This window comes from Pseudoalteromonas sp. SCSIO 43101, from assembly GCF_023650775.1.
GTDB classification, from domain to species: domain Bacteria; phylum Pseudomonadota; class Gammaproteobacteria; order Enterobacterales; family Alteromonadaceae; genus Pseudoalteromonas; species Pseudoalteromonas apostichopi.
Map to the genome: position 1 here is coordinate 830,003 of NZ_CP072673.1, position 115,343 is coordinate 945,345.

Genomic DNA, 115,343 nt, shown 5'->3' on the forward strand with positions numbered 1-115,343 from the left:
TGAAATTACCGTTCGTGCTTGGACTGCTTGGGTCCAGGAGCGTGAAATGCTGTTTTTTAGCATTAAAGATACAGGCTTAGGTATTCCAGCAGAAAAACAAGCATTGATATTTAAGCCATTTGAACAAATTGCTGATGTTGAATCCCGAGATGTGGGGGGAGCAGGGCTTGGCCTTGCAATTTGTTCAGAACTACTGAGCCGTATGCAAGGCAGTATTGAACTTGAGTCAACCCAAGGCGTGGGCTCAGAGTTTACTCTTTCTATTTACCCTGGCAACATTCGAGATATTGAACGCCAAGTACTTCGCTTTGATTCAAACCCAGATTTTCAGCAAAAACTAACCACGCTTAAAACAAGTGGGCGGGTATTAGTGGTAGACGACCTAAAAGATTTACGCAATCTGGTTGGTCATATGATCACCAGTACTGGCGCAGAAGTAGAATATGCAGAAAACGGTAAACAAGCGATTGAAAAAGTAGCTAATGCAGAGCAAGCAGGTAAGCCTTTTGATATAGTATTTATTGATTTGCATATGCCCGTTATGGGTGGCAAAGAAGCCACTATTGAGCTTCGCAAAATGGGTTATCAAGGGCCCATTATTGCCCTCACCGCCGCCACTATGAAAGGGGTGAAAACAGAATTAAGTGCGCTTGGCTTTAACGATATGATTGCAAAACCTGTTGATGCTGGGTTGCTTTACCAAGTGCTAAATCATTATATTTGCGAAGGTAAAACTGAACCTGTGGTTGAGCAAGATGACAGCCCTGAAATGACCATACAGAGCACTCGCTATTTATTGGTGGAAGATGACAGTGATGCGGCGCAAATCACTCAGTTATTGCTTGAAAGTTTAGGTGTTGAAACGGTAATAGCACCAAACTGTGTTGCGTGTCTTGCGACACTCAAAGACGATCAAAACTTTGATAAAGTCTTACTCGACATGCACTTGCCAGATGGTGAAGGCCTTGATTTAGCAAGCGAAATTAAACAGCGCCACCCTAACTTAAAGTTAGTTATTGTTAGTGGCGCAGAGCCAGAGCCTAAAAAAATCGAACCTCTTGAGATTGAGCAAGTCCTCTTAAAGCCGATTAATCTTGGCTTGTTATCAGAGCTTATTGACAGCTAATTGAATGCCTAACTACTAGCTCAGGTTCAAATAATGTTTGTAGCGGTGGGGTTTGTTTTTGATAAACATGATTTAACACCCAGTCCGCTGCCATACGACCCATTTCATCTATTGGGTAGTTAACCGTGGTCAATTGTGGGTAAACATGGCGGGTGAAAAACACGTTATCGTAACCCATAATCGATAATTGCTTAGGTAAAGTTAAACCTAAATCTCTAGCACTTGCCATGGCACCAACCGCCATTTCATCATTGGCACATATCAAAGCAGTGAAAGGATGCGTTTGTTGATGAAGGGCTTTTAATCCTTCATAGCCGCTCTCTTCCATAAAATCACCTTGGAATAATAAGTTTTCATCAAACTCAAGGTTAAACTCATGTAGTGCTTGCTTATGTCCTTCTAGGCGGTCTTTGGCATCTTGTTTCCAAAGAGGCCCGCTGATGTAGGCAATTTTTTTATGACCATGCTCTAAAACATGTTTAGCAGCTAAATAACCACCTTTGATATTGTTAAGCAGAATACAGCGGTCACTGAGTTCACTGATATAGCGGTTGATCAATACAAAGGGAGTTCGACCTTTACTGAGTTTAATAAGATACTCGTCGCTAACTGCTTCAACATGCAAAATAAGTCCATCGCAATTACGACTAATCAGAAATTCAATGCCTTGTTTTTCGCGTTCTTCATCACTATGACCAGCAGCAATAATGAGATGTTTGCCTTGATTACGAAAGGTATCTTCAATGCCACTCATCATAGGCCCGTAGAATGGACCTTGTAATTCAGAGACCAATAAGCCAACACTGTTAGAGCAATTTGATGCCAATGACTGAGCAATTGAATTAGGTCTATAGCCAAGTTTATCCATTGCAGCAGTGACCTTTTTACGGGTGGTATCACTGACATTTGCATTGTTGTTCATTACTCGTGAAACGGTTGCAAGGGAAACACCTGCAAGTTTCGACACCTCATAAATGGTGGGCATGTTATTCCTTACTAAACAAAGTTATGGATGCTGCTTTAACGATAAGTCGGCACTGATCTGCTCAACTGTTTGATTATCAAGAATATACCTTTTCATGATAAAAGCGACAAGCATACTACCTATTGCAGGGTAAAGGGTAAATGAAATTAAGATACCCGAAAGTGTCTGCTCACTCAGTTCGGTATTTGCTTCATAGCCATAAAATGCGAGTAACCAACCTGCAATTGCACCACCAAGGGCAAGACCAAGCTTAATAAAAAATACTACGCTCGCGTAAACAAGGCCTGTCAGTCTTTCACCAGTTTTCCATTGCCCATAATCTATGGTGTCAGCCATTTTTGCCCACAATAAAGGGGTCGCCATTTGCGTGAAAAAACACCATAAAAAGTACACCACAAAGGCAAGTATCAGCTGCTTGCCAGGCAACCAAAATGCCACGCAACTAATTGCTGCAGAGATATATTGCAAACGAATATAGGCGGTTTTCTTATCAACTCGTTTACTCAGTGGGTTCGCACAAGCACAACCAAGAATGTTACCTATCATACCGATGGTAACAAAATAAGTGACTAGCTCGGCTTCACCAAGTACATATTTTACATAGTAAATGGCAAGGGTTGTACGTAATACCATACTGGTTAACAGCATAAATGCAGCAAAGCACAACACCTTAAACGGGCCATTTTGCCAAAGCGTGCTCATGCGGTTTTTCCAGCTTAATGATGAGCTGTTATGAGCCGCAACGCGTTCTTTGGTAAAGCGAAAACAAATTAAAAATAGAATGACGCCTAAGCCACTCATCAAGGCCATAGTGAGTTGATAGCCTGTGGCGTTGTCACCTTTTCCAAGCCAGTTGACTAAAGGCAAAGTACAGGCGCTGACAATTAAGCCGCCGAGCATGCCAAATACAAATCGATAAGACTGAATAGATACTCGCTCTTTAGGGTCGCCACTTAATACTCCCCCTAACGCTGAGTAAGGAATATTAATAGCGGTATAAACCAGCATCAGTAAAGTGTAAGTAACAAAAGCGTATATTACTTTACCTGACTCAGGTAGGTTTGGCGTGGTGAAGGTGATCATACTGATCACCCCGAATGGTAGGGCAAGCCAGAGTAAGTAGGGACGATAACTTCCCCACTTAGTACGGGTTGAATCAGTTAAAGCCCCCATCAATGGGTCAGTAATTGCATCAACGACTCTCACCACTAAAAACAAGGTGCCAACAATAGCGGGTGAAATACCAAAGATATCAGTATAGAAAAAAGTTAAAAATAACATCACTGTTTGAAAGATGATATTACTTGCTGTGTCGCCTAATCCGTAGGCTATTTTTTCTCTTTTAGTCAGCATGTGTGTTCTCGATTGTTGTTATTTTTATCGCTGTTTAAGTAGTGTGCGATATTGTTTTGCGCTTTCTTTTAAAATGCGTTGTTGGTTTTGATAATCAATATAAACTAATCCAAAGCGCTTTTCGTAGCCATACGCCCATTCAAAGTTGTCCATTAAGCTCCACGCAAAGTAGCCTTGAATATCGACGCCTTGGCGAATTGCATCACAAACCGCATTTAAGTGGGTATGATAATAATCTACACGTTCAATGTCGTTCACTTCACCGTTTTCTAACGTGTCGGCCATGGCTGCGCCATTCTCAGTGATATATATTTTTGGCAAATCATATTGCTGATGCAGTGATACCAAAAGCTCAGTTAAACCTTGTGGGTAAACTTCCCAGCCCATATCTGTAACACGTACACCCGCAAGGCTTGCTTCTTCAAACCAGCCATCAGCGGTATTTTTGTAGTGTATGCGGGTATAGTAGTTAACGCCAATAAAGTCGACGGCTTGGCTAATTATCGCCATATCGCCAGCAACAATAGTGGGCTTAACTTCATCAGCTAAATCATTAAATAAAGATGGGTAAGCGCCTTCTAAAACAGCTTTGATATACCATTGATTATGGTACTGATCAGCAAGTTCTGCGGCTTTTATATCATCGGCTGTTAAAGGGTAGGTCGGGCTGAAGTTTAATACGATACCCGCTTCTGTTTCTGGGCAGTTTTTACGTAATACTTGCATGGCAAGGCCATGAGCAAGCAATAAGTGATGAGCTGCTTGACGACCTGCCTGTTGTGATTTAATACCAGGTGCATGTACACCCACCTCATAACCCAAATAGGCACTACAAAAAGGCTCGTTCAAGGTTGCAAATGAATCAACCAGGTGACCCAAATGGCGAGTCACAAGTTCGGCATATTCTTTGAATTTATAGGCCGTTTCACGATTTAACCAGCCACCATTATCTTCAAGGTATTGGGGTAAATCCCAGTGATATAAAGTAACATAGGTTTTAATATTACGTGCTTTTAAAGCTGTTAATAACTGAACATAAAACGCCATTCCTTGCTCGTTTACCGAGCCATCTTGAAGCATGACTCTAGGCCACGAAATAGATAAGCGGTAAGCATCTACGCTCAAGTCTACAATCATCTCGACATCTTGCTGCCAACGAGCAACATGGTCACAAGCTACATTACCATGACTTTGGTCTGCGATGGTTCCAGGCTTTTCACAAAATGTATCCCAGATACAATCGAGGCGTTGCTCGCGTGCACCTTCAATCTGAAATGAGGCTGTTGCAACACCGAAAGTGAACTCGGGTTTGAGTAAAGGTGAATCAGGTAACAGTGAAATTGATTTATGCACAGTTGATACGCGTCCTTCGGGTTAGTGTAAGACTTAGCTGATTAGAGTTTAGACTCGGCTGTAAGCGCTTACAATTTTTCCGCAAATAAATTGCTAAATATGATTAATATGTTATAAATGTAAGCGCTTACATTTAATGTTGCAACATATTTCGCTATTTGTTGTTAGTGATTAAGTACCAAATTTTGCTGTAACAAACTGATAAATATAATTAACTAGAGAAGAAAATTATGGCTCATGTATCAACTCCTGTTTCGGCTGCTTCAAGCCAAGCAGATATGCCAAAGCAACACTTCGCACTGGCATCATTGACCACATTATTTTTTATGTGGGGATTTATAACTTGTCTAAATGACATATTAATCCCTTACTTAAAAGGTATGTTTTCACTTAACTATACGCAGGCTATGCTCATCCAATTTTGCTTCTTTGGTGCGTATTTTGTGATGTCAATTCCGGCAGGTAAGTTGGTCAGTCGAATTGGCTATCAGCTTGGTATTGTTGTGGGTTTGGTGGTTGCATCCGTTGGTTGTGCACTATTTTACCCTGCCGCTGTTGCCCATGTTTATGAGCTATTTTTACTGGCCTTGTTTGTACTGGCATCAGGTATCACTATTTTACAAGTATCTGCAAATCCTTACGTAAGCGTACTTGGTCCGCAAAAGACAGCCTCTTCACGTTTGACTATGACACAAGCATTTAACTCATTAGGAACGACGGTTGCGCCAATTTTTGGTGGTTGGTTGATTCTATCTGAAATTAGCCAAGCCACGGCAGAAGAAGTGAAGCTACCTTATTTAATGTTGTCGTTAAGCTTATTAATACTTGCCGTTATCTTCGCATTTTTAAAGCTACCAAAACTAGGTAAAGAAAGTGACAGTGAAGCGGCTCATCAAGATTTAGAAGACTTTGTTGATTTAGGCAGTGTTTGGCGTTATCGCCATTTAATTTTAGGCGCCGTAGGTATCTTTGTGTATGTGGGCGCAGAAGTGGCAATTGGTAGCTTCTTAGTGGGCTTTTTGACCCTTGATAATATTGCGGGTTTAGCAGAAAAAGAGGCCGCTCATTATATTAGTTATTATTTCGCAGGAGCCATGGTTGGTCGCTTTATTGGTGCGGCTGTAATGCAAAAATTTAATGCAGGTAAGGTATTAGCATGTCATGGCTTACTTGCCGTAATGCTTGTTGTGATTGCCATGACGGGTGAGGGAAGCCTTGCTATGTGGGCAATTTTACTCGTGGGTCTATGCAATTCGATTATGTTCCCAACGATTTTCAGCCTAGCGCTACATGGTCTTGGTAAATACACCTCTAAAGGCTCAGGCATTTTATGTTTAGCGATTGTGGGTGGTGCAATTATTCCTCTATTACAAGGTATTTTAGCGGATTCTATTGGTGTGCAAATGGCGCTATTTTTACCAATTGCATGTTACTTATACATTACTTACTTTGCGCTGGTTGGCTCAAAAGTATCGACTCAGACTCAGCAATCATCATAGGTGAAAAAAATGAAATTGAAAAAAACATTCACTCTCTGTTCGTTAATGATGGCAAGCGTCAGCATGCTAGGTTGTAGTGGGCAAGACAAGGTTACACACGTGAACGCTGAGCAAGAAATTTGGCCAAACATCGAAACAGGTATTGCAGCAAATCCAGAGATGGAAGCAAAAATTGCGAAAATACTCACAAATATGACTCTAGAGCAAAAAATTGCTCAAATGATCCAGCCAGAAATTCGCGATATTACCGTTGAAGATATGCGTAAATATGGCTTTGGTTCTTATCTTAATGGTGGTGGAGCATTCCCTAACAATGACAAACATGCCAGCGCCGCTGACTGGATTGACCTTGCTGAGAAAATGTATCAAGCCTCTATAGATGACTCGCTCGATGGTAGCTCTATACCTACCATGTGGGGCACCGATGCAGTACATGGTCATAACAACGTTATTGGTGCGACATTATTCCCACATAACATTGGCTTGGGTGCGACAAATAACCCTGAGCTAATCGAAAAAATTGCAGCTGCTACAGCGCAAGAAGTGATGGTAACTGGTATCGACTGGGTGTTCGCGCCAACTGTGGCTGTTGTGCGTGATGACCGCTGGGGTCGAACTTACGAGGGCTACTCTGAAGACCCTGAAATTGTTAAATCTTACTCAGCAGCTATCGTTAGAGGTTTGCAAGGCGCGGTTGATGACGATTTCTTATCTGATAAGCGCGTAATTAGCACTGTTAAACACTTTTTAGGCGATGGCGGTACCGAAGGTGGTGATGACCAAGGTAATAACACGGCATCAGAGCAAGAGTTATTTGATATTCATGCGCAAGGTTATGTTGGTGGCTTAGGTGCGGGTGCACAAACCGTGATGGCGTCATTTAACAGCTGGAATGGTGAAAAAATTCACGGCAGCAAATATCTACTTACCGACGTGTTAAAAGGCAAAATGGGCTTTGACGGTTTTGTTGTCGGTGACTGGAACGGCCACGGTCAAATTCCGGGGTGTACTAATGGCAATTGTGCACAAGCCGCAAATGCGGGCCTTGATGTGTATATGGTTCCGACAGATGCATGGAAACCACTATACGAAAACCTCATCAAGCAAGTGAAAAGTGGTGAAATTGCGCAAAGCCGAATTGATGATGCGGTAACGCGTATCTTACGTGTAAAAATGCGCGCTGGTTTGTTTGATAAACCAAGCCCAGCTAAGCGTCCGCTTTCTGGTAAAACAGAGATTATTGGCAGTGCTGAGCATCGTGCAATTGCAAAACAAGCGGTACGTGAATCATTGGTGCTTTTGAAAAATAAGCAAGCGTTATTACCTCTATCACCAAATACAAATGTATTAGTTGCAGGTCAGGGTGCTGATAACATTGGCATGCAGTCTGGTGGCTGGACGATTACATGGCAAGGCACAGGCAATGAAAATAGTGACTTCCCGGGTGGTAGCTCTATTTTTGATGGCATTAAAGCAACCGTTGAGCAAGCCGGTGGGCAAGTTCAATACGATGAAAATGGTGCCTTTGAGACTAAGCCAGATGTTGCGATTGTAGTATTTGGTGAGCAGCCGTATGCAGAAGGCAATGGTGATTTAGATAACCTTGAATATCAACGCGGTAATAAAACTGATTTAGCACTTCTTAAAAAGTTAAAAGATGCGGGTATTCCTGTGGTGTCACTATTTATTAGTGGTCGCCCAATGTGGGTGAATGCTGAGCTTAATGCTAGTGATGCGTTTGTTGCAACTTGGTTACCTGGTAGCGAAGGTGATGCAATTAGCGATGTTATCTTTAAAAAGCAAGATGGCTCTATCAATCATGACTTTAAAGGTAAGTTATCTTTTTCATGGCCAAATAATCCTGTAGGTAACCAAAATCGTGGTGATAAAGATTATGCGCCACTACTGCCTTATGGCTTTGGTTTAACTTATCAAGATAAAAATACATTAGCGGATGACCTGAGCGAAAAATCACAAGTTTCTGCTAAATTAGAAGACTTAGTATTATTTGAACGTGCCGTAAAAGCACCATGGTCACTACAGTTGCAAAGTGGTTCTGAGCTGCAAGCTATGACCAGCAGCCGTGCAGCATTAAATGCTGTTAGCGTAAAAACCTTTGATAAAGACGTGCAAGAAGATGCGCGCGCAATCAGCTTTAATGGTAAGGAAGCAGCTGCTGTTCGTTTAATGGCGGCGTTCCCGTCGGATCTGCGCTCATACGTTGAAAAAGCTGGTCAGTTAGAAATGCAAATTAAAGTAGATCAAGCTGCTGATGCGCCGTTAATGCTAGGTATGCAGTGTGGTGAAAACTGTGACGGTCAATTTGATATTAGCAAACAAGTTAAAGGTACAAGTGATTGGCAGACGCTAACCGTTGATTTGAGCTGCTTTGCTGAACAAGGTGTGCAGCTTGGGCAAGTGTTCTCACCGTGGCAGTTAGCTACTGAAGGTGCATGGCAAGTATCAATTGCTAAATTATCATTAAGTAGCTCACACACGCAGGACTCTTCAGTCTCATGTCAGTAAAACCATATGTCGTTATTTTGCTAACAGGTGTACTTAGCGCCTGTCAGCAAACTGCTGAGCCTGTCAAAGCTAGCTTAGGTGATGGATGGCAGTTAGTTTGGCAAGATGAATTTTCACAAAATACTCTTGATTTGGCTAAGTGGCAACATGAAGTCAATTGTCGAGGTGGCGGTAATGATGAGCAGCAATGCTACACCGCACGAAGTGAAAACAGTTTTGTCAAAAATGGCTTATTGCATATTGTTGCTCGGCAAGAGCAATACACTGGGCCTTTACATAATCGCGATGAAGTAAGCAGCGATGCTGAGCGAGAAAAGGTGGCAACACAGCCTTTTACTTCTGCACGTTTACGTACTAAAAACTTAGCTGATTGGCGATATGGCCGTTTTGAAATTCGCGCTAAATTGCCTGCAGGACAAGGGGCGTGGCCTGCGATTTGGATGTTACCTACTGATTGGCATTATGGCCGCTGGGCATCTTCAGGCGAAATAGACATCATGGAAGCTGTGAATCTAAAGACCCTTACTGATGACAAAACAGCGCCAACAGGTAGCCTTGAGACACGCGTACACGGCACTTTGCATTACGGTGGTCCTGCGCCAGAAAATGTCTACAGTGGTACGCCTTATCGTTTCAGCGAAGCAGATAACCCGGCTGATAATTTTCATGTTTATGCCCTTGAATGGCAACAAGATGAAATTCGTTGGTATGTTGATGATGTTCATTATGCGACATTTCACCACGACCATTGGTATTCAACATCACAACAACAAGACGGCTCGTTTATAGAAAATAAGGGGTTTGCTCCATTTGATCAGCGTTTTCACTTACTCCTTAACTTTGCTGTAGGCGGAAACTGGCCTGCAAATGTGAATGACAAAGGCGTTGATTTTGCGGGTTACCCTAAGCAAATGCTGGTCGATTATGTACGTGTTTTTCAATGTAGTAAAAATATTGAAACAGGCATTGGTTGTGCAACTACACAGCCATCTGCAGTACAAATAAAGGGTAAGTAAATTATGAGCCAAAAGCCTGCAGATACATCGCCGAACTCGTTGTATCAGCTGGCTTTTGGTTCATTCTATCGGTTGAGCTTTTGTAGTAATAGCTGTCTTAACCTTCTCGCTGTTATTTCGTCGATATCTGCTAATATCCCTTGTACAGGCTCAGCTACATGGCTTGCTAAATCCACATCATCAGCAAAGACATAATGATTAAATAGTTGCTGCCATTTCTGCTTGTGCTCGTTTGGTAAGTCTTTAATCGCCAACATACTGTGCAGCATGGCATCAAATGGGTTTGCCAAATACTCTGGGGCTTGTCGCCACCAATAGTTTACTAATACATTAAATGGACTGGTCGCGCTAACCTGATGCCACCATAGAGCAGGTATATAGATAGCATCGCCAGGGGTAAGGGTAGCTGATTGAGCCTTTGAAAGAGCCTCTTTAAAACGTGGAAAACGGCTCAAATCTGGGTTACTAAAATCAACTAAGCTAATTGCTTGTCCAGCAGGTGTAAACTCCAGCGGGCCAACGTAAAGGTTATTGACCTGATCGGTTGGCATTAGAGTAAAAGTGCGTTCACCAGCTGCAACACAAGCTAGGTTATCGGCATTGTCATAGTGAGCCGCAATCTGGCTATGATTCCCCACCCAGAGGCTTGTAAGGCAATTATAATCGGTCACTATTAATGGGTTCTCAAGGCTAAAGCCCGGAGCGCAATACTCTACTGCAGTGGAACCCATATACAACGAATCATTATCGGTTTGCGACAGTTTTAATGCTAGTTTTTGCAATACAGCCTGAAGACTATCGGCGTGCTGTGAAAAATTAAGCCCCGATAAATCAGCGTTATAAAAATACCGACCATGATGAATTGCCTCGCTACTAAAGCTTCGCACCGGAGCATTATTGGCAAGACCTAAAAGATAGTCTAAAGCGCTTTTAGAGCCTTGTTTAGCTGCAATCACTTGGGGCCAATCAGCACAGAGATCTCTTATTACCAGTGGTTCAGTAAGCTCAGCTAAAAAAGGTTTAAGATCAGCAATGCTTGAAGCCTGGCATTCTTTTATTGGCGCAGCCGCAAACATTACTGCTGAGCCCATTTTCTATTAAGCAAATGAGGGATTTTTTCCATTGATGCCAACACCATATAAATAGCCTGCAAGTCACCTTGCTGTTGTAACTGCTTAAGTTGCTCAGCGGTTAAATCGTGTAGTACCTGTTGGTTAATGGTATAAAAGCCGTTCACTGTGACTTTTTCGCCATTTTTATCCGCATATTCAATACTGAAAGATTCGAGTAAATTAACGCTAAGTAAACGCTCAAAAAAGTGGTTAATTGTTTGATGTTCTTGATGTAACGCGTTAAGTACTTGAGCAATATGGTTTAAATAATCGCTATTACCACCATGTTCAAGAAAAATTGCTTCGCCATCGCGTGTGCTTATGCGTGGGCTATCTAAATCAATATGTACCACCAGTGATTGCTCAGGAATGCCATTGTTATACTGAGTTTGTTGACCAATTAAAAATGGCTGGCGCTGCATACTCAGTGGTAAGTAACTCAGCTGTAATTCACCTTGTTCGTTAAGCAGTAAGTTCTCGCCATTTTCAAAACCAAATAAAGCTAAGGCTTCGAATTGACCTGTTTGAGGGTGCTTACGAAATACGATAGGTTGATTTGCTTGGACTTTAGCAAATTCACTTGGAAATACGGTAGCGCAGCTAATATTATCGCCCCAGTTAGCACCGCGTGTGGTGATGACTTTTAGGTCTTTATGGCTGATGTTATCAAGTAATACATGATTGGCCATTGGGCCTCCTAATGCTGAGATTAAATAGGTTGTATGCCAAATTGCTGAATATGATTTAACAGCTCGCGGTTAGTTGGTAGTTGTTGTAATCCGCGTTTGGCTTGTTGTTGGTTAGCACTAAAGTGCTCAATAATAGCCGTTGGCATTGCAAGTACAGGGAATTGTGGTAGTTGTTTCATACCATAAAGTACATACTGGTAACTGGCCGCAGAGAAGACCTCTTGAGTGCGGTCAAAGTCGTTTAGCCACGGGCTTTGATATTGCCAAAGTGCTAAGTTTTCTTGCAGCTGCGCAGGAATTGAGTTTGCCTCTTTATGAGCTTGCCAATAGGGGCTAGTGCGCTTTGACAGCACATAATGCAGCTTTAAAAACTCAATGATACGTTGCCAGCGATAATGGCATTGCTCATCAAAACGCTTTGCCAGTGTCGGCATTGCTGCACGATGAGTGGGGAAATTGGCAAGTAAATTATTAAGACCAAGTTCCACCATGACTAACGCTGAGGCTTCAAGTGGTTCAATAAAGCCTGCAGACATACCAATAGCTAAACAGTTTTTATACCAAAAACGGCGTCTATAGCCGGGGTTAAAACTGATTTCACGAAATTTCAATTCACTTTGTTCTGTGCCAGGCTGGGTTTTTGCAATGTATTTGCTAAGTGCATGTTTCGCATCTTCGCTACTGGCAAAGCGGCTTGAGTACACCATACCAAGACCACGGCGGCTTTGTAGGCCAATATCCCAAATCCAACCCGCATCTTGAGCAGTGGCTTTGGTATAAGAAAGAATCTCTTGTTGCGGGTTTAAATAAGGTACCTGAACGGCAACTGCTCGGTCGTTAAATAGCACATCTTGTTGCTCGATTAGTTCGATACCGTAATGCTGATGTAACAGCTTTGCGTGGGTGCCAGAGCAATCAATAAATATATCACCCGTGATAGCGCCATGATCGTGTGTTTGTAATGAACTAATATAGCCATCCTCATCACTATTGATGCTTTCAACATGGCTGACGATATGCTCAACTTTTAGTTTTGTAGTGCAGTGCTGTTGCAGCAGTATGGCAAACTTACCAGCATCTAAATGATAGCCATAGTTTGCTTCACCTTGATAGGCGCTATGTAAGTGGTTTTTCGGCGCTTTATGGTGATCGCACAAGTAGGTTTGGCTTGCCACTGCGTGACTAAAACTCACGGCATCTTTGTTGGCAAACCAGTAAGGTGCAATATTTAATTGCTGATAAGCCACCGGTAAGCTGAATGGGTGATAATAATGTGCGTCGCCTTCATCGTCGCACCAGCTATCAAAGCGTGAACCCTGTTTAAAAGACGCATCACAGCGTTGAATAAATTCACTTTCGCTAATGCCGATGGTTTTTAAGGTTTGTCGCATGGTTGGCCAAGTACCTTCACCAACACCTATAGTGGCAATATCTGGCGATTCAATTAGTGTAATGTGTGCGTTGTGAGTTAAGTGGGGTTGGGCAGCAATTAAGCCTGCAGATAACCAACCCGCAGTACCCCCACCTAAAATGACGACTTTTTTTACTTCATTCTGTTGCATGTTCAAGGCTACCTAAAATGCTATATAGACAAACTAGCATAATTGCGAAAAAAAAAAGCCGCTGTTGAGCGGCTTTTTTGACAACAAAATGCTAGAACGAGTAGCGGAAGCCGATGTTATAGCGCGCACCGTATTGGTTTGCACGTAACAGCTGCTCTGAGTAACGAACGTAGGTACGTTGCGTTTCGTCTGTAAGATTTAGACCTTCAACAAACACCGTTAGTTTTTCATTAACTGCGTAGTTCACATTGATATCCCACTGGCCGTAAGACTCAGTAAAGATAGGTGAAGCATGTTGGTCAAAGCCTGTTAAGAACTCATCACGCCAGTTATAAGAAATACGTGCTGATAAACCGTCTAAATCATAAATTGCTGAGAAGTTAGCTGAATCACTTAAACCAGGTAAAGCAAATTGATAGCCGATTGCATCTCGGTCAGCTTCAACATCACCAAATACGAAAGTCGCGTTGGCTGCAATACCAAAACCTGAATCACCAAACATATGTTGAGCTGCCAGTTCCCAGCCCCATAGATTTGCTGTTTCAACGTTGTTATCACGCGAAATGAAGAAGCTTGCGAGTGGATCTGTATCGTTACCAACGATAGGCGTGCCTTCTTCTGTACCTTGGTTTTCGTTGATCTTATCGTGAATTGCTTGGTCAGATGGTTGCTCACCTGCAGCTGCTAAATCTTCACGAGCTTGCTCTGCACGATCACCAATGAATGGGTCAGTAATGCCGTCGATCGTTTCTTCAGTTGTAATATTAACTAAGAAGTTATCAACTTGCTTACGGTAGTAACCTGCTGATACATAGCTGCCTTCACCGTAGTAGTACTCAAGTGATAGGTCGATATTGTCAGCGGTATAAGGTTTTAAGTTTGGGTTACCTACAGCAACTTTTCGTTGACCAACTTTAGGGTTACCTAAAAATGACGTTGTTGAACGAAGCGCGCCAACTGGAGGGCGAGCAAGGCTTCGGCTGTAAGAGAAACGAGCGATGACGTCTTCAACTACCTCGATGTTCATATCGATGCTAGGTAAAAACTCTTTGCTGCTACCTTCACCATTTGAGAAAGAGCGCTCATCAGCGTAAATGTATGACCACTCGTTACCGTTAACCCATTCCATTGCAACAGCAGGGCGCTCTAAGCTGTTTGCTGTAACATCCGTTGATTCGTAACGTAAACCCGCAGTGATGTTCACTGGCATACCGTTGAACTCTGTTTCGAAGTTAGCTTGTGCGTATACGGCTGTTGTTTCTTCGCTGACACGGTGATCGTCATCGATTGGACCTGATTGCACCATACCATTTACATCAGCAGGCCAGCTACATGCACCAATGCCGCCATCTGGGTGATCACAGTCAATGCTTTCTGCAATCGCAACGATGTCATCAAAATCAGCATCATAATAGTAATTTAATAGCTTATCGCTACCACCGCCAGAGAAACCGTCAAGTAAACCTGAGCTATCTACTCGAGTGAACATGCTGTCATCGTACCAATCAGCAGAGTTTAACCACCAACCAGCAGCTAGCTGACCTGAATAAGCAGTCGTGGTGCGGAAGTCGATTTTAGTGTGTGACATACCAAAGTTAATGCTCGAAAGAGCACCGCTGTCCTCATTATACCAAGTACCTTTTAGTTGATATTGGTCAAGGTCATTCGTGTTAGTGTCTTTGTTTACACCGGCGAAAAGCGTCCCCATGTCGCTAGGTAAAATTTCTGCTTGGCCATTAGTTAAGGTCATATCGATTAGCGGAATTTCGCCTTTGCTGAAGTCAGCCATTTTTTCGTCGATATTGACGGTTGGGTTTTCACACCATGAACATGAGGTGTTACCGATTATCATAAATGCATCATGGCCAATACCAACACCGGCACTTTCTGCCGATGAGTTGTGTGCATCAAACTCAATGTTTAAGTTGTCTGTTACTTGCCAATCAATGTTTAAACCAAGCGATTTATTTTCGTTGGTTGTCGCGCCACGATTTAAGTTTGTAGAGTAGTCACCACCAATCTCAGTTACTTGAGTGTAAGTACCGTTTTCATTGATAGTTGCAGCACTTACGTTACCGCCATTATTGAACCAAACACCAAAGCTACGACCATCTTTTTCAAACTCAAGCTTTGAATACGTGTAATCGACTGTCGCTGTAATACGGTCATTAGGTGCATATTGCAGCACAAGTTGGCCATTGGTACGTTTACGTGAATTGTCAGAAAACGCGTAACCAGCATTCTGAGGATACCAAGTAGCACCATCAGCGCGTTGGTTGTTATCTGTGACAGCTAAATCAGGAGATGATGAAATATCAACATTTGGGATCCAGTTATCAACCGCCATTGATTGTTCACGGTTATCACGCTCTTGCACTGAACCTGAAATTAAGATACCAAATTTGTCATCGTTGAATGTGTTGCTGTAAATACCTGAAAGTTCAGGTGTTACATCGCTACCTGTTTCGTTTGATGTATCGTGAACGGCTTTTGCGCCAATCGATGCGTGTAGGCCAGGATTAGAGAGAGGTTTTGCAGTGGTGATATTAACGGTTGCACCAATACCACCGCTAGGGATATCAGAGCGAGCTGTTTTGTATACCTCAACACCACTCACACTTTCAGTTGCGATATCACCAAAATCAAATGAACGACCACCGGTTGTTGGCATTTGACGATTGTTAAGCGTTACTAAGTTAAATTCAGGACCAAAACCACGAACTGTAATTTTGCTACCTTCACCGTTACTTCGGTCAATAGACACACCGGTAATACGTTGTAAAGATTCAGCTAAGTTGGTATCTGGGAATTTACCAATATCTTCTGAAGTAATTGCATCAACAACACCTGCAGATTGACGTTTGATATCCATTGATTTTACAAGACTTCCGCGAATACCGGATACTTGTATTACTTCAATATCACTCGCTTTGTCGGGCTGTTCTTCGGCGACAGCTGAGTGAGGAACTAGCGCGCTTAGACCCATTGCCATAGACAGGCTAATAGCAAGCTGCTTTTTCTTGAAAAGTGTGTGGTTCATGCAAATCTCCAGATTTGGTTTTAAATAATGTTGTCGTCTATTTTTTTGTAAGCGCTTACATTTTTTTCCAAAAAAAATCGCCGAACCCGATTTTATAAATGTAACCGCTTACATTACGTTATTGGAAAGTAAAACAATCGTCAATATAAATAACGAGTTAAGATCAGGGTAAATTTCTATGCTTATGTTATTATTAGAAATATTTTATAAGTAAGTTTCTGTTTTTTAGGTACAAATCCTGCAGGTTTAAGCTGGAATGAGAAAAATATAGTCTTTTACATTTGTTAAATTGAGGAGGTTGCGTGCAATCAGTAAAATGGAATGGTGATGTATTCACCTCAAGTAAAATTATTTGTGTTGGTCGTAATTTTGCAGCGCATATTGCAGAGCTTAACAATGAAACACCCGCTAGTATGGTGTTGTTTGCAAAACCAAATAGTGCCATCACAGATATGCTTAATAGTGAACACTTAGGTGAAGCTTTACATTACGAAACTGAGCTTTGTTTTTTAGTTAAAAACAAGCAACTGGCAGCGGTTGGACTTGGCCTCGATTTAACCAAACGTGAACTACAAAGCATACTTAAAGAAAAAGGCCTACCTTGGGAGCGTGCAAAAGCCTTTAATGGCTCAGCATTGTTTACTGAATTTGTCGCTGTTAATGACAGCTTGCATTATCAATTTAGTCTAAAGATTGATGGTAAAGAAACTCAACTAGGTGACACAAAGCTAATGTTGTTTAACGCTGAGCAAATTTTAGCTGAGATCAGTGAATTTATGGACTTAGAGGATGGCGATATAATTATGACAGGCACGCCTGCCGGGGTAGGGAAAGTCGCGGCTAATTCAACCTTTGCTGTAACACTTATGGATGGTCAACAGGAGTTATTATCTCATCAGTGGCAGGCTCTGTAAGTGGGTCTAAAATGTAGCGCTGATAATAAGTTGAAAACTCAGGAAAGCTTTGTTCGAGCCAAGTTCGTTGGCTTTGCTGGTATCTCTCACTTGGCAACACCTTGTTTTTCAGCGCCTCATTAATCTGTACAAGTACTTTTTCGGCATAATGATTAGGCGCATTCGTTGAGCAACCAATGGCGCCAAAAACAATACTCTGTGCTGGATTAACGATGGTGAGTTTTTGAATATTCTGTAGGTTTTGCTGGTTGTAATAATCAGCAACAAATGGGTAATCAATAGTGTAATCAATGTAGCCGTGTTCTAGCTGTGATAGCAGAACAAAATTTGGGCTACTGCCGTTACCACTTAGTGCTGCACTTTCGTAGAGTTTGGTATTTTTCGCAATCTTATCTAATTTACTGCCAAACTTACGCGCACTATTTTGACCATAAATAAAATTAGCATCAGTGAATAAAGAGATTAGTGGCACTGGATCGCCATGTTTTTGTTTAATCTTTAATGATTTTTCTTCAGTACTTAAAACACTGAATGGTGGGTACACTGTGGTTGGGATTGAGTAAGTAACATGATTATTTTTTTTACCTCGATGGATCATACAGGCATAGCATGCCATTTTCCCGTCAGCGAGATATTTACTGCCACGCTTTTGCGGTAATATCACTTTGCTGTGGTTAATTTCGGGTAAGGCTTCAATCAACATATCGGTAATTTCATTGCATAACCCACCATGGGGGTTAGCTTTGCTTTTCTCGATAAAGAAAGGCTTAGCATCATTTTCAAACCAGGTAATAGTGAGTTGTTCTGAGGCATCAGTTTTCGGGGCAAAGAACGCCCCCGCAACCACGCATAATACTTGTTTTATGTATTTACTCATCAACAACCTTGCAAGTTAAGTGCTAAGAGTAACTATACACTATAGTATTAGGAAGCGTGTAGTTTGAATAGATAAATGATGAATAAGTATTGGTTTTCGTTTAATCCAATTGCTTCGCATTGAAGAGCAAGTTCAAGCATTTACCTATTCATTTTCTAGTGTTTTTTTGTATTCTTTAAAGCCAACCCCTGTCCAACGTTTGAATGCTTTGGCAAAAGCACTTTCATCTACATAGCCAAAGTACAAAGCAAGGTGTGCTTGATTCGCACTACCTTGGCGTATCAACTTCTTGGCTAGTTCACAGCGAACTTCATCACTTAACTTTTTAAATGAGTAGCCTTTTTCAGCAAGCTTGCGATTTAAGTGCCTTTCACTCACAGCCAATAAATTACTTATTTGTTCACGTTTTAAATTGGGTTGCTTAAGTAAAATTGCACTGACTTTATCAACATAACTCTGTGGTTGCAGTTGCTTTAGTTGTTGCTCTGCCAGTGATTGCATTTGTTGTTGCACAGCTTGATTAACGTTACGTTGTTGCAATTGCCAATCATCATCATGATAAATTAAGTAATTTTCGTTGGTGTTAAAAAGCAATTCGGCGTCTCCAAAAATGGCGCGATAGCTTGCTATATTCCCTTGCTGAGAATGCGTAAATGCAACCACCTTGGGCTTTATTGGTGCACCAGAGATCCATTTCGCGCCACAGGCAACACAGGCAAGAACTGCCTCTATCCTTATTGCTGTAGGAGTGCTAAAAAAGGCATCAAAAGTGACTTTCCAGCCATTTTTTGAATGTGATTTACTAAACTTACCACCTTCACCTATTAAGGCTGAATAGGCAATTAAGCTGTCGACAGCATCACCTAGAGTCGGACAACTAAATAGTAAGTAGCCGAGCATATCGTAACTATCGGGCTTTAAACTTAAGGCTATTTTAAGACCAAGTTCATTGTCATTTAAATCTGTCAAAGCTTGCCAAAGCGCATCTTGTAGCGCCATCGGCAGTCTTCCTTCACTTGGGAATTTTTGAATTTGCTGGTATAAATTAGCATCTAATTGTACATCTAACGCGGGAAGAATATGCAAAATAGCCTTGCTAAAGCCAGGTGTTACGCTGTTTGTAGTCATGTGTGTTCTTCTTATTGTTGTGTGATTTTTATAGCACAACTAAGAAATGATGTCTCGTTTTAACTGGTTTTTGTCCTGTCATCGCTATTACAAGTTTTTAAAAAATAGTTAATCTGGTTGTCACACTTTGATTTATCTATGTAGGAATGAGTATGCATCCATACGTTGTAATTGGCGCAGGCCCAATGGGTCTTTGTACTGTTCGTCGACTAGCTGAGACTGGCATTGATGTGATTGGTCTTGAAGCACACAGTGATGTAGGTGGTTTATGGGATATTAATAGTCCAACCAGCACCATGTATGAATCAGCTCATTTAATTTCATCAAAGAGAATGACCGAGTTTGCTGATTTTCCAATGGCAGAACACGTCGCAACATATCCAAAACATGATCAAATGCGTGAGTATTTTCAAGCCTACGCTAAACATTTTGACCTCTATAAGCATTACCGCTTTGGAGCATGGGTTTCTCATTGCGAGCCAGAAGGTGAGTTTTGGCGAGTTAGCTATGTGCAAAATGGCCTGCAAAAAGAAATTTTAGCGAGCGGTTTATTGCTCGCTAATGGTACTTTGCATCACCCTAATCGGGGACAGTTCAAGGGCTCTTTTGCAGGAGAGCAAATTCATTCAAGTGAATATCGAAGTGCAGGCTTATTTTCAGGTAAACGTGTTCTGATAATTGGTTGTGGCAACTCTGCGTGTGATATCGCAGTCGATGCGGTTCATCGTGCAAAATCTGTAGATATGGTGGTACGCAGAGGTTATTACTTTTTACCGAAATTTGTCGCAGGCAGGCCTACAGATACACTTGGTGGTAAAGTGCGATTACCGAATAAATTGAAACAAATAGTCGATGGTACATTAGTTAGGCTTATTTCAGGCAAACCAAGTTCATATGGCTTACCTGATCCAGACTATAAAATGTATGAATCGCACCCTGTGGTTAATTCATTGTTTTTACATCACATTGGTCATGGTGATATCAAAGTTAGACCATCAATTGCTGAGTTAACCGAGGAGGGAGCCGCGTTTACTGATGGCAATAAAGCTGACTATGATTTGATTTTAGAAGCAACGGGTTACAAGTTGCATTACCCGTTTTTAGACCAAGCTCACCTTAACTGGCAGGGGGATGCTCCTCGCTTGTATTTAAATGTGTTTAATCCATTACATCAAAACTTGTATGTGATGGGGATGGTTGAAGCAACTGGATTAGGTTGGCAAGGCCGTGATGATCAGGCAAAGCTAGTTGCTAAAGTGATCCGAATGCAACTAGATAACCCTACTAAAGCGGCTAAGTTTGCTGAAAAAGTGAAGCGTAAAGCAGCTGTCAGAATTGACGGTGGTATGAATTATTTAGAGCTTGAACGCATGGCGTATTATGTTCATAAAGCTGACTACCTAGCGGCGATTAATGATGAAATGCGCCAATTAAAAATGGGATAAATGATGTCTCAAGCAAGCTTAATCACTTTAAACTTAATTTTGGCCATGATGATGTTTGGTATTGCGCTTAGTCTCAAACTTGCAGACTTTAAGCGTGTACTTAAGGCACCTAGAGGACCTATTACAGGGTTATTAGCTCAGTTTATTTTACTGCCGCTGATAACGTGGTTACTTACTTTAATGGTTCCTATGCCTGCTGAAGTTGCATTGGGACTTATTCTTGTTAGTAGTTGTCCTGGAGGTAGTTTTTCTAACATTGTTACTTTCCTAGCAAAAGGCAATACCGCGATGTCGGTAAGTATGACAGGAGTAGCAAGTCTTGCTGCAACTGTAATGACACCGTTTAATTTTATGCTTTATAGCAGTTTGAACCCAGATACGGCTGTGTTGCTGACCCAAATTAATGTCCCTGCAAGTAATATTCTTGTGATTGTTGCTCTAGTGCTGGCGTTACCACTAAGTTTGGGACTACTTGCTGCTAAATTGTGGCCTGTATTCGCAGCTCGTAGTGAACCCTTTTTTAGATTTATTTCTCTGCTTACCTTGTTCTTATTTGTATTAATTGCACTTACCAGTAATTGGTCCGCATTTATTGCTGGTGCCAGTATTTTTCTGCTGGCGGTGATTGTTCATAACGCGATTGCACTATTGGTTGGTTTTTCGAGTGCCAGAATTATGAAACTGAATAAAGCGGATACGCGTGCGATTACGCTTGAGGTAGGGCTGCAAAACTCTGGTTTAGGCTTGGGTATTATTTTTACTTTTTTCGATAATTTAACAGGCATGGCCATTATTGCAGCAGCATGGGGATGTTGGCATCTAATTTCAGGTATGGGGCTATGTTTTTACTGGCAACACCATGATCGTAAACACGGTATAAAGATCGCAAGTAATAAAGAGGTTCAATGTGGCTCATAAGATCATGATAACAGGTAGCCAAGGCTATATCGGCAAACGGTTAGTCGAGTCGCTATCAACACAGCATAAGCTGGTAGGTATTGATATTGTTGATCTCCCTCAAACTGGTTGTCATTACTATCAACTTGATGTGCGTGATACGCGACTCGCAGAAATTATGCTTGAACACAATATTACACATGTTGTGCACTTAGCGAGTATTTTACAACCGTCTAAAGATGCCGTTCGAGACTTTGATATCGACGTCAATGGCACTCGAAATGTGCTTGAAGCATGTGTTAAGGCAAATGTGCAGCATATTACGGTAACGAGTTCTGGAGCTGCCTATGGTTATCACGCTGATAACCCTAGCTGGTTAACCGAACAACATCCGTTAAGAGGTAATGCTGAATTTGCTTATAGCCATCATAAACGCTTAATCGAAGAGCTATTAAAAAACTATCGATATACGCATCCGCAGCTAAAACAGTTAGTACTTCGCCCGGGGACTGTGCTTGGTAAAACTACTAATAATCAGATTACTGATTTATTTAATAAGCCAAGAATAATTGCCATTAAAGGCAGTGACTCTCCTTTTGTGTTTATCTGGGATGAAGATGTCTTAGCGATTATTTTACAGGGGGTTACAGAAAATCGTGAAGGCAGTTTTAATTTAGCTGGTGATGGAGCTATGGGCATAAAAGAAATTGCTAAAGCCCTAAACAAACCTGTCATTGAGCTTCCTGCTTGGCTTTTAAAACTCAGCTTACGGGTCGCGAAGCTATTCGGAATGACCCAGTATGGCCCTGAACAACTTAATTTTTTACGTTACCGCCCAGTACTTTGCAATCAAGCACTGAAACAGCAATTTGCCTACCAGCCACAAAAATCGAGTAAAGAAGTATTTGCTTTTTATCTCAATAATAACATTAAGAGGCATCCATATGATTAATCCATCGTTACCCGTTGCTGTGATTACTGGTGCGGCTTCTGGGTTGGGTTTAGATTTAGCAAAACAGTTAGCAACTCAATATCAATTAGTATTGATTGACCTAGACCTTAAGCTGTTGCAAGAGCAATGCGGACAAATAATTAATGCGCAATTATATGGCTGTGATTTAGCGAACAAGGACGAGCTTGATGAGTTAATAACGCAGATCAAAGCTAAGCATTGCTCAATAGCGTTACTGATTAATAATGCAGGGATTACGCATCGTTCTTTGGCTCGCATTACTCGTCCAGAGGTAATAGAAAAAGTAATGGCTGTTGATTACTTTGCGCCTGTACGTCTTGTGTCAGGCTTAATCGAACCATTACAGCAAGCACATGGCAAAATCGTAAATATCAGTTCTATGGCTGGATGGATGCCTGTTATGGCCAGAGCAGGCTATTGCGCAGCTAAATCTGCGTTACACCAATATTTCGAAACATTTCGCGCTGAAATGCGCCCAACGGGCGTGTCGGTGTTGATGGTATATCCTAGTTTTTTAGATACTCCGATTGATAAAAATGCATTAAATGGCGATGGCGGAAAAACCAACCATGCCCGCTCAATGGTTGGTAAAATGCGTACGAGTGACTGGATGGCAAAGCAAATTTGTGAGGCTATTCGACTTGATAAGCAACGGCTTTTCCCTGATAGATTTACATATTTTTCGGCGTTGTTATACCGCTTAATTCCAAGTTTATACATGCATTTTATGGCACGTAAATTTGCCAGTGAGTGGGAGGTTGCGTAATGGTTTTAATAGGCTTAGGGGCGGCTATTATTTTTGCCTTTGCAGTGGAAGCTATGACTGGCTTTGGTAGCATCGTTATTGCCTTAACAATTGCAGCATTATTTATGGATATTCAGCAAGCAATGCTGTTACTCGTGCCACTTAATTTACTAATGACTTCAGTGATGGTGTTTAAGCTGCGTGCGTATATTCAGTTGAATTTGTTAGCAAAGCAGATTTTACCTCCAATGCTGCTTGGCACAATGATTGGTGCTTTACTAACGCCTTATTTTCCAGCGCAATTAACAAAAGTATTATTTGCTTTATTAATCATTTGGTTTGCGGGACGTGCCATTTGGCAAGCGTCAGCTATGCCTTTGAGTAAGCCTGTACAGCTTTCCGTGATAGGTGGTGCAGGTATTACGCATGGTTTATTTGCATCAGGAGGGCCTCTTCTTGTATATGCAATGGCTCGCAGTGGTTTAGACAAAACTTCATTTCGCGCCACGCTTCTAACTATTTGGCTTATTTTAAATAGCTGTTTAACTCTTTGGTTTCTCATCTCAGGACAATTAGCAGGGCAGTTGGGCCACTTTCTAATGCTCGCCCCATGTGTTCTGTTTGGGGCGCTTATTGGTAACTACTTTCACCATACAATTAATCAAACACAATTTTTACGCTTAGTCTTTATCACTTTATTACTGCTTGGAGTGTTGCTGTGCTTAACCGCACTGTGGCAGTGGTAGTAGGTGGCTATGTAAATTGCTGAATATCAGCACTCTCTGAGGAATTTGAATGCACACAAAAACAAAAATTAATGCCATTACCTTAGGAATAATCTTAGCAACAGGTAGCATGGCTGAAGTAAAAGCAGCAGATGACAAAGAACTTGAAGTAATCTTAGTTTCGGCCCAAAAACGTGTTGAAAGTGTCAAGGATGTGCCTTTATCGATCACTGCCATATCGGGTAAAGAGCTACAAAGTAAAAACATTAACGATAGTGAGGAGCTGTCATCACGTATAGCAAACTTTAATATCAGTCAGTCAGGGCAGGGCTACAATATCACTATGCGCGGTTTAGGCTCTGGCCCAAACCAAGGTTTTGAGCAAACCGTGGGTACTTATGTTGATGGCGTTTATCGTGGTCGTGCTTATCAAATGCGCAGCGCTTTTGTTGATCTCGAACGCTTTGAAGTATTGAGAGGGCCACAATCAACGTTATTTGGTAAAAATACCACCGCAGGAGCTCTGAATATAACGAGCGCAGCACCCACTGAGGAGCTATCAGGTTATGCAAATCTTAGCTATGAGTTGAATAATGGCAGTACTTTTGATGGTGCTATTAGTGGAGGCGTAACTGAACATTTTCAGGCTAGAGCAGCGGTAAAAGTAATTGACCAAGATGGTTATTTTTACAATACACTGCAAAAGCGTGATGAAGTTGGGCGCGATGGGGTTTTTAGTCGTTTAACTTTGACTTGGCAGCCTTTAGAGAGCTTGGATGTCTCTTTGAAGTATCAACATGACGAAGAAGATAATATTGGTATCACACCAAGCCAGCCAGTTGCAGAGCCTGTTTTATATAATGCGCCATTACCTGCCGTATTTGGGGATGTAAGTAGTTATGTAATCGGCGATAAGCTTAACAAAGGTTTGTCCACTTTAGGTGAAAATGAGCAAGGGGAGTTCAAGGCTGATTATTGGACTTTAAATGTTGAGTGGGATTTAGGCCAACACGTACTTAGTTCGGTAACAGGGTGGCAAGATTATACTATGTTGCAAAGTAATGATGGTGATCATGGCCCTGCACCTCTAACCTATCGCCAAGCGAGTGATGAAAGTTTTCAGCAGTTCAGTCAAGAGCTGCGTATTAGTTCGTATAATGATGGGCCGTTTAATTATATTGCGGGTCTATACTTTCAAATCACAGAACTCGACTTTTCTGAACTGTATCGAATTTATCCACTTAATGCGATAGGTCCACGTGATTATCAATCTGACAGCGATACACAAGCAGTATTTGCAAAGTTTGATTATCAATTTGCACCTAATTGGCAGGCATCATTAGGTTTACGATACTCGCAAGAAGATAAATCAGCATCAAGACGTTTAAGCATGATCGAGCTAAGCTCAGGTACACCTATCAATGATATGGCACAGGTGAATGTCCCAGCAACTTTGCAAGCAATGGGGTTACCTGCAGTTTTACCTACATCAATGTATTTAGGAGTTTTAAGCTCTCAACTAGGGCTTGAGCAACATCAAGTAAATGGTGAACGTAATGAAAATGAATTCAACCCATCGCTTTATATCTCCCGTAAGTTTGATGATGCAATGGCCTATGTATCAATGTCGACAGGGTCTAAAGCTGGTGGCTATGACGCGAGAGCTAATTTAGCATCAAATTGGCAATTTGAACCAGAAAAAGTAATAGCCTATGAAATGGGCGCTAAATTTACCTTGGATGACGGTGCTGCTGATTTGAATATCGCAGTATTTAGTATGCAGTTTGAAGATTTACAAACATCAACATTTGATGGTGTTGCAGGTTTTTATGTTGAAAATGGCGCTGAATCATCAAGCTAAGGCGTTGAACTCGATGGTCGTTGGTTAATTGCCGACAACTGGCAGTTGTCAGGCAATATTGCGTATCTTGATTTTAGCTGGGATGAGTTTACAGGTGCCAAATGTTTTAACAGTGCGATGTATCAACCATCAAACCTTGAAAGCTCAGGTAAAACCTGTGACTTAAGTGGTAAAACAGGGGCGTATGCGCCTAAATGGTCGGGCAGTATTAACCTTGATTATATTAAAGAGTTTGGTTCAGCGATGGAGTTTACTTTTAATCTTGAGAGTGAATTTAAATCGCGTTATTTCACTAATTACGATCTAAATCCATATACAGCGCAAAGTGGCTACGGCAAAGTCAATATGCGTTTCGGTTTAATGGATTTAGAGTCTGGATGGTCTGTTGCATTGTTAGGTAAAAATTTAACTGACAAGATGACTAGTAGCTACAGTACAGATATGTCGTTCGCACCGTCAGGAATGTATGCAACATGGGTTGAGCCAGGTAGAAGTATAACTTTGCAAGCAGGGTATCGATTTTAACTAAGTTCATTGTGTGGTTAAAGCCCTGCATAATTAACTGCAGGGCTTTTTACTTAGAAAGGCATTGGATAGTTTTTGAATACCTGTGCCACTTTTTCAAGGGCTTCATCTGTTAAGTCAATTGAAAAAGCATCGATATTTTCTTTTAACTGCACCATAGATGTTGCGCCTATGATTGTTGAGCTAACGCCATCTACTTGATTACACCAAGCAAGTGCGAGTTGTGAAGGTGTTAAATTAAAGGCGTTAGCAATTTCAACATAGTCAGCAATCGCAGCTTGTGATTGTGGTGTGTCTCTGAATAGGCCATTACGTTGCACTAGTGTCCAACGGCTTCCTTCAGGACGTGCGCCATTTAAGTATTTACCACTTAGCATGCCGCCACCAAGGGGTGACCAAGGCAGATAAGCGATATCTTCGTGAATACATTGTTCTATTAAATATGGCCAATCTTTAGCGTGCAATAAACTAAATTCGTTTTGAATCGATACCATACGCGGTAGATTGTGTTGCTCACTTAAACGCAGGTATTGACTAATGCCCCAAGGGGTATCGTCCGATAAACCACAATGTTTAATCTTACCTGCCTTTACACAGTCATTCAGACCTTCGAGAATATCTAACATGCCAGCGATATTTTGCTCAGTGTTTGCCTCTGAAAAACGAACGATGCCAGGCCATTGTTTAGCAAAGTGTGGTGAAGTGCGGTTTGGCCAATGTAATTGGTATAAGTCTATAACATCAGTTTGGAGACGTTTAAGTGAAGCATCGACGGCTTCAACCACCCCCTGACGGGTAATGTCGCCTGCATCGCGTACCCAAGGTAAGCCGTTACCTGCAATTTTAGTTGCAATGACAAGGTCATCACGTTTGTCTTTATTACGCGCTAACCAATTACCGATGATCTCTTCTGTTTTACCGTAGGTGTCTGGAGAAGGTGGTACGGCATACATTTCTGCGGTATCAATAAAGTTAACGCCTTTATCTAATGCATAGGCGATTTGTTCATCGGCATCGGCTTGGTTGTTTTGCATACCCCATGTCATGCTACCTAAGCAGACACGAGATACATCAATACCACTTCGACCAAGTGGGCTATATAGCATAATAGATCCTTGTTAATCGCTAGAATGGGCTTTAAGTGCAGTTAATAACTCATCATTTAACTGGGCTTTTTTACCCGTTTTAAAATTAAACATAACCACTTGTGATGAGCCAATTGTTGTTACTGTGTCTTGGCTCTCACTAAATACAGTGTAATGCATCATAAAACGATCTTGTTCAATATCACTAATCTTAACACCAACATGCACTGTATCAGGAAATGTCACCGGACGTTTATAGCGAGCATTGTTTTCGCTGATCACCGGGCCGACACCTGTTACTTGTAAATCTTTAAGAAAGCCTAGTTGAGTAAAAAAATCGATACGGGCAGTTTCAAAGTAACGAAAATACACCACATTATTGACGTGTTGCAGGGCATCCATTTCACCCCATGCAACATTAATTTTTGTTCTGATAGGATGTTGTTCTATAAACGATTGCATAGTAAATCTTAGTTGATTGTGAGAAAACTTAGGTTAGCAATATGCTGCTTTTAGCTCAAGGAAATTAGAAAAGTCAGTAGATTGTGCTAGATTTATAAGTTCACGCTTACGTAAAGTGTGAGCAAAATGAACACACATTAAAGGACCTTAATTATGCAGCAACTAACCTTGAGGGTGATAAAGTGGATCGCACTTTTCATCTTACTTGCTCTAGCTTTGCTCTGTTATAGCATGGGCACAATGTCAGGATTTATCGCTTTAATTGTCGTGGGCTTGTTATTAGAAGCCGCGTTTTGGTTATTTGGTTCACGGCTTATCAGCCGTAAAAAGCCAAACCAACAAACAAGCCAAACCTCTTAGCTTGCACTCTCAGAAAGTTTAAATACAATAACTGTATATATAAACAGTTGTTGTATTCCTGATGAAAAAATTCATTCATATCGATATGGACTGCTTTTATGCAGCTGTAGAGATGCGTGATAACCCCGCGCTTGCCAATGTGCCACTGGCTATAGGCGGTAATAGTCGTCGCGGAGTGCTTTCAACAGCCAACTATATTGCCCGTAAATATGGTGTTCGCTCGGCGATGTCTAACTATCATGCCAAGCAATTATGTCCTGATTTGGTTATCGTGCCTGGACGAATGCAGGTCTATAAAGAAATCTCAACGCAAATTCGTGCTATTTTTGCAAAGTATACTGACCTTATTGAGCCTTTATCTTTAGATGAAGCCTATCTAGATGTAACCGACAGTACTGCTTGTAGGGGCAGTGCTACGCTGATGGCACAGCAAATTCGCCAAGAAATCTATGATACGACGGGGTTAACCGCATCAGCAGGCGTTGCACCGATTAAATTTATTGCCAAAATTGCCAGTGATGAAAACAAGCCTAATGGTCAGTTTGTCGTATTGCCTGATCAAGTTGATGACTTTTTGGCGAGTTTACCGCTTGGCAAAATTCCCGGCGTTGGCAAGGTGACATTAGAAAAGCTGCAACTTAAAGGGCTTTACACAGGGGCTGATGTGCGCGCGAAAGGGGTTAACTGGATGCAGCAACACATTGGTAACTTTGGCGTGTCATTATATCAAAAGTGTGCAGGTGAATACGTTGGCAAAGTCTCGACTGAGCGAGTACGTAAGTCACTCAGTGTTGAGCATACCTATGAATACAATAAAAATAATTTAGACGAGTGTTTAAGCCAGTTACCTCGTTTGATGGACGAATTAACTCGTCGCCTTGATAAACAGCAATTAAGCAACTGCATCAATAAGTTATCGGTAAAAGTAAAATTTGCCAACTTTGTTGTCACCAGTGCCGATCAAAGCCACCACCAATTAGACGAACGCATTTTTGCTGAGTTAATGAGCAAAGCCTATGAGCGAGGTAATAACCAGCCAGTGCGCCTGCTAGGGATAGGTGTCGGAATAAAGAGCCAAGCGCATGAGCATTTTCAGCTGAGTATATTAGACTAAAGGTTAACACCTTGGTGCTTGAAAGTTTGTTAGTGTCTAGTTGGGGTGCTAGGCCTATCTAGTTCAACACCTTAGACAACATTATAACTTAAAAAGAGAGATGACTATGCAATCGGTCGTAATCGTGCTGCTCGGAATAGTCGGTATGTTGTTCGGATGGTTCTTTTATTCGAAATTCATCGCCGAAAAAATATTTAAAATGGATGATAATTTTATCACACCAGCTCATGAACTTGAGGATGGTGTGGATTATGTGCCAACCAACAAAGTTGTGTTATGGGGCCACCATTTCACCTCTGTTGCAGGTGCTGCGCCAATTGTTGGCCCTGCGATTGCCGTATATTGGGGCTGGGTGCCTGCGGTACTTTGGGTGGTATTTGGTACTATCTTTTTTGCTGGTGTTCACGACATGGGGGCTCTATGGGCCAGTGCGCGTAACAAAGGCAAATCAATGGGCGCTTTATCTGAAAGCGTAATCGGTAAACGCACCCGTGCGTTATTTATGATTGTGGTGTTTTTAGTGCTGCTGATGGTGAATGCGGTATTCGGTGTGGTAATAGCCAAATCATTTGTATCACAGCCTAACGCGGTATTCCCTGCTTGGTCAGCGATTGTTGTGGCCTTAGTAATTGGCCAGTTGCTACGCCGTAAAGTGTCGTTAATTCCGCTTTGTTTAATCGGTGTAGCGATTCTTTATTATACCATTTACCTTGGTAGTAGCATGCCGATTGCGTTACCTGATGAAATGTTCGGCTTAAGTGCTAATGCGAACTGGATCATTATCTTATTTATTTATGCGGCTATTGCTTCATTATTGCCGGTATGGATGCTGTTACAGCCACGTGACTTCATCAACGGTATGCAGTTATTAGTGGGATTAGTGCTGCTTTATGGTGCGGTATTTATTTCAATGCCTGATATCACAGCGCCTGCGTTTAATACCCAAACGGCGGTAGATACACCAAGTATTATTCCATTGCTATTCGTGACCATAGCCTGTGGTGCGGTATCTGGTTTCCACGGTATTGTGTCATCAGGTACTAGCTCTAAGCAGCTTAATAAAGAAACTGATGGTCGCTTTGTTGGTTACTTAGGTGCAGTAGGCGAAGGTATGCTTGCGCTTATTACATTGGTTGCAGTAAGTGGTGTTGCACTTGCGGTATCACCAGAAGAATGGCACGAAATATACAGTCACTTAGGTGCCGGTAGTGTGAGCGCCTTCATTAATGGTGGCGCTAACTTAATTGAAAATGGTTGGGGTATCTCACAAGAAGTGGCATCAACCTTACTTGCTGTAATGGTTGTGTTGTTTGCGGGCACTACGATGGACTCTGGCGTGCGTCTGCAGCGTTATATCATCCAAGAGTGGGGCGATATTTATAATATCAGTATCATTCGTAACGGTATTGTAGCTACGCTAGTTGCAGTACTTAGCTGTTTATTACTTGCCTTTGGTGCTGGTGGTGCTGACGGTAGCGGCGGTATGATCATTTGGCCGTTATTCGGTTCGACTAACCAAATCCTTGCAAGCTTAACCTTACTGGTTATCTCGGTAATGCTAATTAAAGCGAATCGTTCGGCTAAATACACCTTGATCCCAATGAGCTTCGTATTAGTTATGGCGTTCTTTGCTGGTGTTATCAAACTTGGTGAATACTACCAACAAGGTAACTGGTTACTGGTGACACTTGATTTGTTAGTACTGGTAGTGAGTGTTCTGGTTATGCTTGAAGCTTGGTCTGTGATTGTTAAACATCGTAAAGATTCAACACAGGTTACAGAGCAGTAAACTTAGCTTGCCAGCCTTATAGTTAGCTATCTTACTTGGCTGGCAATAGCGCTCTAAATCAATGATAATAAGGTCCTATGTTTCTAACAGCAGGACCTTTTTTATGGCATACCCTCATGCAGTTGCAGCCCCTCAATTAGCGGATGCAGATCACGATGCATTGATTATTATCGGTGATGATTTTTCTTCTTTAGCGGACGCAAGCTTAAGCCAAGCTATTAACACTCAACAAGCTGTAGACGCGCGTATTGGCAAACAAGTAACATTACTTGTAGTTGACTCAAAACGTGTTATTTTAGCGCCTACAGGTCCTCTAAACCGTGATTATGATGATGTACGTCGTTACTTTGACGCGGCAAAGCAAGGTGTACTAGAAGCGAAAGCATCGGGTAGCACTCAGCCTGCTATTTTACTTGCAAATGTAAATCAAGACAGCCGTTACAAGCATGCCCTTGAAGTGGCGTATTTAGGTGCTTGCCAAGCGCTGTGGCAACCTCTTGAAGCACGTGAGTTCCACGGTCAGGCGATTGAACCAATCAGCCAAATTAGCTTAGTGGGCGCAGATGACGCGATGAGCAAAGCCCTTAATGCCATTGCAGCAGGTCAATACGCTGCACGTGACTTATGTGGTACAGAACCTGAGCGTATGGCACCACCTCGTTTTGCGGATTATTGCGTTGAGTTATTTGCAGGTAGTAAGGTGTCTGTAGAAGTGATTTCAGATATCAATACCATCGATAAAGATTACCCAATGATGAGCACCGTAGCACGCGCATCTTACGCTGTTGAGCGTCATCACCCACGAGTTGTAAAGCTAGAGTATGTTCCTGAAGGCGACGTTGAGCGCACCTTAATGTTTGTTGGTAAAGGTTTAGTTTACGATACCGGTGGTGCAGACCTTAAAGTGGGTGGCTTTATGGCAGGTATGAGCCGCGATAAAGGCGGTGCAGCTTCGGTTGCAGGTTTTATGAAATCAGTAGCTGACTTTGCTCCTAAAGGCGTAAAAGTAATTGCTTACTTAGCCGTAGTTCGTAACTCAATTGGTTCTGATTGTTTCGTACCGGATGAAATCATTACCAGCCGTGAAGGTGTTCGTGTTCGTATCGGTAACACAGATGCTGAAGGTCGTTTAGCAATGGGCGACTTACTAAGCGAAATGAAAGATCGCGCCCTAAACGAAGTGAACCCTGAGCTATTCACTGTTGCAACTCTAACAGGCCACGCAGCACGTGCTATGGGCCCTTACAGTGCGTATGTTGAAAATGGTCCTGCTCGTGCAGCTAAAATTTCTCGTCAAATTGCTGACCTAGGCGATTTATGGGCTGATGGTGCAGAAGTATCACGCAGCCGTCGTGAAGATTATGACTTCATTCGCCCTCGCACGTTAGCTGACGATGTATTATCAAGTAACAATGCAGCTTCTGCAGTGACAGCTCGTGGTCACCAATTCCCAATGGCATTCTTAGCGATTGTCGGTGGTTTAGATAAACATGGCACTGAATCTGAAAAGCCATTACCGTATGTTCATATGGACATCGCAGGCAGTGGTGTAGAAGGCGGTGATTGGCAACATGGTAAGCCTACCGCAGCAACAGTAAGCAGCTTATTCGCTCGTTATTGTTTATAAGCTAAAAGCTATAAGTTTGAAAAGCCCCGCACAGCTGTGCGGGGCTTTTTTTGTGGTGTTAGTCGAGCTTGAAACGGTTAACGACATCACTTAACGCTTGTGAGCTTTGCTTTAAGTTTTCACTGGCGTTTGAAAGCCCTTCGGTATTCGACAGTGATTGCTCAGTTGATTGCGAAAGCTCATTAATCCGTAAATTAACCTCATCTGCGGCGCTGGTTTGTTGCTCGGTAGCGCGGGCGATTTGGCTGTTCATATCTTTGATAATAGTGACAAGTCGCTCAATCTCACTCAGTGAACTATTTGCTTCACCTGCCTGTGAAACGGTTTCGCTTGATAATTGTTGGCTTGCCGATACAGCATCAACAGCAGCTTGTGCGCCGGTTTGTAGTTTACTGATCATGGCTTGAATTTCGTCAGTACTTTTACCTGTGCGACTTGCTAATGTACGTACTTCGTCAGCTACAACAGCAAAGCCTCGACCTTGCTCGCCAGCACGTGCTGCTTCAATGGCTGCATTGAGTGCCAGTAAGTTGGTTTGCTCTGCAATGCTGCGGATAACATCAAGTACTGAGCCTATGTTGTTACTCTCTGCAGCGAGGTCGGCTGTTACCTTACTAACTTGTTCAATATTATGCGACAGGGTCTCAATGGCGGTAATGGTCTTGTTAAGAACCTGCTTACCCGCTTCTGCATTTTGCGCGGCTTCATTAGCGGCATGCTCAGCTTGATCGGCATTTTGACTGACATCGTGAATTTGATGAGTCATTTGTTCCATTGCGGTTGCTACTTGAGTCGAGCTGTCGTTTTGTAGCTCAATAAAAGAGTGATTTGTTTTACTGGCATCATCAACGCTATGGGCAAACTGATTTACTTGATCTGCATTGTGGGCAACATGTTTCAGTGACTCACGCATTTTTGCGGTGTACAAATTAAAGTAGCGCGATAAACGAGATACTTCATCATTGCCATTTTCATCAAGCTTTTGGGTTAAGTCGCCTTCACCTTGTGATATGTCTTTCATCATGTCGGCAGCAAGTTGTGTCGGTCGAAGAATGCTATTGGCAATTAGGTAGCTTAGCGCAACTAGTAGGGCAATGATCACTAGCGCGGTAATAATCACATGATTACGTAGCGAAGAGAATGCCTCTTCAATGGTATCGATGTAGACACCAGAGCCTACAATCCATTGCCATTTATCAAAGCCTTTTACGTAGGCAATTTTATCAACTGGCTCGTCTTTACCTGGCTTTGGCCATTTATAGGGAATAAAACCTTCACCTTGTTTTTTGACAATATTAACCATGTTGACAAATAACGGCACGCCGTCTGGATCTTTACTGCCGGCTAGTGATTTACCATTTAATTCGGGCTTAAATGGGTGCATGACCATAACGGGTTGATAATCATTAATCCAAAAGTAATTGTTATCGTCGTAACGAAGTGCAGAAATTGTTTCGAGGGCTGCTTGTTTGGCTTGTTGTTCACTCAGCTTACCTTGCTCGAATAAAGCATAGTTATGCTCGATAATAGAGTGAGCAGACTCAACAAGGTTTTTGGTTTTTATGTATTGCTCTTGTTTTAGCGAGCTAAACTGCTGCATCAAACTTGAGACACTCAAAAATATTAAACCTATCACTACCACACTCACTAACATGGCGAGGCGCTGAAAGATCGTAAAACGGCGTAAGTAATTCATGTGTATTCCTTCGTCATGCTCTTAAGAGCAATGTATTAAGCGTAGCCAAAATAGGTCGAAAATCTAGTTAAATAGTAGAATACATTGAGACAAAAAAAAGGCTGATTTAACAATCAGCCTTTAGTCTAAGTTACCGAAATTAAAAGTGATTACTCAACGTTAAAGTGTCGGTTAAAGAAACTTGTGATAGTTTGGTGTAAGTGCGTTTGTACGCTTTTGCCACGTAAACTGTGTTTTGAGCCTGGGTAAGTCATCATTTCGAACTGCTTTTCTTGATCTTGCAGTTGTTTGAATAACTTAGTGGCATGAGTGAATAACACGTTATCATCAGCCATCCCGTGATAAATCATCAGCGGGCCTTTTAAACCTTCAGCATAAGGGAAAACAGCACTTGCTTCGTAACCTTTAGCATTCGTTGCAGGGTGACCTACATAACGCTCTGTGTAGTGAGTGTCGTAGAGTGCCCAATCAGTTACTGGCGCTCCAGAAACACCCGCTTTGAAGTAATCGCCCGCTTTAAACATGGTCATAAGCGCCATGTAACCACCGTAGCTGTGGCCATAAATGCCAATACGCTCAGGATCAACGTAATCAAGGGTACGTAAAAACTCAACGCCTTTGATTTGATCTGCTACTTCTGCAACACCTAAATGTTTATAAATTACGTCTTCAAACTTTTTACCACGGTTGTATGAACCACGGTTATCAAGTTGGAAAATAACATAGCCTTGTTGTGCCATGTACTGGAAGTACAAGTTTTTACTACGCCAGCTGTTCGTTACACGTTGGGCATGAGGACCGCCGTAAACGTTAACAATAACCGGGTGCTTTTTACCATCTTGGTAATTAGTTGGCTTGAATAAACGATAATGCATGATTTGCCCGTCTTCAGCCGTTAACGTGCCGTACTCTGGAGTGATTAAATCAGCTAGGTAAGGCGTTAATGGGTGTGATTTATCTAACTTGTTTTCTTCAAGCCAAGTGATAAATTCGCCATTAATTTTACGTAATGCCGCAGAGCCAGGCTTATTCACTGATGAGCTGTTATCGATAAAGGTTTTGTTATCTTTAGCAATTACTACATTGTGGTAAGCACCAAGCTCAGTTACGCGTTTAATTTCGCCTTTTTTGAATAGCGGTACGCTGTAAAGGTGGCTCTCGAGAGCTGTGTCTTTACGACCCGCAAAATAAACGATGCCTTTTTTCTCGTCGATACCTTTTAAGCTATCAACTACCCATTCACCTTGAGTGATTTGACGGATCATTTCACCGTTTGTGCGATATAAATAAAGGTGTTTAAAACCGTCGCGCTCAGATGCCCAAACAAAATGTTTTTTATCGTTTAAGAACTGCAAATCAAAGTGCAGGTTAATCCAAGTATCGCTGGTTTCTTTTAGGGCAACTGTTTGCTTTTTAGTTTCGCTATTATAAAAACGTAATTCTAAGTTATGTTGCGAGCGGTCTTGCCACTGGTAAGAAAGCGTTTTGTTATCCTTTAACCATTTAGCTCTGGCAATATAAATATCTTGCTCGTCGCCTAAATCAACCCAGTCGGTTTTTTGATTGTTGATGCTCACAACACCTAACTGGATTTTAACGTTGTCGGTACCAGTAAACGGGTAGCGTTGGTTGAAAAGCTTTACTTCATCAGCGTAAATTTCATTACGAATAGCTTCTTTTACTGGGCTCTCATCAACACGGGTATAAGCGATTTTAGATTCATCACCTGACCACCAGTAGCCAGTCATACGGCCCATTTCTTCTTGCGCAACAAACTCGGCCATACCATTTTTAATTACGCCGCCGCCATCTTTACTTAATTGGATTTCTTGACCCGTCTTTAAGTTAAGAGCGTACAGGTTTTGCTCACGAATAAATGACACATAGTGCCCTTTTGGTGAGAAACGCGCATCGGTTTCAAATGCTTCTGTGTCCGTTAATTTACGGCTTTTAGCTGAATTAAGCTCATAATAGTAAAGGTCGCCATTAAGCGGGAATAAAAGCGCTTTACCATCTTTTGACCATTTATATTCTAAAATCCCTTTGCCAAAAATACGCTGGCGCTCACGACGTGCTTTTTCTTCGTCAGATAAGTTTTCAGGACCAGAAAATAGTGCTGCAGAATCAACTAATAGGCGGTTTTTGTTATCTTTTAAATTGTACTCCCATAAGTCGTAGCGGTTGTAATCATCCGTCTTACCTTGCAGGTAAGTTACACGACTGCCGTCTGGAGAAAATTTAAGTTGTACAGGGGCTTTGCCTGCTAAGCTTGGATCGTCAAAAATACGTTCAAGAGTGAGGGGGTCAGCGGTCACACTGAATGCTGTTGCCACGACTGGCAAAGCAAGTGAGAGAGATTTAATTTTTTTTAGCACAGGAGTACCTTCGCTCGAATAAAAACTGCAACGATGGTAATGGTAAGCTTAGTCAACTGCAACAAAATGCTATAAAGTAGGGTATGTTTACCCAATATCAAAGGATTTATTGATGAAAAATACTGACACGCCGTTTTCTTTGGCCCCAGAATTACAACGCGACTGCATCGAACTTGCTGATTGGCCACTGTGTAAAGTATTGCTGATGAATGATAGCCAATACCCTTGGTTTATTTTAGTGCCAAGAGTCGCTGGTGTTAAAGAAATTATTGATCTTTCTGAAGAACTACAAATTACCTTATTACAAGAATCGGGCAAACTCAGTAAACTATTACAACAGGTATTCAACCCAGACAAACTAAATGTGGCGGCATTGGGTAACATGGTGCCGCAATTACATGTTCATCATATTGCACGTTTTACAGCCGATGCGGCTTGGCCAACACCAGTTTGGGGAAAATTACCCGCAGTGCCTTACACTGATGAACAAATTTCCGCATTAAAAGCGCATTTTTAAACTATTTGTTCTAGTAAGATTGGACTAAGCTAAATGAGTGATGCGTAAAGGGGTACAGAATAAATGAAACACACAGTGTTTGCCATGTTGCTTATTCTGAGCTCTTTTTCGTGTTTAGCAAAAAGCTATTACTTTGTTGGTAGTCATTTTCCTGCGATTTTAGAACAAGATCAACAGGGCACAGTGGTTGGCTTAGGTGCCGATATTGCCCACGAAATTTGCAGGCGTTTAGGGCACGAGTTGGTTATCGATATCATGCCACTAAAACGCGCTTTAAAAATGGTAGAGCAAGGTCAAGCTGATGCCATTATAGGTCCTTACAAATCTATTATACGTCAGCAGTATATGCAATTTAGTGACTTACCTTTTTACGAAGACCCGATTGTTTTATATACCAAAAAGAACAATGATGTGACTTGGGTTGGAAACTTTGCCAGTTTACGAAAAGATATTATTGGTACCATTCGAGGTTGGAACTATGGTCCTGAATTTAAACGTAACGAGGCAAACTTATCGCTATCTGAAGTGGGTAATGTGCGGGCTAGTTTTTTACAGTTGATGCATAACCGAGTTGATTTAATACTTACCCATCCTCGCGCAGCAATGCCTGTGATCGAAAGCTTAGGTATCGATGATAAAGTCATAATGTTATCGCCGCCGGTGACGGTTAATCAGGGCTACTACGGCTTTAGTAAGCAACGCGAACTCGATGAGTTTATTGAAGCTTTTAATACTGAGTTTCAAAAGATGCTGATCAACGGGGATATTGTAGAGCTAAACTCCAAATATGGTTTGAACTTCATCGCACACTAGTCGTGTTTTACTAGGGGTCAGGCAATAAAAAACGCTGCAATTGCAGCGTTTTTAATATTAAAGAAGCATTAACCTTAAAGGCCTAATACTTCTTTACCTTGTTTGAAAGTAACATCAACAGGGATGTTAGCTTGGCTTAGTTTTTCTAAGTCTTTAGCTAGTTCAGCTTTGATATCGCCATGAGTTGCGATTAGCTGATCAACTTTTTGGTAATCACCGTCACCTTGAATAGTAAGGATTAGGTTAGATAGTTTCTCCATTGCTTGACTCATTTTCTCCATGTTAACGCTGTATAAGCCGTCAGCATTTTTAGAGAAGGCGCCTTCTTCAGCGAAGAAGTTAAAGCGGATCATGTTCGCTTTACCGTGTGCGCTTGATGCACCAAAACGCACTGAGCGGAAGATACCGGCCATAAAGGTGATGTAGTAATCTTCTAATGTGCCCTCTGTGATCTCACCTTTCTTAAGCAATTGCTCAACCATGTAAAGACCTAAGATATCCGCTTTACCTTCTTCAAGGGCACTTGCATGCTCTTGGAGTGATTGGCGAACAGTTCCTTTACCAGTGATCGTGTTTTTAATACCTAAACCGTGCGCTACTTCGTGGAACATAGTGTTTGCGAAGAAAGCATCAAAGGTAATGTGTTTACGTTGTTCAGGAACAATTAACTGCTCTGAAATTGGCACTAAGATTTTATCGAATTTAGCGCGCATTGCGTTTTTAAGCTGTAAACGACGTGTGCCTTTTTCTAGCTGTACTTGTTCATCATTTGGCAGGTTGATAGCAATTGTTTTACTACCTGCATTTGAGTGGCCTGCGTAATACACAACATCATAAGCATTTAGGTCAGCATCAGAGCCAGGGACTTCTTGTTTGTATTTTTCGTCTACAGGTAAACCTTTTTGTAGCTCAGGTAAGAAAGCGGCAAATTTAGCTAAGCGCTCGCTCCATGCTAAATCTTTAATAAGTACATAAGATTCATACGCTGCACGGTAACCAAATAGTTGATCTTCATAAGTTTCGATAGGACCAATAACCACGTCAATTGGATTATTCTTCATATCCATCCATGCAAAATCAGAAGGTTGGAAGTCATCACTTACTAGTGCTTCTGCGCGCATGCTAAGATAGTTAGCGAATTCTTTGTCATCAGCAAGCGTACTTGCTTCACGTAACAAGTTAGCTGCTTTTTCAAGTTCTTGTGCGTACTCAACTGAGTAAGCCACACTGTAAAGCTGGCCTTTTTCGTCACGTTTTATCACCGAATAAAGACCTGTTTTGTCATCAACCGTTGCGTTGTTTAACTCTTCTTTAGTGATATCGCTTGGATAAAATTCAGCACCTAGTGGTTTTTCTTCATAGCCCGATAAGAAAACTTGGTCGCCGTTTAAGCGATCCCAAGGGCCATAGTTGATATCTGCAAACTTCTGAACTTTTTCATCATTAATTTTTGCAAGGAAAGCGTCTTTGTTATCACCAAATGCTTGACGCCAGAATAGCTCATCCATAATTTTTGATGCATCAATTAATTTGCCAACCATTTGCTTTTGGTTGTCACTTAAATGGCTTAGGTCAGAAGTAAGCGTGAAGTCTGTGTATATGTCTAAACGGCTTTTCTCTGCATTGATTAGTTGTGGGTTGTTTTGTTCAGTACTTTGTTTTGTTTGCTCTGCAGCAGGCTTAGTTTGAGAAGTGCTAGCTTGCTCGTCAGAACATGCGCCAAGAAAAACAGCACCTGATAAGATAAGTGCTTGGCTAATTTTATTTAATGTCATTTTTTTGCCCGTTAAAAAGTGAGAGTCATTGCTTAGAAAACGAAAAGTCTATGCATTAAAGCAAACCTGACATATATATGGCAAGTTTACTACGCTAGAAGCAATATTTATTTATGAGTTAGGAAGTTAAAAAATATAAAAATAGATAATTTCTGTGAATTTCTTAACTTTAGCGCTAAGTTAGACAATACTAAAACTATAACTAATCTAATAATGTCAGTCATTAGTCTGTCTTTGTTTGGGCGGGCTAATCCAAGAGGATGGCACACATATGTCAACAGAAAATGCATTACTGACCATATTGGTCGACAGAATAAATAACGACACTTTAGTGTTACCTACCTTACCGGAAGTTGCAGTAAAGGTTAGGCAAGCCGCGGATAATCCCGAGGTAAACTTGATGGATATGGCAGATGTCATTTCTCATGATCCAGCATTATCAGCACGAATGATCAAAGTTGCGAATAGTGCTTTTATGGGGCGCTCAGTTAAAGTCACAAATCTACACCAAGCGGTAACACGAATTGGTCTTCGTCAAATCAAAAACATTGCTACCGCAATGGCAATGGAACAGCTGTTTGTATCGCACAATGAGCTGATCAAAGGCTATATGGACAAGGCATGGCAAAAAACGCTTAAAGTAGCGTGCCACTCAATTACCTTAATGGACTTCTTTTTACGCAGAAACAAGCAAACCTCGCTTAATCGCGACACAATCACCTTAGCGGCATTAGTTTATAACATTGGTGTACTGCCAATTTTAACTGAAGCCGAAAAGCACCCAGAGGTGTTCGCAAACCCAAGTTTCCTTGCACATGCTATCCAAAAATTAGGTGGCAAAGTAGGTGGTGCAATTATGCGTGCTTGGGGCTTTACTGATGAGTTTGTAGAAGTTGCTGAAAGTTGGGCAAATCCAAACTATCGTCCAGAACATATCTGCTATGTTGATTTCATTCGTATTGGCGCAATTTTAGAAGGGATTTTACAGGTTTCTGATAAGTCTGCAGCATTACAAACCTACATGGATAAAGGCGTGATTGAATCACTTGATATGTTCAGTGAAGATGAATATCACGATATGCTTAACGAAGTAAAAGCGATTTTTACTGACTAATTTAAACAAAAAGCGCGACTTAGTTAGTCGCGCTTTTAGTGTTAATTAACCTAAGAGTTAATTTTATAAATCTTCCTTGTCGCCTAAGCCTTGAGTCAGCTCTTCTAGCATTTGCTTAATTTCTTCTGACGCTAAGATAAAGTCAGCATCAAGTTTTACTGCCATATCTTCTTTTGGAATGTCAGCGTTTTCTTCTTTTAGTGTTTCTGAGTAGCTTAAACGTTTAATCGAGCCATCGTTTTGCAGCATGAATTTGACGCGCTCTTGCCAATCAAGAGCAAGCTTAGTTACACGCTTACCATTTTCTAAATGAGACTTAACTTCGTCACATGATAAATCATGGCCTTTTAATTTAACCTGAGCGCCACTGTCATCTGCTTCTTCAAGTTCTGCATCGTTACCGATTGAAAAGCCTTCAGGCGTACTGAAATTAGTTAACCAATCAGTTAAAAATACATCTAAATCATAATTAGCAAATGCAGGTACGACAGGAAGTGTGCCAAGTGATTTACGAAGTAGGGCTAAAAGCTCTTCTGCTTTATTAAAGCTTGCGCTGTTAACAACAACCCAGCCATTCTTTTGGTCGATAAACGCAAACTGTAGGCTCGATTTTTTGAATGCTTGAGGTAGTAACGTGTGTAGAATATTTTCTTTTAGTTCGTCTTTTTCTTTTTTCTTAACTGGGCGGTTTTCTTCCGCTTCTATTTGCTCAACTTTTTCTGTAACCATTTCATTGATAACGGCAGCTGGCAGCACTTTTTCTTCACGCTTTGCGCATACTAAAATGCTGTCTTGAGAGAAGTGAGACAGGGTTTGCCCATGCTTACCAAACGCTTTTGTCCAACCAAAAGTTGAAAGCTCTTGGCCGGTACATGAACGAAACAGGTCTTGCTCTAGGGCTTTGTCGAAGTCTTCTTGAGAGTATGAAACGTCTTGTTTAAAACGGTAACAGATAAGGTTACTAAACCACATAATTAGGCTAATCCTTTCAATAAATTTGCCCAATCATAGCAATAAAAAACTGATGCCGAAATGAATCATTTCGGCATCAGCTCTATTTGCTTATGAGTTAAACATTGAAAGAGGTTTTGGCATGTTTTTCGGAAAACTAATATGGTAGTGCAAGCCTTTACCGACTTCGCTTGATACCTCAATATCGCCACTTAGGGTTTGTTTAACGAGGTTAAAGGTAATATGTGTGCCCAAACCACTGCCGCCTTGGTCGCGTTTAGTAGTAAAGAATGGGTCGAAAAGCTTTTCTAATTGCTCTTTTGATACGCCATTACCATTGTCTTTAAAGTCGATGACAACTTCGTCATCTTCTTCTTTGATAACAATATCAATAACACCACTTTCAATACCTTCAAAACCATGAATGAGTGAGTTCATAATCAAGTTTGTGAAAATTTGGCTGATAGCACCCGCAGGTAGGTTAAGCGTTAAATCATCAGGGCAATCTAAATTAATGTGATGCGATGTTTTTTTGAGTTTTGGATGTAAAGAGCGGATCACTTCACCTAAATACTCTTTAAAATTAATTGTTCGTACCGCTTCACTGGCTTGGTCGACTGCAATTTGCTTGAAGCTTGCAACCAGCTCAGAAGCACGGTCTAAGTTACTGGTGAGTAAGCTGGTGCTTTGTTTAGCATCATTAATAAATTCTTCTAGTGCTTTTGGCGACAGAGTCTTATCTTTGTAAGCTGCTTCAATTTGGTCTAAGCGCTCTTGTAAAAAGGAAGTTGCAGTAACACCAATCCCAATAGGTGTATTAACATCATGAGTAATACCTGCAACTAAGCCGCCTAACGCAGCCATTTTTTCTGAGCCTACTAAGCGCTCTTGTGCCATATTAAGTTCATCAAGGTAGCGTTGTAACTCAGTTTGCTTAGTTATTAGCTCTTGTTCAGTTTGCTTACGTAAATCGATTTCTTCAGTAAGTGTTAGCTTTTGTTTTTCAAGCTCGTATTTTTGTTGCTGCAAGTCCATCATAGCTTGGCTTAGGTTTGATGTTTTGCGTGCGACTTCTTGTTCTAACTGCAAGTTATGTTGGTCGAGCTTTTCATTACTTATCAAAAGTTCTTTTTGGGTATGTTCGAGCTCTTCACGGTAAAGTACCACTTTATCAATTAAGCGGTTGAAAGATTCTTCCATTACTTTTAATTCGTTATGCTCAACGGTTTTGATCTCGATATGGCGACCTTCTAAGTCGTTTAGTTCTAGATCTTCAATTTGTTCTGTGAACTGTGCCAATGGCTCGGTTAAGCGCTTTCTAAATGCGAGTAAGAAAAGAATGATCAAAAAGGTGGTTTTGATCATCGCATTTCCGATTAAAAAATAGATAGAAATCATGATGCGGCTAAATACCACTTCACGGCTTGAGAATAGGGTTACGTCGCCTACTTGGGTTGTTTTACCCGAGAATTCAAAAATAAGTGGGAATGTATAACCAAATAAACCCGACGGCGTATCTTCGATAATTGCTTCTTCTTGAACTAACTGTTGACTGTAAAGCTCATGAATATCTAACGAACGCCCTAATTGTGAGAGTACCTCACCACTATCATCACGCACAATAATGCCTTCGATCATAGGGATTGCCAGTAGGCCCTCAGCCGTCGTGATGGTTTGTTTATCGTTCAGTTCCCAAATTGCACGGGTTAAACTACGGCTAAATGTTTTTTGTAAAGTAGTTAACTCGTCGCGAATGTAATCTTTTGTATTAACGTACTCAGCAATAACCTGTCCACACGTCACCACGAAGGTTAGTAAAAAGTAGACAGAGAGCACATTTGTTAATAATTCTTTTGACAGGCTTTTTTGTAGCATGGAATATCCATAGCTCCTTGGTGACAATTGTAATACATTCAGCTAGTTCTAAAGTTAGCTAATAAATGGTTAAAAAGAAATAAATATATCCTTTTTTACTGGAACATTTATAAATTGTTAGTATTTTTTGAAAAAGCTTAGCCTTACTGCGCTTTAAAAATTGTGTTATAAATTTATTTCACCTTTAACTTTTTTAACATTAGCCTTTTTTAATGTTGTATTTGCTACAGCAAAGATTTTTATTTCATGAATAATCCTAATTTTTCAGTACTGGTCTGTGATGACTCAAATATTGCCCGTAAGCAGGTAGTGCGCTGTTTAGGGGATTGCTTGAATGCAGATATTCAACAAGCAACCAATGGGCGTGAAGCACTTGCGTTACTGCGCGAACATAATTTTGATCTACTCTGTTTAGATTTAACCATGCCTGAACTGGATGGAGTCGCTGTGCTTGAATCTATTAAAGCAGAGAAAATAGAATGCTTTGTAATAGTTATTTCGGCTGATATTCAGACTGAAATGAAGCAAAGAGTAGTAAAGTTGGGCGCCATTGATTTCATTGATAAACCAATAGAACTTGTTCGTCTAAAAGCAACTTTGCATAAATTTGGTATTCATTAATCTTTTAAATAACACAAACGCATAATTTATCTTTTCTTTAAGGGTTGACAGCCTGACTACATTTAAGGCAGTCTAGAGTCTATGAAAACATTTAATCACGCAACGACCATTATTATTACAACCATCATCCTTACTGGATAGTGGCATAGGTCGGTGCAACAAATTTATAGGCCTGTGTTCACTAGAACACAGGCCTTTTTCGTTTATGGAATGAGGAAACATAAATAATGCGAGTATTAAAATTTGGTGGGTCGTCCTTGGCCGACTACGCATGTTTGCAACAGGTAGCTCAGTTAGTCAAAGAAGAATTACGCGATGAAATGCTGTTAGTGCTATCAGCTCCAGGTGGTATGACTGATTCATTAGTCGCGTTAGCAAGTACTGCAGAACATGGGCAGGACTTTAGTGAGCTATGGCAAGCATTGGCTGCGCGCTGTGAACAACTAAAAGCTGCTGTTGAAGCTGATTTTGGTCAGGTAGCAAGTTGGCCTAACTTGAATGAACTGAAGAATAAACTTGATGGTGTTGCACTTTTAAAGTGCTGCCCAGACCAAGTACGTGCCTATACTATTAGCTTTGGTGAGCGCGTAAGTGTTGCTTTGATGGAGTGCATGCTTAAACAAAGCAATGCTCGCTATCTAGAAGCGACTGATTGTATTGCCTCTGTGGGCGGCTACATTGATGCTGAAGCTGACTTGGCTGCAAGTAAGTTGCGTTTTCAAGAAGCACTAAAAGCTGCACCGAGCACTATTTATATCATGCCGGGCTTTACTGCTGCTAACGAACAAGGTGAGCTAACAACACTTGGTCGAAATGGCTCAGACTACTCAGCGGCAATTGCTGCAGCATGTTTAGAAGCCGATGTATGTCAGATCTGGACTGATGTTGATGGCGTTTATAATGCTGATCCTCGTTATATCAAAAAAGCGTCTAAGGTTGATTCACTATCATATAAAGAAGCGATGGAGCTTTCTTATTTTGGGGCGAAGGTATTGCACCCGAAAACGATTTTACCTTGTGCCAAAGCGGGTGTGCCGTGTGAGATCAAAAATACACATAATCCACGTGCTGAAGGCTCAGTGATCAGTAACGACAGTGTATCTAACGAGCCTGTTAAAGCGCTATCAAGTCTACAAAACCTTGCTATGTTAACTGTTTCAGGCCCAGGTATGAAAGGTAAAGTGGGCATGGCATCAAAAGTATTTAATGCACTTGCTCATGACAATGTTTCAATTGTTTTAATCACTCAATCTTCATGTGAATTTAGCATCAGTTTTTGTGTTCATGAAAGCGACCTATCGCTTGCCCTTGAAGCACTTCAGACTGCTTTCGAATTAGAATCACAAGCTGGCCTAATCGAACCAGTTCAAGTGCAGCGTAACCTTGCTATTGTCACTTTAGTAGGCGATAACATGCGTGCTCACAAAGGGTTAGCGGCTAAGTTCTTTGCTTCGTTAGCACAAGCGCAGGTTAACATCGTTGCAATTGCACAAGATTCCACTGAAAGTGCAATTTCAGCGGTCATCGACGGTGAGTTTTGCAACGACGCTGTAAAAGTTTGCCATGAAAATTTCTTTACCCACATTCCTTCAATTGATGTTTTTTTACTTGGTTGTGGTTTGGTTGGTCAAGAGCTTATTCAGCAGTTACAACGACAACAAGCGTGGCTTGAAAAGCGTAACATTAAGCTGAACTTATACGGTGTTGCTAACTCAAGACAGCTTTACCTTGATAGCGAAGGTATTGCTTTTAATGGCTGGCAAGACAAACTAGCCGAGTCAGAGCAAGCATTTGATTTAAGTTTGGTGGAGCAATTTGTAAAACAAAACCACTTAATCAACCCTGTGATAGTTGACTGTAGTTCGGCCGATAAGCTTGCTGCGCAATATGTGGATTTCTTGAATGCCGGTTTTCATGTTGTTGCTGCTAACAAAAAAGCCAATACTAGCTCATATGCTTACTACCAAGATTTAGTTGCAGCAACACAAAAGAATAATCGTAAATTTTTATACGAAACAAACGTAGGTGCAGGTTTACCTGTACTTGATAATCTTAAATCGCTATTTGGTGCGGGCGATGAACTCATTAAATTCAGCGGTATCTTATCGGGTTCATTATCGTATATGTTTGGTGCACTACAAGATGGTTTATCACTTAGTGAAGCAACATTAAAAGCAAAAGAAAGTGGATTTACAGAGCCTGATCCGCGTGATGATTTATCTGGAACTGATGTTGCTCGAAAACTACTGATCATTGCCCGTGAATCTGGTCTTGAATTAGAACTAAGCGATATCGAAGTTGAATCAGTTTTACCAAAAGGGTTTGCAGAAGATGATTCTGTAGCAGATTTCATGGCAAAACTGCCATCGCTTGATAGCGAGTTTAACGACCGCATCCAAAGTGCTGCAAGTGAAGGTAAAGTACTTCGTTATGTGGGCACTATTGAAAATGGTCAATGCAAAGTCGGTATAGAAGCCGTTGATAGCAGCCATGCTTTATACGATATTCGTGACGGTGAAAATGCACTGGCAATTTTAAGTCAGTATTATCAACCTCGTCCGTTTGTGATTCGTGGTTATGGTGCAGGTGCTGAAGTAACGGCTGCGGGTGTATTTGCTGATATCTTAAAAACGTTAACGCGCTAGGAGCAGGTCATGATCCGTGTATACGCACCCGCTTCAATCGGGAATTTTGCTGTCGGCTTTGATGCACTCGGTGCCGCGCTCGCACCTATCGATGGTACTTTATTAGGCGATGTTGTAGAGGTTAGTGCCGCAGAGCAAGATACTTTTGTATGCTCTGGCGACTATGCCAGTAAATTGCCTGCAAATGCTGAAGAAAACTTAGCTTATCAATGTTTAATTCACTTTAAAGAGCACGTTGCGCCGACTATGTCAGCGGTAAAGCTTGAGCTTAAAAAGAATCTACCGATTGGCTCAGGTTTAGGTTCAAGTGCTTGTTCTGTAGTGGCTGCGTTCGCGGCCCTCGATAAGTTCGCCGAAACGAATTTATCCCAAGAGCAACTTATCGAGTTGATGGCTGACTTTGAAGCCATTGTTAGTGGCGGCCGTCATTACGATAACATCACGCCGTGTTATTTAGGTGGTTTGCAATTAACGGGTGAACTCATTCCGAACAAGTCAATTTCGTTACCTGTTGATAATCAATGGTATTACGTAGCGGCTTTCCCTGGTTTTTCACTGAATACCGCAAAAGCGCGTTCGGTCTTGCCAACGCAATTATCAATGCACGACAGTGTTGAATTTGCACAGCGGCTTTCTGCGTTTAGTAGCTTATTGCTCACTGGCCGTTTTGATGCTGCATTATCAATTATGTCTGATGAAATAGCCGAACCGTATCGTGCACCGCTTATTCAAGGCTTTGTCGAAGCGAAAAGTGCTTTACCAGAGCTTGGCGCTGAAATTGTCAGTATTTCAGGTGCTGGGCCAACATTATTTACCGTGTGTAAGAGTCTTGAAGCTGCACAAAAGTGTGCAGCGTGGCTGAATGATAATTACATTAATGAGCAGGGCTTCTGCCATATCTGCCAACTTGATCAACTTGGCACGCGACAGCTTTAAAGAATTTAAGGAATAAACATGCAATTACATAATTTAAAAGATGAAACACAACAGGTGTCGTTTGTGGAAGCGGTAAAAACGGGTTTAGGCCGTAATCAAGGTGTGTTCTTCCCTGATAGCCTATCGCCAATGCAAGACATTGATACTTTATTAGATTTGGACTTTGTTAGTCGGAGTAGTAAGATTTTATCGCACTTAATTGGTGATGAATTACCTGCTGATACCGTTGCACAGATGGTGCAAAACGCTTTTAACTTCGATGTGAAGTTGGTAGAAGTTGAAAAAGACATTTATTGTTTGGAGTTATTTCATGGCCCAACGCTTGCTTTTAAAGACTTTGGCGGTCGTTTTATGGCTGAGTGTCTTGCCCAATTTAACCAAGGCGAAAAAGTCACTATTTTAACGGCCACATCGGGCGATACTGGCGCAGCCGTTGCTCATGCATTTTATAACAAGCCAAATATCGATGTCGTGATCTTATACCCAAAAGGTAAAATATCATTAGCGCAGCAAAAACTATTCACTACTTTAGGTAATAACATTCACTGCTACGCCGTTGATGGTAGCTTTGATGACTGCCAAAGTATGGTAAAACAAGCTTTCTTAGACGATGAAATTAAACAAAAGCTAGGTTTAAACTCAGCGAATTCAATCAACATCAGTCGTTTAGTTGCGCAAGTATGCTATTACTTTGAAGCAATTGCGCAATTACCAAAAGAGCAGCGTAGTAAAGCGCATATCTCAGTACCTAGTGGTAACTTTGGTAATGTATGTGCGGCGATGATTGGTGCTGTACTTGGAATGCCTGTTGCTAAATTAAGTGCCACAACTAATCAAAACGACACTGTGCCACGCTTCTTGCGAAATAAAGAGTGGGCGCCAAATGACACACTTGAGTCTTTATCGAACGCAATGGATGTGAGTAAACCGAATAACTGGCCACGCGTTCAATTTATGCTAGATAACGAATGGTTTAGCTATGATGACTTTTATTCAAGCTGTGTTGGTGAAGAAGAAACAAAAGAGGTGATGAAAAAAATTCATCAGACTGGTTATATCGCAGAACCTCATACTGCAATTGCTTATCAAGGCTTGAAAGAAAATCTAGCCGACGGTAGTGCAGGTATATTTTTAGCGACCGCACACCCTGCTAAATTCAAAGACAGTGTAGAGCAAATTTTAGACATTGAACTGCCAATGCCAAAACCGCTTGCTGATGCATTGGCAAAGCAGTGTTTGGCTGAAGATATTAAGTTTGATTATCAATTGCTTCGAACAGAGTTGCTAAATAAATTAGCTTAATACTAAAAAAAGAGCGGCGAAGCCGCTCTTTTTTAATGAAGTAATGAATGACTATGACGGTTTAAAACTCGCATGCATAAAATGACCACCGCAGCAATACATAGCAAAATACTGATCACTGAGACTAATTCATTTTGTGTCCATTGCATCAAAGTGAAAGCCGAAATAAAAATAATAAATGGTTTAAATTCATAGTAGTAGTTGGACTTTTTTTGTTTAACTCGCTGGCTTATATGATCTGTTCTTCTAGCTTCTGAGCGCATTCGCCAAATGTTAGCGCCTAATAAAAATAAAGTTACACCAATTAATGTTGGTACATAATTATTTGCTAATGTGATGCAGCTCATGCCGAGAAAGAAGTATCCGTAGGGGACTAATTCATATATAGGTTTAGCTAACATGTACTTATACCATCCTTGATATTGACTAGGAATATAAGCTTAGTTCGCTTCTATTGAAACGCAATAAAGCGTTGATAATTTTATCTAGAGTGACATTTTAAAAATATATGTAATATTTTAAATCTATAATTTTTTTTTATGTATCAATAAAAAAATATCATTATTAAAACACTGTGAAATAAATTCAATCCCTGTTTAAATATGTTCATCTTTACAAGATAGGCAAAAGTGCGTTTTAAGCGTACAATACAGCCTTCAAAAAACACCATACACGTTGCCTTAGGAGACCCCATGTTAGAACGTAGCATGAATATTTCGGATTTCGATCCAGAGTTATTTGCAGCCATCACTAAAGAGACGGCTCGTCAAGAAGAGCACATCGAACTGATCGCGTCTGAAAACTACTGTAGCCCACGCGTACTTGAAGCGCAGGGTTCTCAGCTTACCAACAAATACGCTGAAGGTTACCCAGGCAAACGTTACTATGGCGGTTGTGAGCATGTTGACGTTGTTGAGCAACTAGCAATTGATCGTGCAAACGAATTATTCGGCACAGATTACGCTAACGTCCAACCGCATGCGGGTTCACAAGCAAACGCAGCTGTTTTCCAAGCTCTTCTTCAGCCGCATGATACAGTACTAGGTATGAGCTTAGCTCATGGTGGTCACTTAACTCACGGTTCACACGTTAACTTTTCTGGTAAAACGTATAATGCAATTCAATACGGCCTAAATGACGAAACTGGCGAAATTGATTACGCTCAAGTTGAAGCACTTGCATTAGAGCATAAGCCAAAAATGATCATCGCTGGTTTCTCTGCATACTCAGGCGTTGTTGACTGGGCTAAATTCCGTGAAATCGCTGATAAAGTTGGTGCATATTTATTCGTAGATATGGCTCACGTTGCTGGCCTTATCGCAGCGGGTGTATACCCAAGCCCAATTCCTCATGCACACGTTGTTACTACGACAACTCACAAAACATTAGCAGGCCCTCGTGGCGGTCTAATCGTTTCTGCATGTGGTGATGAAGAGATCTACAAAAAGCTAAACAGTGCTGTTTTCCCTGGTGGTCAAGGTGGTCCTTTATGCCACATCATCGCTGCTAAAGCGGTTGCTTTCAAAGAAGCATTACAGCCAGAGTTCAAAGCGTACCAAGCACAAGTTGTTAAGAACGCTCAAGCTATGGTTGAAGTACTTCAAGAGCGTGGCTATAAAGTTGTTTCTGGTAAAACAGACAACCACTTATTCCTTCTTGACCTAATTGACAAAGATATCACAGGTAAAGATGCTGACGCTGCACTAGGTAACGCTAACATCACTGTTAACAAAAACTCAGTACCAAACGACCCACGTTCACCGTTCGTAACGTCTGGTCTTCGTATTGGTTCTCCGGCTATTACTCGCCGTGGTTTCAAAGAAGCTGAGTCAAAAGAGCTTGCAGGCTGGATCTGTGACGTACTAGACAACATCAACGATGAGTCTGTACAAGCAGAAGTAAAAGAGAAAGTTAAAGCTATCTGTAAAAAATTACCAGTTTACGCTTAATTACTGGTTAAACCGTAATTAAGATAACAATAGCGTTGTTTTTTGCTATTATAAAGGCCGCTTAGTAAGCGGCCTTTTTTTGTTTTTTATAAACGGAAGTTGAACCCTATGCATTGCCCTTTTTGCACCGCAAAAGATACCAAAGTAATTGATTCTCGACTTGTTGGCGGTGGTCACCAAGTTAGACGTCGACGTGAATGTAACGAATGCCATGAGCGCTTTACCACCTTTGAAGGCGCTGAACTTGTGATGCCAAGAGTGATTAAGCAAGACGGTAGTCGCGAACCATTTAACGAAGATAAGTTACTTAATGGCTTGCATCGCGCTTTAGAGAAACGCCCAGTTAGCACTGAGCAGGTCGACGAAGTCGTTAACATTATTAAATCTCAACTTCGTGCTACTGGTGAGCGTGAAATATCTAGCCATTTAATTGGCGAGTGCATCATGGAGTCACTGAAAAAACTCGACAAAGTGGCCTATGTGCGTTTTGCATCTGTATATCGTTCATTTGAAGATATCCGCGAGTTTGGTGAAGAAATCGCTCGTTTAGGTGATTAACTATGTCATTCACAGAGCTTGATACTGCTTATATGGCGCGTGCCATTGAGCTTGCTAAACAAGGGCGTTTTACCACGACTCCAAACCCTAATGTTGGCTGTGTACTGGTTAAAGATGGCGAAATAGTCGGTGAAGGGTTTCATCAACTAGCAGGGCAGGGCCATGCTGAAGTAAATGCCTTGGCTGTGGCTGGCGACAATGCGAAAGGCGCCACAGCATATGTAACTTTAGAGCCTTGTAGTCATTATGGACGCACTCCGCCTTGTGCAGAAGGTATAAAAGCAGCTGGTGTCAGTAAGGTTATTGCTGCCATGGTCGATCCTAACCCTGCGGTGAGTGGTCGTGGTCTACAGATTTTAGCCGATGCTGGTATTTCAGTGGCATCCGGTTTACTTGAGCAACAAGCGCGTGACCTAAACAAAGGCTTTTTAAAGCGTATGGAAACAGGGGTACCATATGTGACTTGTAAAATGGCCTGTAGTTTAGATGGCAAAACTGCGCTAAATAATGGTCAAAGTAAATGGATTACTGGTCCTAAAGCGCGCCAAGATGTGCAAGCATATCGTGCGCAAAGTTGCGCTATCTTGACGGGGGCTGACACAGTCATTACTGATAATGCAAAACTCAATGTGCGCGTTGATGAACTGCCATTTGCTATGCCTACATCCTTGCCTTTGCGCCAGCCTACTCGAGTGATTATTGATTCACAAAATAGGTTAACGCCTGAACTTACATTATTTAGCATTGAAAGTCCGGTGATTATTTTCACTACATCGCTTGATAAACAACATCAATGGCCTCACTTTGTTAAACACGAAGTTGTACAAGCAGTTAATAATAAAGTTGATTTATCGGCGGTTTTAAAGCGTCTTGCTGAACTACAATTTAATCAGATATGGCTCGAAGCAGGAGCGACCCTTGCAGGGGTGTTTGCTGAGCAGGATTTAATTGACGAATACATCGTTTATATTGCCCCTAAGTTAATAGGTGATATGGGCAAAAGCTTACTAAACTTTGCAGAAGTTACCGTGATGAGTGATATCACTGAACTGACCTTTACTGATACAGTGATGATTGGCGACGATATTCGCTTAACAGCTACAAAGCAAAGCAAGCCACAAAAATTGAAAAATAAAGAGTAGCACTATGTTTACTGGAATTATTGAAGCAACAGGTAAAATTGTTGAACTAACACAAAAGCAAGGCGATCTGGCTATTCGTATTCAAAGCACTAATTTGGATATGAAAGACGTCAAGCTCGGTGACAGTATTGCCACTAATGGTGTGTGTTTAACGGTTGTCGCTAAACATAGCGATGGTTTTAGTGCTGACTTATCTAACGAAACAATCAGCTTAACTGGGTTTGCGCATTATAAAAAAGGACAAACAGTCAACCTCGAAAAAGCCATGCAACCCGTTTCTCGCCTAGGCGGGCATTTAGTATCAGGTCATGTTGATGGTATTGCGACTGTAGAAAGTATCAGTCCTAATGCCCGTGCAACAGAGTACTGGTTAAGTACAGACAATGATTTAATGAAATACATTCCGTACAAAGGTTCGGTATGTATTGATGGCATTAGCTTAACGGTCAATGAGGTCGAACAAAACCGCTTTAAGCTTACTATTGTTCCGCATACCGCTGAGCAAACAACGATTGCAGAATTTCAGGTGGGTACTCAGGTGAACTTAGAAGTTGACCAGATTGCTCGCTATTTAGAGCGCCTAATAAAAGGGGCCGAACAACCTTCCCGTTCAGACATATCAATGAGCTTGCTAGCACAAGCTGGCTTTATTAAATAAGCAAAGATAGTCACTATTAATAATACTCTCATGGGCATATTATGAATTTACACAGCGCGCAAGAAATTATCGATGACATTAAAGCCGGTAAAATGGTTATTTTAATGGACGATGAAGACAGAGAAAATGAAGGCGATTTAATCATCGCAGCAGAGCATATCAGTGCAGATGCCATCAACTTTATGGCAACGCATGGCCGTGGTTTAATTTGTTTAACTATGACACAAGAGCGTTGTCAACAGTTAGAGTTACCACTCATGGTTAAAAATAATGGTGCTGCTTTTTCGACTAACTTCACCATGTCTATTGAAGCGGCGAAAGGCGTAACGACAGGTATTTCTGCAGCTGATCGTGCTCGTACAGTACAAGCTGCTATTGCTAAAGGTGCCGTGCCAAGCGATATTGTTCAACCGGGGCATATCTTTCCTATTATGGCGCAGCCAGGTGGCGTGCTAACTCGAGCGGGTCATACCGAAGCGGGTTGTGATTTAGCGCGTTTAGCGGGCCTTGAGCCTTCATCAGTGATTGTTGAAATCTTAAATGCTGATGGCACTATGGCACGTCGCCCAGATCTTGAAATATTTGCTAAAGAGCATGACTTAAAGATTGGCACTATTGCAGATTTAATCGAATACAGAAACCTAAACGAAACCACCATCGAGCGTGTTGCCAAGTGTAAATTGCCAACTGATCACGGCGAATTTGATTTAGTTACTTACAAAGACACCATTGATGGTCAACTTCACTATGTCCTACAAAAAGGTGAAGTATCTAAAGATGAGCCGACGTTAGTTCGTGTTCACTTACAAAGTACCTTCAATGACATCTTATTATCAGATAGAAGTGCTGATCGTAGCTGGGGCTTATCAGATGCTATGGCTTATATCGCTGAGCACAACGGCGTACTGGTTATTTTAGGTAAGCAAGAATCAACGGAAGACCTAGAAGCAACCGTTAAAGCATTTGCTGCACAAGATGCTGGCGAAAATGTTAGTCACCGTAAATTCCAAGGTACATCGCGTACTGTGGGGGTGGGTTCACAGATCCTTGCTGATTTAGGTATTGAAAAGATGCGCTTGATGAGCCGTCCTAAAAAGTACCATGCGTTATCTGGTTTCCACTTAGAAGTGGTTGACTACGTTGAGCCGCAGTCATAATTAGGCAAATTGTTGGAAAACAGATTTACTAGGCTACTTTTATATTTTTGTGGTATTATGCGCCGTAATTTTTGCGCAATCGCAACCGCTTAAACTTATTTTTTAGGGTTATTAAATGAAAATTATTGAAGGTAACAAATACGCACCGGGCAAAAAGTTTGCCATTGTCATTTCTCGCTTTAATGACTTTATTGGTAGCAGCCTATTAGCAGGCGCTGTTGATGAGCTTAAGCGCACAGGTGGCGTATCTGAAGACGACATTACTGTTGTTTACGTACCAGGTGCCGTTGAATTACCTTTAGCAGCGAAACGCGTTGCAGCAAAGAAAGAACACGATGCAATCATCGCTTTAGGCGTAGTGATCAGAGGTGGTACGCCACACTTTGATTTAGTCGCTGGCGAATCAAACAAAGGTCTTGCGCAAGTATCTCTTGAGTATGATATCCCGGTTGCATTTGGCGTATTAACCACTGAAAGCATTGAGCAAGCAATTGAGCGCGCAGGTACCAAAATGGGTAATAAAGGCGGCGAAGCTGCTTTAGGTGCGCTTGAAATGGTTAATGTGTTAGACAAAATTTAAGTTTAAGGAATCTCTGTGAAACCAGCAGCAAGACGTAAAGCACGTATCTTAGCACTTCAAGCCGTATACTCTTGGCAGTTAAGCGGTAACCCGATTGCTGATATCGAACAGCAAATGTTAATTGAAAATGATGTGACTAAGATCGACGTCGAATATTTCAAAGACCTAGCACGCGGTGTTGTTGTTAACTGTAAGCAATTAGATGAAATCGTTGCGCCACATTTAGCACGCCCAGCTGATGAGTTAGACATGGTCGAAAAAGCAATTTTACGTCTGTCTGGCTATGAGCTGAAATTCCGTGAAGACGTACCTTACAAAGTAGCAATCAATGAAGGCATTGAGCTTGCTAAGATGTTTGGTGCTGAAGACAGTCATAAGTTTGTCAACGGTGTACTTGATAAAGCAGTGAAAGAACTGCGTAAGTAAGTAGCACCGTAAAAGGAGAGCCGGCTTGGGCCGGCTTTTTTGTGTATGAAGGAATTTGAATTAATCAATCGTTACTTTAAAGGCCGTGGTATTATTCGCCATGATGTGAACATAGGTATTGGTGACGATTGTGCCTTGGTATCTGTGCCTGAAAACTGCCAATTGGCAGTAACAACAGACACGTTAGTTGCGGGGGTACACTTTTTTGATGACATCTCTCCTCGTGCTCTTGGGCATCGAGCTTTAGCTGTTAACTTAAGTGATCTGGCGGCTATGGGTGCAGAACCAACGTGGATTTCGGTTGGCTTAACTTTGCCAGAAGTAAACATAGAATGGCTTGAAGAGTTCACCGAAGGTATGCATGAAATTGCAGAGTACTTCAATGTGCAGATCATTGGCGGTGATACCACCCAAGGCCCTTTAACTATTACAATTTGTGCTAAAGGCATCGTACCTGAAGGCAAAGCACTACGTCGTAGTGGTGCTAAAGTTGGCGATTGGATTTATGTAACAGGCCCATTAGGTGATGCTGGTGTGGCAATTGAAGCTCGTAAACAAGGACTTGATATTGCCCCTGAACATTTAAATTATTTAAATAATCGCTTTGATTACCCGACTCCGCGTGTTGCAGCGGGGCAGGTGTTACGAGGTGCAGCCTCTGCGGCGATTGATATATCTGATGGCTTATTAGCTGATTTAGGACATATTTTAGCGCTATCGCAAGTCAGTGCTGTGATCAATGTCGATAAAGTGCCAGTCTCTGATGCACTAAACTCTTCAATTCCACGTGCAGAGCAGTTTGATTATATCTTAAATTACGGTGACGATTATGAGTTGCTGTTTACTGTGCCTGAAAGTAATAAAAGCATGGTTGATATGAAGTTGCGCCAATATGGTGTTGAAGCAAGTTGTGTTGGGCAAATTAAAAGTGGCGAAAGTGACATTGAACTATTACTTGATGGTGAAAAATTTAACTATCAAGGCAAGGGTTTTCAGCACTTCACGAAGGAGCCGGTTTGAGCAATAACCGTTTATTCAATTTAAAACGCCCACACCAATTTTTTGGTTTGGGTTTTGGCTTAGGCCTTGCGCCTAAAGCTCCAGGCACCTTTGGTACCTTTGCTGCATTGCCGTTTATTTTTACCACAATGTACTTTCCGCTATGGTTACAGATTGTGTTTGCAATCGTGATCAGCGTATTTGGTATTTGGGCATGTGGTAAAACGGCAGATGACTTAGGGGTACACGATCATCCTGCCATTGTTTGGGATGAAGTTGCTGGTTATTATATCACCATGATTGGTGCTGCACTGAATTGGCAGTCACTGTTGGTTGGTTTTTTGTTGTTTCGTTTTTTTGATATCGCTAAACCAGGTCCTATCAGAATTCTCGATAGACGTTTACACGGTGGCTTGGGCATCATGGCTGATGATATTTTAGCAGGTATATTTTCATTAATTTGTGTTCAAGCCTTGTTTAAAGCTGGCTATTTGCCTTTTTAAACGATGAGTTAAGTGTTACTTGGTGGCAAGTATATGATGCGATTTCTAGTTGTCTGTTTGTTGATGCTTTGCAGCATGCCTGTGTTTGCATCTATTACTGACTATGTCGTTAAACAGTGGAACATCCAAAATGGCTTGCCATCACAATCTTTAAAAAGTATTGCTCAAGATGAGCAAGGCTATATGTGGCTAGGCACACAGTTTGGCTTAAGCCGATTTGATGGTAATACTTTCACCAACTTCAATACGCAAAATAGCGACTTCCTGCCAAGTAACGGTATTAATAAGTTATTGGTTGATAGCACTGGATTACTTTGGGTAGGTACCAAAAATGGCTTGGTGACACTTGATCCTAAAACTATGATGTCGCAAACCTTTAACGTCAAAGGCCCTGTGCGGGATATTCTTGAAGACTCCAAAGGTAGTATCTGGATTGCCGCGAACGGCCTTTATTATGTTGCTCGAAATCAAGTCACACTAAATCAAAACTCAGCGTTAATCGTACCGGTATCTAATGCCACTGCAATTACGCAAATTGTTGGTTCAGTGAGTCAAATGGCTTTGTCGCCAGAAGGTATTTGGCTGGTTAATGAGCGTCACTTACTGCGCTTAACTAATACCTCTTCTGACTTTGCAAAATTACGATTAGAACTCACTGCAAAAGTGTCATTACCTGAACGATTAGCACAAACCATTATTCATGATATGGCTTGGCTTGAAGGTAACTTATACCTAGCCTCTGAGCTAGGTGCTTATTTTCTTGATTTAGATGATGAGCTGCGTCCATTCCCACTGCCAAATGCGAGTAACTCTGCTGTTTATAAGTTTATGAGTGACTCTGATGGGGCGTTATGGATTTCGACCTATGGTAGGCTGTTGTTTCGTGATAACTCAGGTGATTGGCAATGGGTTGAGCCAAGTCAGCTAGATCAGAGTATTTGGTTTGCTGATATCTTTCGTGATAATCAAAATAATATTTGGCTGGCAAGCTTCAGTGAAGGTTTATGGCTTGCTCATGAGGGGCGTATTGAACGTCACTCTGCTATTTCAAATATGACAGAAGCGGTGATGGCTATTAGCCAAGCACCTGATGGCAAATTATGGGTGGCCAATCGAAGTGGTGTTGGCTACTTCGATTATAACAAAAATTTTGTAAATCAAATTCCGAGTAATCAATTTGGTCGAGCTGCGGTGCACGACTTACAATTTGATGGTGACCGTTTGTACATCGCAACTGGTCGCGGTGTGTTTTATTACGAAAACCAAAACTTATATACAGTCCCTGGGCGAGCGCTACGAGATAACCCTGTATTCGCAATTAGCCGTTCTAGCAAAGGCGGTTTTTGGCTTGGTACTGGCCGAGGTATGTATCGCTTAAGTTATGGTGGTTTAACACCATTTGCTTACAATGCATTCTTAAGCAGTAAATTTATAACCTATGTTCTTGATGAGCAAAACTTTGGCTTAATTGGTACCAGTAAAGGGGCTTATTACTTTACCGACCGAGGTATTGAGAAAATTGGCGACCAAACTAGTTTAGAAAGTGCTTACGTCACCAGTATTTTAAATATTGAAGGGGTGGGGATATTAATAGGCTCACTTAACGATGGTCTATTTTATCGCAGTACCAAAGGTCAGTGGCGTCAGTTAGATGCGACCGATGGTCTACCGTATGGGTCTATTTTTAGTCTCGTTTACGATAAGCAGTTAAAGCGTATTTGGGTAAGTACCATGAAAGGCGTATATCGCATGCCGGTAGAGCAGTTTGGTACTGACATTGAGAGCTTAAAAGTAGAACAAGTGATCTCATCGTTTGACCGTCAGCTCGATGGTAAAGCTAGTCAATGTTGTGCCGGTCTTGGCCATGATGCTGTGGCAGATACAGGTAACTCTATTTGGTACCCAAGCCTACAAGGTGTTGTTGAAATTCCAAAGAGTGTTGAGCTTTTTGGTGTGCAAGCTCTGAAACCTCGTATTGAAAGCCTGATCACGCCGCTTCGTCATTTAAGTACGGCAACCTTAGGTAATAAACCTGAGCTGCAAATTGATGAGCGTGATGTGACATTAAAATATACTGCGATTGATTATTATGCCCCTTCAAGTATTGAGTTCCGTTACCGCTTAAGTGGCTTGGACAGTGACTGGCGTTATGCTAATACTCGTCGTGAGGCAATTTATACCAACTTACCGCCGGGTTCTTTTTTATTCCAGCTTGAAGCAAAACGCCGTGGTGAAGATTGGCAAAAAGCACGTCGTACTGAGTATAGTTTTGTGGTGCCGCGTCGCTTTGACGAGACTATCTATTTCAGACTTTTGATCACCAGCAGCTTTATTTTATTGTTTTATCTTGTGTTCTGGGTATTTAGAGCGCAAGAGAAACGTAAACAATTAGCTCTTGAGAGCTTAGTAACAGAACGAACTGTTGAGCTTCGTGAAGCCAACGATAAGCTTAATCAAGTAAATTCACAGCTTAAGTTAGTTAGCCATTCTGATGAGCTTACTGGATTACGTAGCCGCCGTTTCTTGTTTGATCAACTACCAAAAGATATCGAGCACTTCCAGCGAAACTCGCAGTCATTACAAGCGCAGGGCAAATCATTGGTATTGTTGATCATTAACTTTGATAACTTTAGCCGAATTAATGATGCTTATGGGCCACTTGCAGGCGATAGCTGTTTACAGCAAATGGCAACCTTACTTAATAGCCGTACACAAGGTTCTGACTATGTCGCACGTTGGAGTGGTGATGAGTTTTTACTCTTACTACGTGATTTCAAACGTACAGCGATAGACAATTATGTTGCTGATTTATGTGAAGCGATTGCAGCAAATCCATTTAGATTACCAAATGGTGAGTCAACCACCATTACTGCGTCGATTGGCTGGTCTTTCTACCCATTACCTTTATTGGGTGGACAAGTTATTGGTTGGGAAACTTCAGTCAATCTTGCTGATATCGCATTACATCAAGTTAAAAAGCGTGGTGGTGATGGTGTTGCAAACATTACCTTTGATGAGCAATTAGATGCCTTTGAGTTCGAGCAAAGCAATAATGTTGATCAGCAGCTCAGTGCATTACAAGCTAATGGCTTAGCCGATATAAAAATTTGGATGCGATAGAGTTTCCATTGGTATTATACCAACCCACAATAATACTTAATCATTTTGAGGGATTAAACCTGTCGCTAACTGCGTTAAAAATTTCTCATTTAGAACAACTAAATAACGAAATTTTTGCCTTGTTATCAACGAGGTTTAATTGCCTCAAAATAGACTACTTAATTAAGCGGATTGGTATTAAAAAAGGAGCTTTAAAGCTCCTTTTTTGTGAATGCTGTTTGGCTTAAGCCATGAACTCTTTGATGCTAGCTAAGATGCCATTAGCATCTAAGCCCATTTCGGCGTGTATTTCATCTTGCGTGCCATGCTTAATGAATTCATCTGGAATACCTAAGTTTAAGATAGACACGTTAGCCTTAATTGCAGCTAGGTGCTCATTCACAGCAGAACCTGCACCGCCCGCAATGGCGTTGTCTTCTAAGGTAACAATCACATCATGGCTAGCTAGTAATTCGCTAATAGCATCAGTATCAAGAGGCTTAATAAAGCGCATATCAATCACTGTTGCGTTAAGTTCATCGGCGACTACTTTGGCGTTCTCTAATAGCGTACCAAACGACAAGATTGCCACTTTGCTACCTAGCTTGATGCTACGCGCTTTACCAATTTCAATCGCGCTCATTGTCGATTCAACGTCACAATTACCCGCACTACCTCGAGGGTAACGAACAGCAACAGGTTGATTGCATTGGTAACCTGTATACAACATTTGGCGACACTCATTAGTATCGCTTGGTGCCATGATAATCATGTTAGGAATACAGCGCATAAAGCTCAAGTCATAGGCTCCTTGGTGAGTTTCACCATCTGCACCTACAATTCCTGCACGGTCAATAGCAAATAAAACAGGTAAGTTTTGTAATGCCACATCGTGGATAAGTTGGTCGTAAGCGCGTTGCAAAAAGCTTGAATAAATAGCAACAACAGGTTTTAAGCCTTCACAGGCAAGGCCAGCTGCAAGCGTTACAGCATGTTGTTCAGCAATAGCTACATCAAAGTATTGCGCAGGGTACTCTTTAGAAAAGCGCACCATGCCAGAACCTTCACGCATCGCTGGGGTAATTGCCATCAGCTTGTCGTCTTGGGCTGCCATATCGCATAACCAGTCACCAAATACATTAGAAAATGTAGCCGCGCCAGGTTTTGATTTTGGTAATTTAGACATGCTAGGATCAAATTTTGGTACGCCATGGTAGCCAATTGGATCCGCTTCAGCAGGTTTATAACCTTTACCTTTTTGTGTTTTGATATGCAGTAACTGCGGACCTTTGAGATTACGCATGTTACGTAAGGTATCGACCATCATATTAACATCATGACCATCAATTGGGCCGATGTAATTTAGGCCTAACTCTTCAAAGAAAGTACCTGGAATGACCATACCTTTTAAATGTTCTTCCATTCGGCTGGCAAGCTCTTTCACAGGTGGTAAGCCTGAAAGAAGTTTTTTGCTACCTTCACGAATATTGGTGTAGAAGCTACCAGACAAAATACGTGCAAAGTGATTGTTTAGTGCACCCACGTTTTCAGAGATCGACATTTCATTATCATTTAAGATAATTAGCACATTAGGGTTTACATCACCCATGTGGTTCATCGCTTCAAATGCCATACCTGCAGTAATCGCACCATCGCCAATAACAGCAACTGTTTTACGATCTTTACCTTCTTTTTCAGCAGCAATGGCCATACCTAGTGCAGCCGAAATTGAAGTGCTCGAATGACCTACACTGAAGGTGTCGTAAGGGCTTTCTTCACGGAATGGGAAAGGGTGTAAGCCGTCTTTTTGACGAATAGTATGCATTTGGTCACGACGACCAGTTAAGATTTTGTGTGGGTATGCTTGATGACCCACGTCCCATACTAAACGATCTTCAGGCGTGTTATAAACATAATGAAGCGCAACCGTTAGTTCAACAGTGCCTAAACCTGATGCTAAATGACCACTACTTTGCGAAACTGAGTTAAGTAGGTATTCGCGTAACTCTTTACTAAACGCAGGTAACTTGTCTTGCGCTAAATCACGCAGTTGTGCTGGTTCGTCAACCAAACTTAATAATGGATACTTGCTACTATCAAGTGTCATGATTTTATATACATCCTTCGCTAACCAGAGTGCATTATAGCCCATTGCTGCTCTGATTTTTTAGTTATTTTGTCTTTCTTTTTTAGGCATTAATAATTACGTTCAACGATATAGCTAGCAAGGCTTGCCAGTTCGCTGGTGTCGTAATCAATTGCCTCAAGAGCTTGATGAGCTTGAGCCAGTAAGTCTTGTGCTTTTTGCTTTGCACCTGCCATTCCCAATAAAGCAGGGTAAGTTGCTTTATTGGCGGCAATATCTGAACCTTGTGGCTTACCTAATGTTTCAGTATCAGCTTCTACATCTAGGATATCGTCTTGTACCTGAAAAGCCAGACCTATTGCTTGGCCGAATAAGTTCAACTGCTTTAGAGTATGTTCATCGCAGCTATTAGCACTTAATGCACCAAGTGTAATTGCACAGTTTAGTAAGGCGCCCGTTTTTAACTGATGAATACGCTCTAGCTGAGACACGCTAATTTCTTTACCAGTCGCTTCTATATCCAGTGCCTGTCCACCTACCATACCTTCAATACCTGAGGCTTTGCTTAACGAGGCTATCATTTTTACCTGCTGGCTCGCAGGAACTGAAAATCGGTGGTTGGCGATTAAATCAAATGCTAGTGTTTGTAATGCATCACCAGCGAGTATTGCTTGCGCTTCACCATAGACAATATGACAGGTGGGACGACCACGTCTTAAGTCATCGTCATCCATTGCAGGTAGGTCATCATGGACTAATGAGTAGCTATGAATACATTCAATGGCAGCAGCAAGAATATCGAGATCGGCCTTGTTAGCACCCATCATTCGGCCCGTCGCATATACAAGGTAAGGACGTAAGCGCTTACCACCATTTAAAACACCATAATGAGTAGCTTCTTTAATGTTCTTTTCGGTATTAAGTGGCTGTGCGAAATAGCGATTTAAATGTGCCTCAACGTCTTCTCGAGCGCGTTGTAATTGTTCTTTTAGTTGCACTTAATTAGTCCAAGTTTGAATCAAAATTGCTAAGAGGAGCTTGGCTATCGTTACCCATTAAGATGGCAACTTTTTGTTCGGCTTGTTGCAACTTACCAGATGAAGCATTCGCCAGCGCAATACCACGTTCAAATTGTTTTAGTGATTGTTCTAAAGACAATTCACCTTGCTCCATTTGTGCAACTATTTGAGATAATTCATCCAGCGCTTCTTCAAAGCTTAAGTTTTCTGGTTTCTTTGTTGCCATTGTGGCCTCGATAGCTGTTAGAAAGTGAGGCCAATTTTAGGGGGAATGCTAAACTAGGTCAAAGAATGATGTGTTTTTTTACGCATAATCCATTTTCAATATGTTATTTTTACGCTTTTACATACAGCTTAAACTTGTAGCTTAAAAATCTTACATTAAAATATAATTAATTCATTTAATGATTTAAGTATTTCAATTGCTTGCCGATAAGCAGTTAATAATAAAAATTTGATGCCTGAGGGTGTCGTGTAATTGTTCCTCTGGAGGGGTATGTGGATTTAGCAACCATAATAGGTATTCTTGGTGCCATAGGCTTAATTGCTATGTCGATGGTGTTAAGTAGTGACGGCCAAGTTGCAATGTTTTACAACACGCCTTCGGTAGTCATTGTATTTGGTGGTTCGATTTTTATCGTGTTATCGAATTTCACCATGGGGCAATTTTTGGGCATAGGTAAAGTGGCTGCTAAAGCCTTTATGTTCAAAATCGAATCTCCAGAAGAATTAATTGAAAAAGCAGTAGAATTAGCTGACTCAGCACGTAAAGGTGGTTTTCTAGCATTAGAAGAAGCCGAAATCCCCAACGGTTTTATGCGTAAAGGGGTGGATATGTTAGTGGATGGTCATGATGCTGATGTTGTTCGTGCCACTCTGCAGAAAGATATTTCTCTCACCGCTAATCGTCATGAACTTGGCGCAGGCTTATTCAAGTCACTTGCTGATATTGCCCCTGCGATGGGTATGATCGGTACGCTAATAGGTCTGGTTGCTATGCTATCAAACATGGATGACCCGAAAGCAATCGGCCCTGCGATGGCGGTTGCACTTTTAACAACATTATATGGTGCTTTCTTAGCAAACGTTGTAGCAATTCCTATTCAGGTAAAGCTAGAACTACGTAAAGATGAAGAAGCTCTTAACCAACGCTTAATTCTCGATGCAGTACTAGGTATTCAAGATGGCCAAAATCCGAAAGTCATTGAAGGTATATTGAAAAATTACCTAGCTGAATCAAAACGTAAAGTTGATACCGAGGAGTAGGGCATGTCCGATCAAGAGTGCAAATGTCCACCACCAGGTTTACCAGCCTGGATGGGAACCTTCGCAGATTTAATGTCATTATTAATGTGCTTCTTTGTACTCTTACTTGCTTTCTCGGAAATGGATGTACTGAAGTTTAAGCAAATTGCTGGTTCAATGAAGTTTGCATTTGGTGTGCAAAACAAAATTGAAGTAAAAGATATTCCAAAAGGGACCTCGGTAATAGCAATGGAGTTTACCCCTGGTAAACCTGAACCTACCCCTATCGAAACGATTCAACAACAAACCGTAGAAATGACTCAGCAAATGCTTGAGTTTCAAGCTGGTGATGAAAGCTCTGCCGGTGGTCGTCAAGAGCAACGTGGTAATAAGCGTGGTGGTGAATCGCAAAGTACGGCTCAGCAACAAGCATTGGAGCAGTCAATTTCTGCGGCTGACCAAGAACAGACTAATGAGCTTGTGAAGAAAATTGCCCAGCAGCTTGAACAGCAAATTATGGATGGTGCGATTGAACTTGAGTCATTAGGTCAACAAATTATTATTCGCATCCGTGAGAATGGCTCATTCCCATCTGGCAGCGCCTTTTTACAGCCTAAGTTTAAGCCTATTATTCGTGATATTGCGACACTATTAAAAGATGTGCCGGGTGAAATAACCGTGTCAGGACATACTGACGACTTCCAAGTATCAAATGAGCTTTATACTAATAATTGGGATTTATCTTCAAAACGTGCAGTTGCCGTTGCAAGCGAAATGGAAAAAGCCCCTGGTTTTGATAAATCTCGTATGATGGTTGTAGGTCACGCAGAAACTAGGCCTCTTGTACCGAATGTGACTGATGAAGATCGCAAGCGGAATCGTCGTGTCGAAATATCTATCATGCAAGGTAAAGCTCACGAATCTGACCCTATTGATGTAAGACAATAAATCAATTAAAGTGAAACTTCATTAACACATGTAATGGAGTATAAAAATGAAAAAAGTTGATAAGTACAGCTATATGCCAGGTAATGGCGGCGGTGGCGATGACAATGATGATGGTAAAACGCAAGGTGAGTAACTTTGCCTCATTGGATTGATTCTGTCATTGTGACATTAGATCATAGCTGGGTGTTCATTCTGAGCCCGGCTATTTTTGTATTTTATCTTCGTAAAGATTGGCCCGCACTTTACTTTGCTGTTATCACGGCAGCCTTCTTCTTGTTCGGAACTCTTATTTATTCTGCTCTAAAAGCATTTGATGATATTTATGTGTGGCGCTATGTTGTGTGGGCTTTTAATGATATTGCTTGGATGGCTTTAATTGCCTACTTGGGGATTAAAGACAAAGTCTATTTATGGCAAAGTGCTTTAGGGCAACTGGTCGTTATAATGGCTCCCATATTACAGTTGTTTCGTTTAGTCGATCGTCATCTTTGGGACTTATCGTACAGCACCTATATGTATAAAACCCTGTTACCTTTAATCAATGTTGGTACAGTGGTTGTGTGTTATCTACCTCTTATTTACCTTTTCACCCGACGCCGGCAGCAGGCGTAAGCCATTCCTAAGTTAAAATTCCTGTGCTAGAATACTGTTTATAAAAACAGTATTAGTGTTGCGTTATGAAACTTTACATTGCCGAAAAACCGTCATTGGCGCGAGCCATTGCGGATGCACTGCCTAAACCTCATAAAAAACAGGATGGTTATATAGAGCTTGGTAATGGTGATTGTGTCTCTTGGTGTATAGGGCATTTACTTGAACAAGCCGAGCCAGATGATTACGACACAAGTTTTAAAAAGTGGCGATTCGAGCATTTACCTATTGTGCCTGAGCAATGGCAATTAAAACCTAAAGCAAAAACACGCAAACAACTCACCGTATTAAAAAAGCTTATTAAGCAGGCAAGCGTAATTGTTCATGCTGGCGACCCTGACCGTGAAGGCCAGCTATTGGTTGATGAAGTGATCGAGCAGGTCAAACTGAGCAAAGCCAAAAAACAGCAAATTCAACGACTATTAATAAGCGATTTAAACTTAAGTGCAGTTAAAAAAGCACTTAATAATTTAAAGTCGAATCGCGATTTTATTCCCTTGAGTGTGTCTGCATTAGCTCGCTCACGTGCTGATTGGCTATTTGGCATGAATCTAACTCGGGCTTATACGCTTGCTGGGCAAAAAGCAGGGTTTGGTAATGTGTTATCTGTAGGTCGTGTTCAAACACCTATTTTAGGTCTTGTTGTAAATCGTGATAATGAAATAGCTAACTTTGTAGCGAAACCTTTTTACGAAGTATTAGCTCATCTTGAAACTGAGCAGCAGCAAACATTTTCAGCTAAGTGGCAACCAAGTAAAGCATGCGAACCTTATCAAGATGAGGAGGGGAGAGTATTACATAGAGGGCTTGCTGAAAATGTTGTATCACGTATAACTAATCAACCAGCTAAAGTGGTTGACCTTGAGCAAAAACAAAAAAAACAACAATCACCGTTACCTTATAATTTATCAGCTTTACAAATCGATGCGGCAAAAGCGTTTTCAATGCCTGCACAAAAGGTGTTAGATACCTGCCAAAGCTTGTATGAGCGTCATAAGTTAATTACTTATCCTCGTTCAGATAATCGCTATTTACCAAAAGAGCATCATAAAGATGCAGCGAGTATTATTGCTGCTATTGCTAATAATGAAGGCCAAGCAAGTGAAGCTTGCAAGCAAGCTGACACCAGCAAGCGGAGTAAATGTTTTAATGACAGCAAGGTTGCGGCACACCACGCTATTGTTCCTACCGAAAAACAACTTCGCTCAGCATCATTAAATAGTGATGAACAAAAAATCTATCGGTTGATCTGTCGTCATTATTTAATCCAGTTTTATTCTGACTATGTCTTTAACGAAACCAAAGTAACAGTCGAGATTGCTGGTGGACTTTTTAAAGCCGCTGCTAAGCAAGATGTTAGCTTAGGCTTCAAAACATTAATGGGCAAAACAGAGTTAAAAGATGAGCAAACCTTACCTGCTCTTGAAAAAGGTCAGCAGCTGCATTGTAATCAGGGGGACGTGGTAGACAAAATGACTACACCGCCAGCGCATTTTACTGATGCTACCTTATTAAGTGCTATGACAGGCATCAGCCGCTATGTGAAAGACCCTGAGATTAAAAAGATCCTTAAAGAAACTGATGGACTAGGTACTGAGGCTACACGGGCAGGTATTCTCGAGCTTTTATTTAAGCGCCGCTTTTTAGAGCGTCAGGGTAAAAATATTTTAGCTACGGCAACAGGTAAAGCGCTTATTAGCACTTTACCTGAGCAGCTTGCTAGCCCTGACTTAACTGCTAAGTGGGAAGCATCATTAGGGAATATAGCTGAACAGCATATGAGTTATCAGCAATTTTTAACGCCATTACTGACTGAGTTACATGCTTTAGTTGATCAAGCCAAACAGTGCGACAGCCAAGTTTTTGCCCAATTACCAAAAACGCCGCAAAAGCGACGTTTTAAAAGAAAGGCTAAGCCTAGAGCTAGGTCAGCCTAAACTACTTTTTGTTAAATAGGGCAACCGCGGCATTACTCATTGCAGTTATCCCTGTAGGAAGCGCCTTTTTGTAATCAGGTGCAAACTTACTTGAATGTAAAGAAGGTAATGTTGCGCCAGATTGCATTGCAGCATCATATTGACTAGGTTCAACACCCCCTAACCAAAACAAAGTAATTGGTACATTTTGTTCTGTACGACCATAAAGGCCAAAGTCTTCACCAGCCATTACAGCTTCAGTTTCAAGTACATTGTCTTCACCAATCGCATTAGCAATCGCTGAACGTACTAAGTTGGTTTGAGTTGGATTATTGTATGTTGAAGGAATTGACTCATCTTCATGCACATATACTTCAGGTGCTAAACTTTTATCAAGTCCCGCACTTAATGCGATGCCTTTCGAAATTCGTTTGATCGCTGCAATTTGTTGTAAGCGAACTTCAGGGTTATAACTGCGCAGTGTAAGTTGTAGTTTTACTTCATCTGAAATGACATTGTGTTTGGAGCCACCGTGAATTGAGCCTACCGTGATCACTGATGGCTCTAGTGGTGACAATTCGCGACTAGTAATTGTTTGTAGTGCCAACACAATACGTGAAGCAATCACAACTGGATCTATTGTTGTGTGTGGATAGGCACCGTGACCCCCTTTACCTTTTACAGTAATATCAACAGAGTCAACACTAGCCATCGTGTATTCTGTTTTCATACTGACTTTACCAGCAGGAACACTGGCACTTACATGTAACCCAATAACATGATCTGGAGTAGGGTACTTAGTAAAAAGCCCTTCTTTAAGCATGGCTTTTGCACCACCACCTACTTCCTCTGCTGGTTGTGCGACCATCATTAAAGTACCTTGCCACTGATCTTTATGTGTCATTAACTGTTGAGCTGTGCCAATAAATGAACTCATGTGAATATCATGACCACAACCATGCATTACGCCAACGGTTGCACCAGCATCATTTGTTACAGTAACTTTAGAGGCATAGGGTTTACCAGTTTGCTCAACAATTGGTAATCCATCAGTATCAGTGCGGATCATTACTGTTGGGCCATCACCGTTTTTATAAATCCCAACAACGCCAAAACCACCCACGTTATCTGTAACAGTAAAGCCTAGTTGCTTTAATTTTTTTGCTAGCTTCTGGCCTGTTTGTTTTTCGTGGTAAGACAGCTCAGGAGATTGATGTAAATCTAAATAAAGCTTTTCAATCTCAGGCATGGTTTTTTGAAGGTTTAAATCTAGTGTTATTGCTTGCGCGAATGGACTAAGAAGTAACAAAGCTGCAGAAATAGTAGATAATTTCATAATGACCTCGACCCGTGGGGCTTGTAATTGTTATGTTTGCCACTATATAAAAACCTAAATACTTATATAGTGCAATCGATCAAATGAATAATATGATAAAACTTACCCAGCAAAATTTGCAGCAAGCATTGGGTGAAACGTCCGCTGAAAAATTAGTATTACTTACTTTTTACTCTTCGCAAAACCCAGAGTGTCATCAGCAAGCTGCTATTTTAGAAAAAATCGCACATGAATATGGTGAGCATTTATTAGTAGCAACATTAGATTGTGATGTTGAGCAGGCACTTGCAGGACAACTTGCACAGCAAATCGGTTTACAAGCATTACCTACACTTGTGATGTTAAAAGATTCAGCGCCTGTAGATATGTTACCTGGCGCTCAAACAGAGCAGCAAATTCGCGATGCGCTAGCCAAACATTTACCAGCTCAAAACGAGTTATTACTAGAGCAGGCTAAGCAAGCGTTAATTAATCAAGACCTAAACAATGCCTTTAACTATGCAAAGCAGGCTTATGAGCTTGATCCAAACCATACACGTGTAAAGTTAGTTTTAGCTGATATCTGTATTCAAATTCATAAATTGGAAGATGCACAAGCATTATTAGATTCGGTTGCAGAAAGTGAACGTGATGCGTATTTCACAAATATTCAAGCAAAGTGTGAACAAGCATTAGCTGCAACAGATTCACCAGAAATAAAAGCACTGCAAGATAAAGTTGAAAAATACCCAAATGATTTAGAGATAAAAGTAGAACTAAGTAATGCTCTTAATAGTGCGGGCCGTAAAGAAGAAGCTTTAGAGATGTTATTTAATGTACTTAAAAAAGATCTTAACTACGCAGATGCAAAACCAACCTATCTAGAAATTATCGCTTCATTACCTGATGGTGATGCCTTGGCATCTAAGTATCGCCGTAAGTTATATAGTATCTTGTACTAATTCAGAGTTGATTGATAAAGGCGCCATTAAAAATAGTGGCGCTTTTTTTATTTAAAAACTTGCGTATTACCTAATATCGATAATACTTAAGATCCTCTCGAGAAAAGTTGACTGTATTTTGTACAGCAAACTGTGTTTTTTACTGCCTTTAGCTTGTTTTTTGCGCGAAAGGTAAGTTTTTAGTAGTTTTCTACAAAAAGTGCTTGCGTTAATTCTTCGCATCCCTATAATGCGCATCCACTGACACGGCGGGCAGCAACGAAAGACGCTGAACAACGTAGCAGAGAGTTAAGTAAAACTTCGGTTTAAAACGGTCTAAAAAGAAAGTTTAAAATTAAGTGTTGACTCGAAAAATTAAGGATGTATTATACGCATCCCTAGCGACAACGTCGCAACGTTCTTTAACAATATAAAGCAATCATCTGTGTGGGCACTCGTACAGATTGAGTTCTAACAGCAGATTCTAGTTCGCTAGATGACGCAAACAAATTTAGAGTCTCAATTGAACTGAGTGACCAACGGAAACAAGTTTACTTGTTTCAGCACAGTCAATTCGATTCGAAAGAATCAAAATTCAGAATTCATTGAGCATGTCCTTCGGGACAGAAAAAACTTTTAATTGAAGAGTTTGATCATGGCTCAGATTGAACGCTGGCGGCAGGCCTAACACATGCAAGTCGAGCGGAAACGAAGAGGTGCTTGCACCTCTGGCGTCGAGCGGCGGACGGGTGAGTAATGCTTGGGAATATGCCTTATGGTGGGGGACAACAGTTGGAAACGACTGCTAATACCGCATGATGTCTACGGACCAAAGTGGGGGACCTTCGGGCCTCACGCCATAAGATTAGCCCAAGTGGGATTAGCTAGTTGGTGAGGTAATAGCTCACCAAGGCAACGATCCCTAGCTGGTTTGAGAGGGTGATCAGCCACACTGGGACTGAGACACGGCCCAGACTCCTACGGGAGGCAGCAGTGGGGAATATTGCACAATGGGCGCAAGCCTGATGCAGCCATGCCGCGTGTGTGAAGAAGGCCTTCGGGTTGTAAAGCACTTTCAGTAAGGAGGAAAGGTTAAGTGTTAATAGCACTTAGCTGTGACGTTACTTACAGAAGAAGCACCGGCTAACTCCGTGCCAGCAGCCGCGGTAATACGGAGGGTGCGAGCGTTAATCGGAATTACTGGGCGTAAAGCGTACGCAGGCGGTTTGTTAAGCGAGATGTGAAAGCCCCGGGCTCAACCTGGGAACTGCATTTCGAACTGGCAAACTAGAGTGTGATAGAGGGTGGTAGAATTTCAGGTGTAGCGGTGAAATGCGTAGAGATCTGAAGGAATACCGATGGCGAAGGCAGCCACCTGGGTCAACACTGACGCTCATGTACGAAAGCGTGGGGAGCAAACAGGATTAGATACCCTGGTAGTCCACGCCGTAAACGATGTCTACTAGAAGCTCGGGTCTTCGGACTTGTTTTTCAAAGCTAACGCATTAAGTAGACCGCCTGGGGAGTACGGCCGCAAGGTTAAAACTCAAATGAATTGACGGGGGCCCGCACAAGCGGTGGAGCATGTGGTTTAATTCGATGCAACGCGAAGAACCTTACCTACACTTGACATACAGAGAACTTACCAGAGATGGTTTGGTGCCTTCGGGAACTCTGATACAGGTGCTGCATGGCTGTCGTCAGCTCGTGTTGTGAGATGTTGGGTTAAGTCCCGCAACGAGCGCAACCCCTATCCTTAGTTGCCAGCGATTCGGTCGGGAACTCTAAGGAGACTGCCGGTGATAAACCGGAGGAAGGTGGGGACGACGTCAAGTCATCATGGCCCTTACGTGTAGGGCTACACACGTGCTACAATGGCGCATACAGAGTGCTGCGAACCTGCGAGGGTAAGCGAATCACTTAAAGTGCGTCGTAGTCCGGATTGGAGTCTGCAACTCGACTCCATGAAGTCGGAATCGCTAGTAATCGCATATCAGAATGATGCGGTGAATACGTTCCCGGGCCTTGTACACACCGCCCGTCACACCATGGGAGTGGGTTGCTCCAGAAGTGGATAGTCTAACCTTCGGGAGGACGTTCACCACGGAGTGATTCATGACTGGGGTGAAGTCGTAACAAGGTAGCCCTAGGGGAACCTGGGGCTGGATCACCTCCTTATACGATTTAGAACTTATTTGTTCGTAGTGTCCACACAGATGATTGTTAGTTAGCTAAACCAGTTGGTTTAACTAATTAATATGCTCTTTAAAAATTTGGAAAGCTGATATTAAAATTCTTATAGATACTTGTATCTATAAAGAGTTTTCAAAAGTAAAAAATATGCCATTAATCGAAAGATTAATTGGTATCTACTTTAGTATTCTCATCATTATTTGATGAATTAACTTCTGGCGAAGTTAACAGCTGTCACTAACAAAGACCCGTTTGGGTTGTATGGTTAAGTGACTAAGCGTACACGGTGGATGCCTTGGCAGTTGGAGGCGATGAAGGACGTATTAACTTGCGATAAGCCTAGTCAAGCTAGTAAAAAGCGCTTGAGACTAGGATTTCCGAATGGGGAAACCCACCTGCTTGCAGGTATCGTTAACTGAATACATAGGTTAACGAGGCGAACGCGGAGAACTGAAACATCTAAGTACCCGTAGGAACAGAAATCAACCGAGATTCCGGAAGTAGCGGCGAGCGAAACCGGACCAGCCCTTAAGCTTATTATGTGTTAGTGAAACATTCTGGAAAGTTTGACGATACAGGGTGATAGTCCCGTACACGAAAATGCATCTTAAGTGAAATCGAGTAGGTCGGAGCACGTGAAACTTTGACTGAATATAGGTGGACCATCATCTAAGGCTAAATACTCCCAACTGACCGATAGTGAACCAGTACCGTGAGGGAAAGGCGAAAAGAACCCCTGTGAGGGGAGTGAAATAGAACCTGAAACCGTGTACGTACAAGCAGTAGGAGCCCTTCGAGGGTGACTGCGTACCTTTTGTATAATGGGTCAGCGACTTATATTTTGTAGCGAGGTTAACCGATTAGGGTAGCCGTAGTGAAAGCGAGCGTTAACTGCGCGTTTAGTTGCAAGGTATAGACCCGAAACCCGGTGATCTAGCCATGGGCAGGTTGAAGGTTGAGTAACATCAACTGGAGGACCGAACCCACTAACGTTGAAAAGTTAGGGGATGACCTGTGGCTAGGAGTGAAAGGCTAATCAAACCGGGAGATAGCTGGTTCTCCCCGAAATCTATTTAGGTAGAGCCTCGGACGAATACTTACGGGGGTAGAGCACTGTTAAGGCTAGGGGGTCATCCCGACTTACCAACCCTTTGCAAACTCCGAATACCGTAAAGTACTATCCGGGAGACACACGGCGGGTGCTAACGTCCGTCGTGAAGAGGGAAACAACCCAGACCGCCAGCTAAGGTCCCAAAGTCATAGTTAAGTGGGAAACGATGTGGAAAGGCCCAGACAGCCAGGAGGTTGGCTTAGAAGCAGCCATCCTTTAAAGAAAGCGTAATAGCTCACTGGTCGAGTCGGTCTGCGCGGAAGATGTAACGGGGCTAAACTATGCACCGAAGCTGCGGATTCAAACTTTGTTTGAGTGGTAGGGGAGCGTTCTGTAAGCCGTTGAAGGTGTACCGGGAGGTATGCTGGAGGTATCAGAAGTGCGAATGCTGACATGAGTAACGATAATGCGGGTGAAAAACCCGCACGCCGGAAGACCAAGGGTTCCTATCCCATGTTAATCAGGGTAGGGTAAGTCGACCCCTAAGGCGAGGCCGAAAGGCGTAGTCGATGGGAAACGGGTTAATATTCCCGTACTTGGTATAATTGCGATGGGGGGACGGAGCAGGCTAAACAAGCATGGCGTTGGTTGTCCATGTGAAAGTGAGTAGGTTGAGAGTTTAGGAAAATCCGGACTCTTAAGACTGAGACACGAGACGAGCACCTAAGGGTGTGAAGTTGTTGATGCCATACTTCCAGGAAAAGCCTCTAAGCTTCAGATTATACCGAATCGTACCCCAAACCGACACAGGTGGTCAGGTAGAGAATACTAAGGCGCTTGAGAGAACTCGGGTGAAGGAACTAGGCAAAATCGTACCGTAACTTCGGGAGAAGGTACGCTCCTATCTGTGATGAGACTTGCTCTCTAAGCGGACGGGAGCCGCAGTGACCAGGTGGCTGGGACTGTTTATTAAAAACACAGCACTGTGCAAAATCGCAAGATGACGTATACGGTGTGACACCTGCCCGGTGCCGGAAGGTTAATTGATGGGGTTAGTTTTCGGACGAAGCTCTTGATCGAAGCCCCGGTAAACGGCGGCCGTAACTATAACGGTCCTAAGGTAGCGAAATTCCTTGTCGGGTAAGTTCCGACCTGCACGAATGGTGTAACCATGGCCACGCTGTCTCCACCCGAGACTCAGTGAAATTGAAATCGCAGTGAAGATGCTGTGTACCCGCGGCTAGACGGAAAGACCCCGTGAACCTTTACTACAGCTTGGCACTGAACATTGAACCTACATGTGTAGGATAGGTGGGAGGCTTTGAAGCAGAGACGCTAGTCTTTGTGGAGCCGTCCTTGAAATACCACCCTTGTAGTTTTGATGTTCTAACGTTGGTCCCTAATCGGGATTACGGACAGTGCCTGGTGGGTAGTTTGACTGGGGCGGTCTCCTCCCAAAGAGTAACGGAGGAGCACGAAGGTTGGCTAAGTACGGTCGGACATCGTACGGTTAGTGTAATGGTAGAAGCCAGCTTAACTGCGAGACAGACACGTCGAGCAGGTACGAAAGTAGGTCATAGTGATCCGGTGGTTCTGAATGGAAGGGCCATCGCTCAACGGATAAAAGGTACTCCGGGGATAACAGGCTGATACCGCCCAAGAGTTCATATCGACGGCGGTGTTTGGCACCTCGATGTCGGCTCATCACATCCTGGGGCTGAAGTCGGTCCCAAGGGTATGGCTGTTCGCCATTTAAAGTGGTACGCGAGCTGGGTTTAGAACGTCGTGAGACAGTTCGGTCCCTATCTGCCGTGGGCGTTTGAGAATTGAGAGGGGTTGCTCCTAGTACGAGAGGACCGGAGTGAACGAACCGCTGGTGTTCGGGTTGTCATGCCAATGGCACTGCCCGGTAGCTACGTTCGGAACTGATAAGCGCTGAAAGCATCTAAGCGCGAAGCAGGCCTCGAGATGAGTTCTCACTAGACTTTTAAAGTCTCTGAAGGGCCGTTGAAGACTACAACGTTGATAGGCAGGATGTGGAAGTGGTGCGAGCCATTAAGCTAACCTGTACTAATTACCCGTGAGGCTTAACCATACAACGCCAAACGCGTTTTATGACAGCGTAACAGACAGAAGTTAAGAAACTAAAGTAGACATTACTTGATATCAGAATTCCAGATTTATTAATTTGCTCAAAAGAGCGAATTAAAACCAAATTTGCTTGGTGACAATAGCGTTTTGGACCCACCTGACCCCATGCCGAACTCAGTAGTGAAACGAAACAGCGCCGATGATAGTGTGGCATTTGCCATGTGAAAGTAGGACATTGCCAGGCTCCAAATTCAGTCGTAAGACTTAAAATTTAAAATAATAAGAAAATTGAAAAGAATTTTCTTGGTGACAATAGCGTTTTGGACCCACCTGACCCCATGCCGAACTCAGTAGTGAAACGAAACAGCGCCGATGATAGTGTGGCATTTGCCATGTGAAAGTAGGACATTGCCAGGATCCTATTAAAGAAAGCCCGATTCGAAAGAGTCGGGCTTTTTTGCGTTTTAGCTGTCAGCTTTCAGACGTCAGCTGAATGATCGCTGATGGCTGAAAGCTGATAGCTCTGTATTGGGTTTCGCTGAGCTCTACCCAACCTACGCCAGACCCTCAAACTTTCCCTTTTCTAACTCGTATCTTTCCCCTTTCTAGCTTGTAACTTTACTCTCGCTAACTCGCTACAGACGATACTTGTCCTTGCTTCACTGACTTTGTTATGCGATAAAGCGTTTTAAATTTGTAATACAATTAAGGTTTGATGTGTCTCGTAAGAAAACAACCAAGTCGAAAGGCTCTTCAGGTTTAAATCGTAAAAATAGTGAAGCATTTATTGCTAAGTTCTCATCTCATCCTGATACACATCTATGTTCGTCGGGTTTAATGTATAAAGTGATTGATGAGCTTGAAGGGGAGCGAATTACAGAGTTCGACACAGTAGTCATTAATCAGCGCATTATGCTTGCTGATGGCACTGTGATTGCCGACAGTTACAAAGCGGGTATGCCAGAGGTGTTTGCATTATCTGAAGCAATCGAAGGGTTAAAAGAAGGCTTGTTGCTAATGAATATTGGTTCTCGTTATGAATTTGTGATCCCTCCAGAGCTTGCCTGGGGTAAAAAAGGTAACGGTGGCAAGATTGGCGCAAATGCAGTGCTTCATTTTGACGTTCGTTTAATGCGTTTAGCTTAATTCTCTTAGTGTAACAGCCTTAGCATAACTCGACAGAGTAATTAAAACGCGTTAACGTTCACTATTGGTTACTGAGGAACATTATGGACGCATTTGCTTCACGAGTTTACTTTCTTCGCCATGGCGAAATAGCTACGCCTGGAATTCTTTCTGGGCAAGTCGATGTTGATTTATCTGAACAAGGCTATAGACAAATGCGCCAAGCCTCAGCTGAACTCAAAAATTTAAATGCCATATATAGCTCACCGCTGAAGCGTTGCTCAGTTCATGCTGACTATTTAGCAAATCAACACAGATTGAACGTTCGGTATTATAACGCTCTGAAAGAGTTCAATTTTGGAGATTGGGATGGCCAAGACTACCAGCAGCTTTGGCAGCAAACAAGTAAACCTCATATCGGTGATTTTTGGCAGCATCCTTGGCAAGTAAAAGTACCGAATGGTGAAGCTATGGCTGATTTTTATACTCGGGTAGATACATGGTGGCAAACGTTTTTAGAATCATTGTGTGAATCTAAACATACTCAGTCATTAGTAATTAGCCACGCTGGTGTGATCAAACAAATTCTAGCTATTGTTTGTCAAATGCCTAAACAATCAGCTACACATTTAAATGTTTTCCATCTCCCATATGCTGGGCTTATAACACTCGATGTATATATTGATGAACAAGGACAGGCTTGGCCAAAAATTGTTTTTTAGCCATCTAGAGCGATATTCATTGAATTATTTACTTAGCCCGCCATAATACTCATATGCTATGGAATGGAGTGCAATTCTCCAGCTGTTCCCGCAACTGTAATCCATCTAAATAATGGTTAGCCAGATACTTAGCACTAACAATTAATCATCGAGCGGGTCAACTCACATCATTTTCTGGTACTTACCAGTGCTTTCTTGTGCGTTGCTATTACTCGCCAAGAGAGAATAAACTTGCAACAAAATAGCCTTAGCGCTGCGCCATTAATATCAGTTTCTGATTTAAGTTGGGGTACTGCGAATAAAACCATACTTAAATCAATTAGCCTTGAATTAAAAGCAGGGCAATTTATCGGTTTACTCGGCCCTAATGGTGCTGGTAAATCAAGTCTGCTGCGCTGTCTTTATCGTTACTTAAAACCTCAGCAAGGAGCCGTGCTGCTAAGCGGTGAAGATATTTGGCAAATCAGTGCTGATGAATATGCAAAGCAGGTTGCGGTGGTTTTACAAGAGTCTCCATCGCAGTTTAATTTGTCATTATTTGATGTTGTGAGTCTGGGCTTAACCCCTCATAAACGACTTTTCAGCGGTACCTCTGTCAAAGATAAGCAGCGAATATATCAAGCGATTAAGCAGGTTGGTTTGTCGCATCATAGTGAGCAAGCATTTGATTCTCTCTCTGGTGGCGAAAAGCAAAGAGCGCTCATTGCACGCTCTATCGTACAGCAGCCTAAGCTGTTGATCATGGATGAACCAACTAGCCACCTCGATGTTAAATACCAAATTCAAATAATGGAATTAGCAAAGTCCCTCGATGTGACTGTGCTTGCTTCTTTCCATGATTTAAATCTCGCAGCAAGTTTATGTGATGAATTACTGGTGATTGATGAAGGTCGCTTGATTTGTCAGGGACAACCAAAAGCGGTGCTAACAGAGCAGCTGTTAAGTGATGTATTTGGTGTATGCGCAACAGTATCTGCTCATCCCCAATCAAACAATGATAAGTATATTCCACACATTACTTACTTCTATGGTTATCAGACTCAGGAGTATCAACGTGACTGATGCAATACGTTTAAGTGTCTGTATCCTAGTTGGGCTTATTAGTTGCTTTTTAGCTCTTAGCTTTGGTGCTGCAAATACACCACTGAGTGAAGTATTTGATGGCTTATTTAGCCAAGGTAGCGATGAGTTTGTGCAGCGTATTATTTGGCAGCTACGCATGCCAAGAACCGTACTGGCATTTTTAGCGGGATCTGGGCTTGCCCTTGCGGGATTAATTTTGCAGACCGTAACCCGAAACCCACTTGCTGATCCTTATTTGTTTGGAATTTCTTCGGGAGCTTCATTCGGTGTCGTGTGCTTTATAGCCCTAACAGGCGTGAGTTTTGGTTTTAGTATGTCAATTGCAGCATTTGCCGGAAGCTTACTCTCTATGCTGTTGCTCATTGCTATTGCAGGCCGTCGCCATGTTGGCCAAGTTGAAGCCATGTTACTTGCCGGCGTTGCTTTATCATTCTTATTTAGTGCTATGACTAGTTTGCTACTTTATTTTAGTGATCCTCAAGCCATTACAGCTATTTTATTTTGGACCATGGGCAGTTTTTCTCGTGCGCAGTGGGATACTCTTTGGATGCCATTTATAGTTATTACTGCCTGTATGGCACTGATGATTGCTTTTCGTCGTCAGCTTAATGCAATGCTACTTGGTGATGAAAGTGCCGCGACTTTGGGGATTCATGTACAGCGCTTTCGGATCATGATGCTACTGCTAAGTTCATTAATAACTGCAGTGCTTGTTGCTATGTGTGGTGGCGTCGGTTTTGTTGGCCTGATGATCCCACATATTGTGCGTTACTTTTCGCCACAAGGCAGCAGCCATAACTTAATCATGACTTCGCTAGTCGGCGGTATTTTTATGGTGTGGGTTGATGTGCTATGCCGAACCTTATTGAATAATCAAGAATTACCCGTTGGTGTGATCACAGCAGCTATCGGCAGCGTGTTTTTTTTATTCTTACTGTATTTTCGTAAACAGAGCAGGTAGTTAATGTTTAATATCATGCCAATTAACCAGCAGTTTTCAGCTATTATTCAAAAAAAAATAGACCTTAAAACGAAGCCGCTTGGTGCGTTAGGTCAGCTTGAAAGCTGTGCTAAACAATTAACGCTTGTTTTCTCAAAGCAGCTCGATAGTGAGCAGGCGCTTCTAGCCTTTAAACCGGTTATTTCTAGCCCTACTCTGGTTGTATTTGCTGGCGACCATGGTGTTGCAAGCCAAGGGGTGTCAATTGCTCCTAGCTGCGTTACATCACAAATGGTGGCAAACTTTGCAGCAGGAGGCGCAGCGATCAATGTATTTTGTCGTCAGCTAGGTTGGCAGCTCGAAATTGTTGATGCCGGAACTCTCAGTACTGCACATGGTAAAGGTGTGCATAACCAGCGTTTAGGTGAAATCACCGCACCTTTAAATACCGAAATGGCGATGTCTCTTAGTCAAGTTAAAAAAGGGGTTGAATTAGCAAAGCAGCGAGTTCATTCACTCTATGAGCAAGGCTGCAATACCATCGCGTTTGGTGAGATGGGCATTGGCAATACCACAAGTGCTGCGGCATTGATGGCTGCCTTGTTGTCGTTACCTGCCAGTCAATGTGTTGGTAAAGGCACAGGCGTGAGTGACGAGGTTGTTGCTAAAAAAATCAAGGTTGTCGAGCAAGCCCTTCAATTACACCAAGCTCATTTTAGCGATCCACTAATGACGCTTGCGGCATTAGGTGGTTTTGAAATTGTTCAGATCACCGGTGCTATTTTAGCTGCTGCCGAGCTTGGCATGGCTGTGATCGTGGATGGCTTTATTTGTACTGCAGCAGCGCTTGTTGCAACTCGGATTAATGCAAACGCTCGCGATTACATGCTATTTGCTCATGCCTCTGATGAACAAGGGCACAAAGCAATGCTCAATGCCTTGCATGCAGCACCTTTATTGCAGCTTGATTTACGTTTAGGAGAGGGCACCGGGGCTGCGCTTGCCTTACCTTTATTGCAAGCATCTTTGGCGTTTTACAATGACATGGCAAGTTTTGCCGATGCCAATGTTGAGCAAGTAGTTTAATATGAGCACTGAACTTAACACATCAAATACTACCCCAAGTCAGCTTCAGCTATTTTTACTGGCGCTTAGCTTTTTAACGCGCATACCCGTTAAATTAAACTTTGTAGTATCGAGCACGGCACTCAATCAGGCCAGCCGTTATTTTGCATTAGTCGGGGTGTTATTAGGTGTACTTTTAGCGCTAAGCTTTTTGTTGTTGAACTGGTTATTCCCCGCTGCTATAGCAATAGCGTTAGTTATGGCCTTTAGCTTGATAATTACAGGGGCATTTCATGAAGATGGCCTTGCTGATGTGTGGGATGGCTTTGGTGGTGGTTGGCACGTTGCAGATAAGCTCAACATTATGAAAGACAGTCGCTTAGGGACGTATGGTGCAGCGGCGTTAGTGATGGCTTTATTAATTAAGTACCAAACACTCGTCGCACTCACCGAAGCAACCAATATTCTTGTTATTGCACTTGTTCTAGGGCAAAGCCTAAGCCGAGTTGTAGCAACAAGCTTAATTGCAGATATGGATTATGTAAGTCAGGATGCCACATCTAAAGTAAAACCAATAGCGATGTATTTAAGCACACAAAGTTATCAAATACTGCTAGCAACTGGCGGCGCAGTCTTGGCAATAGCCTGGTTGTTTTTTGGCTTCACTCTAGTGCAATTACTGATACTCATTAGCGTGCTTTTTGTTACTCGATTATTATTAAAGCGCTGGTTTGAAAAACAATTATCTGGCTTTACTGGCGATTGCCTAGGTGCTGCCCAGCAAGTGTCAGAGCTTGTTACCTACCTTTGCTTGGTGAGTCTATTATGAGCCAACAACATACTTTAATTTTAGGCGGTGCTCGCAGTGGTAAAAGTCGTTTTGCTGAGCAGTTGGCAACTAATTCAAACAAACCGCTTATCTACGTTGCTACCGCAAACGCTGGCGATGAGGAAATGGCTGCCCGAATTAGTAAACATCAAATAGAACGAAGTAAGCATTGGCAACTTGTTGAAGAGCCTTTGTATTTAGCCAAAGCATTACAACAGCATAGCCAGACTGAAAACTGTATTTTAGTGGATTGTTTAACGCTGTGGTTAAGTAATTGCTTATGCCAGCATGGTGAGGCATTTTGGCTTGAGCAAAAAGCGGCCTTACTCGATGCGCTAGTGCAATTGCCGGGTGAGGTGATCTTGGTCAGCAATGAAGTGGGTCATGGTATCGTGCCGCTAGGTGAATTAAGCCGTCAGTTTGTTGATCATTCAGGTTGGTTGCATCAAGCCTTAGCACAGCAAGTTGCACGTGTTGAGTTTGTGATTGCAGGTCTTGCACAAACCTTAAAAAGAGAACAATGATGAAAACATTAATGGTGCAAGGCACGACCTCAGATGCAGGTAAAAGTACCCTTGTAGCAGCTCTTTGCCGGATCTTTGCAGAGCGAGGCATTAAGGTTGCCCCCTTTAAGCCACAAAATATGGCATTAAATAGCGCTGTAACCGCTGATGGTGGCGAGATAGGTCGAGCACAAGCTCTGCAGGCTATAGCAGCAAAAGTGCCCGCAGAAGTCGATTTTAACCCTATCTTGTTAAAGCCCAATAGCGATACAGGGGCGCAGGTTATCGTCCATGGCAAAGCGCTTTCGAATATGGAAGCGGGCAGTTACCACGATTACAAAAAAGTGGCTATGGATGCGGTTCTTACTTCGCAGCAGCGCTTAAGTGAGCGTTTTGAGTTATTGGTCGTTGAAGGAGCTGGCAGTCCTGCAGAAATCAACCTACGTGAAAATGACATTGCTAATATGGGTTACGCTGAAGCGGTGGACTGCCCGGTAATTATTATTGCTGATATCGACAAAGGCGGTGTGTTTGCTCACTTAGTTGGGACGTTAGCGTTATTGTCTGAGTCGGAGCAGGCGCGAGTTAAAGGCTTTGTAATTAACCGCTTTCGGGGTGATATTGCGTTATTGCAAGGCGGTTTAGATTGGTTAGAACAATATACAAATAAGCCCGTGCTTGGGGTTTTACCTTATTTACATGACTTAGCGTTAGATGCAGAGGATGCTGTTGCTATAAGTAATCAGGTCGATAAACCGCAATTACGGATAGCAGTTTTGTTATTGCCTCATATTAGTAATCATACCGACTTTGATGCACTGCGATTACAACCAGAAATCGATTTACAGTATGTACGTCATACTCAAGCTATTCCTAATGTCGATTTGATCATTATCCCTGGTAGCAAAAATGTTTTAAGTGACCTAGCCTTTTTAAAAAATGAAGGTTGGCATAAACAAATAACACGTCATTTACGCTATGGCGGTAAAATACTCGGTATATGTGGTGGACTACAAATGTTAGGCAATTACCTAGAAGATCCACATGCTGTTGAATCTAATTTAGGTAGTGCAGAAGGACTAGGGCTTGCTGACTTTAAAACGCAATTAGGGCAGCAAAAAGTACTAAGCCAAGTATCTGGCATACTTCATTTAAATAATAGCGATAACGCAATTTCAGGTTATGAAATTCACGCCGGGATAAGCCAAGGATCAGCACTTAAAAAGCCATTTTTGAGTTTTAATAATCACCCGAGTGGATTTAAAGAGGATGGTTTTATTAGCGATGATAACCAAGTGGCGGGTACTTACTTACACGGCTTGTTCGATACGCCAGAGGGCGTGGGCGAGTTAACAACTTGGCTTGCTCCAAATAGCCAAATTAAGCCAATTGATATTAATTTAAACCGTGAACAACAGTTAAGCCGTTTAGCGAACGTGGTAGCAGAGAATCTCGATATTGAACAAATCATCAATATTTATGAGAACTTCAATTTAGAGCATAAGGAACAACAATGAGCGAACAGAATCAAGATAAGCACCAACAACGCCAGCAAAAAGTAAAAGAAAAAGTAGACGAACGTATTGCTGCGGCACAAAAAGAGCAGGGGATTTTTCAAGTTATAACTGGCAACGGTAAGGGCAAATCTACCTCTGGTTTTGGCACTGTAGCACGTGCGGTGGGTCACGGAATGAAAGCGGCTGTGTGCCAGTTTATTAAAGGCACATGGGAGTGTGGTGAACGTAACTTACTCGAAAAAGCAGGGGTTGAATTTGTCATTATGAACACAGGTTTTACCTGGGAAACACAAAATAAAGAGTCAGATACCGCGGCTGCGCAAGTGACGTGGCAAGAAGCAAAAAGAATGCTGAAGGATGAGTCGATTAACCTCGTTATGCTAGATGAAATAACCTACATGATCACCTACGGCTATATTGATTTAGACGAAGTGCTAGAGGCAATTAGCTCTCGCCCTGCTATGCAATCGGTAATTATTACAGGTCGTGGTGCGCACCGTAAACTAACCGACTTAGCTGATACAGTCAGTGAAGTCAGAAACGTAAAACATGCTTTTGATGCCGGTATCAAAGCGCAAAAAGGATTTGATTATTAACATGAAGGCCATTAAGTTTGCACTCTTAGGTTTTTTATTTTATTTACCGGCACTTACACAGGCCCATGAAATAAACAAGCCACAGCGCATTGTTGCTTTAGCGCCGCATATCGTTGAAAACCTGTTTGCGATTGGTGCAGGTGAGCGCATTGTTGGTACCGTTGACTATGCTGACTTTCCTTTGCAAGCGAATGATATTGAACGAGTAGGTGGCTATTACGGCATTAACATGGAAAAACTGTTGTCGTTAAAACCGGATCTTGTACTAGCTTGGAAAACGGGTAACAAAGCTGAAGATCTCGCTTATATTGAAAAGCTAGGTATTCCAGTTGCTTACAGTAATCCTAATCAGGTTGATAATGTTGCCGATGAACTACGTAAACTGGGTACGCTTACGCATTTGCAAACAAACGCAAATAAAGTTGCCAAAGAGTTTGAAGATAAACTCAATGCTATTCGTACAGCTCAAAAGGGCAAACCGAAAGTTTCGGTGTTTTATCAATTATGGCCTGAACCTATGATGACGGTTGGTGGAAACACTTGGATCAATCAGCTATTAACCATTTGCCATGCCGACAATGTGTTTGCTAATAGTGATACCGACTATCCGCGTATTAGTATTGAAAATGTATTGGTTGCCAAACCTGAAGTGGTGATTATTCCAGATGAAAAATCGAAAAAGCCTCAGCCTAAAATTGATTGGCGCCAATGGCCCGAATTGCCAGCGGTGCAGCATAACCAGTTTATTAGTGTGAACGCTGACTTATTGCACCGTTTTACAACTCGTATGCTTGATGGCTTGACTGATATGTGTGGTAAAATAGACATTTCTCGTCAGCAAATACAGGCTTCAAAATGATCGACTGGCAAACATTTCTAGATACCGAACTTGCGAAACCTTACATGCAAGAAACCTTGCAATATGTGGCAGATAGGCGAGCAGAGGGTGTTACCGTTTATCCAAAAGATGAGCAGGTTTTCTCTGCTTTTGATGTCACACCACTAAATGAAATCAAAGTGGTTATTTTAGGGCAAGACCCATACCACGGAGAAGGTCAGGCCCATGGTCTTTGTTTTTCGGTATTGCCTGAAGTTAAAAAGTTACCTCCGTCATTGAAAAATATGTACAAAGAATTGGCGACAGATATTGAAGGTTTTGAGATACCACATCATGGTTATTTGCAAAGTTGGGCAGAACAAGGTGTGTTTTTACTCAACACTGTACTGACTGTTGAGCAAGGGCAGGCTCATTCTCATAAGCACCTTGGCTGGGAGCAATTTACCGATGCAGTGATTGCGCTTATCAACCAGCACTGTGACGGTGTGGTGTTTGTATTATGGGGCGCACATGCTCAGAAAAAAGGTAAACACATAGATACCTCGCGTCATCATGTGATTCAAGGTCCGCATCCATCACCGCTTTCTGCTCATCGTGGCTTTTTTGGTTGTCAGCATTTTTCAAAGGCAAACCAGCTACTTATTGATCAAAACAAAGCGCCGATCAATTGGTCGTTGCCACAAATTCTATAGCACAAATGCAAAAGGCCCTTGCGGGCCTTTAATTAAAAGTCTAATTCATCAAGCTCAACGCTGTCTGTGAAATAGTCTAACTCCTGTAGTTCTTTGCGAAGTCTATGCTTATCTTTTAGAGCTTCGATTTCGCGCCATTTTCTCTTTTTATTTTTTGTAGAGGTCTTTTTTGTTGTGCTAGGACCTTCTAATATTTCTAAAATATCGTCTAGGCTATCCATGAACTTCTCCTATTGATTTTTTGAACCTCGGAAATACCTATACCACAGGCTGCTCAAAAATAGAATAAAAAAGTGACAATACTGTTACAGAAGTGTGATTGATAGATGAATAGATCAAAGGTTTAGTTATTTTAGAAACAAAAACGCCACCTAGCGGTGGCGTTTCAAAAAATGCTGTAATTTAAATTACATTGCTTTAAAACGAGCTTCTAATTCAAGCTGCGCTTGTGCAAAAGAACGAATACCCTCAGCAAGCTTTTCTGTTGCCATCGCGTCTTGGTTATGTAACCAACGGAACTGGCTTTCAGTCAGTGGTGCTGGTTTTTCTTCAACAGCAAAGTCGCTTTCTAATAAGTACTCTTGTGCATCAGTTAATTGGCCAAGCTCTTCTAAAAGTGCAGGGCTGATAGTTAACTTATCACAGCCAGTAAGCGCGATGATCTCGCCTGTGTTACGGAAGCTTGCGCCCATAACTACAGTTTTGTAATCATGGCGTTTGTAGAACTCGTAAATGCTACGTACTGATTGCACGCCTGGATCGTTTAGCGGATCAGTTGGTTTTTCCATACCATTAGCAACATGCCAATCCAGGATACGGCCAACGAATGGTGAAATTAAAAATACATTCGCATCGGCACATGCGCGAGCTTGTGCTTCAGAGAATAACAGCGTTAAGTTACACTTAGTGCCTTCTTTTTCAAGCTGTTCTGCGGCTTTGATGCCTTCCCACGTTGATGCAACTTTGATTAGGATTTTATCTTTGCTAACACCTTCTTTTTCGTAAAGGCTCAGTAAAGTGTGGGCTTTATCGATAGTCGCTTGGGTATCAAATGATAAACGTGCGTCTACTTCTGTTGAGATATAGCCCGGTACGATTTCGCTAATTTCTTTACCAATTAATACAGCAAAGTAATCACATGCTAACTCAAGTTGTTTAGCTGCATCTTGCTCGGTTTCTTTGGCATATTGCCACGCTTTATCTAAATAAGGCTTATACGCTTCAATTTCACTGGCTTTTAAAAGTAGAGATGGGTTTGTTGTTGCATCTTCTGGTTGGTGCTTTTTGATAGCTTCGATATCACCCGTATCTGCAACAATAGATGAATGTTGTTTAAGCCTTTGTAGTGCTGAAGTCATTTGCTTTCCTCATTCCAAGCAAGTTAAAAGAAAATCCATTATAGCGGCCTTTATGCTGCAACACTATGACAGTGTTTAATAGGTCAAATGTCCTTAATACAGAAAACTAGAACATTATGTATGAAAGAACAGCGGATAAAGGCAGGACGAAACAAAACGTGCATTTTGATTCAATTAATGTTGAAATTGACATCAAACAAATTACAAGTCAATAGCTAAGTATGATCACTGTTATTTCACCTGCAAAAAATTTAGATTATGAAACACCAGCCACGACCGATAAATTCACTCAACCTGAATTACTCGAGCACAGCGAAGAGTTAATGTCAGTTTGCCGTGATTTAACCCCAGCGCAAATTGGCAGCCTAATGAAAATCAGCGATAAACTAGCGGGTTTGAATGCGGCACGTTTCGCCGAGTGGTCACAGCCATTTACGCAACATAACGCAAAACAAGCAGTGCTAGCCTTTAATGGCGATGTGTACGGTGGATTAGATGCACAAACTCTTAGTGATACCGACCTAGATTACGCACAGTCGCACTTACGTATTTTGTCAGGCCTTTATGGCGTACTGAAGCCACTCGATTTAATGCAAGCTTACCGCCTTGAAATGGGCACTAAACTAGAAAACCCTCGTGGTAAAAACTTATACCAGTTTTGGGGCAGTGTTATCGCCGAAAAGCTTAATACTGTGCTTGCTGAACAAGATAGCAAATATTTGGTAAACCTTGCTTCGAATGAGTATTTTAAAGCGGTTGATAAAAAAGCCTTAAACGCTCAAATTATTACTCCACATTTTAAAGACTGTAAAAACGGCCAATATAAAGTGATCAGCTTTTATGCGAAAAAAGCTCGCGGCATGATGGCACGTTACATCATTGAAAATAAAATTACCCAATTAAGTGATTTAAAAGATTTTACCGTTGCAGGATATTACTTTAGCAGCGATGCAACAGCAAAAGAATTAGAGCCTGTTTTCTTACGGGAAGAGCAGAACTAATTTTTTAGTAAAATGAATTAGAAGAGCCGTGCTAAGCACGGCTTTTTTGTGCCTGTATGAAACTGGCGCTTATTTTGCAGATTATTCGCTATGTTTCTTAAATGATCAGGTAATCGTATGTTAAAAATACCAACCGTAGGTGAGGCCGAAAAACTTATAGAAGAAAAACTCGGTGGCTGGGTTGATATCATTATAAGCCATATTCCAAACTTTATTGTCGCAGTAGTCATCACTATCGTATTTTCATTACTGGCGCGTATCGTTGGCTCAATGCTTAGAAAGCTATTACGCCGCTCGTTAGAGTCTTCGCAAATAGCAGACTTAATGTCATCGATAGCCAAGGTTATTGTGTTATGTGTAGGCTTATTCGTAGCTCTTGATTTCCTGGGCCTCAGAGGCACGGTCACCTCATTACTTGCCGGTGCTGGTATTGTTGGTCTTGCGATTGGTTTTGCCTTTCAGGATATGACAGAGAATCTTATAGCAGGTATTGCTATGGGGATCCGCAAACCATTTAAAACAGGTGATGTAATTCGCACCGAAAGCGTGTTCGGTACAGTACGGGCGATTAATCTTAGAAACACCCTCATTGAGAACTTTTATGGGCAACTTATCTTAGTGCCTAACAAGATTCTATTTAGAAATATACTCAGTAATTACAGCACGTTAGGTGTGCGTCGTATTGAGGTGCCAGTGGGTATTTCGTATGCTGACGACCCAGAACAAGCCGCAGAAGTGATTGTTAAAAAAATCAATGAGTTTGATTTTGTTATTAAACAAGAAGAAACCGCCGTTTACGCCGAAAGCTTTGGTGATAGCAGCGTTAACCTACTGGTTTGGTTTTGGATTAAATACCCTGGCGAAGCGGATTTCATGACCGTTCGTCACAAGGCTGTTGTGGCAGTAAGAAACGCGCTAAGTGAAGCTGACATGACCATTCCATTCCCAATCCGCACGTTAGATTTTGGTATCAAAGGCGGCGAGAAATTAAACGCCATGATAAGCGAAAAACACCAAGATAAAGACGCAGAACCACAAGCGACTGATGAGTAAAATTTACTGACTCATCGGCGTGATTTACACAGGGAAGTGTAGTTGTAAGGAGGTGGGAGGTTAATTTAAAGATATAAGCTGAACCTTGAGATGATTGCTAAGGCTAATAAGCTAAGTTTGATTGTAGTAGTATAAAGTAGGAATATATCTGGGTTTGATCTGCTTAAGATGAGTAAATGATGGCGATGGTAAAAAAGTATCACAGTGACTGCCCAATAAGAAAAATGGATGCTAGCACAGCTCGCTTCAGGAAATTATGCGAGTGACAGTGAGTTACTTCGAGATTTGATTAGAAAAGAGCAAATGCGAGCTTATGAAATTGAGGCTATTCGTATGAAATTGATTGAAGCAGAGAAAAGTGGACTCTCAGATAAACCATCCAGTCAAATGTTAGCTAGTTTCAAGGAAGAAACGAGTAAGGATGAGAAGTTATAAACTTAATATTCAATTCAAGCCAACCTTTGTGAAACCATAGTCTTTAACTCTTATTACATATCATTTTTAATCCATGCTCGTTCATTAGGGTAGTCGATTATAATTCTCAAATACCTAAGCGCTGAGCCCCCTAGCGCACCGTCAATTTGTTTGTCCATCATAGAAGACATAAATTGATGAAAGTTTTTATCTTCTCTTCTAGTAAACCAAACTGGGCCTACTACTTTATTTGCAATTTTTATTTGTGGGACTCTGATCATTGATTGTTTAGATAATGAACATGCTTTTTCTATAACCAGCCATTCAGGATGAGATTTCATCCAATTATCAAATATGGATGCAGTGATGAAAGAGGTTGCAACTTTTTCACCGGATACATTAAGTTGCTCTAGAGCTTCATTTGAAGGCCAAGCAGAAGCGCCCGTATCGAATAGCATTGGAATCGTTACACCATCTACCGATATATTAATGCTCGGAAAAGCTAACGTATAATTACCTAATTCATTCTTTTGGAAACCTAGAGGTACTTCTGAGAAGTTATCGGTTTCAGGTAGTTTGGATAAAATTGTGATGCTTTTATCTAGGTAATTAAAATCGATGATTTTTTCAGCATGCCACCTGCCGCCTAAGGTGCCATCCAACTTGTTAGATGAACTTATTTCTCTTCTTGGAACTACTTGTAACTGACCTGCCCACCAATTGTTCAGTCCTGCGATGGGTATCCAAGCACTTTTATCAAATTGCGGCATATCAGTAACTTTAATAACACCGTCTTCAGTTTCTTTATTTTCAATCTTCCATTGATATTTTTCACTGAGTTCTTTTGAAATAGCATTCCAACCTCCACCAGTATCAGTGAAAAATTTCACGGTTGTGCCATCACTGAGCTTTGGGGTTAAGTAGATTAAATTATTTTCAAATTCGCTTGGTAGTTCATTGGGTATGCAAAACAGAGGAGTAAAAAGTAGTAAAGCAAATATCAGTTTTTTCATAATATACCTTCCAATGGTGATTTGAGCACAATGGTGCATTATGTCGATATCTGAGAAATAACACAAATAACCTAAATTGGTTAAATAAGCATGAAGTAAGTTGACAGTTTTAACTCGCGCGAAATAAATTTCACGCCTACAGTGAGCCATTTTTGACTTAGCGCTTAAAATTTACGGCTTAAAGCTTTTAATTAACGCGCTGGTTTTTGCTTCGCTTCAAATTTTAGTCCACGGTTATTCCCCCTAAGCGAGGGGGTATAATTAAAGTGGACACCTGTTGCGCAGCACGCTACACTTTAGCAATGATCAAGACATTCAAACATAAAGGCTTGAAAAAGTTCTTCGAGACTGGAAGTAAAGCAGGGATTCAAGCTAAACACGAGCGCCGTTTGAGAATGCAACTAGTCGCTATAGATACCGCTTCGATTATTGAAGATATCGACTTACCTGGATTTAAGTTGCACCCATTGAAAGGCAATCGAGATGGTGTTTGGTCAATAACTGTAAATGGTAATTGGCGAGTAACATTTGAATTCAAAGATGGTAACGCCTACATATTAAACTACGAGGATTATCACTAATGACTATGCATAATCCACCGCATCCGGGTGAATTTATTTCCGATGTATATATGGAGCCTTTCGGTTACAGCTGTAGATTTGTCGCGAAACAGTTGGATGTCTCACCTTCAACTCTTAACAGAGTCCTTAAGGGGCAGAGCTCCATTACTCCTGAAATGGCATTAAGATTATCTAAGGCTTTGGGTAGAAGTCCTGAAAGTTGGCTATCGATGCAGGATAATTACAATCTTTGGCAAGCTAAACAAAATGTTAACCTAACCAAGGTACACCCTATTAGTTTTGCAGTAGCGTAATAAGAATAATCACAAGCTTGCTGCTACTTTGGCTGTTCACCTGAAATTTCTTGTGTGTTATTTATAAGAAATAAGCCATCGCGCGAAATAAATTTCACGCCCACGGTGAGCTATTTTTGACTTAGAGCTTAAAATTTACGTTTTATAGCTAGGTTCTCGTGTTTGGTTTCGCTACGCTCAAACTAACCTACGAGCTTAAAGTTTTGTCTTACAAAAAAAGCGCAAGCAGTTTAACTGTTTGCGCTTTTTATTTATTCGATATGCCAATGATTAGTGAAGGATACGTGCTCTGATTGTCCCTTCAACAGCACTAAGCTCTTTAAGAGCTACTTCTGATTGATCTGTATCTACATCAATTACTACGTAACCAATCGCTTCGTCTGTTTGTAAGTACTGGGCTGCGATGTTGATTCCGTGCTGTGCAAACGCTTGGTTAATTTGCGTTAGCACACCTGGGCGGTTGTGGTGTACGTGTAATAAACGGCTGCGGTTTGCAAGCTCAGGTAATGATACTTCAGGGAAGTTAACTGCTGTAATAGTTGAACCATTATCTGAGTACTTAGCAAGTTTGCCTGCTACTTCAATACCAATATTTTCTTGTGCTTCTTGTGTTGAACCACCAATGTGTGGAGTCAAAATCACGTTATCGAACTCGCGCAGCGGTGATACGAACTCTTCATCATTTGATTTTGGTTCTACAGGGAACACGTCGATTGCTGCGCCGCTCAGCTTTTTATCACGCAGTGATTCTGCTAGAGCATCAATATCAACAACAGTACCGCGAGAAGCATTGATCAAGATGGCGCCTTGCTTCATTACTTCAAGCTCTGCCATCCCAATTAGGTTCTTCGTTTGCGGTGTTTCTGGTACGTGTAAGCTAATAACATCGGCACGTTGTAATAACTGAGTTAGGTTATGAACTTGCGTTGCATTACCCAGTGTTAGTTTGTCTTCGATATCGTAAAACTCAACGTTCATACCGATATTTTCAGCCATGATACCTAGTTGTGTACCAATGTGGCCGTAACCAATAATACCTAACGTTTTACCACGTGCTTCGAATGAACCGTTGGCTGATTTTAACCAACCACCGCGGTGCGCTAGGGCATTACGCTCTGGAATACCACGAAGTAATAATAAGATTTCACCAAGTACTAATTCTGCCACAGAGCGTGTGTTTGAGAATGGCGCGTTAAATACCGCAATACCACGTTCACGGGCACCTTGCAGGTCGACTTGGTTAGTCCCGATACAGAAGCAGCCGATTGCGACTAGCTTTTCAGCTGCTTCTAATACCGCTTCATTAATATGAGTGCGAGAGCGAAGGCCTACAAAATGCACATCTTTAATGCGCTCAATGAGCTCGTCTTCAGGTAAGGATGTTTTTACGTAATCAATATTACTGTAGCCATTACGCTTAAGCGTTTCTACAGCACTTTGGTGCACGCCTTCCAGCAAGAGAATTTTAATTTTGTCTTTTGCTAACGATACCTTACTCATATCCTCATTCCTATTTACTTTATTTGCGGCCCATTTTTGGTGCCGATAATGACTTTATCTGCGCCACGATGGGCAAATAAGCCGTTTGTTACTACGCCAACAATCTGGTTGATTGTTAGTTCTAATTCTTTGGCGTTGCTGATATCTAAATTGTGCACGTCTAAAATGACGTTACCGTTATCTGTTACAACACCTTCACGGTAAACAGGGTCACCGCCTAGTTTTACTAGTTCACGAGCTACATAGCTGCGTGCCATTGGGATCACTTCAACCGGTAGTGGAAATGCGCCTAATGTTGTAACTTCTTTAGATTCATCAACAATACAAACAAATTGTTTTGCTACCGCTGAAACGATTTTCTCGCGTGTCAGCGCTGCACCACCGCCTTTGATCATTTCATTTTGTGGGTTGATTTCGTCTGCGCCATCAACATACACATCAAGGCTTGATACATCGTTTAGCTCGAATACTTCTATACCCAGTGCTTTTAACTTTTCAGTTGAAGCCTCAGAGCTAGAAACCGCACCAGTAATGGTGTCTTTTACTGTATCAAGTGCATCAATAAAGTGATTCACTGTAGAGCCTGTACCTACACCAACAATGGTATTTTCGTTTACAAACTCAAGGGCTGCCCAGGCAGCGGCTTTTTTTAATTCATCTTGCGTCATAATTATGTGCTCAGTTAGCTGTCAGAGAGGGTCTATAGTATACAAACAGTTTGCTTACCATTGGTAGATTTTCTCTGGGGTTATAATGTATTTTAACGGTACATCCCACGATTCAATAGGCAATGCTGGAACATGCTGACATTGATGGGCAAGGCCGATCAAAATCGGTTTTTGCCAGTTTTCTTGGTAATACCGAGCCAACGTTTTGTCATAAAACCCGCCGCCCATTCCTAAACGGTTACCTTGATCATCAAATGCCACTAATGGCATAAGTAAAATATCAAGCTTGTCTAGAGGACATATTTGACTGCAATTTAACTTGGGTTCCAAGATACCATAGCGGTTTGCAGTCATGGGTGAATTTTCTTCATACCTTTGAAAGTATAAAGTTGTACCGTTGAAGGGGTGGATTATAGGCAGGTATAAATGTTGTCCTTGCACCCATAATTCTTTAATTAACAATGAGGTGTCTAACTCTCCGTCATTACTAAAATAAATGCCGATATGGGCGTTTTTAGGTGTTTTTAACGATTTTAAGTGTTGAGTAAAATTCACTTTTAGCGCAATCGCGGCATTTTTTTGTTGTTCAACAGTCAGTGAATTGCGCTTTTTTCGAATGGATTGTCTGATTTCTGCTCGTGTGTTGCTCATGTCAATATTAGTGTTAACTTTCTAAAAAGGAGAAAAGTTCAGGAAAAAGCTCCACTACACCCAAAATGATTAATAATAAAATGACCATCGCAATAAGCGAATAGAGTAGTGTGTTTGAGCGTTTTTTAACGGGCTCTGTTAATTCGTCTTCAAGCAGCAGAGCATCTTCTTGCCAGCTATCGTCGCTATCAGCAACACTATTATTTTCTGGCTCAGGTAAACGTTGCTCTAGGTCATCTAGCTTTTCTTCTAGGCGAATAAGGCTACTGGTAATGTAATCGAGGGCATCGAAAATACGTTCTTCACGCTCTTTGGCTTGTGCGGCTAAATTTGTTGATTGGCTGCTGGTGGCTGTTTGATTAACGCTTTGGAGTTTAGCTTTAATGCCTACACTGGCAAGCAACTTAGCTTGTTTAAGTGCTTTATCTTGCTCGCTCGGCGCAAATAATGGCTTATGCTCAAACAGGGTCGCTACTTTGTCTGTTGTTGTTTTTAGTTTTGCGGCTAGTTGTTCTGTTGCTTGTGTTTGGTCGACACCGGCTTCAAGGCCTGCAAACATCACACGAAATTTTTCTGCCATTTGCTGATTATCCAAATCCTTAAATCAATGACTTGAGTATATACCCAAATAGATTGGTGGAAAAACAAAAGCCCGCATAAAACGGGCTTTTTCTATTATGGGTTTGCAAATACGCTGTTTAGTATTTTGCTGATTTGCTTTCGGCTGGTAGTGATTTAAGGATAAAATCACGTAAGTCATTATTTGATGATTCTAAATCAGCATGGCGTAAATACATCATGTGACCACTACGATAGCCTTTAAAGCTTAAGCGATCTTTCATTTTGCCACTTGGATCTAACTGCCACATTGTGTATTTAGCATCAAAGTAGTTTGTTGCACCGTCGTAGTAGCCAGATTGGATCATCACGTTTAAGTATGGGTTTTGTGCCATTGCTAAACGTAAGTTTTCACCTGTGTTGTTGCCTGAGCGGTCCCAAGGGTGAACATTACCAAATAGGTTATATTTGATATCTGTTTTGTAGTTAAGCTCTTCACGAAGATAATAGTTAATTGCAGGCGTGAATGAGTGTAACCAAGAAGTCAGTTCTGCCCAGTAATCAGGAGACTCACCTGCATCACGTTTGTCGATACCTAGGTAACGAGAATCTAAACGACCCACTGTTTGGCCGCGCTCACGTAATAACTCTTTCCAAAAGAAATTAGTTGGAATATCAAGGTTGTTTTGCTCAACAAACTTCTCAGATAAGCCTGCGTATTTTGCTGCTTGCTTAATGATTGCTCGCTTTTCATCTGCAGGTAAAAAACCACCTTTAGCAATTGCTGGTAAAAACTTATTAACGGTGAACTGTTCAACTTCAGGTAGTAACTCGTCTAAGTCTTTTGCTTGTAAGTCTGCGCTGAGGGCTTTGTGGTACCAAGCTGTCGCTGCAAAGTAAGGTAGGCGGTTAGCAGCTTCTACCGGGCCTTCACGTTTAATACCAATTTCAGTTGGTGATACTAAAATAACGCCGTTGATATACATCCATTGGCGATTTTGTAATTCGTGAGCAAGACCAGAAACACGAGTCGTACCATAGCTCTCACCAATTAAGAACTTAGGTGAGCGCCAGCGCTCGTTGCGAGAAACAAAAGTATTTAACCACTCTGCTAAGTATTTGATGTCAGCGTTAACACCAAAGAACATTTTTTGTTGGTCTGATTTACTCGGAAGCTCACCTTTTTCGTTTTCAAGAACACGTGAGTAACCCGTGTTAACTGGGTTGATATAAACAATATCAGCCACGTCTAAAATTGAGTAAGGGTTATCTTTTACGCCATAAGGTTGAACTGGGTAGCCTTCGTCATCAATTTTTAATACACGTGGTCCAGTATAGGCAAGGTGCATCCATACTGAGGCAGAGCCTGGGCCACCATTGAAAGAAAAGACCAAAGGACGTTTTGTTCTATCGTCTACTTTATCGCGGGTATAATAAGTATATTGCAGCGTTGCAACGGCATCGCCTTGCTCATTCCAAACCGGTTGTGTGCCTGTGGTTGCGGTATATGAAAAGCGCTCACCATTAATGCGAGCTTTATGCTCTGTCACTACTTTGCTGTCAACGTCAATACGACGTCCATTATCTGCAAAGCTTGGAGTACTGAAGGTCAGTGTTAGTGCTGTCACTGACAAGCCAATAAAACTAACTAGTTTCATGTTGATTCCTTATTATTCGAATTGCAACTATTAAAAAGTAAAGCCAACTCGATGACAAACTAATGAGACTAGTGACCAATATTAGCTGTTAAATAGTAAAATAACCGGAAATGCTGAACGATTACAAAAAAGTGCATTTTTTTAGCAAAGATATTTTGCTTAATTATTTAGCTAGATTAAAAAATGACGTATATTTAGCGTGTTTATAATCTGTGTACACGTGCTTAGAAAAGAGAAGTTGCAATGCAAAGAGTATTAGTCGTCGAAGACAGTAAAGTAGTACAGCAAGTGTTACGTCATCTCGCTGCTCACTATTTAGATGTAGCTGTTGACTTTGCGTGGTCTTTAAAAGAGGGCGTCTCTTTAATATCAGAGCACGATTACACCTTAGCCTTAGTCGATTTAACACTACCGGATGCGATGAATGGCGAAGTAGCTAAATACACCTTATCAAAAAATATTCCAACCGTGGTCCTGACATCAAAGATTGATGAATATATTCGCCAGCAAATGTTAGAGCTTGGTGTAGTAGATTACGTGGTTAAAGATAACCGTGATTCATATCATTATGCGATAAAGCTTGTTGCGCAACTACTTAGAAATGATGGGAGTAAAGCGCTAGTAGCCGATGACTCAGTATTGAGCCGCACTTTAATGAAGCAAATGCTCGAAAAGCAATTGTTTGATGTACGCGATGCCCAAGATGGTGAGCAAGCATTGCAAATGTTAAAAGACGACCCTGAGATTAAGTTGTTACTTACAGACTATGCAATGCCAACAATGGATGGTTTTGAGTTAGTGAAAGCGGTGCGTAATTTCCGTGGCCGTGATGACTTAGCAATTATCGGGTTATCCGGTGCGGGTAAGCATGGCTTGTCGGCGCGTTTTATTAAATACGGAGCAAACGACTTTTTAACTAAGCCGTTTATGAATGAAGAATTTCATTGCCGTGTTATGCAAACCATGGAGCAGCTTTCTTTAATAGCCGATATAAAAGAAAGCGCCTACCGCGACCATTTAACTGGCTTGCATAATCGTCGCTATTTTTATCAATACGCAGAAAAATTACTTAAAAATGTTGAGCAAGAAAACGTACTGGCCTTGCTTGATATCGACTTCTTTAAAAATGTGAATGACCAGTTTGGTCATGAAGCAGGTGATCAGGCTCTAAAACAAGTGTCTTCATTTTTAAAGACTAAATTTGATGACTTCACTATCGCTAGAATTGGCGGCGAAGAATTTGCAGTGGTTCTGCACAATATGAATTTAGCTAACGCAGAATCTAAACTCAATATTTTCAGAGAGCAGTTAGCGAGTCATGCTTTTTCAATTAACGGTGAGCCTTATTCATTAACGATGAGCATCGGTATGACCCTATTCCAAAAAGTATCACTTACAGCTGCGATGCGCATTGCTGACAAAGCCTTATATCAAGCCAAACAGCAAGATCGGAACTGCTTAGTTCAGTTATAGTTGTGCTTACTGCACCAGCGCTGGCTAATTGTTAAAAAAATGCACCATTAGGGTGCATTTTTTTTGTGCAAAAACTAGTTTCTATTCATAACCAATTGAAATTAAAGAATAAAAAATAATGGCACAAAGGTTGGATTGTATAAACCAACAGGATAACAATAAGCGTCCGAAGGGGGCCACTATGAAAATGATTAGTGCAATAATAAAGCCATTCAAACTTGATGATGTACGTGAAGCATTGGCTGATTTAGGCATTGAGGGGATGACAGTTGTTGATGTAAAAGGCTTTGGTCGTCAACGCGGTCATACTGAACTATATCGTGGAGCTGAATACCAAGTCGATTTTATTCCAAAAATCAAACTTGAAATTGCAACTCGTAGCGAAAATTGTCAACGCGTAGTTGAAACCATCACAAAAATTGCTTCAACAGGCAAAATTGGTGACGGCAAAATTTTTGTTTACGACTTAGACCAAATCGTTCGTATTCGTACAGGCGAACTAGATGAAGAAGCAATTTAAGGGGGAATTATGGAAAACACTATCGTAGAGTTGAAGTTCTCACTCGACACTTTTTACTTTTTAATGTCGGGTGTTTTAGTAATGTGGATGGCGGCTGGTTTCGCTATGCTGGAAGCAGGTTTAGTGCGTGCAAAAAATACAACAGAAATCCTAACTAAAAACGTTGCACTATTTTCTATTGCCTGCACTATGTTTTTATTAGTGGGTTACAACATCATGTATGTTGATAATGCAGAAGGCGGTTTCATTCCTTCATTTGGCGCATTAATTGGCACTCAAGCTGCTGATGCGGACCACTCTTTAGAGTCTGATTTCTTCTTCCAAGTTGTGTTCGTAGCAACGGCTATGTCAATCGTATCTGGCGCGGTGGCTGAGCGTATGAAGTTATGGGCATTCTTAGTTTTTACTGTTGTTTTAACTGGTTTTATCTACCCAATCGAAGGTTACTGGACTTGGGGCGCAGGCTTCTTATCTGAAATGGGCTTTGTTGATTTCGCTGGTTCTGCAATCGTTCATGGTGCAGGTGCTGCGGCAGCGCTAGCTGGTGTACTTTTCCTAGGTGCTCGTAAAGGTAAATACGGTAAAAACGGTGAAATCTATCCAATTCCAGGTTCTAACTTACCGTTAGCAACACTTGGCACATTAATCCTTTGGATGGGGTGGTTTGGTTTTAACGGTGGTTCACAACTACTTGTTTCTGACGCTGAAAATGCAACAGCAGTAGGTAAAATCTTCTTAAACACTAATGCAGCAGCAGCGTGTGGCGCTATTGCTGCACTATTCGTGTGTAAAGTGTTATGGGGTAAAGCTGATTTAACTATGGTTCTAAATGGTGCATTAGCAGGTCTTGTAACAATTACTGCTGAGCCAGCATCACCAACTCCATTACTTGCTTGTTTACTTGGTCTATTAGGTGGCTCACTGGTTGTGTTTAGTATTGTTGCGCTTGATAAAGCAAAAATTGATGATCCAGTGGGTGCTATCTCTGTACATGGTGTGTGTGGTTCATTAGGTATCATGCTAGTACCACTTTCAAACTCAGATGCAACCTTTGTTAATCAATTAATTGGCTTAGTATGTATCTTAGGGTTTGTGTTCATCGCATCATCAATCGTGTGGGCAATTCTGAAAAATACCATGGGTATCCGTGTTACCGAAGAAGAAGAGTTGAACGGTATGGATCAACATGACTGTGGTATTGATGCTTACCCTGAGTTTGTATCAGTTCGCAGTAACTAATCTAAGTGCGTGCAGTAGCACGTACCTAACAATATCATTGTGTGTTCAAATCAAAGCTCTACTTAGGTAGGGCTTTTTTGCATTTAAATAACTTTTTTCTAATAAGCGAAATAGTTATTTTTGAACTATGCTTTAAATTCCAAACTAATAAGGAAAAACTATGGATAACAAACTCTTACTTATAATCATTTCACTATTTTTACCGCCTGTGGCAGTATTTTTAAAAGCAGGTGCAGGCAAAGACTTAGTGATTAACATTATTTTATGCTTCATCTTTTTTATACCAGCAGTGATCCACTCGCTATGGCTGTGTACACGCTAAACGAGTTTAAGTGACTGTTAATTTTACAGGTGTTAACATTGCGCTGTTCAAGGTGTATTCCTGTAAAATTAACTGACCAATAGCGAACTCAATGGCTGATAAAAAAACTCCTGCAAAAAAATCGTCTAGCAAACCTAAGGCGACATCAAAGAAAAATACCACTAAGCGCTCACGCGCATCCAAAGGCCCAGCTAAAGCCAGTGTAACAAGAAAACTTTGGTCAATCTTTTGGAAGCTTTCGCTCGCATTGATTATTGCTATGGTGCTGTATCTAATTTATTTAGATGCCAAAATTACCCGTCAGTTTGAAGGCAATAAATGGCAGTTACCAGCACAAGTTTATGCCCGTGCAATGAGCTTTTATCCTGGGCAATACTTGTCTCAGCAAGAGGTTATTTGGGAATTGAACCGCTTAAATTACTCATCTGTAAATAAGCTAAGCCGTACCGGTCAGTATGTTAAATCAGCCAATAGTATTAAAGTGTATCGCCGTGAGTTTGAGTTTTATGATGGCCTAGAAGATTCACAAGTAATTGAGCTGCGCTTTTCGGGGCAAAAGTTAGCAACAATCAAAGATAAGTTTGGTCGTCGTTTGAACAGCGCACGATTAGAGCCGGTACAAATTGCCCGAATTGGCAATGACTCAAAACAAGATCGTGAGTTTGTGCCGCTTGATAAATTTCCACCGATGCTAAAAGACACCTTGCTGGTGGTTGAGGACCGTAATTTTTATCAACACCACGGCGTATCTGTGTGGTCAATTATGCGCGCTCTATACAGTAATATTAAAGCTGGTAGAACAGTGCAAGGCGGTAGTACCTTAACTCAGCAATTAGCAAAGAATATTTATTTAACCCGTGAGCGATCGCTGGTGCGTAAGTTTAATGAAGCGCTTATCGCATTAATATTAGATTATCGCTACAGCAAAGATGAAATATTAGAAGCCTACCTCAATGAAGTGTATTTGGGTCAGTCTTACAATCAAGGTGTTCACGGTATGGGTCTTGCCGCTGAGTTTTATTTCTCAAAACCTGTGGATGAACTTGAATACGATCAAATTGCACTGCTTGTGGCTATGGTCAAAGGTCCCTCGTATTACAACCCGCGTCGTTATAGCGAACGTGCAATGGAGCGCCGTGATCTCGTACTTCGTTTAATGGTTGAAAATAAGCTTATTGATACTCGAGAATACCGCGCGGCGTTAAAGCGTCCTATTGATATTGCACCGATGAAAGACAGCCTGCAAAAGTCATATCCGGGTTACTTAGAGTTGGTTAATCGCGAATTAAAACGTTTGTTACCAGATCAGCAGGTGTTAGATGCTGGGGTACGTGTCTTCACCTATTTTGACTTACAAAAGCAAACAGCAATGGAAGAGTCTATTGAAGCAAGTTTACCTTACCTAGAAAGACGCCCAAAAACAGAAGAGCTTGAGGCGGCGATGATCTCTGTTAATGTTGAAAAGGGTGGGGTCTCAGCATTAGTTGCAGGTCGTGACGTACGTTATTTTGGTTTTAACCGAGTGCTAGATACTAAGCGTAACATTGGCTCATTAGTTAAGCCCGCAGTTTATTTAACAGCATTTGAAAGTGGCAAATTTAATGTTGCCACTTTAGTGGATGACTCGCCGCTACAAGTGACTAATGAGCAAGGTAAAGTATGGCAACCTGAGAACTTCGACAAGCAGTTCCGCGGATATATGCCATTATATAAAGCATTTAGTAATAGTATTAATATTCCTGCAGTTAATACTGGTCTTGATGTTGGTGTAGATAAAGTGGCCGATACCTTGAAGCGTTTAGGTGTAGAAGGGCGTATTGATCAATACCCATCATTGCTTTTAGGTGCACTTGAGCTTTCTAGTTTTGAAGTGGCACAGCTTTATACTACCCTTGCCGCAGATGGCCAGTACCGCGAATTAACGTCTATTTCAGCACTGACTGACTCAGTAGGTAAAGTACTTTATAAACATGAAGTGGCTTCGCAAAAACGCTTCGACGATGCATCAATTTACATGACCAAGTACGCAATGAAACGGGTGACCAAAGACGGCACCGCTAAACGTTTAAACGCCCACTTCCCATCAATCCAACTTGCAGGTAAAACAGGCACTAGTAATGATTTACGCGATAGCTGGTTTGCCGGTTTTGACCAAAACACAGTTACTGTTGCATGGATTGGTCGCGACGATAACAAGAGCACAGGTTTAACAGGCAGTGTTGGTGCACTAGAAGCCTATATTCGCTACCTTAAACCACTCAACCCTGAAGCCATAGCGGATACTCGTCCTGCTTCTATTCGTTGGGCCTTTATTAACGAAGAAACCGGTCTGCAAGCGCCTCCGGGTTGCGGTAAAGTTGTGCAGCTACCAATCCGTGTCAGTGAGTTTGAGCCCAGACCAACTTGTGTTAGAGATTAATAACACCTTAAATAAACGAATTGGCAAAGAATAAAAAAAGCCCCAGCATTGAAAAATGCTGGGGCTTTATATTAGCTTTCTTAACGCTTATTAAAGCTTCGCGAATGCGCGCTCTGCTGCTGCAATAGTATCGTTGATCTCTTTTTCAGAGTGTTCAGCACATACAAAGCCAGCTTCGAATGCAGAAGGAGCTAGGTAAACGCCTTCTTCAAGCATTAAGTGGAAGAACTTTTTAAAGCGCTCTAAATCACACTCAGTCGCTTGTTGGTAGCTAGTTACTTTTTCTTTGTCAGTAAAGAAGAAGCCGTACATGCCACCTGCGTAGTTTGTTGTAAGTGGAATACCTGCTTTTTTCGCTGCGGCTTCAAAGCCTTCACAAATTGCTTTGCTCTTAGCTTCTAGTTCATCGTGTAGACCTTCAGCGCATAATAACTCAAGCGACTTTAAGCCTGCAGCCATGGCAATTGGGTTACCTGATAATGTACCCGCTTGATAAACTGGGCCGACAGGTGCGATGAAATCCATGATTTCTTTCTTACCGCCAAATGCACCCACTGGCATACCGCCACCGATTACTTTACCTAGGCAAGTAAGGTCTGGTTTGATGTTGTAGTAAGCTTGTGCGCCACCTAAAGCAACACGGAAACCTGTCATTACTTCATCAAAAATAAGCACTGATTTGTATTCATCACACACTTCACGTAGACCTTCTAAGAAGCCAGGTACAGGTGGAATACAGTTCATGTTGCCAGCAACTGGCTCAACGATGATACAGGCAATGTCGTCAGCGTATTTTTCGAAAATTGCTTTGACTTCATCAAGGTTATTAAACGACACCGTTAATGTGTGCTTAGCAAAATCTTCAGGGATGCCCGGTGAGTTAGGTACACCCATAGTCAATGCGCCTGAGCCTGCTTTTACTAGTAGTGAGTCGGCATGACCGTGGTAACAGCCTTCAAACTTTAAGATTTTGTCACGGCCAGTGAAGCCACGCGCTAAGCGAATTGCACTCATGGTTGCTTCAGTGCCTGAGCTCACCATACGTACTTTTTCGATTGATGGTACGAGCTCTTTTACTTTCTCGGCCATTAAGATTTCAGTTTCGGTTGGCGCACCATAGCTTAAGCCATTTTCAACGGCTTCTAATACCGCTTGTTTAATAGCTGGGTGGTTGTGACCCATGATCATTGGTCCCCATGAACCAACGTAATCGATATAACGGTTACCATCAGCATCAAAGGTAAAAGGACCTTCAGCTTTAGTGATGAATAAAGGAGTACCGCCAACGCCATTGAAGGCACGAACTGGTGAATTAACACCGCCTGGGATTGATTCTTGTGCGCGATTAAAAAGATCTTGGCTAATTGTCATGAATAGTCCTATTGGGTTGTCACGTTAAATGAGTTGGTTTGCAAGGGCTCAAAGAACCCAAAACGAAGCGTGTTAGCTATTACGTTTACGGCTGAACCAAGGCACGTCGACTTCATATTGCTCAACTTTGTCGGCAACATCTAAGGTTAGAGCAAATAACGCCATGCGAATTAACACGCCATTTTGTACTTGGCGAAAAATTGCTAGGTTGTCGTTGCTATTTAAATCGTTATCTAGCTCGTTTGCTTCTAAACGGCTATCTCTAGGAAGTGGGTGCATCAGTACTGAGTTGGGCTTACAGTGTGCGTTGTAAATTGCTTGGCTGATACGAAAACCACCACGGTATTTGTTAGCTTCTTCTTGTGAAGGGAAGCGTTCCTCTTGGATACGGGTTTGATACACAATATCTGCCGCCAAGTTGCCTTCCATTTTATCCACTACTTGTATTTTATGACCAGCGTTATCAACAGCATCCAAAATGTAGTCTGGCATTTGCAAGCCATCAGGTGCCACCATAGAGAATTTTACGTCTTTATAATGACAAAGTAGTTTAGATAGAGAATGTACAGTACGGCCATATTTTAAATCACCTACAAGGGCAATGTGCATACCGTCGATACCTTGGTCGAAACGACCAAGTTCACGTTCGATGGTTAGTAAGTCAAGCAAGGCTTGTGTCGGGTGCTCATTCGAACCGTCACCGCCATTGATAACAGGTACATCGCAACCTGTGGCAAATTCAGCAACAGAGCCTGCGTCTGGATGGCGCATTGCAACTGCATCTGCATACGCTGAGATTACGCGAGCTGTATCATATAAAGACTCACCTTTTGCTAACGCAGAGCTTTGCATGCCCGTGGTTTCACGAACTAAGCCACCAAGTAAGTTAAATGCAGTGCCGAAGCTTACACGGGTACGTGTACTTGGCTCGAAGAACAAGTTCGCTAAAATTGCGCCTTCTAAAACATTGGTGCGCTTTTGCTTTTTAGCATAAGGCTCCATTTTCTTAGCAACTTCAAAAATACGTTCAATACAATCTCGATCAAGCTGATTGACCGACAGGATATTTTCACCTTGGAAACTTAGCATGGGGTTTGTTCCTAATTACATTTATTGGGCGCTGGCGCTCGGTATGGGAGGCCGCATAAATTTGCGCAGTACTATAGCAAATTTTTAGCGTACACAGCAGCAAATTATAAGTTAGGTTTAATAATTGCCAGTGCCACGATAGCTAAAAGGATGAGTACTGGAACTTCATTAAAAATACGGTAAAAGCGATCGCTTCGTGTATTACGGTCATGCTTAAAGTCAGCCAGTAATTTAAAGCAGTAGCCATGGTAGATGTAAAGAATAATTACTAACACAAGTTTGTAGTGCAGCCACATGCTATATCTAAACCAATCACGGCCATATTCAAAAATAGTGAGTACGCCAAACACCAGTGTTAAAACGGCAAACGGTGTAACAAAATAAAGTAAACGACGCTCCATTACTTTAAGCATTGAGTTGCAGGCTTTTTCTTCACTCATTGCATGGTAAACAAATAGTCTTGGCAGGTAAAAAATACCTGCAAACCAAGCAATCATAAAAAATACGTGGAAAGTTTTATAAACTAATAGTGCAGTCATTTAAGCATCCATTTTAATTGTTATAACAAGCTGTTACGTATGGTAAGGATATGTCTGATTTGGTCCCAACGCAAAAGTCCCATAATTTGTTGGTTATCAAGCAGGTTGTAAATATACACTGCACCGCTGCGCTTATCTTTTAGTAAGTCAAAGGCATCGGCTAAAGTGGCTTGGCTACTTAAGCCCGCAAGGCTAACATATTTGATATTACTTTCTTGGTCAGACATCAAACTTAAATCATACTCTGCGAGGCGGTAGCCATTTTCTTCATCATGAACAATAAGAGGGGTTTGGCTATCAAGGGCATCCAGCGACTCTTTGATTTGTTGTTTGTCGTCACTGTAGAGTAGCTTGAATTGTTCATCCATTTCATCCATCACCCCGACTTTTTGCAATGCTTCGGTGGCTGGTGATATTTGATATTCAAGCCCTTGGAAATCGAGTTGTTGCATAAAAATAGAGCGGTTACCAAAAAACTGCAGTGCAGTGACATAGGCCGTTGAGATCACAATCATCGCAGGCACAATAATCTCAGGACTTGAAGTTAACTCCATAACCGTGGTTAAAGCTGCAAGTGGTGCGTGTAATGTCGCGGCCAATAACCCTGCCATGCCAAGCATGCTATAGGTACCTGTGATATCAACACCTGGGCTAATAAACTGTGCAAAAAAGGCCATTAAGGTGCCCATCAAAACTCCTAGCCCAATAACAGGGCCGATGATTCCGCCGGGGATACCTAAACCAATAGCAAACAAGGTGGCGAGTAATTTGGCAATCAAGATGGTTGTTAAAAACTGCACATCGTCAGGTGATTCAATAGCAATAGTAATAGCACTCATACCAGAGCCCATTGCATGAGGGACCATATAAGCAATCAAGCCCGCGATAAATCCTGCCAGTAATAGGCGAGGAAACATGCTAAGTGGTTTAAATGTGCGAATTATGAGCATTAAGTTTTGGTTAAACGCATAAGCAACAGCGCCAAGTGCCATACCAAAAATGATTAAAAATGGATAATGCCAACCACTCAATGGGTTCATGGTGATAAGCGCAAGCTCTGAAGCATCACCGAAGACAAATTGAGTTGCTAATGCCCCTGTAACCGCTGCAAGCATGATGGGCACGAAAATATGCACTTTATATTCCCTGAGCACCACCTCCATTACAAATATGACGGCTGCTAGTGGTGTATTAAACGATGCGGCAATACCAGCCGCGACACCACAACCCGTAAGAGTGCGCATTGCATTATGGGGAAGGTGTAACTTGTCGGCGAGTAAACTCGCACCTGTTGCGCCCATATGTACTGATGGACCTTCTCGACCAACTGAAAAACCACTAATTAGAGCTAGTGCACCACCGACAAATTGGTTGACCGTGTTATAGAGCGGCATATGACCATAATGTTTTTTAATGCGGTGTATTACGAATGGGATGCCAAGGCGATAATGCTTAAAGCCTGTTAAGGCGGCAAATAAGGCAATTAATAAGGCTGCACCAACAGGCATTATCACCCGTTCGTAAGTTGGTAAAGTGGTAAAATCGTCGGGCTTATCTAAAAATAAGCTTTGAAAAAACATGATGGTGAGGCGAAAAAGTATGATCAACACTGCCGCAATTAACCCTGCACTTACACCAAGTAAGCACAATTGCACAGATGTTTTAGGCTTTGCTAGGCGACGTCTTAGTCTCTCAAGCCACATGCATATTTCCTCACAGCACTTTTGAGCTGCAGTTTAGCAAATCAAATTCACTAAGTCGTTGGGATTTTATAATTTATCCGCATTTTGGGTAAATTTAGCTAATCTGTGCTGTTGTTAATTTGCTTCGTTAATTCAGGTAAGCGAGCGGTAATTGCTTTAGATAATTCATCTACAAGCGGTGCGTGTTTTTTATGAATAACTGTGTTTATAGCCAATTGTCTTAAGATAACCACAGAGAAGTCATTTTGAAAAGTGTTGATATCGCTATTCAGTGCAGGGTAGAGCGCATAATCTAGACGGCCTTTTTTTAACATTTTAAGGGTATGGCTTAAGTCTTCGTTATTAATAATTTCTGCCTTAATATCAAACTCGCTGAGAATTTCGGTATCACCAATAGAGCTCATAATTCGATTATTTGGTTTAGCTAAAATATCCCGGTCACATGGCCTTGATTTTCGACACAAAAGTACCAAGTTTATAATGCCAAGACTTGGCTCAACGACAATCACGTTGTCGAACTTTTTTAGGTTGCTTTTTGAACGCACAATATCACCGTCAACCACGCCTGCGTTCAATAGCAATACGCCTCTTCTAGCCGGGGTTGCTTGCATCTGAACCTTGATATTTAAATCACTATAAACATCAGCCATTATTTCTTTAAAAGGAGTGATGCGAGGTATATCTATATAGGTTAACAACAATTTTTTTGGCCGAGAGTAGTTTGTTGCTAAAGAACTAGTGCCAGCAAATAAATCATTGAGTAAAGTGATTTTAGCCTGATTTTCCGCATTATCTCTCATACCAATCACTAACGGGAAGTCTGGAAACTGAGTCACTATTTTTGGCTCTGGGAAGTTCTGCTGCCTTGCAAAGTAATTAAGAACTTTTGGTGCACTAATCGCAAAATTAATTTGCTTAGTTTGCATTAAGTGAAACAACTCTTCATCGTTTGTTGTTTTTACTATGCTGTCTTCATAGGATTTGATTACTTTTTTGATAACATCAGGGTAGGTGTAGGGCCCAACAACTCCTACTTTATTTTCACTAAAAAGCTGTTCAATATTTTCAAAATCCTGTGGGTTTGACTGGGTAGTAATAACCGCTATTTGGGAGTTTAAGATAGTTGGTGAGGCAATAAAACCAGGCATTATTTCTGAAGGCCAAGCAGGATAATAACCAAGGTAGCCTGTTAACTCGGCTTTTTTTATAGCATCCTGCCAAGGTAAGTATTCAACCTCAAGACTTATAGATTGTTTAGCAAGCGAGCTTCTTAAAAAAGCGATGGCATCTCCGCCATTTTCCATTTCACTGCTAGCATATGGAGGGAATTCTAGTGAGGTTATTTTCCAAGTTTCTTGTAACCTTGTACTAGCCGCTGAAGATGAGCTGAAAACAAGTATAATAAGAGCATAAAAACAAGTGCGCATGGTAAAAAGTTTTTATTAATTGTTTAATAAGTATACGTCTAAATTAGATTTATTATCAGTATTTATTTGCTTATTTACAGCTCATAACATTACAGCTAAAGCAGTGATGCTTTTGGTTATACATGCGTTTGTCGGCCATGCTTAGCAATTCATCAAATGATTGAGCATCGTCGGGGTATAGTGCAAAACCAACACTCGCTTCAACTTGCAAATCACCAAACTCAGATTTTATAGGCGCTTTAATTGCACATATCAAGCGTGATAGCGCACGGTTTATTTGTGCTTGGCTCTCTATGTCGGTAACAATAACCACAAACTCATCTCCACCAATGCGTGCAACGCAATCGGTCTTGCTAGCTGTATCTTGTAAGCGTTTGGCAACCTCTACCAAAACTTTATCCCCCATAGCATGGCCATGGCTATCGTTAATCGGCTTAAACTTATCAAGATCAAAGTACAAGCAACCTACTTTAGAGCCTGTCTTTTCAACCCGAGCAAATTCTTGTTTGATGAAACGCTCAAGCGCATTTCGGTTCGCTAAACCAGTAAGATGGTCTGTTTGTGCCAGCTGTCGTATTTTTTTCTCTGCCATAACTCGTTTCGTAATATCGAAATTAACGCCAATCATACGGTTGCCGTATATTCTGCCATCAGCATTGATATAGCGGGTTTTGCCAGAAGGCAGAACTATTTGAAACTCTGCGTGGAACTCTTCGCCATTTAAGATCGCGAGTTTTAGCTTGTTGGTCACGTCTTCATATTCATCTGGATGCAGGCTATTTGCCCAAGCTGAATAGTCCCCTTTAAATTCTGATTTTGGGATCTCGAATAAGGTATGCATCCAGTCATCCCAAATCAGTTCGTTAGTATCAAAGTTCCATTCCCATATGCCAATATGTGCGGCATCAGCTGCCATAGACATACGCTGGTGTAAGCTTTCAAGCTCGCTTTTAGCTTGTTTTAATTCAGTCACATCTTCAGATACATCCAGTAAATATTGTGCTTTACCGTTGCTGTCTTTTATTGCGAGTTTACGGGTTTTTAGGTAGTGAGTATTGCCATCGATAGTGATTGGATTTTCATCGATAGTAAGGGTGTCATCTCCTTTTAATACATCGCGATCGGTTTGCACGAAGCTGACTGCTTGTTCATTACTAAAAATATCAAAGTCATTTAAGCCGATTAGTTGATTTTTACTTTTACCAAGTAGTTGCTCACCGGCCTTATTTACATGGCTAAATGTTAAATGCCCAGCTTCTTTCACAAACAACATAATTGGCAAATTATCGAAAATAGTTTGCGTAAAGGCTTCTTGATTTCGAATATCAGAGAGATCTTTTATGGTTGCAACATAAGGTCCGGACTCTTTTTTACCAATTGAACTGATTGCTAAAGTTATAGGAAACCGCTTTTTGTTCACTCGTTGTCCTTTTAAAAGTCGGCTGGTCCCTTTACCTGCACTTTTTTTGCTAAGCTGTGAGTCTCGTAAAATTTCATCAAGTTCTATAGAATTTTCCGGTATGAGAGTGCGAATATGTTTACCAATTAAGTCGTGTGGCTGGTAACCAAAAATGTGGATAACAGCAGGGTTGGCAAATTCAATTCTCCCTTCATTATTAAAGCTAATAACCGCATCTTTTACCGTACTAAGCACAGCTTTTAATTTTGCCGATAACAAGCTCCTTGCTCTGAGCTCAACAACACCCAGTACAAGCAGGCTTAATGCTGCAAGAATAAAAATAATAAGTTGAGCTAACGTTGAGTAGTCATGGTTCGTAACATAAGTGGTATATTCAGTTTCAAAAACCGACATCGATATCATGCCGATGTAATGCATCCCCGAGATTGCACTGCCCATTATCAAGGCAACGACCAGATTCATTCGTGTTTTATGAACGCCTTTGGCAAGTCGAAAATCATTAATCTTTAGTGCGATACCTGATAAAACAATAGCTACGAGAATAGACAAAGAGAACAGCCAAGGTTCATAGGCCATTTTTGCAGGTATAACCATCGCCATCATACCAACAAAATGCATACAACCGATTCCTGCACCCATTAAAATACTTCTGAAGAATAATCCTTTATCCGTTTGTAAGGCAGGGGATAGTACGATGTAACTGGCAAATACACTTGGTAAAATTGAGACCAAGGTGATGCTAATATTGTATTCAATAGGGATGGGTAAGTTATATGCAAGCATACCAACAAAGTGCATTCCCCAAATCCCTATTCCTAAAAAGCAAGAAGCCATGATGGTCCAGACCTGACTTTCATTTTTTAGATAAGAGTGCTTGATACGGGCAGATAATAAAAAAGAAATATAGGAAGCGAATATGGCTATGAGGATTGAAGCAGAAACGAGTAGTAAATCGTAGTCTGCCGGAATGACCTGTGCACTGTTTAAGTGATCAGTTATAAAGTGAAGCTTGAAGTGCTCTATCACAATTACCTTTCCTCAGTGCAAAATATCGCCAGCTAAAATGTAGTACAAATTAACTTTAGTCCAATACAAATAGGTTAGCCAATTGTCCCGCTAAATTGAGTTGCCCCATGTGGATACTTGATTAAAACACTCGGGTATTAGATAATTGCAACCATTATAGGTTTTGAGGGTTTTGGTATGTCAGATGAGTTGCCAATCAAGTTCAGCGATGCAGCGGCTGTTCGTGTTAAACAGTTAATCGAAGAAGAAGAGAATCCAGATCTTAAACTGCGTGTTTACGTCACGGGCGGTGGTTGCTCAGGATTTCAATATGGTTTTACTTTTGATGAAAAAGCTAACCCTGGCGATTTAGAAATTGTAAAAAATGGTGTGACACTAGTTGTTGATCCCATGAGTATTCAATATCTGGTTGATGGTACTGTTGATTACACTGAAGGACTTGAAGGTGCACGCTTTTTTGTGAATAACCCGAATGCAACAACTACCTGTGGTTGCGGAGCCAGCTTCAGCGTTTAATTAGGTATTTATGAAAGCCACTTGATGTGGCTTTTTTATTGCTTTAACTTCTCATAAAACCCCGTCTCAGCTAAATATTACGTATTATTAGCAGGATTTTTTGCGTAGCCACGCTTACAGACATAGTTAGAGCAGCAAGGGCTCATTCCTCGTGTGACAAGTAAAGTGTGTGGTGAAACGCAAGAGCGAGATGTGTAAGAAGCCTTTATTGAGCATGCATTTGTGTCTGCGCTGTTCGTGATGGGTATCATATTGTGAAGGCAATTTAACAGCTTTTATCAGGCGTTTTTGATTTTAAGTGCCATGCTATTTTCAACTGTGGTTTGTTCTTAGTTTAATTGTATTAAAGCAACCTTTTGGTATCGTGATAAATAACAATATAGTATTGATTAATACTCATAATGTTTAACACAACCTAGGTCTAGCAACAAAAGAGGCGATTTAGCGAACCGGTGCCCAGCGTTTGCATCCGGTACTGTTAACTACCTTTTTGTGATTACTGCCGATGGTGAGTGCATTGGCAACGGTTGTTGCCAGTGAGTTAACATTTGTCACAGAGTACTTTCGCCATTTTGTTGATGCTCAGAGATCGTCATTAGTTATCGGTAAATTCGTTACTGTTTAATTAAAAATGAGTGACCCTAGTGTTGGGTCACTTTAATCATCAGTAAAAAGAAGCCTAAAACTAACGCAGATGCGATTAAAATATATACAAATCCTTTCTTGCCTTGCTTAATTGGTACGCCATTTTGTTTTAAAAACAGGTACCAGACCGCACACAGTACAATTGGCAACAAAAATAATATACGAAACATTTCCTAGCCTTTTTCAGTATTTACATACACTTTAAGCATAAATATGCAGAATTTAAAGCGATACTTTCATCTTGTTACGCTTCCAATTGATCAATTTTTTGGTACAGTTAACCAGTTAACTATAGAGCACTTGCTTTTATTTTAGCTACACTTTGACTTGTGTACAAAAACGGTTCATACCTAAAAGGTAGACATTTGTATCATTAATTACTCAAAGTTAAAGTTATTAGTATATAATGTATCCAAGAGTGAGACGGGCAAATTTCGCTCTTAAATTATTAACTTGAATCATCTAGTAGGAGATGTATTTTATGATGGGTAAAACTGTTTCTTCTGAAGAAAACTCGAAATTAACGAAATGGCTTAAAACTAAACGTCACGAAAAAGGTCACACAATGCGTAGCCTTGCTCAGGTTTTAGGTACACCACATTCTTTCATTGGTAAAATTGAAAACCAAGAACGTCGTTTAGATGTTATTGAATTCATGCGTTATTGTGATGCTCTAGAAGTTGACCCATATGAAGGTCTTAACTTGCTAAAAGACGCTTAATTATTCATTACTAAAAGCGAAACGCCGCTTTTAAAGTAATATAAATAGTGCAAGGAAGCACTGTTTAATCCCCTCCCTTGCACTTTTTCAAATTAATCACATTCGTATAAAATATGTTAATTACTTTGATGATAGTTGTTTTCTAACGCATAAAGCTTATGGCGAATTAAGAATAAAAATACGAGTGATGGGATCACCATTAGTGCTGTTAGTACAAAGAACATCGCCCAATTACCCGCTAACCAGTCGTCAATAACCACGCCGCTATAGCTTGAAAGCAAGGTTCTTCCTAAATTACCTAATGAAGCAAGTAACGCATAGTGAGTGGCACTAAAAGCTCTGTCGCAAAGCATAGATATGAATGCCACCATGGCAACCAGAGACCAAGCTTGGGTAAAACCATCAACGATAATAGCAAACGCGTATAGGCTTAGTTTAGGACCAGCAATTGCAATCCAAGCAAAGGCAAGATTTGAGGCTGCCATCGCAATACCACTAATAAATAAGCCTTTAACAATGCCATAGCGTTGATTGAATAAGCTACCTAAAAAGGTAAAGGCGATGGTGAGAATAGCAGTGCCAACTTTAGAGAAGGTTGCAATATCGCTATTTGAAAAGCCCACTTCTTTATAAAACACGATAGACATTCGACCCAAAAAGGCTTCACCGATTTTAAATAAGAAGATAAAGGCCAATAATGCCAATGCTGTTTTTACGCCATTACGGGCGAAGAAGGTTCTAAACGGATCAAAAACGGTTACAGCAAGCCAGGCAACGATTTTAGCAAAGCGAGTTTGTGTACTGCCAGCAAGCTTTTGTTGATATGTTTGTTCAAGCTCAGCTTGAACTGCTTCGCGATTTGATTCTGGCTCTTTTGCCCACAATACGCTGCTCATCAATAGCAACATCACTCCAGACAAGAAAAAATAGACTTGCGGCCAATCAATCGAAGGAATGTCAGCCATATAAAATGGCAGGGCGCCTAATAAGGCATAGCCGCTCCACCATCCTGAAGTGGCCATTGCTGCAGCTGCGGTGGTTTTATGGCTCTCATTTTCGGCCAAAGTATCGATACGAAACGCATCAATAGCAATATCTTGAGTCGCTGAGGCAATCGCAATAACAAAACACAATGCGGCTGCGAACCAGAGGTTGGTTTTGATATCGAGCCCTGCAAGCGAAAAGGTACCAATAAAAATGACCGACTGACAGAGTAAAATCCAGCTGCGTCGCTGGCCTAGCCAATTATATAAAAAAGGTAACTTTATACGGTCAACGAGCGGTGACCATAAAAAGTTAATGCTATACGCACCAAACACGATGCCGAATAAACCAATCATGCTACGGCTCAGGCCTTCATCTTTTAACCAAGCCGACATGACAGAGCCAATCAATACCCAAGGAAAGCCGCTACTAATACCAAAAATAAAAATATTGATTAAACGTTTATCTTTGAAGTACGAGAAATACTCTGAAATAGAAAGGGTTTTTGTCATAGTGTTGCCAGTTTTAAGGGGCTTGCGCCCCTATTTATTATTGATTAGCGTCTAGCACTTTTACGTTTAAGATAACAACCGGTGTTTTTGGTACAAAGCTGTAACCAATTTTTTCGTTGAATGCAGTTTCGACACGCATGATTTTATCTAATGTGTCATAGCCATCCATTACCATACCAAATACAGCAAAACCCCAATCACGGCCTGGGTTAAGGTGATCGTTATCGTCCATGTTGAAGAAAAACTGACGCGTACCTGAGTGTGGTTTTCGGTCTTGGTATGCCATAGCGATACTATACATATCATTTTTTAAACCGTTGCCGCTTTCATTAAAAATAGGGTCGTTTTCGTGCAGACCATCGTAATCTTTATCGTAACCACCACCTTGAATAACAAAATCACGTTCGTTGTCTTCATCACGCTCAACACGGTGAAATACACTACCCTGATAACTGCCATCTGCAACGTAAGTTAAAAAATTATTTACTGTAATTGGTGCTCTTGAGCGATCCATTTCGACCACAATACTGCCAAGCGTAGTGACAATTTCAACGCGTGGAAACATGTTGTCTTTTTGAATAAATTTACCCTCAGTCGCTGCGAATGAACTGTGAGCAAACAACAATACAAAACTAAGTAAAAAAATACGCTTCATAGTTAACCTTCTAAGTAGGCGATTAATTCTGGGTCAGATACAATGCGGGTAATTATTTGTTCAGTCAACTTATTAAGCTGACCTTCTATTTTTGCGCGATCATGTCTGAGCGGCCCTTCAATAGTCGCATTACCTTGGTAAATTTTATTGAAAGTGCTCGCATTTTTGA

General features: G+C 41.5%; 100 protein-coding genes, 4 rRNA genes and 1 riboswitch (2 of these 105 running past the window's edge). Of the genes, 65 read left to right on the plus strand and 39 right to left on the minus strand.

The features are described from left to right. A protein-coding gene (locus J8Z25_RS03940; protein ID WP_178926631.1) for a response regulator crosses the window boundary here: on the plus strand, positions 1–1,126 show its 3' portion. Its footprint begins 842 nt before the window's first position; 1,126 of the gene's 1,968 nt are visible here — the last part of the coding sequence; the start codon falls outside the window, past its left edge; the stop codon is at positions 1,124–1,126. Here J8Z25_RS03940 and J8Z25_RS03945 read toward each other — a convergent pair. Genes J8Z25_RS03945 through J8Z25_RS03955 form a run of 3 tightly spaced genes read right to left on the minus strand, consistent with a single transcriptional unit; the run spans position 1,113 to position 4,817 of the window. Then, entirely contained in the window at positions 1,113–2,111 is a 999-nt protein-coding gene (locus tag J8Z25_RS03945) for a LacI family DNA-binding transcriptional regulator (RefSeq protein WP_250661698.1), read from the minus strand. The genes J8Z25_RS03940 and J8Z25_RS03945 overlap by 14 nt on opposite strands. A gap of 21 nt (positions 2,112–2,132) precedes the next feature. Next, a complete protein-coding gene (locus J8Z25_RS03950; RefSeq protein WP_250661699.1) occupies positions 2,133–3,464 on the minus strand; it encodes a glycoside-pentoside-hexuronide (GPH):cation symporter in 1,332 nt (443 codons plus the stop codon). A gap of 24 nt (positions 3,465–3,488) precedes the next feature. Continuing rightward, positions 3,489–4,817, minus strand: a complete 1,329-nt coding sequence (locus J8Z25_RS03955; protein WP_250661700.1) for a GH1 family beta-glucosidase — start codon at positions 4,815–4,817, stop codon at positions 3,489–3,491. 230 nt (positions 4,818–5,047) lie between these two features. On the opposite strand from J8Z25_RS03955, the gene J8Z25_RS03960 reads away from it, so the two are divergent. From J8Z25_RS03960 to J8Z25_RS03970, 3 genes are read left to right on the plus strand one after another with little or no spacing between them, the layout of a single operon-like run. Then, positions 5,048–6,316, plus strand: coding sequence for a sugar MFS transporter (locus J8Z25_RS03960; RefSeq protein WP_130049588.1), 1,269 nt, complete (start codon positions 5,048–5,050; stop codon positions 6,314–6,316). A gap of 9 nt (positions 6,317–6,325) precedes the next feature. Next, positions 6,326–8,842, plus strand: a complete 2,517-nt coding sequence (locus tag J8Z25_RS03965) for a glycoside hydrolase family 3 protein (protein WP_250661701.1) — start codon at positions 6,326–6,328, stop codon at positions 8,840–8,842. After that, entirely contained in the window at positions 8,833–9,858 is a 1,026-nt protein-coding gene (locus J8Z25_RS03970) for a glycoside hydrolase family 16 protein (RefSeq protein ID WP_239976886.1), read from the plus strand. Before J8Z25_RS03965 ends, J8Z25_RS03970 begins: the two co-directional genes overlap by 10 nt. A 65-nt stretch (positions 9,859–9,923) precedes the next feature. On the opposite strand, the gene J8Z25_RS03975 is transcribed toward J8Z25_RS03970, so the two are convergent. The 4 genes from J8Z25_RS03975 to J8Z25_RS03990 all read right to left on the minus strand — a co-directional run bounded on the left by J8Z25_RS03975 (position 9,924) and on the right by J8Z25_RS03990 (position 16,261). Further along, a complete protein-coding gene (locus tag J8Z25_RS03975; RefSeq protein ID WP_178926634.1) occupies positions 9,924–10,949 on the minus strand; it encodes a cupin-like domain-containing protein in 1,026 nt (341 codons plus the stop codon). Beyond that, complete coding sequence (locus tag J8Z25_RS03980; protein ID WP_178926635.1) at positions 10,934–11,659, minus strand: SapC family protein; 726 nt, start codon at positions 11,657–11,659, stop codon at positions 10,934–10,936. The genes J8Z25_RS03975 and J8Z25_RS03980 overlap by 16 nt, the downstream gene beginning before the upstream one ends. Before the next feature lie 20 nt (positions 11,660–11,679). Further along, positions 11,680–13,221, minus strand: coding sequence for a tryptophan halogenase family protein (locus J8Z25_RS03985; protein WP_250661702.1), 1,542 nt, complete (start codon positions 13,219–13,221; stop codon positions 11,680–11,682). A 91-nt stretch (positions 13,222–13,312) separates the two neighbouring features. After that, on the minus strand, positions 13,313–16,261 hold the full coding sequence (locus tag J8Z25_RS03990; protein WP_250661703.1) for a TonB-dependent receptor: 2,949 nt from the start codon (positions 16,259–16,261) through the stop codon (positions 13,313–13,315). Between the two features lie 302 nt (positions 16,262–16,563). On the opposite strand from J8Z25_RS03990, the gene J8Z25_RS03995 reads away from it, so the two are divergent. Further along, on the plus strand, positions 16,564–17,175 hold the full coding sequence (locus J8Z25_RS03995) for a fumarylacetoacetate hydrolase family protein (RefSeq protein WP_130049582.1): 612 nt from the start codon (positions 16,564–16,566) through the stop codon (positions 17,173–17,175). Here the strand turns inward: J8Z25_RS03995 and J8Z25_RS04000 are convergent. Continuing rightward, the gene (locus J8Z25_RS04000) at positions 17,126–18,052 is read right to left on the minus strand and encodes an ABC transporter substrate-binding protein (protein ID WP_250661704.1); all 927 of its coding nucleotides are present in this window, start codon (positions 18,050–18,052) and stop codon (positions 17,126–17,128) included. The genes J8Z25_RS03995 and J8Z25_RS04000 overlap by 50 nt on opposite strands. 144 nt (positions 18,053–18,196) lie before the next feature. Beyond that, on the minus strand, positions 18,197–19,180 hold the full coding sequence (locus J8Z25_RS04005; protein WP_250661705.1) for an AraC family transcriptional regulator: 984 nt from the start codon (positions 19,178–19,180) through the stop codon (positions 18,197–18,199). A 152-nt stretch (positions 19,181–19,332) separates the two neighbouring features. On the opposite strand from J8Z25_RS04005, the gene J8Z25_RS04010 reads away from it, so the two are divergent. The 7 genes from J8Z25_RS04010 to J8Z25_RS04040 are packed head-to-tail and all read left to right on the plus strand — an operon-like array spanning position 19,333 to position 26,351. Beyond that, positions 19,333–20,625 (plus strand): flavin-containing monooxygenase, encoded by a 1,293-nt coding sequence (locus tag J8Z25_RS04010; RefSeq protein ID WP_130049579.1) that lies wholly within the window; start codon positions 19,333–19,335, stop codon positions 20,623–20,625. Positions 20,626–20,628: 3 nt separating this feature from the next. Next, on the plus strand, positions 20,629–21,543 hold the full coding sequence (locus J8Z25_RS04015; protein WP_130052194.1) for a bile acid:sodium symporter family protein: 915 nt from the start codon (positions 20,629–20,631) through the stop codon (positions 21,541–21,543). Continuing rightward, positions 21,533–22,474, plus strand: a complete 942-nt coding sequence (locus J8Z25_RS04020; protein WP_250661706.1) for an SDR family oxidoreductase — start codon at positions 21,533–21,535, stop codon at positions 22,472–22,474. Before J8Z25_RS04015 ends, J8Z25_RS04020 begins: the two co-directional genes overlap by 11 nt. Beyond that, a complete protein-coding gene (locus J8Z25_RS04025) occupies positions 22,467–23,261 on the plus strand; it encodes an SDR family NAD(P)-dependent oxidoreductase (protein WP_250661707.1) in 795 nt (264 codons plus the stop codon). Before J8Z25_RS04020 ends, J8Z25_RS04025 begins: the two co-directional genes overlap by 8 nt. Beyond that, on the plus strand, positions 23,261–23,986 hold the full coding sequence (locus J8Z25_RS04030) for a sulfite exporter TauE/SafE family protein (protein ID WP_130049576.1): 726 nt from the start codon (positions 23,261–23,263) through the stop codon (positions 23,984–23,986). Before J8Z25_RS04025 ends, J8Z25_RS04030 begins: the two co-directional genes overlap by 1 nt. Before the next feature lie 49 nt (positions 23,987–24,035). Then, entirely contained in the window at positions 24,036–25,826 is a 1,791-nt protein-coding gene (locus J8Z25_RS04035) for a TonB-dependent receptor (RefSeq protein ID WP_250661708.1), read from the plus strand. A 45-nt stretch (positions 25,827–25,871) separates the two neighbouring features. Beyond that, positions 25,872–26,351, plus strand: coding sequence for a hypothetical protein (locus J8Z25_RS04040; RefSeq protein WP_250661709.1), 480 nt, complete (start codon positions 25,872–25,874; stop codon positions 26,349–26,351). A gap of 53 nt (positions 26,352–26,404) precedes the next feature. Here J8Z25_RS04040 and J8Z25_RS04045 read toward each other — a convergent pair whose 3' ends face one another. After that, positions 26,405–27,457 carry an aldo/keto reductase gene (locus J8Z25_RS04045; RefSeq protein WP_250661710.1) on the minus strand — a complete coding sequence of 351 codons (1,053 nt, stop codon included), beginning with the start codon at positions 27,455–27,457 and terminating at the stop codon, positions 26,405–26,407. Positions 27,458–27,469: 12 nt separating this feature from the next. Further along, positions 27,470–27,898, minus strand: coding sequence for an acyl-CoA thioesterase (locus J8Z25_RS04050; RefSeq protein WP_130049573.1), 429 nt, complete (start codon positions 27,896–27,898; stop codon positions 27,470–27,472). A 153-nt stretch (positions 27,899–28,051) separates the two neighbouring features. Here J8Z25_RS04050 and J8Z25_RS04055 point away from each other — a divergent pair, with 153 nt between their 5' ends. The 4 genes from J8Z25_RS04055 to J8Z25_RS04070 all read left to right on the plus strand — a co-directional run bounded on the left by J8Z25_RS04055 (position 28,052) and on the right by J8Z25_RS04070 (position 32,788). Next, positions 28,052–28,258: a hypothetical protein gene (locus J8Z25_RS04055; RefSeq protein WP_054562678.1), complete on the plus strand. Its 207-nt coding sequence runs from the start codon at positions 28,052–28,054 to the stop codon at positions 28,256–28,258. Between the two features lie 61 nt (positions 28,259–28,319). Next, on the plus strand, positions 28,320–29,372 hold the full coding sequence (gene dinB, locus J8Z25_RS04060; RefSeq protein WP_130049572.1) for a DNA polymerase IV: 1,053 nt from the start codon (positions 28,320–28,322) through the stop codon (positions 29,370–29,372). 106 nt (positions 29,373–29,478) lie between these two features. Further along, positions 29,479–31,161 (plus strand): carbon starvation CstA family protein, encoded by a 1,683-nt coding sequence (locus J8Z25_RS04065; RefSeq protein ID WP_250661711.1) that lies wholly within the window; start codon positions 29,479–29,481, stop codon positions 31,159–31,161. A gap of 103 nt (positions 31,162–31,264) precedes the next feature. Then, entirely contained in the window at positions 31,265–32,788 is a 1,524-nt protein-coding gene (locus J8Z25_RS04070; protein WP_167658149.1) for a M17 family metallopeptidase, read from the plus strand. Positions 32,789–32,846: 58 nt separating this feature from the next. Here J8Z25_RS04070 and J8Z25_RS04075 read toward each other — a convergent pair whose 3' ends face one another. Continuing rightward, complete coding sequence (locus J8Z25_RS04075; RefSeq protein WP_130049569.1) at positions 32,847–34,484, minus strand: methyl-accepting chemotaxis protein; 1,638 nt, start codon at positions 34,482–34,484, stop codon at positions 32,847–32,849. A gap of 149 nt (positions 34,485–34,633) precedes the next feature. Beyond that, entirely contained in the window at positions 34,634–36,859 is a 2,226-nt protein-coding gene (locus J8Z25_RS04080; RefSeq protein ID WP_130049568.1) for a S9 family peptidase, read from the minus strand. A 112-nt stretch (positions 36,860–36,971) separates the two neighbouring features. Between J8Z25_RS04080 and J8Z25_RS04085 the strand changes: the two genes are divergently transcribed. Continuing rightward, complete coding sequence (locus J8Z25_RS04085; protein WP_167658147.1) at positions 36,972–37,376, plus strand: HIT domain-containing protein; 405 nt, start codon at positions 36,972–36,974, stop codon at positions 37,374–37,376. A gap of 63 nt (positions 37,377–37,439) precedes the next feature. Further along, positions 37,440–38,189, plus strand: coding sequence for a substrate-binding periplasmic protein (locus J8Z25_RS04090; protein WP_130049566.1), 750 nt, complete (start codon positions 37,440–37,442; stop codon positions 38,187–38,189). A 74-nt stretch (positions 38,190–38,263) separates the two neighbouring features. Here J8Z25_RS04090 and J8Z25_RS04095 read toward each other — a convergent pair whose 3' ends face one another. Next, positions 38,264–39,964, minus strand: a complete 1,701-nt coding sequence (locus J8Z25_RS04095) for a dipeptidyl-peptidase 3 family protein (protein WP_130049565.1) — start codon at positions 39,962–39,964, stop codon at positions 38,264–38,266. A 271-nt stretch (positions 39,965–40,235) separates the two neighbouring features. On the opposite strand from J8Z25_RS04095, the gene J8Z25_RS04100 reads away from it, so the two are divergent. Further along, a complete protein-coding gene (locus J8Z25_RS04100; protein WP_058586211.1) occupies positions 40,236–41,078 on the plus strand; it encodes an HDOD domain-containing protein in 843 nt (280 codons plus the stop codon). A gap of 63 nt (positions 41,079–41,141) precedes the next feature. Here the strand turns inward: J8Z25_RS04100 and rdgC are convergent, their stop codons facing one another. Further along, a complete protein-coding gene (gene rdgC / locus J8Z25_RS04105) occupies positions 41,142–42,050 on the minus strand; it encodes a recombination-associated protein RdgC (protein WP_250661712.1) in 909 nt (302 codons plus the stop codon). Between the two features lie 90 nt (positions 42,051–42,140). Continuing rightward, positions 42,141–43,904, minus strand: a complete 1,764-nt coding sequence (locus tag J8Z25_RS04110; protein ID WP_130049563.1) for a sensor histidine kinase — start codon at positions 43,902–43,904, stop codon at positions 42,141–42,143. A gap of 246 nt (positions 43,905–44,150) precedes the next feature. Here J8Z25_RS04110 and J8Z25_RS04115 point away from each other — a divergent pair, with 246 nt between their 5' ends. The 4 genes from J8Z25_RS04115 to thrC all read left to right on the plus strand — a co-directional run bounded on the left by J8Z25_RS04115 (position 44,151) and on the right by thrC (position 49,408). Beyond that, positions 44,151–44,525, plus strand: coding sequence for a response regulator (locus J8Z25_RS04115; RefSeq protein WP_250661713.1), 375 nt, complete (start codon positions 44,151–44,153; stop codon positions 44,523–44,525). A gap of 227 nt (positions 44,526–44,752) precedes the next feature. Continuing rightward, positions 44,753–47,170 (plus strand): bifunctional aspartate kinase/homoserine dehydrogenase I, encoded by a 2,418-nt coding sequence (gene thrA / locus J8Z25_RS04120; protein ID WP_250661714.1) that lies wholly within the window; start codon positions 44,753–44,755, stop codon positions 47,168–47,170. Positions 47,171–47,179: 9 nt separating this feature from the next. Beyond that, a complete protein-coding gene (thrB, locus tag J8Z25_RS04125) occupies positions 47,180–48,106 on the plus strand; it encodes a homoserine kinase (protein ID WP_167658144.1) in 927 nt (308 codons plus the stop codon). An 18-nt stretch (positions 48,107–48,124) separates the two neighbouring features. After that, the gene (gene thrC / locus J8Z25_RS04130; RefSeq protein ID WP_250661715.1) at positions 48,125–49,408 is read left to right on the plus strand and encodes a threonine synthase; all 1,284 of its coding nucleotides are present in this window, start codon (positions 48,125–48,127) and stop codon (positions 49,406–49,408) included. A 32-nt stretch (positions 49,409–49,440) separates the two neighbouring features. On the opposite strand, the gene J8Z25_RS04135 is transcribed toward thrC, so the two are convergent. Then, positions 49,441–49,809, minus strand: coding sequence for a hypothetical protein (locus J8Z25_RS04135; protein ID WP_130049558.1), 369 nt, complete (start codon positions 49,807–49,809; stop codon positions 49,441–49,443). A gap of 291 nt (positions 49,810–50,100) precedes the next feature. On the opposite strand from J8Z25_RS04135, the gene glyA reads away from it, so the two are divergent. The 10 genes from glyA to J8Z25_RS04185 all read left to right on the plus strand — a co-directional run bounded on the left by glyA (position 50,101) and on the right by J8Z25_RS04185 (position 60,500). Further along, positions 50,101–51,357, plus strand: a complete 1,257-nt coding sequence (gene glyA, locus J8Z25_RS04140; protein WP_054552577.1) for a serine hydroxymethyltransferase — start codon at positions 50,101–50,103, stop codon at positions 51,355–51,357. A gap of 108 nt (positions 51,358–51,465) precedes the next feature. Then, positions 51,466–51,915: a transcriptional regulator NrdR gene (gene nrdR, locus J8Z25_RS04145; RefSeq protein ID WP_054552576.1), complete on the plus strand. Its 450-nt coding sequence runs from the start codon at positions 51,466–51,468 to the stop codon at positions 51,913–51,915. A gap of 2 nt (positions 51,916–51,917) precedes the next feature. Continuing rightward, positions 51,918–53,057 carry a bifunctional diaminohydroxyphosphoribosylaminopyrimidine deaminase/5-amino-6-(5-phosphoribosylamino)uracil reductase RibD gene (gene ribD, locus J8Z25_RS04150; RefSeq protein WP_250661716.1) on the plus strand — a complete coding sequence of 380 codons (1,140 nt, stop codon included), beginning with the start codon at positions 51,918–51,920 and terminating at the stop codon, positions 53,055–53,057. 4 nt (positions 53,058–53,061) lie between these two features. Next, on the plus strand, positions 53,062–53,715 hold the full coding sequence (locus J8Z25_RS04155; RefSeq protein WP_130049556.1) for a riboflavin synthase: 654 nt from the start codon (positions 53,062–53,064) through the stop codon (positions 53,713–53,715). A 41-nt stretch (positions 53,716–53,756) separates the two neighbouring features. Beyond that, a complete protein-coding gene (gene ribBA, locus J8Z25_RS04160; RefSeq protein WP_130049555.1) occupies positions 53,757–54,872 on the plus strand; it encodes a bifunctional 3,4-dihydroxy-2-butanone-4-phosphate synthase/GTP cyclohydrolase II in 1,116 nt (371 codons plus the stop codon). A gap of 115 nt (positions 54,873–54,987) precedes the next feature. Continuing rightward, the gene (gene ribH / locus J8Z25_RS04165) at positions 54,988–55,452 is read left to right on the plus strand and encodes a 6,7-dimethyl-8-ribityllumazine synthase (protein WP_054562661.1); all 465 of its coding nucleotides are present in this window, start codon (positions 54,988–54,990) and stop codon (positions 55,450–55,452) included. 15 nt (positions 55,453–55,467) lie between these two features. Then, the gene (gene nusB, locus J8Z25_RS04170; RefSeq protein ID WP_054552571.1) at positions 55,468–55,878 is read left to right on the plus strand and encodes a transcription antitermination factor NusB; all 411 of its coding nucleotides are present in this window, start codon (positions 55,468–55,470) and stop codon (positions 55,876–55,878) included. Between the two features lie 45 nt (positions 55,879–55,923). Continuing rightward, positions 55,924–56,898, plus strand: a complete 975-nt coding sequence (gene thiL, locus J8Z25_RS04175; protein ID WP_250661717.1) for a thiamine-phosphate kinase — start codon at positions 55,924–55,926, stop codon at positions 56,896–56,898. Beyond that, positions 56,895–57,380 carry a phosphatidylglycerophosphatase A family protein gene (locus tag J8Z25_RS04180; protein ID WP_130049553.1) on the plus strand — a complete coding sequence of 162 codons (486 nt, stop codon included), beginning with the start codon at positions 56,895–56,897 and terminating at the stop codon, positions 57,378–57,380. The genes thiL and J8Z25_RS04180 overlap by 4 nt, the downstream gene beginning before the upstream one ends. A gap of 33 nt (positions 57,381–57,413) precedes the next feature. Next, positions 57,414–60,500 carry a ligand-binding sensor domain-containing diguanylate cyclase gene (locus J8Z25_RS04185; RefSeq protein ID WP_130049552.1) on the plus strand — a complete coding sequence of 1,029 codons (3,087 nt, stop codon included), beginning with the start codon at positions 57,414–57,416 and terminating at the stop codon, positions 60,498–60,500. A 223-nt stretch (positions 60,501–60,723) separates the two neighbouring features. On the opposite strand, the gene dxs is transcribed toward J8Z25_RS04185, so the two are convergent. The 3 genes from dxs to xseB form a co-directional block, all read right to left on the minus strand. Then, on the minus strand, positions 60,724–62,586 hold the full coding sequence (dxs, locus tag J8Z25_RS04190; RefSeq protein WP_250661718.1) for a 1-deoxy-D-xylulose-5-phosphate synthase: 1,863 nt from the start codon (positions 62,584–62,586) through the stop codon (positions 60,724–60,726). A gap of 89 nt (positions 62,587–62,675) precedes the next feature. Next, entirely contained in the window at positions 62,676–63,563 is an 888-nt protein-coding gene (ispA, locus tag J8Z25_RS04195) for a (2E,6E)-farnesyl diphosphate synthase (protein WP_250661719.1), read from the minus strand. A 4-nt stretch (positions 63,564–63,567) separates the two neighbouring features. Further along, a complete protein-coding gene (gene xseB / locus J8Z25_RS04200; protein ID WP_054552565.1) occupies positions 63,568–63,810 on the minus strand; it encodes an exodeoxyribonuclease VII small subunit in 243 nt (80 codons plus the stop codon). A gap of 272 nt (positions 63,811–64,082) precedes the next feature. On the opposite strand from xseB, the gene pomA reads away from it, so the two are divergent. The 4 genes from pomA to J8Z25_RS04220 all read left to right on the plus strand — a co-directional run bounded on the left by pomA (position 64,083) and on the right by J8Z25_RS04220 (position 68,365). Continuing rightward, positions 64,083–64,850, plus strand: a complete 768-nt coding sequence (gene pomA, locus J8Z25_RS04205; RefSeq protein WP_054552564.1) for a flagellar motor protein PomA — start codon at positions 64,083–64,085, stop codon at positions 64,848–64,850. Between the two features lie 3 nt (positions 64,851–64,853). Next, positions 64,854–65,777, plus strand: a complete 924-nt coding sequence (locus J8Z25_RS04210; RefSeq protein ID WP_054562656.1) for a flagellar motor protein MotB — start codon at positions 64,854–64,856, stop codon at positions 65,775–65,777. A gap of 135 nt (positions 65,778–65,912) precedes the next feature. Beyond that, complete coding sequence (locus J8Z25_RS04215) at positions 65,913–66,389, plus strand: hypothetical protein (protein ID WP_130049549.1); 477 nt, start codon at positions 65,913–65,915, stop codon at positions 66,387–66,389. A gap of 65 nt (positions 66,390–66,454) precedes the next feature. After that, on the plus strand, positions 66,455–68,365 hold the full coding sequence (locus J8Z25_RS04220) for a DNA topoisomerase III (RefSeq protein ID WP_250661720.1): 1,911 nt from the start codon (positions 66,455–66,457) through the stop codon (positions 68,363–68,365). 1 nt (position 68,366) lies between these two features. Here J8Z25_RS04220 and J8Z25_RS04225 read toward each other — a convergent pair whose 3' ends face one another. Beyond that, positions 68,367–69,680, minus strand: coding sequence for a M20 metallopeptidase family protein (locus tag J8Z25_RS04225; RefSeq protein WP_130049547.1), 1,314 nt, complete (start codon positions 69,678–69,680; stop codon positions 68,367–68,369). A gap of 83 nt (positions 69,681–69,763) precedes the next feature. On the opposite strand from J8Z25_RS04225, the gene J8Z25_RS04230 reads away from it, so the two are divergent. The 16 genes from J8Z25_RS04230 (at position 69,764) to ung (ending at position 85,845) form a co-directional block, all read left to right on the plus strand. Next, positions 69,764–70,621, plus strand: coding sequence for a tetratricopeptide repeat protein (locus J8Z25_RS04230; RefSeq protein ID WP_167658134.1), 858 nt, complete (start codon positions 69,764–69,766; stop codon positions 70,619–70,621). Positions 70,622–71,237: 616 nt separating this feature from the next. Continuing rightward, positions 71,238–72,778 (plus strand): 16S ribosomal RNA (locus tag J8Z25_RS04235). Positions 72,779–73,056: 278 nt separating this feature from the next. Next, a 23S ribosomal RNA gene (locus J8Z25_RS04240) occupies positions 73,057–75,939 on the plus strand. A gap of 125 nt (positions 75,940–76,064) precedes the next feature. Then, positions 76,065–76,179 (plus strand): 5S ribosomal RNA (gene rrf, locus J8Z25_RS04245). 58 nt (positions 76,180–76,237) lie between these two features. Continuing rightward, positions 76,238–76,352 (plus strand): 5S ribosomal RNA (rrf, locus tag J8Z25_RS04250). Together the 16S, 23S and 5S rRNA genes form the textbook arrangement of a ribosomal RNA operon. Positions 76,353–76,652: 300 nt before the next feature. Further along, positions 76,653–77,081, plus strand: a complete 429-nt coding sequence (locus tag J8Z25_RS04255; protein ID WP_130049545.1) for an FKBP-type peptidyl-prolyl cis-trans isomerase — start codon at positions 76,653–76,655, stop codon at positions 77,079–77,081. 83 nt (positions 77,082–77,164) lie between these two features. Next, on the plus strand, positions 77,165–77,782 hold the full coding sequence (locus tag J8Z25_RS04260) for a histidine phosphatase family protein (protein WP_130049544.1): 618 nt from the start codon (positions 77,165–77,167) through the stop codon (positions 77,780–77,782). A 60-nt stretch (positions 77,783–77,842) separates the two neighbouring features. Further along, positions 77,843–77,910, plus strand: a riboswitch (cobalamin riboswitch). 103 nt (positions 77,911–78,013) lie between these two features. Beyond that, positions 78,014–78,844 (plus strand): ABC transporter ATP-binding protein, encoded by an 831-nt coding sequence (locus J8Z25_RS04265; RefSeq protein WP_178926653.1) that lies wholly within the window; start codon positions 78,014–78,016, stop codon positions 78,842–78,844. Continuing rightward, a complete protein-coding gene (locus tag J8Z25_RS04270; protein ID WP_239977771.1) occupies positions 78,810–79,826 on the plus strand; it encodes a FecCD family ABC transporter permease in 1,017 nt (338 codons plus the stop codon). The genes J8Z25_RS04265 and J8Z25_RS04270 overlap by 35 nt, the downstream gene beginning before the upstream one ends. A gap of 3 nt (positions 79,827–79,829) precedes the next feature. Continuing rightward, complete coding sequence (gene cobT, locus J8Z25_RS04275) at positions 79,830–80,891, plus strand: nicotinate-nucleotide--dimethylbenzimidazole phosphoribosyltransferase (protein WP_250661721.1); 1,062 nt, start codon at positions 79,830–79,832, stop codon at positions 80,889–80,891. A 1-nt stretch (position 80,892) separates the two neighbouring features. Continuing rightward, positions 80,893–81,699, plus strand: a complete 807-nt coding sequence (locus J8Z25_RS04280) for an adenosylcobinamide-GDP ribazoletransferase (protein ID WP_250661722.1) — start codon at positions 80,893–80,895, stop codon at positions 81,697–81,699. Then, positions 81,696–82,223, plus strand: a complete 528-nt coding sequence (cobU, locus tag J8Z25_RS04285; RefSeq protein ID WP_167659126.1) for a bifunctional adenosylcobinamide kinase/adenosylcobinamide-phosphate guanylyltransferase — start codon at positions 81,696–81,698, stop codon at positions 82,221–82,223. Before J8Z25_RS04280 ends, cobU begins: the two co-directional genes overlap by 4 nt. Then, positions 82,223–83,719 carry a cobyric acid synthase gene (locus J8Z25_RS04290; RefSeq protein ID WP_130052192.1) on the plus strand — a complete coding sequence of 499 codons (1,497 nt, stop codon included), beginning with the start codon at positions 82,223–82,225 and terminating at the stop codon, positions 83,717–83,719. The genes cobU and J8Z25_RS04290 overlap by 1 nt, the downstream gene beginning before the upstream one ends. Further along, complete coding sequence (cobO, locus tag J8Z25_RS04295) at positions 83,716–84,315, plus strand: cob(I)yrinic acid a,c-diamide adenosyltransferase (RefSeq protein WP_130049538.1); 600 nt, start codon at positions 83,716–83,718, stop codon at positions 84,313–84,315. The genes J8Z25_RS04290 and cobO overlap by 4 nt, the downstream gene beginning before the upstream one ends. A gap of 1 nt (position 84,316) precedes the next feature. Continuing rightward, on the plus strand, positions 84,317–85,174 hold the full coding sequence (locus J8Z25_RS04300) for a cobalamin-binding protein (RefSeq protein WP_250661723.1): 858 nt from the start codon (positions 84,317–84,319) through the stop codon (positions 85,172–85,174). Continuing rightward, positions 85,171–85,845 (plus strand): uracil-DNA glycosylase, encoded by a 675-nt coding sequence (ung, locus tag J8Z25_RS04305; RefSeq protein ID WP_167659127.1) that lies wholly within the window; start codon positions 85,171–85,173, stop codon positions 85,843–85,845. Before J8Z25_RS04300 ends, ung begins: the two co-directional genes overlap by 4 nt. A 32-nt stretch (positions 85,846–85,877) precedes the next feature. On the opposite strand, the gene J8Z25_RS04310 is transcribed toward ung, so the two are convergent. Together J8Z25_RS04310 and tal are read right to left on the minus strand one after the other, a co-directional pair. Continuing rightward, positions 85,878–86,066: a DUF3545 family protein gene (locus J8Z25_RS04310; RefSeq protein ID WP_054554247.1), complete on the minus strand. Its 189-nt coding sequence runs from the start codon at positions 86,064–86,066 to the stop codon at positions 85,878–85,880. Between the two features lie 186 nt (positions 86,067–86,252). Then, positions 86,253–87,203: a transaldolase gene (gene tal / locus J8Z25_RS04315; RefSeq protein WP_130049535.1), complete on the minus strand. Its 951-nt coding sequence runs from the start codon at positions 87,201–87,203 to the stop codon at positions 86,253–86,255. A 221-nt stretch (positions 87,204–87,424) separates the two neighbouring features. Here tal and yaaA point away from each other — a divergent pair, with 221 nt between their 5' ends. The 3 genes from yaaA to J8Z25_RS04330 all read left to right on the plus strand — a co-directional run bounded on the left by yaaA (position 87,425) and on the right by J8Z25_RS04330 (position 89,692). Then, complete coding sequence (gene yaaA / locus J8Z25_RS04320) at positions 87,425–88,204, plus strand: peroxide stress protein YaaA (protein WP_239977765.1); 780 nt, start codon at positions 87,425–87,427, stop codon at positions 88,202–88,204. Between the two features lie 117 nt (positions 88,205–88,321). Continuing rightward, positions 88,322–89,257 (plus strand): mechanosensitive ion channel family protein, encoded by a 936-nt coding sequence (locus tag J8Z25_RS04325; protein ID WP_178926660.1) that lies wholly within the window; start codon positions 88,322–88,324, stop codon positions 89,255–89,257. 228 nt (positions 89,258–89,485) lie between these two features. Beyond that, positions 89,486–89,692: a ribbon-helix-helix domain-containing protein gene (locus J8Z25_RS04330; protein WP_250661724.1), complete on the plus strand. Its 207-nt coding sequence runs from the start codon at positions 89,486–89,488 to the stop codon at positions 89,690–89,692. 53 nt (positions 89,693–89,745) lie between these two features. Here the strand turns inward: J8Z25_RS04330 and J8Z25_RS04335 are convergent, their stop codons facing one another. After that, positions 89,746–90,684, minus strand: a complete 939-nt coding sequence (locus J8Z25_RS04335) for a hypothetical protein (protein ID WP_250661725.1) — start codon at positions 90,682–90,684, stop codon at positions 89,746–89,748. A gap of 302 nt (positions 90,685–90,986) precedes the next feature. Here J8Z25_RS04335 and J8Z25_RS04340 point away from each other — a divergent pair, with 302 nt between their 5' ends. Together J8Z25_RS04340 and J8Z25_RS04345 are read left to right on the plus strand one after the other, a co-directional pair. Then, on the plus strand, positions 90,987–91,265 hold the full coding sequence (locus tag J8Z25_RS04340) for a type II toxin-antitoxin system RelE/ParE family toxin (RefSeq protein WP_250662012.1): 279 nt from the start codon (positions 90,987–90,989) through the stop codon (positions 91,263–91,265). Continuing rightward, positions 91,265–91,558 (plus strand): HigA family addiction module antitoxin, encoded by a 294-nt coding sequence (locus J8Z25_RS04345; protein WP_054554253.1) that lies wholly within the window; start codon positions 91,265–91,267, stop codon positions 91,556–91,558. Before J8Z25_RS04340 ends, J8Z25_RS04345 begins: the two co-directional genes overlap by 1 nt. Before the next feature lie 270 nt (positions 91,559–91,828). Here the strand turns inward: J8Z25_RS04345 and serA are convergent, their stop codons facing one another. The 5 genes from serA to J8Z25_RS04370 form a co-directional block, all read right to left on the minus strand. Beyond that, positions 91,829–93,058, minus strand: a complete 1,230-nt coding sequence (gene serA, locus J8Z25_RS04350) for a phosphoglycerate dehydrogenase (protein WP_167659130.1) — start codon at positions 93,056–93,058, stop codon at positions 91,829–91,831. Between the two features lie 14 nt (positions 93,059–93,072). Further along, positions 93,073–93,726 (minus strand): ribose-5-phosphate isomerase RpiA, encoded by a 654-nt coding sequence (rpiA, locus tag J8Z25_RS04355; RefSeq protein WP_130049532.1) that lies wholly within the window; start codon positions 93,724–93,726, stop codon positions 93,073–93,075. Positions 93,727–93,780: 54 nt separating this feature from the next. Continuing rightward, the gene (locus J8Z25_RS04360; RefSeq protein WP_250661726.1) at positions 93,781–94,377 is read right to left on the minus strand and encodes a 5-formyltetrahydrofolate cyclo-ligase; all 597 of its coding nucleotides are present in this window, start codon (positions 94,375–94,377) and stop codon (positions 93,781–93,783) included. Between the two features lie 13 nt (positions 94,378–94,390). Continuing rightward, entirely contained in the window at positions 94,391–94,957 is a 567-nt protein-coding gene (locus tag J8Z25_RS04365; RefSeq protein ID WP_130049530.1) for a hypothetical protein, read from the minus strand. Positions 94,958–95,075: 118 nt separating this feature from the next. Beyond that, the gene (locus J8Z25_RS04370) at positions 95,076–96,593 is read right to left on the minus strand and encodes a S10 family peptidase (protein ID WP_178926663.1); all 1,518 of its coding nucleotides are present in this window, start codon (positions 96,591–96,593) and stop codon (positions 95,076–95,078) included. 243 nt (positions 96,594–96,836) lie between these two features. On the opposite strand from J8Z25_RS04370, the gene J8Z25_RS04375 reads away from it, so the two are divergent. The 5 genes from J8Z25_RS04375 to mrcB all read left to right on the plus strand — a co-directional run bounded on the left by J8Z25_RS04375 (position 96,837) and on the right by mrcB (position 102,566). Next, positions 96,837–98,066: a diguanylate cyclase domain-containing protein gene (locus J8Z25_RS04375; RefSeq protein WP_250661727.1), complete on the plus strand. Its 1,230-nt coding sequence runs from the start codon at positions 96,837–96,839 to the stop codon at positions 98,064–98,066. A gap of 181 nt (positions 98,067–98,247) precedes the next feature. Then, positions 98,248–98,586 carry a P-II family nitrogen regulator gene (locus J8Z25_RS04380; RefSeq protein ID WP_054554260.1) on the plus strand — a complete coding sequence of 113 codons (339 nt, stop codon included), beginning with the start codon at positions 98,248–98,250 and terminating at the stop codon, positions 98,584–98,586. Between the two features lie 9 nt (positions 98,587–98,595). Beyond that, positions 98,596–99,825 carry an ammonium transporter AmtB gene (locus J8Z25_RS04385; RefSeq protein WP_130049527.1) on the plus strand — a complete coding sequence of 410 codons (1,230 nt, stop codon included), beginning with the start codon at positions 98,596–98,598 and terminating at the stop codon, positions 99,823–99,825. Positions 99,826–99,985: 160 nt separating this feature from the next. Beyond that, positions 99,986–100,147 carry a YqaE/Pmp3 family membrane protein gene (locus J8Z25_RS04390; RefSeq protein WP_082401591.1) on the plus strand — a complete coding sequence of 54 codons (162 nt, stop codon included), beginning with the start codon at positions 99,986–99,988 and terminating at the stop codon, positions 100,145–100,147. A gap of 91 nt (positions 100,148–100,238) precedes the next feature. Then, the gene (gene mrcB, locus J8Z25_RS04395) at positions 100,239–102,566 is read left to right on the plus strand and encodes a penicillin-binding protein 1B (RefSeq protein WP_250661728.1); all 2,328 of its coding nucleotides are present in this window, start codon (positions 100,239–100,241) and stop codon (positions 102,564–102,566) included. Positions 102,567–102,656: 90 nt separating this feature from the next. On the opposite strand, the gene hemL is transcribed toward mrcB, so the two are convergent. From hemL to J8Z25_RS04425, 6 genes are all read right to left on the minus strand, one after another. Then, positions 102,657–103,937, minus strand: a complete 1,281-nt coding sequence (gene hemL, locus J8Z25_RS04400; protein ID WP_239977986.1) for a glutamate-1-semialdehyde 2,1-aminomutase — start codon at positions 103,935–103,937, stop codon at positions 102,657–102,659. A 72-nt stretch (positions 103,938–104,009) separates the two neighbouring features. Next, complete coding sequence (locus J8Z25_RS04405) at positions 104,010–105,026, minus strand: aspartate carbamoyltransferase (RefSeq protein WP_250661729.1); 1,017 nt, start codon at positions 105,024–105,026, stop codon at positions 104,010–104,012. A 104-nt stretch (positions 105,027–105,130) separates the two neighbouring features. Next, entirely contained in the window at positions 105,131–105,565 is a 435-nt protein-coding gene (locus tag J8Z25_RS04410) for a CopD family protein (protein ID WP_130049523.1), read from the minus strand. 20 nt (positions 105,566–105,585) lie between these two features. Continuing rightward, on the minus strand, positions 105,586–107,268 hold the full coding sequence (locus J8Z25_RS04415; protein ID WP_130049522.1) for a chloride channel protein: 1,683 nt from the start codon (positions 107,266–107,268) through the stop codon (positions 105,586–105,588). 98 nt (positions 107,269–107,366) lie between these two features. Then, complete coding sequence (locus tag J8Z25_RS04420) at positions 107,367–108,695, minus strand: type 2 periplasmic-binding domain-containing protein (protein WP_130049521.1); 1,329 nt, start codon at positions 108,693–108,695, stop codon at positions 107,367–107,369. 70 nt (positions 108,696–108,765) lie between these two features. Next, complete coding sequence (locus J8Z25_RS04425; RefSeq protein WP_178926668.1) at positions 108,766–111,141, minus strand: diguanylate cyclase domain-containing protein; 2,376 nt, start codon at positions 111,139–111,141, stop codon at positions 108,766–108,768. Between the two features lie 177 nt (positions 111,142–111,318). Between J8Z25_RS04425 and erpA the strand changes: the two genes are divergently transcribed. Continuing rightward, a complete protein-coding gene (gene erpA / locus J8Z25_RS04430; protein WP_036966451.1) occupies positions 111,319–111,657 on the plus strand; it encodes an iron-sulfur cluster insertion protein ErpA in 339 nt (112 codons plus the stop codon). A gap of 641 nt (positions 111,658–112,298) precedes the next feature. Here the strand turns inward: erpA and J8Z25_RS04435 are convergent. Further along, on the minus strand, positions 112,299–112,472 hold the full coding sequence (locus J8Z25_RS04435) for a hypothetical protein (protein WP_178926669.1): 174 nt from the start codon (positions 112,470–112,472) through the stop codon (positions 112,299–112,301). A gap of 311 nt (positions 112,473–112,783) precedes the next feature. Between J8Z25_RS04435 and J8Z25_RS04440 the strand changes: the two genes are divergently transcribed. Further along, on the plus strand, positions 112,784–113,023 hold the full coding sequence (locus tag J8Z25_RS04440) for a helix-turn-helix domain-containing protein (protein ID WP_054562310.1): 240 nt from the start codon (positions 112,784–112,786) through the stop codon (positions 113,021–113,023). A gap of 116 nt (positions 113,024–113,139) precedes the next feature. On the opposite strand, the gene J8Z25_RS04445 is transcribed toward J8Z25_RS04440, so the two are convergent. The 3 genes in view from J8Z25_RS04445 to J8Z25_RS04455 are tightly spaced (at most 37 nt apart) and all read right to left on the minus strand, a layout consistent with a single transcriptional unit that may run on beyond the window. Next, positions 113,140–114,519 carry an AmpG family muropeptide MFS transporter gene (locus J8Z25_RS04445; protein WP_130052191.1) on the minus strand — a complete coding sequence of 460 codons (1,380 nt, stop codon included), beginning with the start codon at positions 114,517–114,519 and terminating at the stop codon, positions 113,140–113,142. A 37-nt stretch (positions 114,520–114,556) separates the two neighbouring features. Continuing rightward, the gene (locus J8Z25_RS04450) at positions 114,557–115,174 is read right to left on the minus strand and encodes a peptidylprolyl isomerase (RefSeq protein WP_130052190.1); all 618 of its coding nucleotides are present in this window, start codon (positions 115,172–115,174) and stop codon (positions 114,557–114,559) included. A gap of 2 nt (positions 115,175–115,176) precedes the next feature. Next, on the minus strand, positions 115,177–115,343 hold the 3' end of the coding sequence (locus tag J8Z25_RS04455; protein ID WP_250661730.1) for a YajG family lipoprotein. 385 nt of this gene lie beyond the right edge of the window; the window shows 167 of its 552 coding nt (coding positions 386–552); its start codon lies beyond the right edge, outside the window; it ends in the stop codon at positions 115,177–115,179.

Excerpts from the sequence above, each read along its gene's own strand:
- J8Z25_RS04030 (WP_130049576.1), top strand. The coding sequence starts at position 23,261 with ATGGTTTTAATAGGCTTAGGGGCGGCTATTATTTTTGCCTTTGCAGTG.
- J8Z25_RS04035 (WP_250661708.1), top strand. The coding sequence starts at position 24,036 with ATGCACACAAAAACAAAAATTAATGCCATTACCTTAGGAATAATCTTA.
- J8Z25_RS03950 (WP_250661699.1), bottom strand. The coding sequence starts at position 3,464 with ATGCTGACTAAAAGAGAAAAAATAGCCTACGGATTAGGCGACACAGCA.
- J8Z25_RS04100 (WP_058586211.1), top strand. The coding sequence starts at position 40,236 with ATGTCAACAGAAAATGCATTACTGACCATATTGGTCGACAGAATAAAT.
- J8Z25_RS04360 (WP_250661726.1), bottom strand. The coding sequence starts at position 94,377 with ATGAGCAACACACGAGCAGAAATCAGACAATCCATTCGAAAAAAGCGC.
- J8Z25_RS04000 (WP_250661704.1), bottom strand. The coding sequence starts at position 18,052 with ATGAGTAAATACATAAAACAAGTATTATGCGTGGTTGCGGGGGCGTTC.
- J8Z25_RS03960 (WP_130049588.1), top strand. The coding sequence starts at position 5,048 with ATGGCTCATGTATCAACTCCTGTTTCGGCTGCTTCAAGCCAAGCAGAT.
- J8Z25_RS04310 (WP_054554247.1), bottom strand. The coding sequence starts at position 86,066 with ATGGATAGCCTAGACGATATTTTAGAAATATTAGAAGGTCCTAGCACA.
- J8Z25_RS04330 (WP_250661724.1), top strand. The coding sequence starts at position 89,486 with ATGCTAGCACAGCTCGCTTCAGGAAATTATGCGAGTGACAGTGAGTTA.
- erpA (WP_036966451.1), top strand. The coding sequence starts at position 111,319 with ATGTCAGATGAGTTGCCAATCAAGTTCAGCGATGCAGCGGCTGTTCGT.
- J8Z25_RS04210 (WP_054562656.1), top strand. The coding sequence starts at position 64,854 with ATGTCCGATCAAGAGTGCAAATGTCCACCACCAGGTTTACCAGCCTGG.
- J8Z25_RS04405 (WP_250661729.1), bottom strand. The coding sequence starts at position 105,026 with ATGCTAAGTTTCCAAGGTGAAAATATCCTGTCGGTCAATCAGCTTGAT.
- J8Z25_RS04440 (WP_054562310.1), top strand. The coding sequence starts at position 112,784 with ATGATGGGTAAAACTGTTTCTTCTGAAGAAAACTCGAAATTAACGAAA.
- dxs (WP_250661718.1), bottom strand. The coding sequence starts at position 62,586 with ATGACACTTGATAGTAGCAAGTATCCATTATTAAGTTTGGTTGACGAA.
- ribH (WP_054562661.1), top strand. The coding sequence starts at position 54,988 with ATGAAAATTATTGAAGGTAACAAATACGCACCGGGCAAAAAGTTTGCC.
- cobU (WP_167659126.1), top strand. The coding sequence starts at position 81,696 with ATGAGCCAACAACATACTTTAATTTTAGGCGGTGCTCGCAGTGGTAAA.
- J8Z25_RS04115 (WP_250661713.1), top strand. The coding sequence starts at position 44,151 with ATGAATAATCCTAATTTTTCAGTACTGGTCTGTGATGACTCAAATATT.
- J8Z25_RS04300 (WP_250661723.1), top strand. The coding sequence starts at position 84,317 with ATGAAGGCCATTAAGTTTGCACTCTTAGGTTTTTTATTTTATTTACCG.
- J8Z25_RS04070 (WP_167658149.1), top strand. The coding sequence starts at position 31,265 with ATGGCATACCCTCATGCAGTTGCAGCCCCTCAATTAGCGGATGCAGAT.
- J8Z25_RS04045 (WP_250661710.1), bottom strand. The coding sequence starts at position 27,457 with ATGCTATATAGCCCACTTGGTCGAAGTGGTATTGATGTATCTCGTGTC.
- nrdR (WP_054552576.1), top strand. The coding sequence starts at position 51,466 with ATGCATTGCCCTTTTTGCACCGCAAAAGATACCAAAGTAATTGATTCT.
- J8Z25_RS04445 (WP_130052191.1), bottom strand. The coding sequence starts at position 114,519 with ATGACAAAAACCCTTTCTATTTCAGAGTATTTCTCGTACTTCAAAGAT.
- thrA (WP_250661714.1), top strand. The coding sequence starts at position 44,753 with ATGCGAGTATTAAAATTTGGTGGGTCGTCCTTGGCCGACTACGCATGT.
- J8Z25_RS03990 (WP_250661703.1), bottom strand. The coding sequence starts at position 16,261 with ATGAACCACACACTTTTCAAGAAAAAGCAGCTTGCTATTAGCCTGTCT.
- J8Z25_RS03985 (WP_250661702.1), bottom strand. The coding sequence starts at position 13,221 with ATGCAACAGAATGAAGTAAAAAAAGTCGTCATTTTAGGTGGGGGTACT.
- J8Z25_RS04025 (WP_250661707.1), top strand. The coding sequence starts at position 22,467 with ATGATTAATCCATCGTTACCCGTTGCTGTGATTACTGGTGCGGCTTCT.
- J8Z25_RS04135 (WP_130049558.1), bottom strand. The coding sequence starts at position 49,809 with ATGTTAGCTAAACCTATATATGAATTAGTCCCCTACGGATACTTCTTT.
- J8Z25_RS04055 (WP_054562678.1), top strand. The coding sequence starts at position 28,052 with ATGCAGCAACTAACCTTGAGGGTGATAAAGTGGATCGCACTTTTCATC.
- J8Z25_RS04155 (WP_130049556.1), top strand. The coding sequence starts at position 53,062 with ATGTTTACTGGAATTATTGAAGCAACAGGTAAAATTGTTGAACTAACA.
- J8Z25_RS04415 (WP_130049522.1), bottom strand. The coding sequence starts at position 107,268 with ATGTGGCTTGAGAGACTAAGACGTCGCCTAGCAAAGCCTAAAACATCT.
- J8Z25_RS04220 (WP_250661720.1), top strand. The coding sequence starts at position 66,455 with ATGAAACTTTACATTGCCGAAAAACCGTCATTGGCGCGAGCCATTGCG.
- yaaA (WP_239977765.1), top strand. The coding sequence starts at position 87,425 with ATGATCACTGTTATTTCACCTGCAAAAAATTTAGATTATGAAACACCA.
- J8Z25_RS04390 (WP_082401591.1), top strand. The coding sequence starts at position 99,986 with ATGGATAACAAACTCTTACTTATAATCATTTCACTATTTTTACCGCCT.
- J8Z25_RS04185 (WP_130049552.1), top strand. The coding sequence starts at position 57,414 with ATGATGCGATTTCTAGTTGTCTGTTTGTTGATGCTTTGCAGCATGCCT.
- cobT (WP_250661721.1), top strand. The coding sequence starts at position 79,830 with ATGTTTAATATCATGCCAATTAACCAGCAGTTTTCAGCTATTATTCAA.
- J8Z25_RS04015 (WP_130052194.1), top strand. The coding sequence starts at position 20,629 with ATGTCTCAAGCAAGCTTAATCACTTTAAACTTAATTTTGGCCATGATG.
- J8Z25_RS04345 (WP_054554253.1), top strand. The coding sequence starts at position 91,265 with ATGACTATGCATAATCCACCGCATCCGGGTGAATTTATTTCCGATGTA.
- cobO (WP_130049538.1), top strand. The coding sequence starts at position 83,716 with ATGAGCGAACAGAATCAAGATAAGCACCAACAACGCCAGCAAAAAGTA.
- J8Z25_RS03975 (WP_178926634.1), bottom strand. The coding sequence starts at position 10,949 with ATGGGCTCAGCAGTAATGTTTGCGGCTGCGCCAATAAAAGAATGCCAG.
- J8Z25_RS04230 (WP_167658134.1), top strand. The coding sequence starts at position 69,764 with ATGAATAATATGATAAAACTTACCCAGCAAAATTTGCAGCAAGCATTG.
- J8Z25_RS04050 (WP_130049573.1), bottom strand. The coding sequence starts at position 27,898 with ATGCAATCGTTTATAGAACAACATCCTATCAGAACAAAAATTAATGTT.
- J8Z25_RS04335 (WP_250661725.1), bottom strand. The coding sequence starts at position 90,684 with ATGAAAAAACTGATATTTGCTTTACTACTTTTTACTCCTCTGTTTTGC.
- rdgC (WP_250661712.1), bottom strand. The coding sequence starts at position 42,050 with ATGTGGTTTAGTAACCTTATCTGTTACCGTTTTAAACAAGACGTTTCA.
- ribBA (WP_130049555.1), top strand. The coding sequence starts at position 53,757 with ATGAATTTACACAGCGCGCAAGAAATTATCGATGACATTAAAGCCGGT.
- J8Z25_RS04290 (WP_130052192.1), top strand. The coding sequence starts at position 82,223 with ATGAAAACATTAATGGTGCAAGGCACGACCTCAGATGCAGGTAAAAGT.
- J8Z25_RS04340 (WP_250662012.1), top strand. The coding sequence starts at position 90,987 with ATGATCAAGACATTCAAACATAAAGGCTTGAAAAAGTTCTTCGAGACT.
- J8Z25_RS04450 (WP_130052190.1), bottom strand. The coding sequence starts at position 115,174 with ATGAAGCGTATTTTTTTACTTAGTTTTGTATTGTTGTTTGCTCACAGT.
- dinB (WP_130049572.1), top strand. The coding sequence starts at position 28,320 with ATGAAAAAATTCATTCATATCGATATGGACTGCTTTTATGCAGCTGTA.
- mrcB (WP_250661728.1), top strand. The coding sequence starts at position 100,239 with ATGGCTGATAAAAAAACTCCTGCAAAAAAATCGTCTAGCAAACCTAAG.
- J8Z25_RS04085 (WP_167658147.1), top strand. The coding sequence starts at position 36,972 with ATGAAAAATACTGACACGCCGTTTTCTTTGGCCCCAGAATTACAACGC.
- J8Z25_RS04375 (WP_250661727.1), top strand. The coding sequence starts at position 96,837 with ATGCAAAGAGTATTAGTCGTCGAAGACAGTAAAGTAGTACAGCAAGTG.
- J8Z25_RS04065 (WP_250661711.1), top strand. The coding sequence starts at position 29,479 with ATGCAATCGGTCGTAATCGTGCTGCTCGGAATAGTCGGTATGTTGTTC.
- J8Z25_RS04385 (WP_130049527.1), top strand. The coding sequence starts at position 98,596 with ATGGAAAACACTATCGTAGAGTTGAAGTTCTCACTCGACACTTTTTAC.
- J8Z25_RS04010 (WP_130049579.1), top strand. The coding sequence starts at position 19,333 with ATGCATCCATACGTTGTAATTGGCGCAGGCCCAATGGGTCTTTGTACT.
- ung (WP_167659127.1), top strand. The coding sequence starts at position 85,171 with ATGATCGACTGGCAAACATTTCTAGATACCGAACTTGCGAAACCTTAC.
- J8Z25_RS04225 (WP_130049547.1), bottom strand. The coding sequence starts at position 69,680 with ATGAAATTATCTACTATTTCTGCAGCTTTGTTACTTCTTAGTCCATTC.
- J8Z25_RS04110 (WP_130049563.1), bottom strand. The coding sequence starts at position 43,904 with ATGCTACAAAAAAGCCTGTCAAAAGAATTATTAACAAATGTGCTCTCT.
- J8Z25_RS04370 (WP_178926663.1), bottom strand. The coding sequence starts at position 96,593 with ATGAAACTAGTTAGTTTTATTGGCTTGTCAGTGACAGCACTAACACTG.
- J8Z25_RS04280 (WP_250661722.1), top strand. The coding sequence starts at position 80,893 with ATGAGCACTGAACTTAACACATCAAATACTACCCCAAGTCAGCTTCAG.
- J8Z25_RS04270 (WP_239977771.1), top strand. The coding sequence starts at position 78,810 with ATGGTTATCAGACTCAGGAGTATCAACGTGACTGATGCAATACGTTTA.
- thrC (WP_250661715.1), top strand. The coding sequence starts at position 48,125 with ATGCAATTACATAATTTAAAAGATGAAACACAACAGGTGTCGTTTGTG.
- J8Z25_RS03970 (WP_239976886.1), top strand. The coding sequence starts at position 8,833 with ATGTCAGTAAAACCATATGTCGTTATTTTGCTAACAGGTGTACTTAGC.
- hemL (WP_239977986.1), bottom strand. The coding sequence starts at position 103,937 with ATGACAATTAGCCAAGATCTTTTTAATCGCGCACAAGAATCAATCCCA.
- J8Z25_RS04435 (WP_178926669.1), bottom strand. The coding sequence starts at position 112,472 with ATGTTTCGTATATTATTTTTGTTGCCAATTGTACTGTGTGCGGTCTGG.
- thrB (WP_167658144.1), top strand. The coding sequence starts at position 47,180 with ATGATCCGTGTATACGCACCCGCTTCAATCGGGAATTTTGCTGTCGGC.
- J8Z25_RS04325 (WP_178926660.1), top strand. The coding sequence starts at position 88,322 with ATGTTAAAAATACCAACCGTAGGTGAGGCCGAAAAACTTATAGAAGAA.
- J8Z25_RS04090 (WP_130049566.1), top strand. The coding sequence starts at position 37,440 with ATGAAACACACAGTGTTTGCCATGTTGCTTATTCTGAGCTCTTTTTCG.
- J8Z25_RS04260 (WP_130049544.1), top strand. The coding sequence starts at position 77,165 with ATGGACGCATTTGCTTCACGAGTTTACTTTCTTCGCCATGGCGAAATA.
- ribD (WP_250661716.1), top strand. The coding sequence starts at position 51,918 with ATGTCATTCACAGAGCTTGATACTGCTTATATGGCGCGTGCCATTGAG.
- J8Z25_RS04095 (WP_130049565.1), bottom strand. The coding sequence starts at position 39,964 with ATGACATTAAATAAAATTAGCCAAGCACTTATCTTATCAGGTGCTGTT.
- J8Z25_RS04005 (WP_250661705.1), bottom strand. The coding sequence starts at position 19,180 with ATGACTACAAACAGCGTAACACCTGGCTTTAGCAAGGCTATTTTGCAT.
- J8Z25_RS04420 (WP_130049521.1), bottom strand. The coding sequence starts at position 108,695 with ATGCGCACTTGTTTTTATGCTCTTATTATACTTGTTTTCAGCTCATCT.
- glyA (WP_054552577.1), top strand. The coding sequence starts at position 50,101 with ATGTTAGAACGTAGCATGAATATTTCGGATTTCGATCCAGAGTTATTT.
- J8Z25_RS03965 (WP_250661701.1), top strand. The coding sequence starts at position 6,326 with ATGAAATTGAAAAAAACATTCACTCTCTGTTCGTTAATGATGGCAAGC.
- serA (WP_167659130.1), bottom strand. The coding sequence starts at position 93,058 with ATGAGTAAGGTATCGTTAGCAAAAGACAAAATTAAAATTCTCTTGCTG.
- J8Z25_RS04380 (WP_054554260.1), top strand. The coding sequence starts at position 98,248 with ATGAAAATGATTAGTGCAATAATAAAGCCATTCAAACTTGATGATGTA.
- rpiA (WP_130049532.1), bottom strand. The coding sequence starts at position 93,726 with ATGACGCAAGATGAATTAAAAAAAGCCGCTGCCTGGGCAGCCCTTGAG.
- tal (WP_130049535.1), bottom strand. The coding sequence starts at position 87,203 with ATGACTTCAGCACTACAAAGGCTTAAACAACATTCATCTATTGTTGCA.
- J8Z25_RS03945 (WP_250661698.1), bottom strand. The coding sequence starts at position 2,111 with ATGCCCACCATTTATGAGGTGTCGAAACTTGCAGGTGTTTCCCTTGCA.
- thiL (WP_250661717.1), top strand. The coding sequence starts at position 55,924 with ATGAAGGAATTTGAATTAATCAATCGTTACTTTAAAGGCCGTGGTATT.
- J8Z25_RS03980 (WP_178926635.1), bottom strand. The coding sequence starts at position 11,659 with ATGGCCAATCATGTATTACTTGATAACATCAGCCATAAAGACCTAAAA.
- xseB (WP_054552565.1), bottom strand. The coding sequence starts at position 63,810 with ATGGCAACAAAGAAACCAGAAAACTTAAGCTTTGAAGAAGCGCTGGAT.
- J8Z25_RS04410 (WP_130049523.1), bottom strand. The coding sequence starts at position 105,565 with ATGACTGCACTATTAGTTTATAAAACTTTCCACGTATTTTTTATGATT.
- J8Z25_RS04365 (WP_130049530.1), bottom strand. The coding sequence starts at position 94,957 with ATGGCAGAAAAATTTCGTGTGATGTTTGCAGGCCTTGAAGCCGGTGTC.
- J8Z25_RS04075 (WP_130049569.1), bottom strand. The coding sequence starts at position 34,484 with ATGAATTACTTACGCCGTTTTACGATCTTTCAGCGCCTCGCCATGTTA.